Below are 115343 nucleotides of genomic sequence, written 5' to 3'. Positions count from 1 at the left end.
CAACTCGCCCCGGCGCATCGCAGTCTCGCGAGCCAGCACAAGCAGTGGTCGCATCAGCGGGTTCAAGCACTCGCCCGCTGCGTTCAACAACCGTTTCCACTCGCGGTCTGTAAGCCTGCGTTCGCGACGATCATCAACACGCGGACGCTTCACGTGCCGCAACGGGTTCGAGTTCGTGTCTGCGTCAGCGTTGTCACCAAGCACATGGTCCACTGCTGACTGCATCAACGACAGTTCGCGGACCACTGTCGAAGACTTGGCCTCATGCAGGCGCTGGTCACGCCACCGCTCGCCTGTCATCTGGTCTGCTAACTGGTACAACGCCTTTCCCAAAGTCATCGTAGTAAGCGTTTGCGCGCTTGGTGAAAGTTTTGCTCGCAGACCTGCCACCGCTGCGAACCGTTGCCTGCCACTTGCCGCTTGGCCGCTTGTTGATCGTCGCCATCTCGCATCTCTCCTTGTGCGATGAGGGACGTGCTCGATGCAGCGATGATTTGCTGTTGGCGTGATCAGTGCAGCGAAAGTGCAGCGAAAGTGCAGCGTTCGGACGTGCAACGTTGTGTCGTTGCCTGCAACTGCTTCGAGATATCTATGTACATCAAGCAGTTGCGTTGGTCGGAGTGAGAGGATTCGAACCTCCGACCCCTGCCTCCCGAAGACCGGTGCAGAGGGCCAAGTTATTGATTTTTAGTCAAAGGAGCCCTGTTTTTCAGGCGTTGTCGCCAATCAAACCAGCCGAGTTCAGGTTCGGCAGGTTCATTGAACCTAAGAGCACTGTCTACATGGTCCGCTAGTTATCTTGGTCTATGTTCAGTGCTAGTTTGTTCTATGCATTATTGCCCAGATCCAGCCCACTTATGCACGGTGAAGAGTTCTGCCATGGGTCAGACCATTCACTTTCTCCAGGATAGCGTCTGCGTCAATGCAGTGGTGGCGATAGAGATCGCCGATTGTTCCGGTCTGACCAAAATGCTCGACACCCATTGGGATAGTCTGATGTCCAAGCACTGCCCCGAGCCAGGATAAAGTTGCAGGATGACCATCGATTACGGTGACCAGCTTGCAGTGCGGCGGGAGGTCGGACATCAGGGTTTCAATGTGGGAGCGTGCCGCTTGGTTACCGCGAGAACGCGCTCGTTGAGCGGCGGTCCATCCAGCATTCAGGCGATCTGCGGATGTCACGGCCAATACACCTATGTCGCGACGGCCTTCACCAATGATACCGGCGGCCTTGATTGCCTCCGGCGCGACTGCTCCTTGATAGGCTATTACAACTTCGCAATTGGGCCCCGGTTTTCGTAGCCAATAGGCCCCATCGATGGCACCTTGGCGGAACTCGTTGTCGACACGCTTTCCAGGCTGTTCAATCGGGTTGGTGGTCAGACGCAGATAGACGGACCCCCCGGTTTCATCGCGAAGCCAGGTGCGCTCGTCCGGCTGCCCTTCACCATCGCGCTGCACGTAGTCAAAGGCCCATTCCATGATCACTGCCAACTCATCAGCAAAGGCGGGTTCAAATGCTGCCAACCCGTCTTGGCTCATCCCGATCAGTGGTGTTCCAACGGATTGGTGTGCTCCACCCTCGGGTGCGAGTGTGACGCCCGATGGTGTGCCAACCAGCATGAAGCGCGCGTCCTGATAGCAGGCGTAATTCAGCGCATCGAGGCCGCGGCTGACAAACGGATCATAGACGGTGCCAATTGGGATCAGCCGCTTACCGAACAGGGAATGCGACAAACCCGCCGCTCCCAGAAGCAACATGAGGTTCATTTCGGCGATACCAAGCTCGATATGCTGCCCTTCCGGCGTGAATTCCCATTTCGCCGTCGAAGGGATCCGGTGTTCTATGAAGGCGTCGGCTTGCTCGGATCGGGCGAACAGTTTACGCCGGTTCACCCAAGGACCGAGGCTTGTTGTGCCAGTCACATCTGGGGAGGTCGTCACTATGCGTTCGGCCAATGGGCTGTCGCCTTTTGATAGATCGTCTAGGATCTTGCCAAACGCCATCTGTGTCGAGATTTCGCGACTGGTGTCGATCTCGATGGTCGGCACATCCAGCTTGTCATCAAAATAGCGGCGCGGACCTTTGGCAAAGAACGGCGTGCTGGCCAGAAAACCCTTGAGCGCGTCACGGTCTTGCACCGTCGCAAGCGGCTCCCATTCTTCGCCTTCTGGCACGCCCATATGCGACTGCCACGCGGCAAACTGACTATTGTTCATCAGCCCGCCGTGATTGTCCTTGTGGCCTGCAATGGGGGTGCCCCATCCTTTTACCGTGTAGGCCAGGAAACATGTCGGGCGATCATGATCGATGTCGGCAAATGTTTGGGCCATGGTCTCGACGCAGTTGCCGCCGAGGTTCTCCATAAGTGCTGCGAGCTCTGCATCCGTGCGCCGTTCGATCAGAGCGGTCACATCCCCCTGATCCCCTAGATCGTCCATAAGACGCTGTCGCCAATTCGCACCACCCATGAAAGTCAAAGCGGAGTAGTCTTGGTTGGGGCAAGCGTCGATCCAATCACGCAGGCGGTCGCCGCCGGGCTCTTCAAAGGCCGCGCGTTGCAAAACACCATATTTCACACGAACGACAACCCAGCTGAACGCATCGAAAATTTTCTCGATCCGTTCGAACAAGCCTTCCCGGACGATACCGTCCAGTGACTGTCGGTTGTAATCTATGATCCACCACGTGTTTCGCAGGTCGTTCTTCCATCCTTCCTGTAGTGCCTCATAGACGTTGCCTTCATCCAGTTCGGCGTCGCCTACCAGGGCTACCATACGTCCCATTGGCGCGTCTGAGCCCCAGCTTTTGGCCTTGATGTAGTCTTGAATGATCGAGGCAAACGAGGTGATCGCGACACCTAAACCCACAGACCCGGTCGAGAAATCAACATCATCAATATCCTTTGTCCGGCTGGGATAACTTTGCACACCCCCAAATCCGCGGAAATTCTCCATCTTCTCGCGGGTCTGATTACCCATGAGATACTGCATCGCATGAAACACCGGCGACGAATGGGGTTTGACTGCAACCCGGTCCTCAGGGCGTAAGGCTGAGAAGTAGAGCGCGGTCATGATCGACACCATCGAAGCAGACGAAGCCTGATGGCCACCAATCTTGATCCCATCCACCTTTGGTCGGACATGGTTGGCATGGTGGATCATCCAATGAGACAACCACAGCAGGCGCTGTTCGACATTCTTTAGTTTGGTGGGATCAATGTGCATGGTTGTCTCCGGGTTTAGGCGGCGCTGCGAGCAGGGTAGGGCAAAGCCTGCTCTAGGTCTGCAAGGATATCTTCGACATCCTCTAGCCCGACAGACAGACGGATCAGGCCATCGCTTATCCCATGCTCGGCACGCTCTTCTGGGGTATACGTCGAATGAGTCATGGACGCTGGGTGTTGGATCAGTGTTTCCGCGTCGCCCAACGACACCGCACGCTGGATCATGTTCAAGCGGTTCATGAATTCAATCCCTCCGGACAGACCGGATTTGATCTCGAACGCTATCATAGCGCCCGGTTGGGACATCTGTCGCTGCGCTACATCGTGCTGTGCGAAGCTCTCAAGACCGGGGAAATAAACCTCGTCGACGGCAGGATGCGCTTCGAGGAAGTCCGCGACGACCCTGGCAGAGTCACAATGACGATCCAGACGAAGGTTCAGTGTTTTCAGACCACGCAGGATCAGCATCGCGTTGAAAGGGGCCATTACCGCGCCGGTCATGTCCTTCATCCCAACAAGGCGGATCTCAGCGATCTGTTCGGCGGTTCCTACAACCAGACCGGCAACCACATCGCCATGCCCGCCGAGGTATTTGGTGGCGGAGTGCAGAACAATATCTGCCCCATGCTCAATCGGGCGGGTCAGATATGGGCTGGCATAAGTGTTATCGACGACGACCGTTGCACCGACCGAATGCGCAATTGTGGCGCTTGCGGCGATGTCCACCAAGCGCATGTTCGGATTGGCCGGAGTTTCGAAATAGACAACGCGGGTTTTGCCGGAAACGGCCGCTTTAAGGTTTTCAGGGTCTGTCATGTCTACATGTGTGATCGTAACCCCCCATTTCGCCAAACCATGACGCATGAAGGCGAAGGTGCAGCCATAGAGCGTTTTGTCCACGATGACTTCGTCACCTGGCGACAGCAGGGTCCAAAGCACTGCCGTGATCGCCCCCATGCCGCTTGAGAGAGCTAGACCGGCCTCGGCCCCCTCAAGCACGGCAATGCGTTGCTCAAGAAGGTCGCATGTGGGGTTTGAAATACGGCTGTAGATATGACCTTCACGCTCACCGGCGAACAACTCTCCACCAGCCTCTGCGGTTTCGAAGGTAAATGTGGACGTCAAATGCAGGGGTGGCGTCAACGCACCGTCATTTTCCAGAGGGTTATAAGCGTGGTGAATGGCGCGGGTGGCAAATCCGGTTGGACGAGTCATTGCAAGCTCCTGATTCATGTTGGAGCCAGTTTGCGCCTTTACTTTGGGCTAATGGTTGCGAAATATACCAACGTGAGCGGCTCAATTGGCATTTTCTGCTAAGCAAGAGGGTGAAATGGACGCTAAGGACAGGCAAATCATTCGAGCGCTGCAGCGTGACGGGCGCATGACGAACCAGGATCTTGCCGACGAGGTGAACCTGTCCCCGTCACCGTGTCTGCGCCGGGTCAAAAATCTTGAAGCCAACGGAGTGATAACGGGATACAGCGCCGACGTTGACGCTGCCGCGTATGGGATGGCCATTACAGTCTTCGTGCGTATCCGGTTAGAGCGACACAATGAAACGGACGTTCAGAATTTCGAAAAGCGCGTTCGGATGATCGATGAAGTTCTTGAATGCCACGTGCTGACCGGGGCAATGGACTACCAATTGCGGGTTTTGGTATCGGATCTCGATGCCTACGAGGAATTTATTCGTCACCGAATTCATCCGATCGGTGGGATAGCCTCGATCGATACCAGCTTTGTCTATGGAACAGTAAAAAAGACCGCCGTTTTTCCGCCCGGATAGAAAGATCGAGTCAGAATGAGTTGTTCCGAACTGGCTGAACATTTTAGCTGACTGATTTCTTCCCGCCTCAATTTCTCATTGTCAGCATCGGCTATTTCACGGAAGACGAAAGGTAAAAGAGGGCAACGTTGGTATGGCGTCTGTCGGCCACCTGAGAACTGACTTCGCGTCACTCTCGGCCGAACTGGAACTCCATTTAAAAGCTGGTAACGGATACTGTTTGGCACTGTCACGCCAATTTTCAGACTACCTGCGCGCTCATGTTCACGTTCCACTTGCTCCATAGATATCCAACAACAGGTCAGGATTCGAACCTTCTCCCGCCAGTTCTGACTTAAGGTCTTGGAGGATAGGCAAGAACTTCAACCTCCGCCTTTGGAAATTAGTATTGGACCCACGGCGGGCCTTCAGGTCTTGCTCTGTTTTCTCAATGATAGCCAAGAGGTCATCCGCCAACGGGTCGGCCCCGATCACCAATGCTGTAGGATCAACGAGACGCCATCTTACCAGGCCTGCAAGTAAGAAAGGCGCGTAGTTAAACATTGTATATTGACCGCCAATATTACGTTGAAAGTCCGCAATAGTCCTTTTGGTTAGCTTCTCTACGTCTTCTCGTTTCAGATAAGATGGAGCGGTGTCAGAACGAGACAGCATGAACGCCATGGCCGCGCTTTGTCGGTTCCAGATCCAGTCCTTAATTGACGAAGTCAGAAGCAACCGCATTGCTCTCGCTTCGTCCTCTTCGCTTCCGACGATGCGGCCAAGGCCCTGATATACGAGGACCCAACTTGCTTGATGCTTGACGAAAGGGTGATTGCGCCCGGACGCTTCAATACAGTCCATCAGCCACGTCGCGACATTGCGCGGGCATCGGCGGAACTGCCAACTCAAGAATTTGAGAGCCTCGTTGTCTTCCGTTCCGTAACCGCTTTCGCCCCTCAGGCGCTTTTCAGTAACCTCAAGCGCTTTGCTGGTCAGAATTTCAAACCGCTCAAGGGTTTCTGCCGTGATCTCCGGAGGCACGTCGCCATCACTTGAGATGCAGTATTTGCCAAATGGACGCTGTGAAAGCTTTTGCCGAAGGGTCGCCCAATCCGTGCGGCTGCGATTAGGTTCGGATTCGAGTAAAGTTAGCATACCCGCGGAACGGTCGCTGTCATGCCATGCCTCCATGCCGCAGGGAAGAACCAGACGCTTGGGAATTGATACTTGCGTATCCAAACTCTCTATGATCTCAGACCAGGGTCTTTCCTCTTCCAGTGCTTCATCCCAATCCACCACGAAATTCCGCCCCAAGTCCGGCGCTTCCATGAGGATTCGCGCTCGCCCGGCGGCCGGCTTCTGTTCTACCCAAAGCGAAACGGCGGCTTGATGCTTCAGGGGAGCTCCGAGCGATACGCTTGCCTTTCGAGGCCAGGGAGCTTCTTCTTTCCGCAGGAATACTGAGACGCTCTCCTGCCCTGCCGGAATTGCGAGAGATGCTGCTTCAGGGCTTCTGTAAATCCGACCTGCTTCGAGCGTTTCTTCTTTCCGTATAAGATCGAAGTTCTTTGCGCCGTCCGATCCGAACACGATGGTGGACAATCGTGGTAGAAAGTCGAAGAAGATCGGTTCCCCGTCCCCGGCTCGGCGTGCTGCTTCCAACGCACCTTCCGCAACAGCCGTTGCGGGAAGTGTATGCACCTCAACTGGCGACGCTTCCTGGATAGCTTCATTCAAGCGTTCCTTAAGCCTACCTTCCGCCAGTGTCTCAAAGATAACGATGTCGCAATCGGCCAGACTTAGCTCTGAACTCGGGATACTGACCGCTGCAGACGCATCATAATTGGTAAGGTCCAAGACCTCCCAATCACCGTTGGGCATGCGGAGCATCTCAGGATAGCAATCCATCCCTAAGCCAGCTTTTCCGACCGAATTTGCGATGGCACGATGAGCCGTTCGCGCCGAAAAACCGTCGGTTCCAACAGCGGCGTTGCGGGCACATTGGAAAAGAGACTCGTATCCAGCGTCGCACGGTATTTGGGCAGCGGCTTCGCGTCTCTCCGGAGCGAGAACATTCCTGGCGCTTCGAATACGCAGCTTTTGAACAGACAAGCCTCGGCGCTGATGGGAGACGACGCCTACAAGATGCCCTTCAGTAACCTGATCGCGATGAATGGCGAACAACGCGGTAAGAACAGGCCGCCAGACCAATGCACCATTGCGGAACTTCCCTCGAGCAACTGCTTCGAGAAGGTGCTCCTGGATGGCCTCATCGCCATCTGGGCCCTCATCGATCGAAACGACCGTGTTTGCTGAACCGCTAGCGGATCCCAAAAATGCCTGAGCGAGCTTTTCGACACTGTCATCCTGCTTTTCCAGCAGTAACCGAACGGGAATGCGTCTTTCTTCTGACCCGACATCCCCCCAACCACCACCGCGGCCATGCGGAGCAATGTCAGCCTGCGGTCCTCCGATCCAACCTGCGAGGCGGCTTTCTCCGATCCGCACAATCGACGAAAGTGGGCCACTTGGGACGATGTCGGTAGGCCCAACGATTTCGTCTTCTCCCGGAACAGAGTGCCAATTCTTCGCGACGAAATCCCGCCATCCGTTGAGGTCGAAACCGCACAGTTTTCGGTCGGTCATGTTGCGACCTCGTATAGCTCACTGCGAATAAAGTCGCGCACCGCTTGGAATCCCCTCGAGAGGTCTTCACCGGCAGGACCTATGGCGATTGCCGTAGCGTTCGCTCTCCCATGAGCTGCGCTCTCTCCCGCCGCGACTCCACGTGCTGGGGTCATGATCAGCCCATTCCGTAAAACTTCCGTCTGAGCGAGGGGCTGGATTTGGTGAAGCAGTTGAGCTGCCCCATGCACAGCATCCTCGAGGTCAATTCTACGCATCGCATGTGGCGTCCATACCGCGACCCTGCGCGGAAGGTCAGCCCGTTTTGGATCGGAAATTCTGAGGGCGACGTGCGCTTGTGCCGCGCTCAACATGATTCCTGGCCGCTCAGGGCGTGCTTGGACTTCAACAATGCGGTTGGTGTCGCGAAGCCAAAAGACGGCGATTGGCCGATCCTGATTGAACCAGCGTCCACCTGTTGCCTCACCGCTCCACGAAATCGGCGACTGAGCGACTAGTTCGGCCTCTTCCAATTCGTCGATGGCAAGGATGATCGACAGAACAGAGAAATCCGTCCAAGTTTCGGCCTGCCAAGCCCAAAGATCATCTTCAATTTTTCGGCGTAAAAGAAGCCTGAGCCATCCCTCATGAACCTCTCGATAGTTGCGATCTTGAATGAGAACATAGTTTGGTTGGACGCCGGCCGACGCGATCATGACACCAAGGTCGCTGAGTGTTCGCGACAATACTCGACAGGCCTTTCTAAAAGCCTCAACCTGTTTGTAGCGAGCACTGTCCTTTGCACGCGGGTGCTCACGGGTCCATTCGCGTGCAACATCTGCGGCAAGACGCGTGTAGGCATGCAGCACACGGTTCTCGAGCGTATCGAAATTCTCACGGCGAACCGTCGCAAGAATTCGTTGCGAAGAACCTGCACGTTCCGCAATGTTTCGCCCTGGCTGTCGGCTAAGCCACACCATCGAAGCCCGATCCATCTCCTGCACCCGATCAAGGGGAGTCAGCTCCCTGTGCCGACGTAGAACCCGGCGGATGCGTTTTTCCAGATCGCGAAGCACCGGAAGCATGCCCCGCGCCTGCCGAACGATCTCTGCCATTTTGGGCTCGGCTTCATCCTCGGCACGCTTCCAAGCATCCCTCAGGCGCCCCCATGTATCGCTCGGGTCTTCAATCGCTTCTTCCAGCTCTTGGATGCGCGCAAGAACTTCGTTCATGTGCCGAAGGGCCTCTGCGCCTTCTTCTTCGTCCGGAGTGGCAGGATCGTGCCCCGACCTTGGACGCACCGGGAAGCCCTTACGCGCAGGCCCGACAGCTTCCTCACGCTTTGGATATGGAAACAGAACTGTTCCGATATCGTTACCTCGGACGTTTCCTCTCAAAAGCGTCACGTATTCATAGCCACCTGGGTTCGCCCCTTGGTAGCTACCGATCAGACTGTCTTCGGGCCCAAAGGCTTCGTCCTCTCCAAAGGCTTTTGTCGCCCATGGACGGGCCAGAAACCGCATCAACGCGTGACCCCACTCCATACGAACTGTCCGGTTGCCTCGGCGAGGGACATTGACTCACCGATCGCTTGCGCCAGGGCGTCGTCCCTCAGATCGCGTTCCACAAAGTTTATCAATTTTGAGAATTGGGGACCGGCCATATCTGTTTCCACACCCCTGAGTTTCGGGAGAAGACGCATCTCGACCTGATCCGCGAGAGCGTCGTCGACACCACGGCCGCCTTCCACCTCGGGATAATTCGCTGCGTAAGCCATGATGGCACGTCCAAGCCGATGCCCGAAAGGCCGTTTGAAGTCCCGCATCAGATCAACCATTTGTTCGATCCGGCTGGTGACACTCCGGTCACCATCGACAGACACACTCGACCGCCCCCAGCTTTCCCATGTCTGTTGAGAAAGAGCCAACGTAGGCTCGACCGTTCCTTCTGCCCGTCCGTCCTTGATTTTCCTCGGGGCGGAAAAACGAAGGATATTTGCACGGTCTACAACTTTGTCGGACAGCGACTGCGTGCTTTCATCCTCATTCATCGTTCCCGCGAACAAGAGGTTGTAACCCGGAAAAATCCGGGGAGGCCGTTCCATGTTCGGAATTTCCAGCTCGATCTCAGCGTCCTTGCGTTCGTTTGCATCGCCGACATCTTCGGGGCGGGGGCGGCTTTCCAGCCTGCTGAGGAAATCCGAGAAGTAGTATTCGACCCTAGCGAGGTTCATCTCGTCCAGCAGGATCATCATCATGCGATCCTGTTCCGCGTCGTCGTTGTTCAGCTCGTCGAGCGCCCAAAGAGCGCGCGCCATGTCTGTGGGTCGGAACTTGCCTTCAATGTAGTTGTAGAAGCCCATCAGGTCCTGCGGACTGTCCCAACGCGGCTGCACCGGAACTTGCAAAAACCCGATGCCCATACCGGCCGCGTATTGACGCGGGAGTTGGCTTTTGCCGGTCCCAGAAATGCCGGCAAGGACTGCCATCTGGGTCGTCTCGTTGACTTTCATGGCTGTATGGAAGGCACGAAGCGTGCGAGCAGGATAGTCGAGACCTTTTGCGCGAAGGCGCCGTTCGACGCGTTTGATGGCATCCGCCTCGTTCTCTCGCGGCGCTTTGTCCCACGTCCTCATTGCCGTGATGACTGGTGGAGTTTCTTTGAGTTCGCGGAGAGGATCCGTTTCTCCGGTTTCCCCGTCGACAGTTCGACCTTCTCGGCGAGCTATCTCGGCCTTGAGGTGCGCCAATCGAGCGTCAAGCGCGCTCCTCGTTTCTTGGAGAGTTTCGATTTCCCCCTTGTAGCGACGCGTCTCTTGGTTCATCGCGGCTACTTCGGCACCCAACCGGGAGTGTTCGGTATGGGTCGCGGCCAATACTTCGTGTTCCGATGCTATGCGGCTTTCCAATTCCGCCAACTGGCTTTCTTGAGACGCTTTCCGACCTTCCAGCCGCGCATTTGACGCCTCGAGTTCGAACAAGTGCTCTTCGAGACGGGAGACTCTTTCCTCAGCTTCTTCGAGCTTCTGCTGTTGGTTGCGAAGCTCTTCGACACGCTTGGAAATTCGGTCATGATCTTTTTTCAAATCATCAGTGCGCTCGATGAGCTCTTCTGCTTTTTCCAGACGTTCCTTAACCTCCAGATACTCTGCCCGCAGCGGAGCGATCTCCGTTTCGAGTTGCTGGCGTTCGACAACAGCGTCCTCTGTTTCCTTGCGAACAGCCGCAACTTCGTCCCGGCGTTCTCGGAGACTCTCCCATTCTGTGAGGAGCTCCTCCTTCTGACGCCGCAGACCGTCGACCTCAGCCTGGATGTCGGTGACGATGGCCATCGCTTCTCGGCGTTTCTCGACTTCTGCTTCGAGGTCGTCCATGAGCCGCTGCTTTTCTTCAAGCCGCTTCTCGTAAACGGCAAGCTCCTCGATCGGGCCTGCTGCCGTTACCGCCCGGTCGTGGCGGGCGGCCAAAAAAAGTTGAACCACTGCGAGCAGTATCAGGATACCCGCAATCGCCAGCACAAGTATTGTATTGTCCGTAAGCATTCTCGGTTACCTCATTGATCGCTGCTCGATGGCTCAGAGTTGTCAGATTGAGCGTTTTCACCGGTGCCAGCGCTTTCACTCATGGTTGATACTGGTTCATGGTCCACTGGCTGTCGGTTCGACAGTTCCGCTCGCGTCTCGGAAAGCTCATCTTCCGCAGCAACGAGAGCCTCTCTCAAACGCCTGAGGTCAGCAGTCCGCGCGTTCAAAAGTGCCTCGATTTCTTCAAGTTGAGTGCGCTCGGCTTGAAGGGACGTTCGGGCGGCCTGCGCCGCAGTCGTGGCGGTCTGCGTCTCCATCTGGAGTTCGTCGTGTCGCTGTTTGAGGCGGTCGACTTCGGCCTTCAGACTGGAAGCTTGTCCTTTGAGATCAGCAACACGCCCGAGCTCTGTTTCCGCTTCTGTCGTGATCGAGCCCAAGTTGGCCCGATTTTCCTGAACCCGACTCTCGAGTTCGGGCAGCACTTCTTCAAGTGTCGCTCGACGTGTTTGCAGCTGATCTACCTCAGCCTTCAATTTGCTGAATTCCGCCCGTTTCTCGGAAAGTTCGGCCAGCTCTTCATCTGCCGATGCTATCTGCGACTGAAGTGTAGAAAGCTGAGCGCTTCGCGTCGATAACAGTTCCTGAGCGATTTTAAGTGTTTCCTTGGTTTCAGCGCGCTGAGCTTCAGCTCGCGTCACCGCGTTCTGTGCGACCTCCATTTCGTTTTGCAATAATGAAAGTCGCGTCTCTGCACCCGAGACACTTGCCTGCATGTCGGCCTTTCTAGCCTCAAGGTCATCGAGTTCTGAATTCAGCTTTTCAAGTTGAGCGTCTGCGGATGCTACCTTTTCCTGACGCGCGCGTAGCCTCTCCTCGGCAGCAACGGCCTCGTCTACCTTGGTCGCCAATTCAGTTCGTGCACTTGCTATATTCGCATTCAAATCGGCGCGGCTGTGTTCGAGTCGATCCTCGTCATTTCGCAGTTGTTCGACACGACGCTCCTGCGCACGAAGGTCTTCAACCGCGGGCGCAAGTCTATCCACTTCACGCTGGAGATCAATCCTTCTCTCTTCAAGGCGATCGACAACCGATTGCGTTTGATCGACACCCGCAGACAATTCTTGCTGGCTCTCTTTGAGGGTCTGCACCTCGCCTTCAAGGTCGACCACCTCTGTTGCGAGGCTATTTCTTCGCTGCAAAGCCTGATTAGTTTCGCGCTCAATTCGTTGCGCATCCGCAATCGTTTTTTGTGCTTCGGCCAAACGGTCTTGCACTGCAGTCAATTGGGCCTGGCTTTCTTCGAGACGAGCCTGCGCATCCGCCTCTCTCTGAGCCGCGCTTTGCCGGCTGCTTTCGGCGCTCGCGACTTCCTGAGACAAACTTTGCTTCTGGTCAGAAAGCTCGCGAAACTGCTCACGAGCAAGAGCCAGTTGCTGTTGCGCGGATTGTAGTTCCCCGGTGTAGTAGCCGAGATTTTCCTCGATACGGCCATATCGACGGTCGAGGGAGTTTACTTGCAGGACGAGAAAGCCCAAGGCAAGGATGGCCGCCCCACCCAGCCCCATCGCAACTGCGGTGTTCCTGCTCGACTTATGATAGGTCTTGTTCGACTCGGTCAAGACACCCCTCCATATCCCTTGAAAGTTCATCCACCCAGAACCGGCGCACCCGCCAACCCATGGACTTCAGTTGATGATCGCGCCAGAGATCGGACGTCTTTCGACGTCCGTCCGGGCTTTCGTGCCATCTGCGTCCGTCGACCTCGAGGTCGAGCTTTACACCATTCGCTCCAAACAACGCGAAGTCGAGCCTTCGCCCAGCTATTTCGTGCTGGGGCTGCGGATCCAGACCGCGGTTCTTCAGAGCATGGTAGACTTTGCGTTCCCAATCGCTGTCGAAGACCCCTTCGCCACGTTTAGTCCGTGCTTCCGTCGCCCTCGCAGCGAGCTTGGCCAGCGCCTTCGATTGCCCTGAACGTGCAAAATCGAGATCGCCGAAGATCATCGCAACCGCCCGGGCCCGCGAAATCGCAACGTTCAAGCGACGTGTATCTCGCTGAAAGAAGGTCAAACCAGACTGCGGGCTGCGTGGACCAACGCACGGCGAGAACATGATGAGATCCCGCTCCTGTCCCTGGAAACCGTCCACTGTGCCAACCTTGAGCTCGCAGGCAATGCGCTTGGGTTCATCCAGAACGGCATCGACCGCGCTCTCTATAGCGGCCACTTGGGCGCGAAACGGCGTTATGACCCCGATGCTTCCCGTGTATTTGTCTTCAACGATCAGCTTTTTAAGGTGGCGAACAATCGCGCTCACTTCCGACGAATTGACGTTGCCCATTTGCGGGACCGCGGGCGCAGGAACATGTTCCCATGCGAGGCCAGGGCGCACCCCTTCTGGCACTCTAAGACGCCTCGGGTCATACGAGGTCTGCAACTGGTTGCCGTAGAAGTTCTCGCTGATGTAATCGACGATCGGGCCCGCCGAGCGATACTGGTGCTTCAACGTAATCCTGTTTTTGGCAACAGACACGCGCGATGCGAAATCGAATAGTGAACGGCGGCTTTGTGCGAAGCGCCCCATTTTGGCAACCGGCAGACCTTGAGCCTGCATCAGATTGCGGTCCTGAGCCTGACCGAGTTGAGGGATGAATGACAATTGTCGATCGTCCCCAACAACGACCGCCCGCTTGGCGCGCGCCAGCAACGGAACGGCCGTCGCGATGTCGCATTGGCTCGCCTCGTCAAAAATCACGAGGTCGAACAGCCCGTCATCAAGAGGTATGCGTCGAGGCGTTCCCAAGATCGACGCAAGCCACAAGGGCCGATGTGAAATGAGGACGCGCGAAAGGTCTGTGGGGGGATGTCCTCGCCCACCGTCGAATGTCCAGTCATCGTAGAGTTCTGCGATTTCGCGTCGCCCGTCCTCCGGGAGATGTGTCCGGGCAGACAGAATGCCAGGCAGGAGTTTCTCGGTCGCTTCCCGAATCTTCTCGCCTAGGGCGATCGGGTCGTCAGGTGTCCCAAGCGCATCGCGTTCAGATCTTTTGTCGGCCAGTGCTCTTTGAAGTTCTCTGAGGCTCATACCGGGACGAAACGAAGCACGGTCTGTCGCCGGCGCTTCTTTGGCGAGGCGCTTGGCGAAAAACGAACCAATCCAAGAGACAAAGCGGAGCAGGGGACTTTGTTTTGGTCCAACGTCTTCAGGGTCTTGGTTGTCGGGTCGCCCGCGATCCTCTCGGACTTGAATGCGGTCCAGAATATCGGAAATTTCGCATTCCAAATCCGTGATCTTGTCGATCATGGTGACCATTTCGCTTCTTGCGATCGCGTCGCTTTTAAGCTGGCCCAATGCAAAATCGTCAACAGGGGCGTTGCGCGTCACATTTTCGCTGTCGATGAGCTGTTTGAGGGCGTCCTTGAAGCCCGTATCCGTCTCATCATTCGGGTTCAGTGTCCGGATGGCGAATGGGACGTCCGGAGCAAGAGAGCCAAGACGGTCCTCCACAGCATCAAGCGCCTGATGGTTCTTGGAGGCGACGAGAACACTGCCACCATCTGCGAGCACTGACGCGGCCATAGATACGATCGCTTGGCTTTTGCCAGTCCCAGGCGGACCGGTCACGACAGTCAAAGGTGCTTGGCATGCTGATCGAACCGCGCGCAACTGTTCCTGGTTTAGCGGAACAGCGTCGATTGCAGCAGCCTTGTCCGTGCCGTCTTGAACGTCTAGCCCGAATACTGCGCCAAGCGCAGTTCTCTCAAGGCGGTCCTTCGGCCATGTCGCAATTGCATCCAGGTCACGAGCAGCCCCCGCGGTGAAGGAAGAGTCAGTCGGAAGGAAGATCGCAGCGCTGTCAAAAATCCCTTGAGCCGAGGCATCGAGCTGAGTGGCGAGGTCCGCGCCGACAACGCGACCACGTATCTGACTGGCAACGGCAATCCTTACCTTCTCCACAAAATCCTGAGCCCGCAGTCCCAGCCCATCGTCCGCGAAAAAAAGGTCAGCGAGGTCGTCGCGCTTCCAACCGCTGGCACGAGCGGCACTTTTGACCCAATCAGGGTTCACCAGGACATCATCGGCATCAATCGTCAGGATTAGCCGGTCATCCTTGCGTTCCCAAGCTGCTGCGAACATACCAACAGGTTGGAAGACAGGAACTCCGCCACGTCGGCCAACCGCCATCGGCCAACCCACTGCGAGTGCGTTCTCGTGACCTTCCCTTCGCACCAGAGCCTCTCGAAAGACAGGATCAATCGCGTCGAGTTCGATTGAAACAGTCAGAGTTCGCCCTTCTTCGGGACTGATAGGGCCACGCCCAGAGATCAACGCCCACTCGATTCCATGTTTGTCGAGAACCTGGGTCGTGGCTCCTCGTGGATCGGCACGCAAGGCCGAGCGCCAATATCTCAGCAGCGCCTGCGGATCCGGAGCATCTGAACTTTCGTCCTCTTGATCAGGAAGGTCGACCGCCGTCGGTTCCAAGGAGAAGGAAGCGTTGGCAGCGAGAATGACATCAACGAAGCCCTCCGGTCCTCTACCTCTCGAAGCCGACACGCTCTCATGTCTGGGTTTTAAACCGTCGACCTTTGCACGCCAGCGACCGTCCTTGCCTTTAGCTATCAAACCATCGCGAAATAGAGTCTCCAGTTCGCTTAGAGTCGCAAGCCGCTTGTCATGTGAGAAAGCCGCACCAACGAGAACAATCAATTCTTCTGTCGTCCGACCTCGCGGAAAAGCCCGAACCGTCTTCAAAACCAGTGACATGCTTCAGGCCTTCTACCAAGCTGGAGTCCTTCGGACAACCGAGACAGGATGTTTGAATAGCGTCTGCTGCACTTAATACTCCAACTGACAACGAAAAATTAGTTTCAAAGCCCACCTTTCAAACCAGATAGACATCAATTCTCAATACTTTTCAACCGACTAACGCGCACATTCACCTGAATCCGAATTAACAATCGATCTCCTCAGTTAGATTTGTTGCAGAATGCATCCCTGTGTAGAAGTAACGTCTCCACCGCGACCAAGTCTCTTGCGGCATACTTTGGTAGCCTCCTTGGTTTCTTGCATTTAAGCGACAGCGCTTTAACGGTTTCGACAACTTACTCATGTAACTCGTGAATACACACGGATTGGCAAGCATTTCTCGCGATGTCGCAGAGATGCGCGTGATGAGTCAGGTAGATCACCTGACCGCTTTTGCTCATCTCAGCTAGCAGGCCGAAGGCCTCGGCGGCGCGGTCGTCGTCGAAGCTTTCCATGATGTCATCGGCAATGAACGGCACTGGGCCATTGTTGCGAGCAAACTCGTGGTAGCGATCCCAGGCCTACTTTGCGTCGCGTGCAGCTCCTGCGGCGCCTCTGTGCGCTTAATGAAAACGTATAGCATGACGGCAGTTGGGAATGGTTGAACTGATAAAATTCGACGGATCCCTCTGGAAATATAAAAAGTTTTCGGTGATGTCCTATTTGACGGTTACAAACACGAACTCCGGCAGAACCACCTCCTATGCATCGCGGCGGAGTGTTTGGTGGAAGGCTTAACCTGCGTCTTCTTTTCGTCATGTAAGTATAGCGGCGATTTCTCCGCGTTAAAAATTGGTGTTTGGATGAGGCGCGACAGATTTGGAAACGTAGCCAGCACGTGTCATTCACCGCTACGGTCGAGGTCGGTCCTTTAGCAGACAAGGAAAGCGCCACATAAGACTATTTGCCTTCTCAAAGCCGTGGTGGCACTCACGACCAAGCGTCTCTTCGCAACGATTTCTTGTTGTTGGGGGTAGCGGCATTGCGAGGCTCAACCCGCTCGGATAACTTCAAGCACAGTCACGGCGAGGAACTGACTTGGAGATGAAATCACAGCAAGCGCATAAGTGCTATCAAACAAAAACCTGGTATGACCAGGATACCTATCCCGAAAGACTCAATGCTGCTTTTGTCGGGTTGAAAGGAACTTTGCCCAATTATGTGTTTTGGATAGATAAATACTGCGATGTCGCAGGTGATGCTCCTGTTGTAAAAGGGAGCATACACATTGGAGAATTAGCTTTACGCAACAATCGCACTCCGGGCGAACCCGCGTCAAACTTCACAATTGAAGACCTGTTTGACGCTATTGACGAAATGCTTCGCAGCCGCATAAGACCTTTTGATCTGCTGACAACAGTGAAACTTTGCTCCATCATTTATGGGGACTACCCAATAACATCGGGTGATGTCCGAATTGATGTGGAAATAGACGGTTCATTGGATAGTTACTTAAGTAAAACAAAAGAAGAAAAGCAAAAACAAGCTGCAATATCGGGTTTGGATTTGGATAAGGAATACACAGACCTACTTTTTCGAGACATCAATCTAGCCAGTATTAGGTATATAACCCACGGAGACTACCATCATGGATATGGCCCCACAGACAGCATGAGACTCCACTTGGTTGTGAAAGACGCAAAATTATCAAGCGCCTACGAATTGCAGATTTCATGGAGCATTTTAGGTCAATATAACCAAAATTTGTTGAACTACAGTGAAGGAGATTGGGTCGAGATTAGCCAAACAGAGATGATCTTAATTGAACGTATATTTCCGTATTTCCTTTGCCTTGAAGAAATTAAGAATAATTTCCAAGGTCGAATTTTGTATCCCCGTTACGATGAGTTTGATGAGAAACTATTAGCGAATATGATGCTAGAAGCCTTTCTCCGTTCCCACGAGTTTGCAAAGTCAAAAGAACAAGGCTTTAGTTTGTTTAACAATTATGCCTCAATTTGGTTCCGCCGATCTGACAATAGTCTTGGGTTTGAAATAGATGTGTAATGAAAACTTAGTTGCTTGAATGTGAAAGACCGATTTTGAAAAAATCTTGTTTAGCTCTCAAGTGACTGTTGAAAACGCTAAAATTCAAAATGATCGGTTGAAGGAAGTCGAGCGCAGGTTTGTCGTATCTTTCGCGACGCTGAACCCAAATGGAATATGCTTAGCGGACTTTTGGCGCTCCCTAAAAAACAGTCTACTCCCACCAAGGAATCTCTGGTTCCCCTAGAGCCCTAAGCTTAACATTGACGCGATGCAGAGGGTTGGCATTTTTAAAGTAGAGATTGTTCCGAGCGGTGGGATGGTAATTTCTAACTGGTCGATCGCCCTCTGCTTTTGAGAGACGCAGTTCATCGACAGTTCGTTGAGCATCACCACCCAAGAGCAGAAACACAAGATTGCGATCCTGTCGGTCATTTAGATGCTGCAGAAGATGAGACGCAACAGGTCTCCACAAAGCCATGTGGTATTCTTTGTCCTGCTTGCGCGTGAAGGTCCACGCGGAGTTTATGAACAACACTCCGATAGCCGTAAGCCTATCGAACTTCCGTCTGATGAACGCAGCTCGGCCTTCTGGGTCGTGACAGACGGCGGGCCTATTAGCCCCAGGGCGTAGTTCGGACGCAGATTGTCCAAGCGCGCACAATGCTGGCCGCAGCGCGCGACGATGTATATCTTCGGTCCCGTCTTCGAAGGCGCGTCCTGTCGCGGCGGCGACGTCGGGATAAGGATCCTGGCCCAAGACAATAACTCGAACTCGATCAGGGTCGATTCCGTCGAAAGCTCGACAAATATGAGAATCTGTCGGAGCATTGTTTATCCCTAAATTGCGACGCCTTGGAAAAATCTGGATGTTATCATGGATTTCAACACTTTCTGGTATCGCAGCGAGGTTGATTTCAATGTCTCTGAACACACCTTGCCATGCGACCGGAAGATCAGCCTTCCACCCATCTAGGTGCTCTTCCACCTTGGTTCTCAGCAGCATTTCTACCATCCTCCCTAATTCAACAGTGGCGCTGAAGAGTCGCTGGCACAAGTTGAAACCCTCCCGGCACAGGTGCATCCTACCCGTTCACCGCGCCCAAAGAGATAGGTCCGGGCAAAGACAGACTTACAATATGCGTGGTCGAACAGTTCAACGGGATCGAGGACCATATCAAGCCCGTAAAGGAGATTCCACGAGCCTCACAGAACGCCAGAGAAAAGCCCTGAGCCTGCTTCCGGATAAGACAGGCTGGTTCTGGGTCTCCAACAAGAAGACGGGCATAGAGTGGCCCGTCTTTTTTGATAAAGCCGCGGCCACCAAACCAGACTGCTACGACATACTCTCCGGCCTCCACAAGGAAACCGCATGTGCCTGCAGCCGGATCGCAGATGACATCCTTCGGCGTGGGAGCCATAAGGTTGACCATGAGCTGAATTATGTGGCGGGGTGTTCGGAATTGGCCATTCTGCCCGGCGCTCGCTATCTTGCCGAGCATGTATTCATAGACATCGCCTTTGGTGTCGCGGTCATCCATCGGGATGTCATCGAGCTGCTGAACCACTTTGGCCAGCAAACTCGGGTTCGAGAAGCCAAGCCGCGCATCTTTCATGTGTGTGCCGTAAGATGAGCCTTCCTCGCCCAGCTCACGAAGGAACGGGAACACATGCTCGTCGACGATGCGCATCATCTCTCGCGAATCGAAATTCTTGAAGCGCGACCAGCGGAGGTTCTCGTATGGCTCACCCTTGGGGTCATTCCCGGCTGGAAAGATGCGACGCTCCATCTCGACGTCGAGCATTTCGGCTTTGCTTTCCTCGACAGTGTGCAGATCGTCCAGCCGCTTGATGAACAGTAGGTAAGTGATCTGTTCGATCACCGAGAGCGGATTGGAAACACCTCCCGACCAGAAGGCATTCCAGATTTGATCGACTTGGGAACGGATGGGGCCTGTGAGCATGTTGCAATCGTCTTCTTGTTTTCAGTTGGGCGCAGGTTAGCGAGATCAAAAGTGAATGGTAGGTCGAAATGAGAGTTGCTGCTTCGACCGGGTCCTGAACCTCTATCTTGAGGCAGTCTTCGAAGAAACAAGTGGTTCGCCTGTCATTGGCAGAAAATCGCAAGGGATTGTCCGAAGTTCAGCCAGAAGTGATCATTCCGCATATTTGTTGCGCCTGAATCGGGATTGGAGTTTTGGCTCGAATATAGAAGAATCTTTTGTTTATTTTCAATGATTTGAAAAATATTTGGAAATCCAAAATGCATCCCACGTCGCGAACGCTATAGAGTAAATGATTTTGCCAAAATGAAGGAGCGCACTTTGTCCCCGCCGTATACCCCAAAGACACTCGCAGAGCGCTGGAGCTGCAGTTCTGAAACTGTGCGTCAGCTCTGCAAATCTGGCCAGCTCGAATACTTCAGAGTTCGCCGTCAGTTTCGCATCCCCGCGCACAAAGTAGAGGAATATGAGCAGTGCAGGAATATAGCATCGGTCGACTCAACAACCGCTTCGTCGTTGTCTGGTATGAGGAAGATGGACGCAGACGTAGGTATCGTCTTGACGCGGACACCCTCGAAAGCGCGGAAGCCGAAGCCCGTGATGTCCTGCTCGCCCAAACAGCCGGAAAGGATGAACTGACCGTGGCAGCGATCTGGAATGCTTATAGTGTGACAGTCGAGGGTCGGCCGGCGCACGATAGCATGCGATACACTGGCCGTTCTGTGCTACCTTGGTTTGGCGCCTTTCGCCCGGATCAGATAGGCGTGCAAGACTGTAAAGCCTACACCACCGATCGGCGGCAGGCAGGTATTCAGGACGGCACGATCTGGACACAACTTGGGAAGCTAAGGACCTGTTTGAATTGGGCTGAGAAGACCGGGCTGATTGATAGGGCACCCTACATCGAGCGCCCCAGCAAACCGGCCCCCAAGGAGAGGTATCTGACGCGCCAGGAGATTTCACGGCTCTTGGCAGTCGACTGCGCACCGCACATCAAGCTGGCTACATGGCTGATGCTGTCGACGGCGGCTAGGGTAACGGCTGTGTTAGAACTCACATGGGATCGGGTCGATTTTGAACGTCGTCAGATCAATCTCCGCACTGGCGGCGGACAGAGGAAGGGCAGGGCCATCGTCCCCATGACCGAGAGCCTGTATTCTGCGCTTTTGAATGCCCAGAAGGCCGCATTATCTGAGTATGTCGTGGAATGGGCTGGCGGACCTGTGAAGTCGATCAAGAAAGGCTTCAAGGCGGCCGCAGTCGCGGCGGGCCTGCCTGATGTTTCACCACACGTGCTGCGACACACAGCTGCAGTTCATATGGCGGAGGCAGACATTCCGATGGATGAGATTGCTCAGTTTCTCGGCCATTCAGACTCTCGGATCACCGCGTCCGTCTATGCACGCTATAGCCCCGAGCACCTGCGTAAAGCTGCCAACGCGTTAGAGTTCGACTAATGCTCAGGTTCAACGAACCTCGGATCACTGTCTTGAAAACAACAAAGGCGCCCTCAGGCGCCTTGTTTTATTGGTCGGAGTGAGAGGATTCGAACCTCCGACCCCTGCCTCCCGAAGACAGTACACGGGCGGCTGTTTGTCTGACGCTGACATACGCTGAACGCCTTCTTTACACACACTTCACTGCACAAGAACGTCCATGTTGTCAGGGACTTGAGTGTCGCATGCCGTGCTATGAAGTGCAACACGAGACGTGTTCAGCGGTGCACCTGACATGCACGGCAATCACACGATGTGTTGTGTCAAACACTGTAGGAAGTGCAGCGTGGTGCAGCGGTAGTGCAGCGGCACGTCACACACAGATACGAAAGACCTGGGCAATCAGCGCAAACACTCCCCCGCCAAGTTCCCAAAGACGGGGAGTTGAAGTGCGGTGCTTGTGGGGGTGATGTCGCTCATACCCCTTTTTCACGTTTCAATCTCCTTCGCGATGTCGTTGAGCAATCTTTTGGCAGACTGTCACAAGAAACTGTCTCGAAAACGAAAGCCCGAGAGTACATCGGTGGCCATGTTTCAAACAGTAGGTAAGTGCATCTGCGGAACAAGTCCGAACGCAATACACACACAACCTGATGGAGACGAAACCAGATGATGACAATCGGTGAAGCGTGGTATTTCATCATCGGTGCGTTTGCACTGTGTTACGCGCTCAGCGTGATCGGGGGACTGTTTGCAGTCTGGAGGCAAGATCAGTGGGACAAGCGCACCAAAAAGAGATGGTCTGAAGAGAGCAAACTGCAAAGGAAAGCGGAAGAAGACACGCAACGACAAACATACGTCAACTTGCTGCGACAGCGCAGCCAGTGGCCGGAAGAGCAAAACGAGCGTTGAACAGATCAAGCAAAGGTCCACGTCCACTTGCAACTTTGCTCGACTGTTTCTCAGGTTCCAGCGCGTGTGCATGCCCATCTTTTGTTGTTTCAACCCGCACACGCGACAGGATTGAAAGCTGCGGCACTCTCTCGGAAACCTTTTGAAATACCAATCCGTAGTCAGGAGATGGGGATCACAACGGTTACAGTGGCGTTGTATCACTTGAACTGCACGCATGCGGTCTTTGACCCACTTTGGCTGTGGTTGCGCAGTAGGGACATCGAGATTGTGTAAGATGACAGGGCGCAAGCGCGAGGGGTTTGGTTTCTGGCACGCGTTTCGCGCGCACACTTCAGTTCTTACAACATGTATGACAGTTTGCTTGGGTTCTTGAACGAGAGATCGGCAACACGCACGCACAGTGTCGGAACTGTGTACCTGCACTCGTCTGGCATCAGGTCGTCTCCGTCAGGCTCGAAAGTGCCGCCAGGGTTCCAACTCCCAAGCGGTTTGCAGTCTGCAAAGTCAAACGGGTTCACCATCGCCTGCACCGCAGCAAGGAAGCGAACATGTTTGTGCGATGGCAACGCGTGCACAAGTCGGAGCGCGATGTCATCCGTCCATGATGAACTGCGTTCGCGTCGGCGATCAAAGACAGGGTCAAACATCACTTCGCCGTTGATGCGCTTCACGCTTCCGTCTTCGTTGAGTTTTGCCTTTGGTCGATACCCAAGGACCGTCATGCGTGTCGCTGTGCATGCAGCATCAAGCAGCGTGTTGACCTGTACGTTTGCCTGATCTGGCTTCTCCGAACTTGAACAGTTCCCCAGAGAGCCTCCCCCTGTATCTGAGGAAGTGTTCAAGTTTGGAAGGCTGTTCTTGTCTTTCTCGCACTGAGTGTCGTCACTCTTGTCTTGTTGGCCGATCATACTGACAGAGTGGCCCTCTGAGTTTGTTTGGCCATCAGTCATCTCATGTCACCTCCCTCTTTTGGTTTCTGTCGAGCCTCTCAGTTCGTAAACGCATCTTCGCCCCGCTGTCGCGTCCGTTGGCTCTCCGTCTCGGCTTCGCCGTGACCTGCTCTGTCTTTGCCGCTGAGTTGATGTATCGAAGCGCACCTTGCACCGTTTGTTCGGCGTAGCGAACACGCGCCTCACCCACTCTTGATCTGATCTTCTCAGAGTAAGCCAGCAGTGCCGCAGTGACCTCTTCTGGAGCCGCGCCGCTTGAAAGCAGAAAGGTAGCCATGTGAGCGTCAGCCTTACTCGTGTCATCGGGAAAAAGTGCAAGTGCCTCGCCAAACATCGCTTGCATGAGCGCATCGTCAGTGATCGCTGCAAAGTCGATGTCCGATGCACCGCTGCATGCTCTCTCCGATGCTTGTGTCTTTGTCAGAGCGGCCCTCTCACGCGCTTCTGCCAACAGGCGCGAGTTGAAACGAAGGCGCGGTGTGTGATGACGATCTTGGTGCAACAGAACGAGCGGTGGCGTTCCATCTTCCAGCGCTCGGCTGGGTTTCGGGTTGCGTGTTGTCGGAACTCTGCCGTGTTGTGTTGGTTTGGCGCTACCACGATCACCTGCGTACTGTTCGGCCAAGATACGGCAAGCCGCAGCGTGCACATCAAGCGTATGGTTGCGACCGGAAAGAGTGACCCATGCTTGGAAGTTGTCAGGGCTGGTTTCCACAACTGCGCTCGGTCTGACACCATCACACGCCATCAGGTGCAGTGCATCGGCGCTGATGTCGTCAACGAGTACATGGGTCAGTGGGCCATCAGGACGGAAAAACACGTGGTGCCTTTGTGCCGACATCGCCGCGAACCAATCGGCTGATTTGATGAAACTCTTGGGTGTGTACTGACGCCAAGCCACGACTTTGCCGCCAAGGGAGATGATGCGTATGTCGAACGTGTCACAGGGCAGCGCATCAACCAGTTTGTGAAGCCAGATGCGACGTCGATCAGTCATCACGGCCTCCTTGGTTCGCGGTGGGCACAAGGCTGTCTTCCTGAGCGACCTTTGATCCAGACCCCTCGGCAAAGCGAAGCGCCGCCCCTGTCATCTGATGACTTTCAAGCCGCTTTGCTTGATCTCGGGTAGCCGATCGGGTCTCACTACGATCGTTCTGACGCCGCAGTGCTCTCAGCCAGGTATCGACCTCACACTGGTCGAACTGCACTCGACCTCGAAGCCGATACCAAGGAGGACAAGCCGCAGTTTCGCCGTTCCGACGATCCATCATCATGCGGCTCAGAGTTCGGAGTGAGACCCCGATGCGATCTGCGGTTTCTTGCTTGCTGATCGGTGGCAAGTTGGCGGCTCCGATGTCTGGTGATTTGGTGCCGCCTGCGCAACGCCACTCCGACAGAGTGATGGCACGTTGCGGTCTTTGGTCAGGACTTCTGGGACAGTCTCCCAGTATGTCCGAAGGTGGCACGAACTGGCCCAGAGATCAAGCCCAAAGATACCACATCTTGTGTTCATGCGGCGATCATGCGCTGTATGACACAACATGCAGTGCATGTACTCGCGCTACATGTCACTCAACAGCATGTAACTTGGCGACGATGTCCGACGCTCGCAGCCTTGCGTATCTTTCAAGAAGCACGCCCGCGTCGCGATGCCCGGTAAGTACTTGCACTTCGGCCACTGACCACCCTTCCAGCAGCTTGTCTGTTGCGGCTTGCGCGCGTAAGTCATGCAGCCTGATGTCTTCGACACCGGCACGCGCACGCAGCCTCTGCCATGCCAGTCGCACGGCGTTCTCAGTGATGGGCAACACTCTGTCATCAGCGCGCGGCAACGTGGTCAACACCTGAACAGCCATCGGGCTGAGCGGCACAAACCGCGCATGTCCGTTCTTGGTCATCGACAGCAACGCGACCCGTTGTTGCAGGTCAACGTCACACCAGCGCATCGACAGCAGTTCGCCGCGTCGGCAAGCCGTCTCACGTGCCAACACGATCAGAGGCAGCATCAACGCGTTCTTGCAGTGCCCCGCCGCATCAAGAAGCCGTTGCCACTCATCGTCTGTCAGCCGTCTTTCGCGGCGGGCACTGATGCGTGGCCGCTTCACGTGGCGCACTGGGTTGGCATCGTCGTCGTCAAGCTGATGGTCGATGGATGTCTGCATCAACGACAACTCACGCACCACAGTGGATGGCTTGGCTTCTTGTACACGTCGGTCGCGCCACGCTGCGACATCGGCAGCAGTGAGCGCGTCGATGCGCAAAGTTGCCAACTTCGTACGAGCAAGCGCGTGCAGCCGCCATCGTTCGCTCGGTGTCTTGTCTGCCAACTGGTGCAGTGCGTCTGACAGTGAAACAGTCGTCGGCTTGGGCTTGCACAACTCGCCACGTTCTGCGCGTATCTCCGCATCGCGTGCCCACATCACTGCATCGGCTCGCTTCGTGAACGTCTTGCTTGCTGACCGGCCTGCACGTCGCACCGTCGCCTGCCACTTGCCACTTGGTCGCTTGTTGATCGTCGCCATCTCGCATCTCTCCTTGTGCGAAGATGGACGTCTTGCGCCGTGTTTACGTGCTTGGTGCAGCGGTAGTGCAGCGATCAGACAACTGACATGGTGCCAGTGCGTGCAACTGCATCCAGATGTGTCAACAACATCAAGCAGTTGATTTGGTCGGAGTGAGAGGATTCGAACCTCCGACCCCTGCCTCCCGAAGACAGTGCTCTACCAGGCTGAGCTACACTCCGACCGTGGCGGGTGATCTATACCCGGCGGTTCCGATGCGCAAGAGGATTTTGGGGCTTGGACGTGGGAAATCGTTGGCGGAACAGGGCACGGCAATTTGATAATCGGAGTCAGCCGAGTGGATCCGTTTTGTACAGGCGAATTTTTGTGCCGCCATGGTCGACCACCGGGCCTGGCGCCAATAGTGGAAGACGGGTTGACCTAGCCAAGGAAGCAGAACTGGTCACTATTCCAACTCTCCATCCCTGAAACCGGCTCATCAGGGCTTTGCCCAGTGCACCATAGACTGAACGCAGGCGCTTTTCATCCCCGATACGTGCTCCATAGGGCGGGTTAACAATAACCAGGCCTTCGGGGCCTTCGGGGGGGTTAATGTCGCTGACGGATCGCAGTTGAAAGCGCGTCACATGGCTGACCTGCGCCCGATTGGCGTTTGCGGTTGCCGCTTCGACAGCACCCGCGTTCCTGTCCGAACCGCAAAAGGTCATTGCACTTTCTCTTTTGGAATTGCTTTCGCGCATCGACTGCCACTGATCGCAATCAAAGCCTGCCAGGTCCTCGAACGCGAAGCGGCGCGATCGGCCGGGCAGTAGTCCGAGTGCAATTTCGGCAGCCTCAATGACAAAGGTGCCCGACCCGCACATTGGGTCAAGTACAGGCTCTTCCCCTGTAAACCCACATTCTCGTAAGAACATAGCGGCCATCGTTTCTCGCATTGGGGCTTTGGCGATTGCTTCCTTATGTCCGCGCTTATGTAAAAGCTCGCCCGAACTATCGACCGACAAAGTGCAAATGTCTTTCTCGATGCGCAGCAAGACCCTAAGACCAGCCTCGGATGAAATCGGAGCGCCTAACGTCTCAGAGATCGCGCGCTCAACCCTTTGCCGGGCGGCCCCTGCGTGGTAAATCCGGGATTTACGGCTGGTTGCCTCTACCTTTACCGGAATGTCGGAACGCAAGAACGCGCCCCAGGGAAATTTGCGGGCGCGTTTGTCCAGCTGAGCCAGATGCACCGCTGGGAAGCTACCCAGACGCACAAGAACCTTGTTTGCGCCCCTTAAGGTCAAATTGGCGCGCCAGACTTCTGACCAGGACCCGCGACACGTCACACCACCGCGAACCGCTTTTGCACCGGCGAATCCGTGCGCCTGCACCTCAGTGCATAGTGGTGCTTCCAGGCCGGGTGTTGCGATCAAAAAAATGTCGAGGTCTGCGTTTTTTTCCATTCGAGTTGCTTACACCGGAAGTACAGCGGGTGCGACACGCTTTTTTTGCGGCTGAAATGTTTCAGTTTGCCGGGGAAATAGCGGGAATGTGTAGTCCCAAGATAACTTTTGGCGGTAACAGGTTTGCGTTTAGAGGCATCCCCGCGTAAAGGGTCCATGATCGGAATAACGCCAGCGGATTCTGGACACATTTTGACGCTTTTGCGACGAATGGTAAGAATTTCCGCGGTATTGCATGACCCCGAAAGGGCGTCGACAATGCAGGCGCAGCAAAAAAGGCTTGGAAGAACGTAGCAACATGCAAACTTTCAAACTGAAAAAAGGGTTGGATCTGCCGGTTGAAGGCGCTCCTGACCAGACCATCCATCCGGGGCCGGAGTACAAGACTGTCGGTGTGTTGGGGGATGACTATATCGGCCTTAAGCCAAAGATGTTGGTACAGGAAGGCGACTCGGTGCAGCGGGGGGCTCCGTTGTTCTGTCATAAAGATGCGCCAGATGCGATGATGGTTGCGCCTGTCAGCGGTAAGGTTGTCGCCATCAACCGCGGTGCCCGTCGTGTTCTGCAAAGCGTCGTGATCGAAGTGTCGGACGCAAATGACACAGGAGTGGATTTCTCTGGCGTCGGCGATGCGGATACGGCTGAGGGCGTGTCTGCCAAACTGTGCGCTGCTGGTTTGTGGACCGCGTTTCGCACACGGCCTTATTCGAAAATGCCTGAACCGGGCAGCGCACCGGCTGCGATTTTTGTCACCGCTATGGACAGTGATCCGTTGGCGGCAGATGCGGCGGCTGTTATTCAAGAAGCATCCGACGCGTTCACTGCCGGTCTGAGTGCCATCAGCAAGCTGACAGAGGGTGCGACGTACCTATGCCAAAAAGAGGGTGACGCGATCCCCGGCGCAGACTTGAACGGCGTGGAAACCGCAGCATTCTCTGGGCCCCACCCTTCGGGTCTGGCGGGAACCCATATTCATTTTCTTGAACCCCTTACGGGCGACAAGCAGGTCTGGACCATTGGCTATCAGGACGTCATTGCCATTGGCCGACTTTTGCTGACTGGTCATCTTGATCCGAACATCGTGGTCGCTCTGTCTGGTCCTGGAGCACGTCAGCCACGTCTGGTCCGTACCGTTATGGGCGCATCCACGGATGATCTTACCCGTGACGAGGTGAATGTCGACGGAACACCTCGGATCATTTCCGGCTCGATCCTGTCAGGTCAGCACGCAGATGGCCCGACGGCCTATTTGGGTCGTTTCGCACGTCAGATCAGCATTATCCGAGAGGATCACGACCAAATTCCGATGGGTTGGATTCGCCCAATGCCGTCGAAATATTCGGTCCAGCCGGTTTTGGGATCGGCATTCGCCAAAAAACTGTATGCCTTCACGTCCAACCTGAATGGTGGGCGTCGTGCGATGGTGCCGACCGGAGTGTTCGAAGAGTTGATGCCGCAGGATTACCTGCCCACACAGCTACTGCGCGCCTTGTTGGTGATGGATACCGACACCGCCCAAGCCTTGGGCGCATTGGAGCTGGACGAAGAGGATCTGGGTCTTGTGGGCTTTGCCTGTCCGGCAAAATATGAATACGGGCTGGCGCTGCGCGACTGCCTGACCAAGATTGAAAAGGAGGGCTGATCCAAATGGGTTTGCGCAGCTTCTTCGATCGGATCGAGCCGAACTTTACCAAGGGCGGCAAGTACGAAAAGTATTTCCCCATCTACGAGATGGTCGAAAGCTTTATCTACACTCCGAAAACTGTGACCACCGTTGCCCCTCATGCACGGTCTTACGTGGATATGAAGCGGATCATGACTTATGTCGTGATCGCAACGATCCCCTGTATTCTGTGGGGGATGTACAATACCGGCTACCAAGCCAATTCGGCTATTGCCACGCTTGGGCCTGACTCGGCCACTGGTTGGCGTATTGCCATTCTGCAGACATTTGGCATCTCGCTGAACCCGGAAAGCATTTTTGCCAACGTCATGCACGGGCTGATGTATTTCCTGCCGATCTACATCGTCACGCTGGTGGCTGGCGGCATTTTCGAGGTTATCTTCGCAACTGTGCGCGGGCATGAGGTGAACGAGGGTTTCCTCGTTACATCAATGCTCTACACGCTGATAATGCCTGCAACCACGCCGCTATGGCAGGTCGCATTGGGTATCATCTTCGGGGTCGTGATCGGTAAAGAAGTGTTTGGTGGAACAGGCAAGAACTTCCTCAACCCGGCACTAGTTGGACGCGCCTTCCTTTACTTCGCCTATCCCGCACAGATGTCAGGAGATGCGGTTTGGACCCCGGTTGACGGATTCTCGGGCGCAACTGCACTGGCGGTCTCGGCTGCGGACGGCGTTCAGGCTCTGGCCGCTGAAGGCATCACCTGGTCAAGCGCGTTCTTCGGACAGATTCAGGGCAGCTTTGGTGAGACATCGACGCTGGCGTGTATGATCGGTCTGGCCTTCCTGCTGACGACAAAGATCGCCAATTACCGCCTGATTGTAGGCTGTCTGGCCGGAACAATCGGCTTTACCCTGCTGCTGAACCTCATCGGATCGGACACGAACCCGATGTTCGCGATGCCTTGGTACTGGCACATCGTACTGGGCGGTTATGCCTTTGGTCTGGCCTTTATGGTGACCGAACCGGTTTCGGCCAGCCATACCAACGTAGGTCGCTATATCTATGGCGCGCTGATCGGTGTCATGGTTGTGATGATCCGCGTGATCAATCCGGCTTTCCCCGAAGGTATGATGCTGGCAATTCTGTTCGGAAACGTCTTTGCACCGCTGATCGACTATTTCGTTGTTCAGGCCAACATTAAACGGAGGGCGCGTCGCCATGTCTGATACGCAATCCCCTGACAACAACGACGCTCCAAAGGGCGCACTGGCCAAGTTTCTGGCAGCTTCGCCAGATTCGGTTGGCAAGACGATCTTCATCGCCGTTGCCGTTTGTCTTGTCGCCTCGATGGTTGTCTCTGCAGCCGCTGTTAGCCTGCGCCCGGTGCAGGAAACCAACCGCCTGAAGGACAAACAGGTCAACGTTCTGCAAGTTGCGGGCGTTTTTGAACCCGGCATCGATGTGACCGAAGCCTTTGCCGCCTTTGAGCCGCATGTGCTGGAACTGTCCACCGGCGACTTCGTCGATGATCAGTTCGACCCGGCCACCTTCGACGACATCGCCGCCGCCAGCGACCCTGAGCTGAGCGTTGCGCTGGACGATGACCCCGCTGGTATTGGTCGCAAGTCGAAATACCGCGTGATCTATCTGCTGCGTGACGACGCAGGCGATCTGGACAAGGTGATCCTGCCGCTGCACGGCTATGGTTTGTGGTCTACGCTCTACGGCTTTATCGCTTTGGAAAACAACGGCAACGATATCTACGGTCTGCAATTCTATCAGCACGGTGAAACCCCTGGCCTTGGGGCCGAAGTGGACAACCCACGTTGGAAAGCGCTGTGGAACGGCAAGAAGCTGCGTGATGATGCGGGTGATCTGCAAATCACCGTTGCCAAGTCCCAGCCTGCTGCCGGACCGGAATTTTATATCGATGCTCTGGCAGGGGCGACACTGACCTCAGTTGGTGTCGATAACCTGGTGAAATTCTGGATGGGCGACGCGGGCTATGCTCCGTTCCTGGCCAAGCTGCAAGCAGGAGAGTTCTAATGTCTCAGACCAAGAAAGAGATGCTGGTCGACCCGCTTGTCGACAACAACCCGATCACCTTGCAGGTGCTGGGCATCTGTTCGGCACTGGCGGTGACCTCGTCGCTGCAGGTGTCGATGGTGATGGCGCTGGCGGTTATTTTCGTGACCTCGTTCTCGTCCTTCTTCATCTCGTGCCTGCGCAACCAGATTCCCGGCTCGATCCGGATCATCGTGCAGATGGTAATCATCGCCTCGCTGGTGATCCTGGTTGACCAGATCCTCAAGGCCTACGCGTTCGAGATCTCGAAAACCCTGTCGGTCTTCGTCGGTCTGATCATCACCAACTGTATTGTGATGGGCCGCGCCGAGGCGTTTGCGATGAAGAACCCTCCGGTCGCGTCCTTCATCGACGGGATGGGCAATGGGATGGGCTATGGCCTGATCCTGCTGTTGGTTGGCTTCATTCGTGAGTTGTTCGGTGCCGGGTCGCTGTTCGGCGTTACCATACTGGAGACCGTCAACAACGGTGGCTGGTACGTGCCCAACGGCATGTTGCTACTGCCACCGTCGGCGTTCTTCATCATCGGTCTGATCATCTGGGCGTTCCGCACATGGAAGCCGAACCAGGTGGAAGAGCGTGAATACAAAATTCAGCAGGTAGAGGCCCACTGATGGAAGGTCTGATCTCACTGGCCGTAAAGGCCATCTTTGTCGAAAACCTTGCGCTCAGCTTCTTCTTGGGGATGTGTACCTTCATCGCCGTTTCGAAGAAAATCTCGACTGCGCTGGGTCTGGGTATTTCTGTCATGGTCGTGCAGGCCATCACCGTTCCCGCCAACAACCTGCTGCTGAACTATCTGCTGAAGCCGGGTGCGCTGGCGTGGGCTGGTTTCCCGGATGTGGACCTGACCTTCCTTGGCCTGATCTCGTATATCGGCGTGATTGCGGCGATGGTTCAAATCCTTGAGATGGTTTTGGATAAGTACTTCCCGCCGCTTTACAACGCGCTGGGGATCTTCCTGCCGCTGATCACCGTGAACTGCGCCATCCTGGGCGGCTCGCTGTTCATGGTGGAACGTGACTACAACTTTGCCGAGGCCGCAACCTATGGCCTGTCTTCGGGCTTTGGTTGGGCGTTGGCGATCACTGCGATGGCGGGTGTTCGCGAAAAGCTGAAATATTCGGACATTCCCGACGGCCTACAGGGTCTGGGCATCACCTTCATCACCGCAGGATTGATGGCCATGGCCTTCATGTCCTTCTCGGGCGTGAAACTGTAAGGAGGCGTCAATGGAAACCTTTACCCTAGGCGTAGCTCTTTTCACCGTCATCGTTCTGGCACTGGTGGCCGTCATCATGGCCGCCCGGTCCAAGCTGGTGTCGACCGGCAACGTGAACATCACCATCAACGGCGAGAAAACCATTTCCGTACCCGCAGGCGGCAAATTGCTGCAAACGCTGGCGGCCGAGAAGCTTTTTGTTCCTTCGGCTTGCGGCGGCGGTGGCACCTGCGCGCAATGTCGGGTGCGCGTGCATTCGGGTGGTGGGTCGATCCTGCCCACTGAGGAAAGCCATATCACCAAACGCGAAGCCTCGTGCGGTGACCGACTGTCCTGTCAGGTGGCCGTGAAACAGGATATGGACATCGAAGTCCCGGAAGAGGTCTTCGGCGTCAAGAAATGGGAATGTACCGTTCGTTCGAACGAAAACGTTGCAACCTTTATCAAAGCACTGACCCTAGACTTGCCGGAAGGCGAGGATGTGAACTTCCGCGCCGGTGGCTACATCCAGATCGAGGCCCCCGCACACCAGTTGAAATACACCGATTTCGATGTGGAAGAGGAATACCGCGAGGATTGGGATCGCTTCAATCTGTGGCAGTATGAGTCGGTTGTCGCGGAACCGATCGAACGGGCCTATTCGATGGCCAACTACCCGGATGAAAAAGGCATGATCATGCTGAACGTCCGTGTGGCTTCGCCGCCTCCGGGCTCGGAAGGCATCCCGCCGGGTCAGATGTCATCCTACATCTTCAACCTGAAACCGGGTGACAAGGTTACAATCTCGGGTCCGTTTGGCGAGTTCTTCGCGCGTGAGACCCAAAAAGAGATGGTGTTCATCGGTGGTGGTGCCGGCATGGCCCCCATGCGAAGCCACATCTTCGACCAACTCAAGCGCCTTGAAAACCGCGATCGCAAGATCAGCTTCTGGTATGGCGCGCGGTCGAAGAAAGAGATGTTCTTTGTCGAGGATTTCGACCAACTGGCCGAAGAGTTCGACAATTTCGAATGGCATGTCGCGCTTTCGGATGCGCAGCCCGAGGATGACTGGAAAGGCTATACCGGATTCATCCATAACGTCCTGTTCGAAGAATACCTCAAGAACCATCCCGCGCCAGAAGACTGCGAGTTCTACATGTGTGGTCCGCCCATCATGAACCAGTCGGTCATCAACATGCTGCTGGATCTGGGCGTGGATCGTGAAGACATCATGCTGGACGATTTCGGCGGTTAATAATAGAAAAACCGGCGCAGCCAGCGCCGGTTTTTTCATTCAACTTTTAGCCAACGCTATTTTCCGTAGTAATCCCGATACCAGGAAACGAACTGGGCTATGCCATCTTTCAGGTCCGTCTGTGGACGGTAATTGGTCAACCGCTGCAACAGGCGGTTGTCAGCCCATGTCGCATGAACGTCGCCCATCTGCATCGGCATAAAGTTCTTGATGGCCGTCTGTCCAACCGCCTCTTCGATGGCTTCGATGAAGTCCATCAGACGCACTTTGTCGCCATTTCCGATATTGACGATGCGATAGGGCGCAACCGTTGAAAGGCTATCGCCATCCTCGATGTCTTCACGGCTGGCAGGCCGGACCGGGGGTACATCGATCAGCAATCTGATCCCGCGCACCAAATCTTCAACATGGGTGAAGTCCCGATACATGTCTCCGTGATTGTAAATGTCAATCGGACGGCCTTCGAGAATGGCGGCCACAAACTTGAAATAGGCCAGGTCGGGCCGACCCCAGGTGCCATAGACCGTAAAAAACCGAAACATCGTGGTCGGCAGATTCCACAGATGCGCATAGGAATGCCCCATCGCCTCATTCGCCTTTTTGGTGGCAGAGTAGATGGTCAATTGCGTGTCCGCTTTTTCCGTTTCGGTAAACGGCATCTCTTCGTTGGCACCATAGATGGACGAGGTCGAAGCCATCAACAGATGTCCGACCTCATGCTGGCGCGCGATTTCCATCACGTTGAACGTGCCAACGACATTAGATTCGATATAGCTGCGGGGGTATTCGAGGCTGTGCCGAACACCGGCTTGGGCCGCCAAGTGGACGATGACATCGGGATGGAATTCCTCCGCCACCTGCACCAGCCGGTCATAGTTTTCCAATCGATCCTCGGTCGCGGTAAAGCCTGGGGTTTGTAGCAGGATCTGATGCCTACGCTGTTTAAGCGTCACATCGTAATAGTCGGTCATCCCGTCATAGCCATGCACCTGAAACCCTTCTGAAAGAAGCAGCTTGGCCAGATGGAACCCGATGAACCCCGCAGAGCCCGTAATCAAAACCCGTTTCATAAAACCCTCAGAACGCACCACGAAATCACCGTTGACCGAAAGACTTTGTTTCGCGCCTGAGATCAACGTTTTTCGACCACTTTGAAGGTCATATCGGACAACACGAGGGTGTTGGTCAACACTTTGCCGGTTCAATCAGATGTTCATTGCCGCCATTTGCTCGGAAGGGTAGGGATCAGGGCGCATGGTTACGAAATGGATCAAATCACGGTTCAACCGTTCGGCGCGTCCAGCGACCGAAACAGTGTCTTGCGACATCTCCCCCGGCACGCGCGTGACAGCGGTGGGTGATATTCATGGCCGCCTGGATCTGCTGCACGCGCTTTTGCCTCGTCTAGACGATCAAGATCCATTGGTTTTTGTTGGCGACTATATCGATCGTGGTCCGAACAGTGCTCATGTTTTGCGCCATTTGCTTTATCTGAGCCAAGCGTCAGGTGGACGAGTTCATTGCCTTCTTGGCAACCACGAAGAGATGCTGTTGCGTTTTGTAGATGCCCCAGAGGAATACGCCCCGATTTGGTTTCGAAATGGAGGCGTACAAACGCTTGCCTCATTCGGCCTCAAGCTGACCCCAGACAAAGAAGACACTCAGCAAGCGAAAGAATTGGCAGATGGCCTGCGTCAAGCGATGGGTCAAACTCTGCTTAACTGGCTGTCCGACCGACCGCTGACCTGGACCAGTGGAAACGCTACATTTGTTCACGCAGCGTTGGACCCACGCCAATCGCTCGAAGCCCAGGATCGCCAGATTTGTCTTTGGGGACATCCAATGTTCCCAAGACTGCCGCGCAGCGACGGGCAATGGGTGGTGCACGGCCACACAATCGTAGATCACCCCCGTGTCAGAAATAGGGTATTGTCAATTGACACGGGCGCTTTTGCCTCGGGCCGACTCACGGCAGCTGAAATTCAGGACGGCAGTATCAGGTTCCTTTCGACTGGCTGACCTTAGCCGACGATCATCTGCTTCATGCGCAAGGCTTCATATTCCAGTTCTTTCAGGCGGAAATGAACGACGTCTCCGATAGTGATAACGCCACACAATTTGCCGTCACGCAGCACGGGCATATGACGAAAACGACCTTCGGTCATGGTCTTCAGAACATCGTTCAGCAGATCGTCGGTTGTACAGGTCTTAACCTCTTTGGTCATCAGATCTTCGACGGATTGAGGTAAGGTCTGTCCGGGTGTGTCCGCCATACGCCGCACGATGTCGCGCTCTGACAGAATGCCTTGCAACGCACCGTTCTGATCCGTCACCAAGACGGCACCGATCCGCTTTTCCTTGAGAATGTTGACGACAGAATGAATCGTCTCGTTGGGGCGGACGGAAAACACATCGCCCCCTTTGCCCTCAAGCAGTTTGGACACTGCTGTCTTTGACTGCGCAAGATTGGACCCGGTCGTTTGGCTGTACGTTGTCTTTTCCTCTTTGTCACCGCGCATCGGTGCCTGGTACGAGGTTGGGGCCATGGGCAATCTCCTTCTTCGATCTTGCAATATCTTTCCCTTTCACCTTAGCGCAGCTAAATGACCTGTATAGGGTGCAATTGCTCGAATAAGTGGATTCCGTGGTCAGCAAAGGACGATCAGGCTTGTGAGTGAACTCTACCTTACCCCTCCGGTGGCCGCTTTGATATTCTTTGCGGTTGTCGTATGCGGTCACAACTTTCGCATGGCCTGGAAACAACAGGCCCCGGGGTGGCAGAAGCGAGCGTGGCTGTTCGGAGTTCCGGCTGGGGTTGGGCTTTTGGCATTAGGTTTTCTGCCGTTAAAGCTGTGATGCCGATTTGACTCTGACAAGGGTCACTGGCATATGCCGGGCACAGAAAATCCCGGAGCTCGCCCCATGCGTCTTTTGCCTTTTGTGGCCCTTGTTGCCCTTCTTTCCGGCTGCTTTTTGGACAAGGAGCCCGAAGTGGTCCGGTTGTCCGGTGAAACGATGGGGACAACCTTCAATATCACTGCCATAGGCGAAGATCTGGACGAGACCAAACTTGCGGCCTCGGTCGATGAGACATTGGCTGAGGTAAACGCGAAGATGTCGAACTGGGACCCGAATTCCGAGGTCTCTGTCTTTTCGGCGTCGGCCAGTACAGAGCCAATGACTATCTCAAACGAATTCGCTTTGGTCATCGCTGCTGCCAACGACGTGCACGAAAAAACCGGTGGAACTTTCGATGTGACCCTTGGCCCACTGATCGAATTATGGGGGTTTGGCCCTCGTAAGCCCGAAGATCCGGTGCCGTCTGATACTGACATCCAGGCCGCGTTAAACAGCGTTGGCCAAAGCCGTCTGCTGACGCTGGATACCGAAGCCGGAACTCTGGCGAAATCTGACGCCAGGGTCGGTATCAACCTGTCTGCAATTGCCAAGGGATATGGCATCGATGCGGTTGCCGAAACCTTAAGGGACGCCGGAATCGAGAATTACCTGGTTGAAATTGGTGGTGATCTGGTCGCCATGGGTCAGAACGAAAAGGGCGAAGCCTGGCGCATCGGCATCGAAAAACCGGAAACGGGCAGTCAGAGCATTCAGCTGATCGTGTCAGTGAATGACCTGGGCATGGCCAGCTCGGGCGATTACAAGAATTTCTTCGAACAGGACGGCGTGCGCTATTCGCATATCATCGATCCGACGACGGGACGCCCGATTACGCACCGGACAACCTCTGTCACTGTTTTGGCCGAAAACGCGATGATGGCCGATGCCTGGGCCACCGCGATGCTGGCCTTGGGTCAGGAAAAGGGCCTGAAACTGGCGGAAGAGCATAAACTTGCCGTGTATTTCATCTCGCGGGATGTGACAGGCGGTGAAGAAGCTTATATTACTGCCCATAGCACCGCGTTCAAAAACGCGCTGGAATCGAACTGACTGGTGGAGCTGAGATGAGCACTTTTATTCTGGCTTTTATTCTTCTCGCCCTCGTCATGGTGGGTATGTCACTCGGCGTCATGTTGATGGGAAAGACCATCAAAGGCAGCTGTGGTGGTCTGAATGCAATCTCGGGTGCTGATAAATGCGTTGTCTGCCAAAAGGACGTGGATCCCAACAGCCCGTTGCGCGATCAGTTGCAATGCAAGCGCGCCAAGAAGATGCTGGAGCAGATGGAGCGTCAGGCCTGAAGCAAAGTTTTGCTTCGCACTGCGGACGGAAATGGCTAACTAGGTCTCCATAAGGTTTGGGGGCGTGGTATTGGCCAAGGCAAAAAACATCCTGTTCATCATGTTCGACCAGCTGCGCTGGGACTACCTGAGCTGTTACGGGCATCCACACCTGCACACCCCCAACATCGATCGCCTGGCAGCCAAAGGCGTTCGGTTTAACCGCGCTTACATACAATCCCCAATCTGCGGTAGTTCGCGCATGTCGACCTATACCGGGCGCTATGTGCATTCGCATGGGGCGTCTTGGAACGGTATTCCGCTCAAAGTCGGCGAGATCACGATGGGCGACCATCTGCGCAAGGCGGGAATGGACTGCTGGCTGGTCGGCAAAACTCATATGCGGGCGGACGCAGAAGGCATGGCGCGGTTGGGGCTGGAACCTGACAGCCTGATCGGTGCCCGGGTTGCCGAATGCGGCTTTGACGTATTCGAACGCGATGATGGTATGTTGCCCGAGGGTCCCGACGGGTTTTACGATCCGGACGGAGCGAAGGAGTACAACAAGTTCCTCAAGGCCAAGGGGTATGAGAGCGACAATCCCTGGCATGATTTTGCCAACTCAGGTCTGGATGAAGATGGCAATGTTCTGTCCGGCTGGTTTTTGAAAAATGCGCCGGAACCCGCAAATATCGCCGAAGAAGACAGTGAAACGCCTTATCTGACAGGGCGCGGTATCGAGTTTATGGAAACGCATGATGGCCCGTGGTGCTGCCACCTGAGCTTTATCAAACCGCATTGGCCTTACATCGTGCCAGAACCTTATGCCTCAATGTATGGTCCAGAGCATGTTTTGCCCGTGGTACGATCCGAGGCTGAGCAGCAAAATGCGCACCCGGTGCTCAAGGCTTTCATGGACACAAAGATTGGCCAGACCTTTTCCCGACAGGATGTGCGTGAGGCGGTGATCCCAGCCTATATGGGCTTGATCAATCAAGCCGACAATCAGATGGGGCGTCTGTTTAACTGGATGGAAAAAACCGGGCGGATGGACGACACGATGATCGTTCTAACTTCGGATCACGGTGATTTTCTTGGTGATCATTGGATGGGTGAGAAGACGTTTTTTCACGATGCTTCGACCAAAATGCCCCTGATCATTTATGATCCATCGCCCGAGGCTGATGCGACACGCGGGACGGTCAGTGATGCGTTGGTCGAGTCCATCGATCTGGCTCCAACCTTTGTTGATGTGGCAGGCGGTGACGTTGCCACTCATATCCTTGAAGGTCATTCGTTGCTGCCCATCCTGCATGGGTCAGCAGAAGAGGTGCCCCGGGACTTTGTCATCTGCGAATACGATTACTCAGGCTCACCGATCGCTGATATCGTGGGAGTGTCGGTTCGCGAAGCGGTGATGTTCATGGTGGCCAACAAAAAGTGGAAGCTGATCCATTGCGAAGGTGGGCACAGACCGATCCTGTTTGATCTGGAAAACGATCCTCAGGAACTGAATGATCTGGGCAACAGCGCAGAGCATGCAAACGTGATCGCTGAAATGTATGATCACCTGTTCGCATGGGCGCGGCGACCGTCACAACGCACCACGAGGTCGGAACAGCAATTGATAGATATGCGTACCAAAAGCAGAGGCCGAGGCATTGTCTTGGGTGTGTACGACGAAAACGACGCGCCTTTGGACCTGACTGTGAAGTACCGCAATCGAAAGGCACGTCCATACAAGAGCTACCTTAAGGAATAGCGCCTCTGCGTCTATTAAATCTTTTTCACCTGCCCAAAGGTGGTTCACCCGCCGAGGGCAAGGCGATAGAAGAAGCGCACGAGCAGTAATCGGAGAAATTCTATGGCCGCGCCCAAACCTGTTGTATTGTGCATTCTCGATGGGTGGGGGCTGTCCGAAGACACCAAAGCCAACGCGCCGTATCTTGCGTGCACCCCGACCTTTGACGCGATCATGGCCAAAGGCCCTCATGCAACGCTGATCACCCACGGACCCGATGTTGGACTGCCCAGCGGGCAGATGGGCAATTCAGAGGTTGGCCACACCAATATCGGCGCAGGCCGCGTTGTCGCCATGGATTTGGGTCAGATCGATCTGGCTATCGAAGATGGGTCATTTTTGGAAAATGAAGCCCTGCAACAATTTATCGCCAAAGTGAAAGCGGCAGACGGGACAGCACATCTGATGGGGCTGGTCTCGGACGGGGGCGTGCATGGGCACCTGAACCATATTGTCGCCGCGGCGACCGCGATCACCGATGCTGGCGTCCCTGTTGCGCTGCACGCAGTCACCGATGGGCGGGACGTAGCGCCAAAATCGGCGCTGACCTATATCGCGGAACTGGAAGAGCGCTTGCCTGAAAACGCGCGCATAGTGACCGTCTGCGGACGCTATTTTGCCATGGACCGAGACAATCGCTGGGAGCGTGTCAGCGAAGCCTTTGACGCGATGATCAAAGGGCAGGGAAGGGCGGCGCAAAGCGCCCATGGTGCCGTCGATCATGCCTATAACCAGTCTGAGTCAGACGAGTTCATCACCCCGACCGTTCTTGATGGTTACACGGGCGTTCAAGACGGCGACGGGTTTTTCTGCCTCAATTTTCGAGCTGATCGGGCGCGGGAAATCCTGCGCGCCATTGGAGAGCCGGGATTTTCTGACTTTGATACAGGGCTGCAGCCCAATCTCTCGGCGCTGCTGGGCATGGTCGAATATTCGGACGGCCACAACGCCTATATGACCACGGTTTTTCCAAAGCGGGCCATCGTGAATACTCTGGGTGAATGGGTGGCCAAACAGGGGTTGCGCCAGTTCCGGTTGGCCGAAACCGAGAAATACCCGCATGTAACCTTCTTCCTGAACGGCGGCAAAGAGACGCCTGAGCAGGGTGAAGATCGTTTTATGCCTAAATCGCCAAAGGTTGCGACTTATGATCTGCAACCCGAAATGTCGGCGGCCGAGGTCACGGCTAAATTTGTTGAGGCTATCGAAGACGGATATGACCTGATTGTCACAAACTATGCCAATCCTGACATGGTGGGCCATACCGGTGATCTGAAGGCGGCGATCAAAGCGTGTGAGGCTGTGGATCAGGGTCTGGCGCAAGTTGTTGCTGCACTGGAAAAGGCCGGCGGTGCGATGATTGTCACCGCAGATCATGGCAATTGCGAAATGATGCTTGATCCCGAGACGGGTGGTCCGCATACCGCCCACACACTGAACCCGGTGCCGGTGGCGCTGGTCGGTGGGCCTGAAGGGGCGCAATTACGGCAGGGGCGTTTGTCGGATCTGGCCCCAACCTTGCTTGAATTGATGGGCCTGCCAAAACCACCAGAGATGACCGGAGAAAGCCTTTTGTCATGAAACTGGCGACCCTTGCGGCTTTCCTGATTTCAGCCGTTCCGGTGCTGGCCCAGTCGGACTCATCGCTGGCGGCATTGAAAGCCGCAGAGATGTTGGAGGACGCCTCAATCTCGCTAAGCGAGGCTGACGGTGCCCGAGACCGCGTACGTGCGCTTACCCAAACGATCCAAGCCTATGAGGCGGGGTTGAGCGCGATGCGGGAAGGGCTGCGCCAGGCCGCAACCCGCGAGGCGCAGCTGAGCGCCGAGTTGCAGGCGCGCGAAAAGGACGTCCGGCAGTTGATCGGCGTTTTGCAAACCATTGAAACAACGGCGCCTCCGGTTTTGATGTTGCATCCATCGGGCCCATTGGGCGCGGCGCGGGCCGGTATGATGCTGTCCGAGGTCACTCCGGGCTTGAACGCCAAAGCGCAGGCTCTGGCAGATGATCTGAACGAGGTACAGACACTGCGCCTGCTGCAACAAAGCGCGTCGGAAACCCTGACTAAGGGCCTTAGAGGCGTTCAGGATGCACGCGCGCGCCTGAGCGAAGCCATCGCCGATCGCACAGATCTGCCCAGACGATTTGTCGAGGACCCAGTGCGCACGGCCATTCTGATTTCCTCGACCGAAACGCTGGACGGGTTTGCAAGTGGACTATCTGAAATCTCGGAAGGCGAGATCATTGAAACTGATGCGGATGTTTCGGGTCAGAAAGGGCAGATTTCTTTGCCGGTCCAGGGCGTCTTGTTGCACAAAGCTGGCGAAACGGACGCTGCGGGGGTGACACGCGCCGGTTTGGTGCTTGGAACACGTCCGCGTACGCTGGTTACTTCGCCCACGGCGGCCACGATCCGTTATCGGGGTCCCTTATTGGATCTGGGGAATCTGGTTATTCTTGAACCGCAGCCGGGGCTGCTTTTTGTGTTTTCCGGGTTGCAAGAGGTCTATGGCCACCCCGGTCAGGTGATCCCCGAGGGCACTCCGGTGGGCTTGATGCCCGGTGAAACGCCCGAAATTGGCGCAATATTGTCAACAAGCGGTGATGGCACTGGAACTGATCGCTCAGAAACGCTCTATATAGAGGTAAGAGAAGATAATAGCCCCGTGGACCCGGAAACATGGTTCCGGACCGACAAGGATGGATAAACGAGTATGAAGAGATTTGTGATGGCCGGTCTGGCCGGAACTGTGGCAGGAATTCTTGCAACGACCCAGATAGCGGGACCACTGCTGGCGCAGGAGGCCGAAAACAAGGCCAGCGTCTATGAGCAACTGGATCTGTTTGGCGACATTTTTGAGCGCATCCGCGCGCAATATGTTGAAGAGGTCGAACCCGAAGAGCTGATCGAGGCAGCCATTGATGGCATGTTGACCTCGCTTGATCCGCATTCCAGCTATCTTTCGCCCGACGATGCCGAACAGATGCGCGTGCAGACCCGGGGTGAGTTCGGCGGGCTTGGTATCGAAGTCACGCAGGAAGACGGTTTTGTCAAAGTCGTATCGCCGATTGACGATACCCCTGCAGACGCAGCCGGAATTGAGGCCGGGGACTTCATCACTCATGTCGATGGCGAAAGCATTCTGGGCCTTACGCTGGATAAGGCTGTTGACCTGATGCGTGGCCCGGTGGGTTCCGAGATTGTAATCACTGTCGTTCGCGAAGGTGAGCCGGATCCTTTCGACGTCACGATCATCCGGGACACGATCAAACTGACGGCTGTTCGTGCGCGCACCGAAGGCACCAGCGTTGTTCTGCGAGTGACCACGTTCAACGACCAGACCTTCCCGAACCTTAAAGAAGGTTTGCAGGAACAGATCGAGGAAGCCGGTGGCATCGATAAGGTCAATGGATTTGTCCTCGACCTGCGCAACAATCCGGGCGGCTTGCTGACGCAGGCAATCAAAGTCTCGGATGCGTTCCTGAACGAAGGCGAAATCGTTTCGACCCGCGGCCGTGATCCGGAAGAGGGAGAGCGCTTTAATGCTTCGCCCGGCGATCTGGCTGAAGGCAAACCAATCGTTGTTCTGATCAATGGTGGTTCGGCATCGGCGTCCGAAATTGTGGCAGGTGCATTGCAGGATCACCGCCGTGCGATTGTGGTCGGCACGAAAAGCTTCGGGAAGGGCTCCGTGCAAACGGTTATGCCTCTGCGCGGTGACGGGGCCATGCGTCTGACCACGTCACGCTATTACACACCGTCGGGTCGTTCTATTCAGGCCCTTGGTGTCAGCCCTGATATTATCGTGGAACAGCCAAGGCCGCAGCCCGAGACTGAAGAGGAAGAGGATAGCCGCTTTACCCGATCAGAGGCCGAGCTGCGCGGCAGCCTGGACAATGACAGCCTCAGCGAAGATGAAATTCGCCAGATTGAAGAAGACCGCGCCAAAGCCGAAGCCACGGCTGAACTGCGGGAAGAGGATTATCAGTTGGCATATGCCATCGACATCCTCAAAGGCCTTTCGGCGTTTAACCCCGACGGGCCGTCTCAATAACAAAACGGGGCCGCGGCCAACGCGGCCCTTTTTCTTTGTGCAAACCTCACTGATAGAATTCGGATTCAGAGGCCGCTGGCGGGGCGCGTTTCAACTGTATGTGAAATCGGGCTAACCTTCGATCTTGTGTAGCTTTTTTTCATCCAGCAGAAGCGCCAGCACGATACCCACCGATACGGACACGGTCGAAAAGACGAACGCCATGCTCATACCGCTGTTGAAAGCAGCGGACAGGGCGAAATGAACCTTTTCCAGGTCAGTTTCGCTCAGATGGCCGATCACCGCCTGGGCCGAAGGTGCATCCAGTGTACCGCCATTGATCGCCTTCAGGTCCGACCCGTTCAACTTGATCCCTGCCGCGGTCAAACCTTCACGCAATTTGGATAGGCTTACGACATACATGATGGCGGTGGCGCAAGCGACGGAAATGGCACCATACACCAGATGCGTCATGAAACTCAGCCCACCGACAAGGCCAGCGCGTTCGGGTTTGACTGCACAGACGGCTGCCGTTCCAGATGGGCCAACGGTCAGGGTCGCGCCCAGCCCGATCATTGCCATGCCGGGCAAAATGCGAAAATACCCCAAATCGCTTGGCATAACGACAATTGTCGCGGCCCCGATTGTGGCGATTATATAACCCCAGAACAAAAGTCGCTTGGGTCCGAAATCATTATACAACGTGCCCGAGACAATCGATCCCACAGCCAGAAGCACCGTGAGTGGCGCCAGTCCCAGAGCGGACTCAAAGGCCGACCAGCCTAGAACCTTTTGCATGTATTGAGGGAAGTAGAGCAGCCCGACGAACGCGGCAGAGACGTTAAACATATTCAGGCCAAGCGTGATCCTGAATTGGCGATTCTGCATCATTTGGGGCAAAAGCAGCGGTTCTGTGACACGTTTTTCTATCCTTGGGAACAAAATGAACAGCACCGCGCTGATGAAAAACAGCATTAACAGCGGAACTGATGTCCATCCCAAATCCGCACCAACATCCAGCGCGTAAAGCAAAAACAGAACCGCAAACGCCAAGAGACCCATGCCAGCGAGGTCGAGATGTTCGTCCTTTTTGTGCTGCGTCTCGCGTTCCATCAGGATTAGGGCGGTGGCCATCGAAATACATGAGAAAACGACATTGGCTAGGAAGAAATACCTCCATTCTCCCAGATTTACGGCCAATCCGCTGATCATAGGTCCAAACACATTGCCGGTGGTCACACCCGCCAGGATCAGGCCCATAACAAGGGCCCGGTGTTCTGGTCTGGACACTTTGGTCGCGCCAAAGGCCAGTGTACAGGGCCAAACACATCCTGCGCCAATTCCCTGCAGGGCACGGGCAAGAACCAGAAAATCAAGGCTAGGCGAGACAAAGCACATGATTGAAGCGAAGAGAAAAATGCACAGTCCGATGATCATCATCTTACGATGGCCATACATGTCACCCAGTCGCCCGCCCGCAACCATAGTCATGGCAAAAAACAGGGCGTAAATGTTCAGAACCCATTGAGTGCTGGTGATGTCTGCATCAAAACTGTTTTCGATTGCAGGCACCAGCATCAGAGCACCGGTAAAATCGATGCCGATCCCAAATCCTGTCACCATTAATGCGATGACTTTAACAATGCTGCTGCGGTCCATGTCGGGCGCGATCCACTTTGAATGCGACCATGATGCACGGAAAATAGCTGAAAAGATAGTTTGGGAGCCTTAACGCCTCAGTCGTCGTCGCGATACATCCGACGGAACGCTCTTTTCAGCATGTCCAGTTCCGCGCGAAGCAACGCAACCTCGGCGCGAAGGTCATCCGCAGCAGGGGTACCGGCGATAATAGTAAAGTCACCTAGTTTTTCAGTCGTTGCAGCATTCGAGATGACAAAGCTATGAACCCCTTCGGACAGGGCTGACCGGGGTACCTCGATACTGAGATCCCAGCCATTTTCCGCCGGCGAAAGACTGGCAGAGTTCAGCGGTTCACCAAGGTATTGAACCTCAATTGCCGGTTCCTGGTCGATCCCTATATGGGCTTGCCAAACCCCGTTTTCGAACCGGATGAAAGTCAGTTTTGATTGCGTCATGTCCGGTCGTCTCACAAATCGGCACGATGGAAGCGGCAGAACGTCAGGTCCCGCACAACCATCCGGTTCATTTTTGGGGTCTCAAAGATCAAATCAACCCAGATCTTTTCGATCCGACGCTCGTTCAGGGGCAGATGAGCCAGGTCGAAATCTACGGCTTTTTGGGACTCTGAAGGGCATAATTCCCGTAGCACCTGCTCAGAATTGGGGCCGTGCTGAATATTGAGGCGGGCGAACATGCCAGAGGGTTTTTCGCAATTGATCACACTCTCCATTCGTATCAGATGCTCGCGAGAAAGGTCCTGTATTGCGTCCTCTGGCAGATCGACGGACACCGAAAGGAACGAGCCTTCAAAACTGAAGACTTCAACAGCCAGACTAAACGGGGCTAAATCGCGTGCATCGCGATTTCGAATTTGCCGTACGGCAATCTCGGATAGAGGGCAGTCATGAAACAGGCTGACCTGCGCATCAAGGGATGATTTGCGTGGGGCTGAGGCTATGCCGGTTTGCGCCAAAGGGCCACGCCACAAATCCGGCCTGCAGCTCCAGTCGGTGCCGACAGGCTTTGGAAACTGCCTGGATCCGATCTTGGGACGGATCAGACGGGAATCGGCCACTTGAATCAACTGATCGAGTTGGCCGCGCAGTACACGCGCCTGATCACGTTGTATTTTCAAGTCTGCTTGACCGACATCCTGCGCGTTTTGCACCGCCCGCCGCCAACGGTCCAGTGCCTTGCGATGAAAATAACGATCCAGAATTCTGCCCATGGCCTCGTCGTCCGATACACAGCCTCTTTAGTCAAGATGGTGCAAGCAACAAACCGCAATAACGAAATCGCGATCTTCATGCCGTGTTTTTCAGTTGGGTCAGGCGCAAATTTGGGTTAGGCGCCAACGAATGGCGCGCGCCCGTCTTGCCTTGCAATGGGCATAGTCACGGCGTACCGTCAGGCCCTGCAACATGGGTCACCCAGTTTTAGCCACACATCCGTTTAGCTATCTATAAGGCCGTGAAATGGAGCCCACATTATTTTCTTTCATTTGGAAGTACTCGAAGAAGCAGCAGTTGGTCTTGCTGTTGCTGACAGTGCTGTCATTTCCCTTCCTTTACGCCTCGTTGGAACTGCCCAAGCAGATTATCAACGATGCCATCGGCGCTCCGGCTGATACGGTCACCATCTGGGGCATCACCGTAACGCAAGTTCATTACCTGTTGATATTGTGTGTTGCGTTTCTTGGGACTGTTATTGCCAGCGGCCTGATGAAAATGCGCATCAACACGATGAAGGGTGTCCTGGCAGAACGCATGCTGCGTCGGTTGCGGTTCACGCTGATTGAACGTTCGATGCGCTTTCCAAAGTCTTATTTTGCCACCACCAGTCAGGGCGAGCTGGTTTCGATGATTACATCCGAAGCAGAACCGATGGGTGGCCTTATGGGTGACGCGATCGCTCAGCCCGTGTTCCAGTTCGGTCAGATGATGACGATCGTCACATTCCTGTTCATGCAAAGCGTGTGGTTCGGACTGGCCAGCATTGCTTTGATCCCCTTGCAGGCATGGCTGATCCCCAAATTGCAGCGACAGATCAACCTGCTGAACAAAGACCGTATTCAGGAAGTCCGGCGCCTAAGCTCGGAAATCGGTGAAAGCGCTGCGGGGATCAGTGACCTGCGCACCAATGGCGGCTGGCGCTATCGTCTGGCCCAGTTCAGCGACAGATTAGGAAAATTGTTCGAGATCCGCTTTAAGATCTACAACAAGAAATTCTTCATGAAGTTCCTCAACAATCTGATCACTCAGATGACGCCCTTTCTGTTTTATTCCGTGGGTGGTTATCTGGCGATTACGGGTGAGGTGACGGTGGGCGCTCTGGTCGCTGCTTTGGGGGCTTACAAGGATCTGAGCGGCCCCTGGAAGGACTTGCTGACCTATTACAACCAGGTTCAGGACATGTCTTTGCGGTGGGAAATTGTGACCGAACGGTTCGCCCCTGACCACATGATCCCCAAAGAGCTGTTTTCCGGAGAACCCGAGTCAATCCCGCGCCTGGACGGCGCGATAGAGCTGCGCAATGTGACAGTCCGCGACAGCGACGGCAAAACCATTTTGGAAGATCTGGATCTAACCATACCCCACGGCGCCCGCGTTGCCATCCAGTCAACTCACGCCTCAGAACGCAGTGCGCTAGGTCAGCTTTTAACCCGAGAAATCTTGCCTGTTCAGGGGGAAGTGATCGTTTCCGGCCACAACCTGAACGACCTACACCAGGCTGTGATTGCGGCCCGGATCGGCTATGCGTATTCGCGCCCCTATCTGTTTGATGGAACTCTGGGTGATAACCTGATGATGCCGTTACGCACGCATCCCCAGCACGATGCCGAAGCGCAGAAAGCTCCGACTCGCAAGCAGATTGAAGCTGCCCGGTCCGGTAATCCGGTCGACTCTTTGAACGATGAATGGATCGACCCTGGTTTGGCGGGTTTGGACGATATCGAAGATATCCGCGATTGGTGGTTCCAATTGGTCGAAGCCATGGGGATTGACGAGTTCATGTTCCGTCGCACGCTGCGCACGCAGTTTGACCCCGGAATTCATCCCGTTTTGGCCCGCGAAGTGGTCAATCTGCGGGAAACAATTGCCGAGCGTCTGAAAGACAAAGGTCTGGACCGCTATGTCTATCGCTTTGATCCGGATCGGTTTAATCCGGCGGTTCCTTTGGGCGGCAACCTGCTGTTCGCGGCACCGTCGCGGGAAATCTCACCCGACTATCTGGTCGAGGATGCCCGTTTCCTGAAAATGCTCACTGTGCATGATCTGGCAGAAGAAGCCCTGAGCATTTCCAATGCGGTTCTGGACACACTCAGTAAAACCTTCGGGCGGGACGGCGCGGACCACCCCTTGTTCCTTCGGCTCGGAATGTCGAAAGACATGTTCCACAGGTTGCTCGACATCGAGGATCAGCGCAAAGCCAAAGGTGATATGGCACTCAGCCCGGAAGACCGTGCTTTGCTGTTGACGGTGCCTTTCCTTTTGACCGCCGAGCAGATCGGACCGGACTTCCCCGAGGAATATAAGGACAAAATCCTGACGATCCGAAAAAGCCACGCCGAGCGGTTACGGGGTGCAATGGACGGATTGTTCATGCCAGTCACGCCCGATCTCTACGTGCCCCGACTGACCGTGATGGAGAACGCGATCTATGGTCGGGTTTCTCTGATGGCGGGTGCACATGCGGACGAAATCGAGGATGTGGTCGCCGAAGCCCTTAACGAAGCGGGGCTTCGTCGCAGAGCCGCTGCGATCATCTATGATCTGCCATCCGGTCTGGGCGGTAACAATCTGCCAACCGTTTTTCAGGAACGCGCCGCGTTTTCGCGCGCTGGGATCAAACGCCCAGATGTCCTGATTCTGGACAAGGCATTGGCCAGTCACGATTCAGAAAGCCGGTTGCGCACACGTTTGAAACTGCGCGAGCTTTTGCCCGACTCGATTATGATATTCATGGAAGATCACTTTGCTCATCCCGAAGCCTATGATTTGTTTATTGAAATCAAGGAGGGCCGAATTGACGGCGTTTCCCGAAGCAAATCTGAACATACGGGCAGCACCTCGGATGATCTGAGCCGGAAGCTTGAAATCCTTTCGGCCACGGAGTTGTTTTCAAGTCTGGATGGGCGCAACCAGCGGCTCCTTGCATTTTCAGCCCAATGGTACGAGGTCAAAGCTGGACAAGTCATATTTTCGCGCGGGCAGGCCCCGGATGCCGCATATCTGTGCATTTCGGGCCAGGCTCGGTTGGATTGGTTCAACGATGATGGAACTAAGCGTCCGATTTCGATCATCGAGCCAGGGCGCCTCATCGGAGATTTGTCGATCATTACAGGTGAAGACCGCCAATTGGATCTGGTCGCCACAGAAGACTGTCTGTTCCTGCGCATCGGGGCCGAGGAGCTGCGTGCCGTGGTTGAAAGCGATGCAACCGTTGCTACGCAGTTGCTCAGAACCGTTGCCGGTTATCTGACAACGCTTTCCACGAGGATCTCGGCTGCCCAAAACGCCGAGGACGTGTTGCCCTCGGTGTCCCAAGACACAGAGCCAGAGAGTTCAAACAACCATGCCTGAGGCATACACCCCACACGCCTATCTGACGGAAACCGCGCGCAAGCGGCCCGAGGTTTGGCGTCTGCTTCTGGGCCTATTGTTGATCGGTATATTGGTCAGCCTCCTGAACATGGTGTTCTTTGCCGTGCTCGTAGAGATGGGCCCAGACGAATGGGCACAGGAACTTTTGGTGGGGAGCTCGCCGCTTGCATTAATTCTGCTGCTGATGAGTTTCGGGTTCATAACCTTAGCTGTGGCCATCGCCGCCCGTAAGATTCAACAAAGAACACTTTGGTCCATAATTGGAGACCGCAGCATTGCCATAGCGCAGTTTTTCAAAGTTCTAAAAGCCTTGATTATCCTCGGCGTGATCGGGTTTCTGCTGCCGCCTTACGGGATGGGTGGAGAGCTGACGCAAAAGCTGCCGCTGACAACATGGGCACTGTTGCTTCCGATTGCGGCCTGCGCCGTCCTGATTCAAATCAGTGCCGAAGAAATCCTGTTTCGCGGGTATATCCAGCAAACTCTTGCAGCGCGGTTCAGTTCACCGATCATTTGGATGGGCCTGCCATCCATTTTGTTTGCAGCAGGCCATTATTCACCAGACGCGGCGGGTGGCAATGCGCTCTTGATCGCGCTTTGGGCCTTTGTTTTTGGGCTGCTGGCGTCCGATCTGACGGCCAGAGCAGGCACTTTGGGACCTGCCATCGCCCTTCATTTTTTCAACAATTTCATCGCTTTGCTGTTCATTTCATTGCCCGACAGTCTCAGCGGGTTGGCACTTTTTGTGCTGCCCTTTGACACGTCTGACCCGGAACAGCTGCGCCCTTGGCTGTTGGTGGACTTGGCGGTTATGTTCGTTTGCTGGTTGGCCGCGCGGCTTGCGCTCAGGCGTTGATTGCATTTCCTTCCGTTGCGCCTTATTTGACGACAACACCGCAAAAGCCAAGGTTCCCACATGAACTGGATCACAAACTACGTCCGCCCCCGGATCAACTCGATCTTTTCGCGCCGCGAGGTTCCCGAAAACCTCTGGCATAAGTGCGACGAGTGCGGAACGATGCTGTTCCACCGCGAACTGGCCGAGAACCAGAATGTCTGCACCCAGTGCGGCCACCACATGGCAATTACCCCGCGTGACCGGTTCAAGCACCTGTTCGACGGCGGCGTTTTCACAGAAGTTGAGGTCCCGGCCCCCAAGGACGACCCACTACAATTCCGTGATCAGAAAAAATACCCGGACCGCATGAAAGCGGCGCAGAAAAAGACCGGTGAAAAAGAGGCTATGCTGGTGGCCGTGGGCGAAATTGGACGCACTCCGATTGTTGCTGCCGCGCAGGATTTCTCTTTCATGGGCGGCTCGATGGGCATGTATGTGGGCAACGCGATCATCGCTGCCGCCCAAGAGGCGGTAAAGCTCAAACGCCCGCTGATCCTGTTTTCGGCCGCCGGTGGAGCCCGGATGCAGGAAGGTATCCTAAGCCTGATGCAAATGCCGCGTACCACTGTTGCGGTTGAGATGCTGAAAGAAGCGAACCTGCCCTATATCGTCGTTCTGACCCATCCCACTACTGGGGGTGTAACTGCTTCTTACGCGATGCTGGGCGATGTGCATATCTCGGAACCCAACGCGTTGATCTGCTTTGCCGGCCCCCGTGTGATTGAACAAACGATTCGGGAAAAGCTGCCTGAAGGGTTCCAGCGCGCCGAATATCTGCTGGATCACGGTATGCTGGACCGAGTCACCAAGCGTACCGAAATGCGTGATGAGCTGATTACCATTACCCGGATGCTTACGAACCAGCCTCCGGCAATTGTTGGCGAACTGCCCGCACCAGAACCGGAAGAAGCAGCTGAGGCACCGGCCGAAGAGACCAGCCAGAAATGACCGCACAAACATCTGACGCAATTCTTGATCGGATGATGGCGCTACATCCCAAGATCATTGATCTGACCTTGGACCGCGTTTGGCGTTTGCTGGCTGCGCTGGATCATCCACAGCTCAAGCTGCCCCCGGTTGTCCATATTGCCGGAACCAATGGCAAAGGCTCGACCCAAGCCATGATCCGCGCGGGGCTTGAGGGGGCAGGGCACTCGGCACATGCCTATACCTCGCCCCATTTGGCGCGGTTTCACGAACGCATCCGGCTGGCTGGAGAATTGATCTCGGAATCCGATCTGACGGCGGTTTTGGACGAGTGCTATGCCGCCAACAAAGGTGAAGACATCACCTATTTCGAAATCACCACCTGCGCGGCTCTGTTGGCCTTTGCCCGTACAAAAGCAGACTATACTCTTCTTGAGGTTGGTCTGGGCGGACGACTGGACGCCACTAACGTAATCGATAATCCTGTAGTAACAGTGATTACGCCGGTATCGATCGATCATGAGCAGTTTTTGGGCAACACATTGGGCGAGATCGCAGCTGAAAAGGCCGGGATCATCAAACCCGGCGTGCCCTGCATCGTTGGGCCCCAACAGGACGAAGCCCTTGAGGTCATAGAATATACAGCCGCTCGACTGGGTGCTCCGTTGTTGGTTCATGGGCAACACTGGAATGTGCATGAAGAAAACGGACGCTTGATCTATCAGGACGAAACCGGTTTGCGGGATCTTCCACTGCCCAACCTGCTGGGTGCGCACCAAATTCAGAACGCGGGTGCGGCCGTGGCCGTTTTGCGCCATCTGGACATGGGCGATGACGCCTATGAGGCTGCCGTGACCAAAGCCGAATGGCCCGCCCGTATGCAGCGCCTGAAAACCGGCCCGTTGGTCGAACAGGCACCACAGGCCGAGCTTTGGCTGGATGGCGGTCACAACGCGGCAGCAGGAATTGCTCTGGCTGATGTACTGGCCAAACTACCGCAGAAACCGACGCACATGATCTGCGGTATGCTCAACACAAAAGATGTAACCGGGTATCTCTCACCTTTGGCCGGGCAGGCCACAAGCCTAACCGCCGTTACAATTCCGGGTGAAGCCGCGACACTCAGTGCAGAAGAAACTGCAGCTGCAGCGACCAAAGTCGACTTGCCTGCGTCTACGGCAAACAATGTATCGGAAGCGTTGGCGGCGATCACAGCCGACGACCCCCAAGCCCGTGTGTTGATCTGCGGCTCGCTTTACCTTGCGGGCAATATCCTGCGCGAAAACGGCTAGGCACGCCCCGCGCCCTTCACCTGGCTCGAAATACTTTGGGGAGGCGCGCGCAGCGCCCCCTAGGCACCCCAGTCTTTGTCCTGCATCTCCCTTAGGCGTGAGGCTGTGCGTTCAAACTCAAAGGTCCCTTCGCCTTCCACATAAAGCATTTCGGGCTCAGCTGCGGCGGAACAGATCAAGCGGACCCTGGCCTCATATAGGGAATCGATAAGGGTTACGAACCGCTTGGCTTCGTTAAAGTTGTTGCGCGACAAGCGTGGGATGTCTTCCAGCACCAGCACCTTCACAGCATCGGCAATTGCCAGGTAATCAGCAGGCCCCAACATCCGTCCACACAGGTCGTAGAATGATGCCCGCGCGACCCCGTTGCGAAAGGCAGGCAGCTCAACCGCGCGGCTATTGACTTGCAAAACAAGCGGTTCGGCGGGGCCGCCTGCAAGATCCTTCCAAACCTCTCGTATGTTCTGCCGGGCTTCTGGGCCGATTGGCGAAAAATAGACCGGCGCACCTTCCAGCCGGTTTTGGCGGTAGTCGGTGGGCGAAACCAGTTCCCAAACCCGTAGCTGTTCCTTGATATGCGCAATGAACGTCAGAAACAGCTGCCTGTTCAGCCCATCCTTGTACAGATCATCTGGATGCCGGTTCGAGGTCGTCACAACCACCACGCCACCCTCATTCAACAGATCGAACAGACGTCCAACAATCATCGCATCGGTGATGTCCGTGATCTGCATCTCATCAAATGCCAGCAGCCGGACGGATTTGACCACATCCTTCGCCACAGGAGCCAGTGCATCTTCGACGTTCTCTTTCCGAGCTTTATGCATCCCAGCGTGGATTTCCTGCATGAAAGCGTGAAAATGGACACGTCGCGCCGGTATGTCGCCGAGCGTTTCGACAAACATATCCATCAGCATCGATTTTCCTCGCCCGACTCCTCCCCAAAGATACAATCCTTTTGGGGGTGGAGGCACTTTGCGGAAAAAACCGCGTTTAACTGGCTCTGACAGCGCGGCACGGATACGTTCGAATTGCGGAAGAACGGCCTCTTGTGCGTCGTCGCGGGTCAGGGTTCCATCCGCGACGCGGGCCTCGTATAGCGATATTAGATCCGTCATAATTCCGAGCCTTACCCGCCCGACCGCCCGTTGAAAAGAAACCATTTTTTTTGGCACATCAAATTTGCTTATCCGTGACTGCAAATCTGCTGAATTGACGTCGCCCGCAAAAGCGATACGGTCCTTTGGACGAAACGCCCGAGATATCAATGCCACAATCCGCCCGCTTGCTGAATCCGATCCTGATCGTCGGATGTATTATCATCACGGTCAGTTTTGCCGTGCGTGCATCGTTCGGCGTGTTCCAGATTCCAATCGCGGATGAGTTCGGTTGGCTGCGCACTGACTTTTCAATGGCGATTGCAATTCAAAACCTGGCGTGGGGCATCGGACAGCCCATCTTTGGTGCAATTGCCGAGAAGATTGGCGACCGCAAGGCGATCATTCTGGGTGCTTTGACCTATGCTGCCGGTATGGTGCTTTCTGCATGGTCCGTCACTCCATTTGAGCATCAGATGTATGCGTGGTTGGTAGGCTTCGGCATCGCAGGTACTGGGTTTGGTGTGGTTCTTGCTGTGGTCGGTCGCGCGTCTTCAGACGAAAACCGCTCGATGTCGCTTGCTATCGTCACAGCCGCAGGAAGTTTCGGGCAGGTGCTGGGTGCCCCCACCGCCGAGTGGCTGCTGACCTTCCTGCCTTGGCAGCAGGTTTTTATCGTGTTTGCGGTCGCGATCCTGGCGCTTGTGCTTGCTCTGCCATTCATGCGCGCGCCGCAAAGTGCCAGCAAGACGGAACTGCAAGAAAGCATGAGCGAGATTTTGGGCAAGGCGTTCCGCGATCCTTCTTATGCTTTGATTTTTATGGGGTTCTTTAGCTGCGGGTATCAGTTGGGATTCATCACCGCCCATTTCCCGGCATTTGTGACCGAAATGTGTGGCCCGATTCAGCCCGGTGGTGTTTTGCATTCCGTCGGTATCACCTCGACGTCAGCGCTTGGGGCCGTGTCGATTTCGCTGATCGGTCTGGCCAATATCGGTGGTACGTTGCTGGCGGGATGGGCAGGGAACCACTTCCCCAAGAAATACCTTTTGGCTGGGGTCTACACGGGGCGCACATTGGCAGCGGCTTTGTTTATCCTGTTCCCGATCACTCCTCTATCAGTCATCGTATTCTCGCTGGTGATGGGATCGCTTTGGTTGGCCACTGTGCCACTCACGTCGGGTCTTGTGGCGCATCTTTACGGCTTGCGGTACATGGGAACGCTTTATGGCATCATCTTCTTCAGCCACCAGCTTGGCAGCTTTCTGGGTGTGTGGTTGGGTGGTCGCTTGTATGATCAATTCGGCGATTACAGCATGGTTTGGTGGATCGGCGTCGCGATCGGAGCATTCAGCGCAATCGTGCATCTGCCCATCCGCGAAAATCGTTCTGCCCTTCCGGCCTAAAATCTTCCTAATCAACAAACCAAAAACGGCAAGCACCTGGTGCGACCCAATTTTTCAACGCGATGCCAGACCTATGTGCTAACCAGCCCTGTCTGGGAATAAGCCAGCCAATCCAGCGGCTGAGGCTTCGCAAACACCACGTTCGGTAATCAGCCCGGTGACAAGCCGGTTTGGGGTGACGTCAAAGGCCGGATTGCCCCCCTCCGTTCCAACTGGGGTCACGCGCACATCCGAAATCGCGGAGTGCTCATCAACACCGAGGACATGAGTTACTTCGCGTGTATCGCGTTCTTCGATTGGAATTTCAGCTACGCCATCGCGCACGGTCCAATCTATTGTCGGAGAAGGCAGGGCAACATAAAATGGAATATTGTTGTCATGCGCTGCCAACGCCTTGAGGTAGGTGCCTATCTTATTGCAGACGTCACCCTGTGCCGTGGTGCGGTCGGTGCCAGTGATAACCATGTCAACCAACCCATGCTGCATCAGGTGCCCCCCGGCATTGTCCACGATGTAGCGATGGGGGATGCCGTGCTCGCCCAGTTCCCATGAGGTCAGCGCACCTTGATTGCGGGGCCGGGTTTCATCCACCCAAACATGCAGGGGGATGCCCTCGTTATGCGCATGATACATGGGGCTTGTGGCTGTGCCCCAATCGACTGTCGCCAACCATCCTGCGTTGCAATGGGTCAACAGCCGCACTGGTTCCCCCGCGGGTTTGCGCGCGGCAATCTCTTTGATCAACTCCAGCCCGTGGCGACCAATTGCGGCGTTGATTTCGACGTCTTCGTCAGCGATTTCCTGCGCCAAGACCCATGCGCGTTCGGCACGATCGGACACAGCCAGCGGCATCAGGGCCTCTCGGCATCTGTCCAAAGCCCAACGCAGGTTGATTGCGGTGGGCCGCGTTGCGTGCAAAACATCATACGCCGCATCAAACGACGCTTCGGAGCTATCACGGGACATCTGTTCAGCTATGCCAAAAGCGGCTGTCGCGCCAATCAAAGGTGCGCCCCTGACCCACATATCCCGAATTGCAGCTGCAAACTCATCCAACGTTTTCAAGGTTACGACCCGGAAATCATGCGGCAACCAGCGTTGATCGATAATCCGAACCTCGCCCTGTGACTTGTCCCACCAAATCGATCTGTAGTGAGTGCCCTGTACTTGCATAATGCAGTCTCCGTGTTCGAATGGTCTGATCAGAATTCAAACACAGCGTGCGTTCTTACGCGGGCCTTGTAAACGGTCGTTTCTGATTTCGTATCAGTATTTTGGATCGGCTTCCGTTATAGTCAGCCACGCGTAGCGGCGCGTATTTCCCGTTCCAATGCATCCAGAAACCGCGACCGATCTGCTTTGCTGAAGGGTCGTCCACCACCACTCGCTCCAAGTGGGTTGGCGGCGCGCAGGTCAGCCATCAAGTCGCGCATCGCGAGTTGTTGACCAATATTGGCTGCGGTGAAAGTCTCGCCGTTGGGGCGCAAGACCCGTGCGCCTGCTTCAACGCATTTGGCAGCCAGAGGGATGTCGGACGTAACAACCACATCCCCTTTACCGCACCGCTCGGCGATCCACTTGTCGGCCTCATCAGCGCCTTCTGAGACGATGACAACCTGCACCAGCGGATTGGCCGATGGGCGAAGCCCCCCATTGGACACCAGCGCCACGGGCACTTTGTGCCGTGTTGCCACCCGTTCAGCTTCGGCCTTCACAGGGCAGGCGTCGCCGTCAACATAAAGCGTGGTCACGCCTTCTTAGCCTCTTTCTTGGCGGGTTCAGCTGGTTTTTTACGCACTTTGAATTCTTCAGGAATAGGCATCCGATTGAACGCATCCAGACCTGCAATCTTGTATGCTTCGGCCAGGGTTGGATAGTTGAACGTGTTCTGAACGAAATAATCCACGGTACCCTTAAGGTTCAACACGGCCTGAGCAATGTGAATCAGTTCGGTCGCGCCTTCGCCAACAATCTGCACACCCAAGACCCGGCGGGTTTTGAGCGAGAACAGCATTTTCAGCATCCCGTGCTCCAACCCCATGATATGCCCGCGCGATGTTTCGCGGAACCGGGCGACGCCGACCTCATAGGGTATACCGCGTTCCTGCAGTTCTTCTTCGGACATACCGCAGGTTGAAATCTCGGGAACCGAGTAGATGCCGTAGGGATACCACGGGCTTTCCGGCAGTGTGGGTGTTTCAAGTGCGTGACAGGCGGCCACGCGCCCTTGTTGCAGAGACGTCGAGGCCAGAGATGGGTGCCCGATCACGTCGCCGGTCGCATAGATATGCGGCACTGCTGTCTGGTATGTCTTACGATCCACCTTGATCCGGTTGCGGTGATCTGTTTCCAGCCCAACGGCATCGAGATTGAGTTTTGATGTCGCGCCCATGCGTCCGGCAGCAAACAAAAGCATTTCTGCCCGAACATGGCGGCCGTTATCCAATGTCACTTCCACATGTTCACCGGCATCTTCGATCTTTTCAACAGCCGAACCCAATCGCAGGTCAACACCATTTTCTCGGATCTGATGCGTGAAATCATGGATCAAACGGCTGTCGATGAAATCCAGAAACGTGTCGCGCGGTTCGATCAATGTCACCCTTACGTCCAGGGCCGAAAACATCGTGGCGTATTCGACCCCAATGACGCCCGCACCAATGACGACCAAGGATCGTGGAATTTCCGCCATTTCCAGAAATTCGTCACCATCGACCACGGTCTTGCCGTTGAAAGGCACATATTCCGGGCGATAGGTTTTGGTGCCAGTTGCGACCAGGAACTTGGCAGCCGTCACCCGCGTAGTCTCGCCAGCGTCGGTCGCAACTTCGACCTCATGAGGTCCAACGAACTTGGCCAGGCCATCCAGCGTATCGACATGGTTGCGGTTGAACTGGTGTTCCAACACATCGACCTCATGATCGAGCGTCATATGCAGGCGGGCCTTAAGATCTTCGGCGCGAATCTGGTCTTTGACCCGATAGGAACGGCCGTAAAAGCTGCGTTCACGCCAGCCCGAGAGGTTCAGAACCGTTTCACGCAGGGTCTTGGACGGGATGGTGCCGGTATGAACCGAAACACCGCCGAAGCGATCCTTGCGGTCGATCACAAGAACGCGACGCTTCAGTTTACCGGCTTGAATGGCTGCTGACCGCCCCGAAGGGCCGGACCCGATGATAATCAGGTCATAGTCATATTCGCTCATGCCTCAGTCTCCGTACAGCGCTTCCGCATGGAATGTGATGTGGTCTTCCATAAATGTGGAAACGAAGAAGTACGAATGGTCATAACCGGGCTGGAAGCGATAGGTTGCCTGCTGACGGCGCTCGGCGATGGCTTGGGCCAGCGCTTCGGGGCGCAGCAGATCCATGAACTGGTCATTGGCACCGGTATCGATCAGGATCGGGCCGTCGAACCCTTTTTCCTTCATCAGTAAAGATGCATCATGCTTGGCCCACAGGGTTTCATCACTGCCCAGATAGGCGCTTAACTGTTTGCGGCCCCAATCTGCACCCGTAGGGTTCGAAATCGGTGCAAAGGCGGAAACCGAGCGGAACCGTCCGGGCAGATTCATCGCCAAAGTCAGGGCTCCGTGACCGCCCATGGAATGCCCGGTGATGGCCTGGCGTTCGCTGTCGATTGCAAAGTTCTCAACCAGCAAGGCGGGCAGTTCTTCGGCGATGTAATCCCACATCTGGAAATGTGGGGCCCAGGGATCTTGCGTCGCGTTTACATAAAACCCTGCGCCCTGTCCCAGATCATAGTCTTCATGATCAGCGACCCCCTCGCCACGCGGCGAGGTATCGGGGAATACAACGGCGATCCCTTGTTCTGCCGCCCAAGCCTGCGCACCGGCTTTGGTCATCGCGTTTTCATGCGTGCAGGTCAGCCCGGAAAGGTACCACAAGATCGGAACCGGTCCGTCCTTTGCCTCGGCGGGAAGAAAAAGGCCAAAGGTCATGTCGCATTGGCAAGCCGAAGAGGCATGGCGGTATACGCCCTGCACTCCGCCAAAACAGGCGTTTTCCGAGAGGGTTTCCATCAGGCATAGTCCTTACATTCGAGTCGCGACATGGCTAACGATCCAAAGACGCCGCGTAAAGTCCGACCACCTTCGGCAAGAGTATTTTTCGAAATGCTGAAGGTCAAAGACCGCTCAGCCAGGTGATGACCAGCGGCACGGTCAGGATGCTGGCAACCGTCGAAAGAAGAATGGCGGCCGAAGCCCTGTGTGGGGCTACCCCGTAATGTGCCGCCAACATGTAAACATTACCTGCTACCGGCAAAGCGGCGGCCGCGATTGCAACCGTGGCCGAAAAGGTATCAATCGGCACCAGCCAGATCAGTGCAACCGCAACACAGGCTGGGTGAATCACCAGTTTACAAAAGCTCAACCAAACGGCGATTTCGACACGTTCAGCAGATTTGTCGGCTAGTGACGCTCCGATGGCAAACAACGCACCCGGGGTAGCAGCACCGCCAAGAATGGTTAGAAAATCATACAAAGGTACAGGGACCGGGATTTCCATCGATGACCAGAGCAATCCCGCCGAGATGGACACAATCATCGGGTTTTTGAGTAACCCAAGCCCAATCAGTTTTAAGGTTGCGGGGGTCAACTTGCCATCGCGGCCTCCGTTAATCAGGATCACGATGAGGGACGAAAAAACAACCAGGTCCACTGTCAGGACCACCATTACCGGTCCGATCGCAGCCTCGCTGAACAAAAGCGCCAGCATGGGCAGCCCCAAAAAGCCAACATTGCCGATAGCTGCGCATTGTGCCTCGACGGCTGCCGTTGGAACATCCAGCCCGCGCATCCATGCGACACAGGTCGCCAGAGCATAAACTGCTATTGTGACGATCAAATACCCAACGACGAGGCGCGCATTGAAGATTTCGGCAAAAGGCAAAGTGGCCGCAAAGCGAAACAGCATAGCTGACAGAGCAAAGAAGAAGACGAATTTGGTCAGATAGGCGGTGGCCTCGGCGGTGAAAAACCGCGTGCGCCCCGCCCAGTATCCCAGGCCGATTATCGCAAAAAAGGGTAGGGTGCGCAGAAAGACATCGACCATGGATCGACTCCTAACATGGTTTGTCTTCGCTGCAAGTCGGTGGCCTCGTAGAGCGCGCGGAAGGTTCGACTAAGACGGAGTCCGAAAATCGTTGTATCTGAACCGAGCGGTTTATAAACTGGTACAACGTTCAATCCCGGAGATGACATGACCCAGACCGCCACCATCCTGCGCACAGGCCGTAAGTTTGATCAGGTTTTGCGCGGGGCCCGAGAGGTTTTCATGGCGGACGGGTTTGAAGGCGCAAGTGTAGACGACATTGCCCGCGCTGCCGGTGTGTCGAAAGCAACTCTGTACAGCTATTTTCCGGACAAGCGCCTTTTGTTCATGGAAGTGGCGCAAAACGAATGTCGCCTGATGTCTGAGCGCATTCTTTCAATGATTGATGAGACCAAACCTGCGCGTGAAGTCCTACAGATCGCCGCCACGCAGCTTACGGCCTTTCTTGTATCCGAATTCGCACAGCAAGTGTTTCGGATTTGTGTTGCCGAGCGGGATCGGTTCCCCGAACTGGGCCGTGCCTTTTACGAGGCCGGACCGCAGAACGGTCAAAGACAAATGGCAGCGTACCTCGAAAAAGCGGTGTCCAAGGGAGAGCTGTGTATCGAGGATGTGCAGATTGCAGCGGAACAATTCTCGGAATTGTGCAAGGTGCGCATCTGGTCGCGCGCTGCATTTGGTATTCAAAACTGCTTTCGCCAAGACGAAATCGATGAAATTGCGACGCAGGCTGTGGACATGTTTATGGCTAACTACGGGTGCGGACCGTCGAAAAAGTGATGGCCAACGCCCTGAACAGGACGTCGACCATCGTTCACTCACCAAAACACTCGATACAGATAAGCTTAATTCCAAAAGCCTTTTGAAATCCTTTACTCGATAAATGTTCGCGCCAAGCGATCACTTATGGGCTGCGCCAAAAAGGCAATTACTGCGCGCTCACCAGTGGTTACAAAAAGGTCTGCAGGCATTCCGGGCACCAGGTCCAGTGCCGCAACCTCGTCAGATTGCTGATCGTCCAGTTTGACCCGCGCTTTGTAGTAGGCTTCGCCGGTCCGTTCATCTTCCAACGCGTCGGCCGAGATATCAAAAATGGCGCCCTGCGCTTCGGGAACGTCGGCCTGGGCGAAGGCAGACATACGAATACGCGTGGCTTGTCCGACCTTCAGCTTGTCGATATCGCCTGGTTTCACACGTGCTTCGACAATCAACTCTTGATCGGCGGGCACGATTTCCATGATGTGTTCACCGGGCCTTATCACCCCGCCCGTGGTTGACGCAGCAAGGTTTACAACCCGACCGCTGGTTGGTGCTAGGATCTCGATCCGCTTGCGGCGCTCCACAACACCGGCAAATTGCGGACGCAAGAGGTCAAGCTGTGCATCGACAACGGCCAACTCACCTACAAGGACTTCATCCCTCAGCTTTTGCCGACTGATCATTGTCAATTTCAACTCGCTGACCTGGTTTTCCGCCTGGGCAATCTGTGTCCGAAGCGAAGCATCGGCGCCCAAAAGCCGTTCAACCTCGATCTGCCGCGCACTGACCCGTGTGACCGCAACCAAGCCCTTGTCCAAAAGGGTCCGCAAGCCTTCCAGCTCTGTCTGCGTGATGGCCATCTGGTTCTGCGTGCTGATCCGTTGCTCGTTGAGGCCATCGATTTGATCGCGAAGCGCCGAAATACGTTGTGCGTTGATTTCCACCCCGGTCGCGCGGGCGCGGTATTCGGCATCAAACAGTTGTTTTTGCGTCAGAAAAGCAGAGGCCCATTGCACGCGGCTCATACCTTGTTCAAAGCGCTGAAACGCTTGGGATTCGTCAAACCGTGTCTGCCCTTTCATCTGCGCGATCAGCCTGGCGCGGCGTACAGAAAGTTCGCCGATTTGGCTGCCCAGGACGTTCAGATCAACGTCGATTTCGGTGCTGTCCAAGCGGATCAGCGGTTGTCCCTGTTCAACAAACGCGCCATCGGTGACCAGAATGGACCGTATGATCCCACCATCCAGATGCTCGACGGTTTTGCGGTCTCCTTCAACGACGAAGGATGCAGGGGCCACAACAGCACCGTCAAGTTTGGATGCGAACGCCCAGTAGATGCTTCCGCCGACAAAGGCCATCAGAGTGAAGAGACCAACCAGAACATATAGTCGAATACCGGTTGTAGCTTCAGACATGTCAACAACTTGCGCATCATGAAGATCGGGCGCGGTGTTGTTCGAAGTATAGGGAACGATCCGGGTCATTGGGCGGCTCCTTTAATGCGGGTGTTTTCTGAAAGGCGAAGGGCGGGCTTGCCAGATGCAGCGCGTTGCGCGGACGATTTAAGTACATTTTGAGTTTTGACCTTCAATACGTCGCCCTTGTCGCCGAATTGGGTTTGGGATCCGTTGCGAAGAACCATGACCTTGTTGGCCGCCTGCAAGGTGGCCGGGCGGTGGGTCATCACGATACTGATTGAGCCCCTGGCCTGAGCTGCAAGAATGGCGTCGCGCAACGCTTTTTCGCCATCGGCATCCAGATCCGAGTTCGGCTCATCCAGCACCAACACAAACGGGTCACCATAAAGCGCCCGGGCCAGAGCAAGACGCTGTCGCTGTCCGCCAGACAAGAAAAACCCTTTGCCAATGCGCGTTTCATACCCATCAGGCAAGCCGCTGATCAGCTCATGCAATCCGGCCTCGCGAGCAGCGCGCAGCACCTCGGCGTCGTCGATGAACATTGCAAAGCGACCGATGTTTTCGCGGATGGTGCCGTCAAACAGTTCTACGTCCTGCGGCAGATATCCGATCTGCTTGCCCAGATCTTCTTGGTTCCATTTCGACATTGGGCTGCTGTCAAGCAAAACCTCACCGCGCTGCGGGTGCCAAATCCCGGCCAACATCTTACCCAGCGTTGTTTTGCCGGATCCACTGGGGCCGATAATCGCCAACACATCACCCGCTGACAGGTTGAAATCAATGCCGCGAAGTGTGGCATTAACTGCACGTGGCGGGGCCGCCTGTGCGATTTTCACATCCAAAGATTTGAACGCACGGGGCAGGTGCAGATTGGCGGGTTTTTCTGCGAATTCTTCGGTCAGTTTGGTAATCTTTGTATATGAGCCGCGTGCCGCCAGAAAAGTGCGCCATTGCCCAATCAACTGATCGATTGGGGCCAGTGCACGGGCCAGTACGATCGTGGCCGCAATCATGACACCAGCCGTGGTTTCACCCGTGATGGCCAGTGCCGCGCCAAGGCCAAGCGCCAAAGATTGCAGCCCCATGCGCAGTGTCTTGGACATGACCGAAAAACTAGCAATCCGGTCAGCAACACGGGCCTTCTGGCGATGCGCATCAACCTGAAGGGCCGTCCAGCGCCGAACCAGATCGGACTTCATGCCCAGAGCATGGACCAGTTCGGCATTGTTGTCCCCGGTTCGAAACAACGCGTCCGAGCGCCCACGGGCCTCTGCGGCCTGCTGCATCGGTTGATGTGCACGGGCATTGTTAATCAGGGCCATCGCGGTCAGCGTCAGGGCTCCGGCCAATCCGAGCAGCCCGAGAAGGGGATGCAGAACATACAAAACCAACAGGTAAATCGGTATCCAAGGGGCATCGAAAAAGGCGGTCAGGCTTGTACCCGAGATGAACTCGCGAAACCCGTTCACGTCTTCAACGAGATTGTCGCCCGCAGCGGCTTCACCCTGTACCCGGCGTTTCATGGCGGCCCCAAGAACGGGGGCGCCAACATTCATTTCGAACCGGGCCGCAAGCCTGCCCAGAATACGCATCCGGATCAGATCAAGGCAGGCGATCACCGCGAAGACGCCCGCCAACAGCAACGACAGGGCGATCAACGTGTCAGCATTCTGGCTGGTCAGCACGCGGTCATAGACTTGGAGCATATAGATTGGTCCGGCCAGCATCAGCAGGTTCAGAAACAGGCTAAAGAAGGCGACCGCAACAAATCCTTTGCGCAGCGACCCCCAAGCGGCTTTGACGGGATTGGTTTTCTGCAACATCGTGTTGATCCTTTCCGGTTTGGAAAAACGGGGCGACCTCAAGCCGCCCCGCCTATTGCTTGCTTAAGCGACGAAATCGTCTTCGCTCAGGTCAGCTGAGTTGATGCCGGCCAGACGGACCGAACCTTCGTTTCCGAAGCTGATCACCGCATCGTCACCGTCTTGGGCCACGTTGACTTGGTTGCCAAAATCGGATCCGAAATCACCGAATTGCAGCTGATCCCGAGCAATTTCAAAATCCTCGATGGTGTCATTTCCGAAGTTCGTGCCAAACTGGAACGTATCCGCGCCTTCACCACCGATCAGGACGTCGTCACCGCCTTCACCATTCAGCAGGTCATCACCGTCCGCACCGTTCAGCACATTGGTCTGATCGCTGCCGATGATCACGTCGCCATCATCGGACCCAATAACGTTTTCAATGGAGCGCAGGATGTCGGTTTCAATCTGGTTTTCGATGACGTCCTGCCCAATGACACCGGTGCCACCTTCAGCATTCACGTCCAGCGTGGCCCCTGCATCCACCAGCGTATCCTGCACGACCGGTCCGTTCTGACCAGCAGGTGCATTGTGCAGATGGATGGCCGACACGACGCCAGGGATCGGAGTGTTCAGGTCAGCTTCGTTCAGCCCCACAACGCTCAGTTCACTTGAATACGTGACTTCGCCGGTGGCCAGGTTCTGAGTGATCACAACAGTTGCGTCACCTGTGGCTTCGCTGTCCGAAGTTGGCCCAGGTTCCTGCGCTGCATCCAAACCACCACTGAGGGTCACTGTGCGAATACCGTGTTCCGTCACGTCGCTGTCGACCAGCAATTGGCCACGGATTTCACCACCGGGGAAGTCCGCGGTATGGATGTTACAGTACAGGTTGCCCTGAGCCGCCTGTTCGACAAAAGCCGCACCATCGGTGATGTTTGATCCGAACTGATCCGGCGCAGCAACGACTGCATTCTCAATAGACACGTTGAACCCGGTGTCACGTGTGGCCGTGCCATTGCCGTTGGCGTCCAGACGAACTTCGACCGCAACATCCAGCTCCGAGAAGTCCGCAGTGTCGTTGCCGTCGCCACCGTCGATGAAGTCATTGCCCAGACCACCTGTCAGAACGTTGTCTGCATCGCCGGCGATCAGAACATCATCGCCAGCGCCACCGTCGATGTTGCCATTGGTGGTGCCCAGATCGACAAAGATATCGTCGCCAGCGCTCAGCAGAACATTGCCGTTGATCACACCTGCGTCGTCGTTGACGATTGTAACAGTGCCTGCATCTGAAGCGTCGATGGCATTGACCGTGCCACGGATCTCGCCCTCGTTTAGGATTGCACCCAGCAGGTTCAGACCGCCATCGACGCGGATACCAGCGGCAGCATCCGAGTCTTCGGACCCGGCAATCAGACCTTCGTTGACCACAACACCCGCAAAAGAGGCGTCATCCTGGCTGGTGAACAGGCGCAGACCGTCCCCGACCTGGTTGCCTTCAACCGCGTCGCCACGACCTTGCAGCGTACCTTCGTTCACAACAACCGCCGAGACAACGTCGCCCGACACGTCACCGGTTTGCAGAGATACGGCAGAACCATTGTTGCCTTCGCCCGCATCCACCAAGCCGGTGTTTGTGAACGCATAGTTATCGGCTGTGCCATCCGCATAAACAGTGCCATTGCGCTGGTTTCCGGTGCCAAGGATTTCGCCTTCGTTGAGCACCTCAAGCCCAACGCCATCGATGTTCAGCGCGCGACTGTCTGACGTGACAAGGCCACGGTTAACGAACGATCCGCCGGAATGGTCACCGGTTCCAAAGTAGACGCCGTTCTGACCGCCTGCGAACACACCAGTTTCTTCATTGATCAACTGGCCCTGGAAATTAACATTGTTCACAGCTCGGAATGCGCCAACAGTGCCATTTGCGCCTTCAGATGTGACGCTACCACTGTTGATGATGTTCCCTGTGAACGAGGCAGGCGCAAAGCCACCCTCCTGACGCACACCTTCCAGACGAATGCCGTCGCCCGCCGTACCCAGCGCCGCACCCGCGTTACCACGACCGGCGATGACGCCTGCGTTCTCGATTTCAATGTCACCATTGCCTTCTTCGGCCAGCGATAGCGAGATGCCCGCGCCGTTGTTGTGCTCCCCCGCGTCAATCGTGCCTGTTGCCAGATTGTTGATCGAATAATCACGCGCTGTGTCGTCGGCGTAGATCGTTCCGTTGCGCTGGTCACCGGTACCAAGAACATCACCGCCGTTGATCAGGTCGACGCCAGATCCGTCGATGTTAACCGCGCGACTGCCGGATTGGATGGTGCCAAAGTTCAGCACGTCCAGATCATGTTCACCATTGCCAATGTAAAGGCCGTTGCGAGGGCCTTCGATCACACCGGTTGAGGTGTTCAAGATCTCACCTTCGGCATTTGCGCCATCTGCGATGCGGATTCCGGCAGCTGTGCCCTGATTGCTTTCGGTCGAGATCAGGCCGCTGTTTATGATCTCAGTTTCCAGGATGGTGCCTTCAGCGCCGTCGTCGATCCGGACACCGTCGCCCGCCAGCGGGGTGTTGGCAGCCGCCTGACCGCGGCCCTGAATGGTCGCACCAAAGGCGTTGAACACGTCGGTTTCCACGCGGTCACCGGTTTCATCACCGATCTGCAGGGAAACACCTGCGCCCTGGTTGCCTTCGCCTGCATCAATCGTACCGCCGGTGAAGTTCGAGATCGAGACGTCCTCGGCCGTCGAGTTGGTGTAGATGGTACCATTGCGCTGGTCGCCAGTGCCGACGATGTCGCCAAAGTTGCGCACATCGATGCCCTGACCTTGAATGTCGACAGCACGGCTGTCGGAAGATATGACGCCGCCACGGAAGTTGTCCAGGCTGCCCGAGCTTTCGGCACCAGCAAACTGCACGCCGTTAAACTCACCCGCGATTTCGCCGAAATTGCGAACCGCAGCGCTTCCGGTGACTTGGACACCAGTGGCCAATGCGTCGGGACCATTGTTCGCTTCGATCCGGCCTGAGCGGAAGTTAAAGACATCCACGTCCTGCCCTTGAGCCTGAACGGCGGCAACAGCGTTGTTAGTGACGGTCTCACCAAAGTTCAGCAGGCGTGAAAAATCATTGGCCAGAACAAAGGCAGGTGTGTCGACGACGACTGTGGATTGAAAGAAGTTGTTGATGAGGGTTTGGCCGTCGCGGGATGTCTCTTGTGCCAGGGTCGACGTGGTCAAGAGACGGGCGCGCAGGCTATCTGCAAATTGGGACAACATGGATCACTCCGTCATTAAGTTGCGTTCGTGCTGGCGACCCATCTGCCGGGCCACCGACGCAACAAAGGACTAGGCCGCCCCGCGCGACATCTGAAATTCATGGTTCAAATCGGGTGTATAACCGTCGCGAATACTCACGGGTTTCGTGAGGTAGGCGCAGGCAGTTTCACAGCAAACAAAGGGATTGCGCCAAATCCAGCGCCAGCTGGAAGGCTATTCAATTTCGAATTCTGACAGATTTGTCATCGGATGTGAGCGCCAATCAGAACCGATAGGCCCCTGCAGCCTTCTGGAATCTGTCGCCAAATCGTATCTTGATAGCTGATTAAATCGCGAATTTTGCTTCAGGACGGGATACCCTTTGAACCTCAGAGATTTGGAATATGTCCTTGCCATCGCCAAACACGGCCAGTTCAGTCAGGCGGCGGCCGCGTGCAACGTGTCTCAGCCGGCAATGTCGAACCAGATCAAAAAGCTGGAACAGGAGCTGGGCGCTGACTTGTTCCTACGTCTGAACAACGAGGTGCGCCCAACGCTGTGCGGCGAACGCATTGTCGAGATTGCGCAGCGTATTCTGAAAGACGCCCAGAAAATCCGCGATACAGCGATCGAATTTCGCGACCCCGAGGCGGTTCCGCTGACAATAGGCATGACGCCGACGCTGGCACCATATCTGACGGGTTACTTTTCAGAGCTTTTCAGCACGCTGTTTCCAAGGATGCGCGTTACGCTGATCGAAGATCTGCCCCAGAACATGCTTCATATGGTCGAAGATCACACATTGGATATGGCGCTGGTCGCCAAGGTCAACAACAGCGCCAATTTAGACTTCACTTCAATCTGGTCCGAGCCATTGTTCTTGGCTTTGCGCCAAGGGCATCCGCTGTCAACGCTTACCTCCATTGCCCCCGATGAGGTACCGCCGCATGATTTTATCCGGCTGCCGCACAGTTTTGGCTACGATCTTGAAGATCATTTGCCAAAACAGGACGGGACAACCCGGATCAGCAAGCGTTTTGATCTGACAGCGTTGCGGTTTGAAACGATCTGTCGTCACATTTGCCATTCAGACGACTGCACAATTGTTTCGGCATTGGCGGCAGAACAGTTCAAGCGGGACAACTGGCCGTTGCACTTTATACCCTTTGAAGCACCGGGGCACCTGCGCGATCTTGGCGCCGCCACGCGCCCCAATTGCCCAAGAAAACCAATGCTCGCACGCATCGGAGCCTATATTCGGGAAAATCCACCTGTGGGTGTGATCCCGACTTATCAGTCGGATGGCCTAACTGAAGGTAAAACCAAGCCCTCCGTCACGGTGCCTGAGAAAGCCTGACGTTTTTAAAATGTACCGGGCTGCCCACTCAGCCTATTGACGTAAGCCAAAGTGCGGTTCTATCGGTTGGCGTGTCGAAAGCCACACATGTTTTAGTTGTGGCTCTTGGGGCAAGGGATCGGAGCATGACCAAATCTGAAATCCGCCACGACGGAATGCGCATCGGGGGGCAGGTCGTATTCACGGAAAACACTGTTCCGGTTCACTACCCTTATACGAATGCCGTGATCGGCACGGTTCCGGCTGGAACTGCCCAACACGTGCGGCACGCTTTTGAAATCGCAGCGAACTACACCCCTAGTTTGACGAGGTACGAGCGCAGTCAAATCCTGCGGCGTGCCGGCGAGTTGATCGGAGAAAGGCGCGATTATCTGGCCAAGTGGCTGACGCTTGAGTTGGGGATTTGCCTTCAGCACTCGATCTATGAAACCAAACGCGCACAAGACGTGTTTCAGTTCGCCGCCGCCGAAGCTCTCAAAGATGATGGAGAGGTGTTTTCTTGCGATCTGACTCATAATGGGAAGGCTCGTAAAATCTTTACGAAGCGTGAGCCCGTCAAGGCGATCAGCGCGATTACTCCGTTCAATCATCCGCTGAACATGGTCAGTCACAAAATCGCACCGTCAATTGCGACCAATAATTGTATGGTTTGCAAGCCGACCGAGCTGACGCCTCTGACAGCACTGACACTGGCCGACATTCTATACGAGGCGGGCCTGCCGCCCGAGATGTTCCAGGTCGTCACTGGTTGGCCACAGGATATTGGCGACGAAATGATCACCAATGAAAATATCGACATCATCACCTTTACCGGTGGCGTCCCTGTGGGCAAGCTGATCGCCTCAAAGGCAGGCTACAGGCGACAGGCGCTTGAGTTGGGCGGGAATGACCCGCTGATTGTGCTGAATGATCTGGGCGACGCTGATCTAGAGCGCGCAGCAACGATCGCAGTTGCGGGGGCCACGGGGAATTCAGGTCAGCGATGCACCGCCATTAAACGCATTCTGGTGCAACACAGTGTGGCGGATCGTTTTGTTCCTTTGGTCCTGGAAAAGGCCAAGGCCATCCGGTTTGGTGACCCTCAGAACCCCGAAACCGAGTTGGGTTGTGTCATTCATGCTGACGCGGCAGAGCTGTTTGAGAACCGTGTGATGAAAGCGGCAGAGCAAGGGGCAGAAATCCTTTACCATCCGGGTCGGCAGGGCGCGTTACTGCCGCCGATTGTCATCGACAGAGTCCCTCATGACAGTGAATTGGTCATGGAAGAGACCTTTGGCCCGGTCATTCCGATTGTCCGCGTGCCCGATGATGACGCTGCGGTTTTGCGGATATCAAACAGCACCGCTTTTGGCTTGTCGTCAGGTGTCTGCACCAATGATCTGAACCGGGCCATCGCATACATCAATGGTCTGGATGTGGGCACCTGCAACATTTGGGAGCAACCCGGCTATCGGATCGAAATGTCACCCTTCGGAGGGATCAAGGACAGCGGCAACGGAGTAAAAGAAGGCGTTATCGAAGCGATGAAGTTCTTCACCAACGTCAAAACCTATTCGCTGCCCTGGCCTCAGTAGGTTGTGCGCATCTGGTACCCCTGATGAAACGTCATACGTACGAAAGTCACAGGATCGTTGCGAAACCATGTTGTGCGCTCCAACTGAAACAAGGGTGTACCAGGAGGGACGGCAAGAAATTCCTGCAAGGGTGCCGTGGCGGGAACGGCGGAAAAGGCGATCTCGGCGTTCGAAAATGGCACTTCTGACAACAGCCACTCATTTGGCCCGATGTTCAGAAAGTCCTCGTTCACGACCTGAGGCACAGCACTAACGTTGATCCAGCGTTCTTCGAACTGAAATGGCCGATTGTCGGCGTGGTGCATACATTGCAGATGTACGATCTGCGCGCCTTCTGGAATGTTCAATTTTGCCTGAAGCCACGCGGGACAATCAACCATGGTTCGACTGACCAGGGCATATCGGTACTTGGCGTTCATCTCTTCGATGGTCTGCCGTACCACCGTAATCGGCAACTTGGCTTGTTTTACGGGCGTGGTTACAACGCGCGTGCCGCCCTTGCGCTTGCGGGTTACGATGCCCTGTTCCGCCAATTCACGCAGCGCCCGGTTAACGGTTGCGCGCGCAACGCCAAATTCCGCCGCCAATTCCAACTCAGTCGGCAACAGGCTGCCCTGCGGCCAGACACGGGTTTGAATTCGGTTGATCACCTCATCGCGAATGTCCTGAAAGCCGATGTTTTTTTGCTCGGTCACGCTGCGCATTTTCCATTAAGTATATTCATAATTCAATTATGAAATCATTTAGCCTTCAGGTAAAGAGCCACACCAGAGGCTATAGCTTGGCAAGAAGATCCGTCATCGCCTGACGGTAGTTCGACACGATCTGATCCCGTGCGATATGGCGACCCTCGCTCACCCGGTGGCGACCCGCCGACCAAACGTCAGTGACGACCTGATCTTTTGCCGCAAACACCAACCCATCAAGCAACTGCTCTGATGTCAAAGCGCAAAGCGCTGGGTTTTGGCTGTCGATGGCCACCAGATCGGCCAGCTTGCCAACGGCGACTTCGCCCGAGTCGCGGCCCAAAGCTTTCGCGCCACCCATGGCCGCGCCACAATAGAGTGTCTGCCCGACCGACCCTTCGCCGGCAACCATGACATTGCGCGACAGATCGCGCAGACGCTGGGAATACTCCAACGTGCGCAACTCTTCTGTCAGGGAAATCAACACATTTGAGTCTGATCCCACGCCAAACGTGCCACCCGCGCTCAGAAAAACAGCTCCATTGAACGGTCCGTCCCCCAGATTGGCTTCAGTCACAGGACACAGCCCCGCAACAGCCCCGGTTGCCGCCATATCAAGGGTTTCCTGGTCGGTCATATGGGTGGCATGGATCAGGCACCAACTGTCATCGACCTGCACATTGTCCAGAAGCCACTCGACCGGGCGCGCGCCCAATCCGGCCTGGACTTCGGACACTTCCTTGGGCTGTTCGGCGATGTGAATGTGGCACGGACCGTCACGTCGCGCGGCCAAAACGCGAACCAGATCAGCCGGAGAGGTGGCGCGCAAAGAATGAGGCGCGATGCCGACGCGGCAGTCGTCGGGCAGACCGGCAAGTGCGTCCCGCGTCTGATCCACCAGTTTGCAAAAGCGATCCACATCATTGCCGAACCGGGTTTGACCCGGCTCCAACGGCTTTTCGCCAACCCCGGCGTAAGAATACAGCACAGGCAGATGCGTTAGGCCAATGCCGGTCTCGAATGCGGCCTCCATGATCCGGTCGGATAACTCGGTCAGTCGATCATAAGGTTTGCCGTCTGGTTGATGATGCAGATAGTGGAATTCACCGACTGAGGCATATCCAGCTTCCTGCATCTCCATATAAACCAAGGCGGCGATTGCCTGAACCTGATCCGGTGTCAGATGTTTAGTGAATCGATACATCAGATCGCGCCACGTCCAGAAACTGTCTCGACCCGCAAGGCGGTATTCGGTCATCCCAGCCATGGCGCGCTGAAATGCATGGCTGTGCAAATTGGCAAGTGCAGGCAACAAAGTGTCCACGCACACATCCCCTGGTCGGCCTGCTGTCGCCGGTTGAAGCGATACGATTCTACCGTCTTCAACCTCGACCCGCGTATTGCTTGCCCACCCCCCGCTCAACAGAGCACGTTTTGCAAAGATCGCCACGATTTTCACCTCATTTTATGGATAGACATATTGCATATAGAAATGTACGAGAAAAGAGAGAACTGCAAGGAGGCGCAGAGTCGGATGCACTCGCAAGATCGGGTTTTTTCAGATCTGAACGCGGCAACGATGGTTGCAGGACCTGCAGCTTATGGGCTGATCCACGACGCGGCGATTGCGGTCAAGGATGGCGGGATCGCATGGGTCGGGCCTGAAGCCAGCTTGCCGGAGCAGTTCAAAGGGTTTTCGCAAACTACTTTGGACGGCCGTCTTGTCACGCCTGCGCTGATCGATTGTCACACCCATGTGGTGCATGGCGGCCATCGTGCTGTCGAATTCGAGATGCGGCTGAACGGTGCCAGCTATGAGGAAGTCGCGCGCGCGGGCGGGGGCATCATCTCGACTGTGAAGGCCACGCGCGAGGCTACTGTCGAAGAACTGATCACGCAGGCGCTGCCGCGTTTGGATGCGATGCTGGCCGAAGGTGTTTCAGTGATTGAGGTCAAGTCCGGTTATGGCCTGGATCGTGACACCGAATTGAACATGCTGCGAGCCGCCCGCGCGCTGCCGGACCATCGCCCCATTCGCGTTGTAACCAGTTTTCTGGGCGCACATGCGGTGCCTGCTGAGTATAAAGACCGACCTGACGCTTATATCGCCGAGGTCTGTATCCCAACCCTACGAAAAGCCCATGACGAGGGCTTGGTGGATTCAGTGGATGCTTTCTGCGAAGGAATTGCTTTCCTCCCGGACCAGCTGGCGCCGTTGTTTGATGCGGCGAAAGACCTTGGCCTGCCGATCAAATGCCATGCCGAGCAACTGTCCAATCTCGGGGGCACAAAACTGGCCGCCTCATACGGCGCTCTGTCCGCGGACCACATCGAATATTTGGACGAAGAAGGCGTTCGGGCGATGGCCAATGCGGGAACAGTCGGAGTGATCCTGCCCGGCGCCTTCTATACCCTGCGGGAAACCCAAGCCCCTCCAATTGATTTGCTACGCAAGCACAACGTGCCGATGGCGTTGGCCACTGACTGCAACCCGGGGTCGGCCCCGATGACATCGCTGCTTTTGACCATGAATATGGGCTGCACCCTGTTTCGCATGACACCGGAAGAGGCTCTGACCGGGGTCACCACCAATGCGGCCCGCGCCCTGGGTCTGTCCGATTGCGGCCAGATCGCCCCCGGACAGCGCGCCGATCTTGCGGTGTGGAACGTCACCCACCCGGCAGAACTAGCCTATCGTGTGGGCTTCAACCCTCTTCATACTCGCATACTTGGAGGCGCAATTTGACGACCCTGACACTCACCCCCGGTGCAGTCACTTTAGCGCAACTGGAACAGGTCTATCGCGAGGAATGCGCCGTGCGGCTAGACCCTGTATGCCGCGCCGGTATCGAGGCTGCTCATGCGCGTATCGCCGAGGCTGCTGCGGGTGAGACTGCAGTCTACGGCGTCAATACCGGCTTTGGCAAGCTGGCCAGCGTCAAGATTGCCGCCGAGGATACAGCGACGCTGCAACGCAATCTAATTCTGTCCCATTGCTGTGGTGTTGGCCCGGCCATTCCGCGCACGGTTGCGCGGCTGATGATGGTGCTGAAACTGCTCAGCCTCGGGCGCGGCGCGTCTGGCGTGCGGCTGGAACTGATCGACCTGTTGGAGGCCATGCTGGACAAAGGTGTGACCCCGCTGATCCCTGCGCAAGGCTCGGTTGGTGCGTCAGGCGATTTGGCGCCGCTGTCGCATATGGCCGCAGTTATGATGGGCGCGGGTGAGGCCGAATTCGGCGGGACTGTTATGCCCGGTGGTGAGGCGTTGGCGGCGGCGGGTTTAACACCCGTTGAGTTGGGCCCCAAAGAAGGTCTGGCGCTGATCAACGGCACGCAGTTCTCAACTGCGTTTGCTTTGGCGGGATTGTTCGGCGCGTGGCAAGCGGCGCAGAGCGCGTTGGTCACTTCGGCACTGACCACCGATGCAATCATGGGATCGACCGCGCCGTTGCAGCCCGAGATCCATACGTTGCGCGGCCATCGCGGCCAGATCGAAGCCGGGTCCACGATGCGGGCTATCCTAGCCGGTTCTGTAATCCGCGAAAGCCATCGCGAAGGCGATACACGGGTACAGGACCCCTATTGCATCCGCTGCCAACCGCAGGTTGTCGGTGCCGCGATGGATGTGCTGAGGCAGGCAGCCAAGACGTTGGAGATTGAGGCAAATGCCGCCACCGACAACCCGCTGGTTTTGCCCGAGGCCGGGCTGATCGTCTCGGGTGGCAATTTCCACGCGGAACCTGTGGGCTTTGCTGCCGACATGATCGCTCTGGCGCTTGCCGAGATCGGAGCCATTGCACAGCGTCGAATTGCGCTGATTGTCGATCCAGCGCTCAGCTTTGATCTGCCGCCTTTCCTGACGCCAAATCCCGGCCTGAACTCGGGCTATATGATTGCCGAAGTGACAACCGCCGCGTTGATGAGCGAGAACAAACATCTTGCAAACCCCTGCGTGACGGATTCAACACCTACGTCAGCCAACCAAGAAGATCACGTTTCGATGGCGGCCCATGGCGCGAGGAGATTGGGACAGATGGTCACCAATCTGGAACGTATTCTGGGGGTCGAACTGCTTTGCGCTACGCAAGGGGTCGAGTTCCGCGCGCCATTGCCTACCAGTGAGACCCTTCAAGCTGTAATGGCCAAGCTAAGAGCTGTGGTCCCTGTATTGGGTGATGATCGATACATGGCGCGCGAGATCGAAGCAGCATGGACCTTGATCGCCAGTGGCGAGATCGCACATGGCACAGGCATCGCGATGCCGGAGCTTGGCGCATGACTGGTTCGGTTCAAGTCATACGTGGTGACAGCCCTGTTGTTCTGGGCCTGCCGCACACCGGCACCGATGTGCCCGCAACGATCGAGGCCAAGCTGAACGCGCGGGGCAGGGCGTTGGCGGATACGGACTGGCATATCCACACGCTTTACGAGGGCCTCCTGCCTGGCGCGACAACTGTGCGGGCAACCTTTCATCGTTATGTGATTGACGCCAATCGCGACCCGTCAGGCGTGTCGCTTTATCCCGGTCAAAACACAACGACGCTGGTCCCGCTTACGGATTTTGACGGGCAAGACATCTGGGATATTCTGCCAACAGAGAAGGATATAGTTGAAAGGCGCGAGGCGTTTCACGCCCCCTATCATGCCGCGCTGCGGGCCGAGCTGGAGCGGGTCAAGGCGATCCATGGAATTGCGGTTTTGTATGATTGCCATTCAATCCGCGGCCACATCCCCTTTCTTTTCGACGGCATTCTGCCTGACCTGAACATTGGAACAAACAATGGCGTGACGTGCGCGCCCGCTATCGAAGCCATCTCACATGAGTTCGCGTCATCCTCACCGTACAGCACCATTTTGAACGGCCGATTCAAGGGCGGATGGACGACCCGGCATTATGGCAACCCTGCCGAGGGCATCCACGCCATACAGATGGAACTGGCGCAGTCCACCTACCTGAGCGCTGAAACTGCGCCTTGGACCTACGACACTGAAAAGGCCAACCGCCTGCGCCGCTGGCTAAAAGACATACTGGACGCCATCCAGGACACTGCATTGGAGATTGCCGCATGACCGATCCTCGCAAGAACACCCGTGATGTTTACCCGCCCACCGGGCCAGAGCTAAACGCCAAAAGCTGGATGACCGAGGCACCAATGCGGATGTTGATGAACAACCTGCACCCGGATGTCGCGGAAAACCCGCACGAGTTGGTTGTTTATGGCGGTATAGGGCGCGCGGCGCGGACGTGGAACGACTTCGACACGATCGTCGCCAGCCTCAAGGATCTGGAAGAGGATGAAACGCTGGTCGTCCAGTCCGGAAAGCCGGTGGCCATTGTGCGGACCCATTCGGATGCGCCCCGTGTACTGATCGCGAATTCGAATCTGGTACCCCATTGGGCCAATTGGGATCACTTCAACGAGCTCGATAAAAAGGGTCTGATGATGTACGGCCAGATGACCGCTGGCTCGTGGATTTATATCGGTACGCAGGGCATCGTTCAGGGTACCTATGAGACCTTTGCCGAAGCCGGACGTCAGCACTATGGCGGCGACCTGACCGGCAAGTGGATCCTGACCGGCGGATTGGGTGGAATGGGCGGCGCGCAGCCTCTGGCGGCTGTCTTTGCTGGGGCCTGTTGTTTGGCTGTCGAGTGCAACCCCGACAGTATCGATTTTCGCCTGCGCACCAAATATCTGGATGAAAAGGCCGAAACGCTGGACGAGGCGCTAGAGATGATCGACCGCTGGACCAAGGCGGGCGAAGCAAAATCAGTGGGCCTTTTGGGCAATGCCGCTGAAATCTTTCCCGAGATTTACCGACGGATGCAGGCCGGTGGCATGCGACCCGACATTGTCACTGACCAAACCTCGGCCCATGATCCGGTCAACGGGTATCTGCCGCTGGGCTGGAACATGGCACAGTGGCGGGACAAGCGCGAAAGCGATCCCAAAGCGGTCGAAAAAGCGGCGCGCGCATCGATGAAGCAGCACGTGGCCGCCATGGTCGATTTTTGGAATGCGGGCGTTCCGACGCTGGATTACGGCAACAATATCCGTCAGGTGGCCCAGGATGAGGGACTGGAAAATGCCTTTGCCTTCCCCGGCTTCGTGCCCGCCTATATCCGCCCGCTCTTCTGCCGGGGTATCGGCCCGTTCCGTTGGTGCGCGCTTTCGGGCGACCCCGATGACATCTACAAAACAGACGCCAAGATGAAGGAGCTGTTCCCCGAGAACACCCATCTGCACAACTGGCTCGACATGGCGCAGGAGCGGATCGCGTTTCAGGGCCTGCCCGCACGCATCTGCTGGATAGGGTTGGGCGACCGGCATCGGGCCGGGTTGGCGTTCAACGAAATGGTCCGCAATGGCGAGCTGAAGGCACCCGTTGTCATTGGTCGAGATCATCTGGACAGTGGTTCGGTAGCCTCGCCAAACCGCGAGACCGAGGCGATGAAAGACGGTTCGGATGCAGTCAGCGATTGGCCACTGCTGAACGCGCTTGTGAATACGGCGTCGGGTGCGACATGGGTCTCTCTGCATCACGGCGGGGGTGTTGGCATGGGGTTTAGCCAGCACGCAGGTGTCGTTATTTGCGCAGACGGCACGGACGAAGCGGCCAAACGGCTTGAGCGGGTTCTCTGGAATGATCCAGCCTCGGGCGTTTGGCGTCATGCAGATGCCGGATATGAGGAGGCCAAAGCCTGTGCGCGTGAGCACGGGCTGCGTTTGCCGGGCATTTTGGGCTGACTGACCCTTTCGAAATTGATTATGCTGGTGGCCAGCGCCGATGGCTTTGGTTTTGAGCAGGGACTCTTTTGGTCAGGACCAGGCCGATCAGCAAATCGTAAGGTTAACGCCATTCCACCAAAGCAGCTTGTCCGTTGCGCGATGTAACACATGTGCGTTCAGGTCTTTCGGAAGGCTAGATGTCCGCCCAATGACCACGCTGGCCGAAGAGATGGAAGACACTACTGCCAGCATGGACCTCGCGGCATTTCCGCTTGATTTGGGTTCGTTTGCGCCAACACGGTTGCGCAATTCAGTTTTATCGATAATAAATCTGCGGCAACGCAAGCTGCAGGAAGTTTTATAGATAAAATGATCATCCCTCATTCCGGCTGGACCCGAAAGTCTGCGCAAGCTGTTCATGATCTTCCGTTGATGGATCTTCTGTTTCGGGCGCAAACCGTGCACCGCGAGAACTTTGATCCCAACAAGGTCCAGACGTCAAAACTCCTGTCGATCAAGACCGGTGGGTGCGCCGAGGACTGCGCCTATTGCTCGCAATCGGCCCGCAACGGATCAACCCTTCCGGCGTCCAAGCTGATCGAGGTTCAGCGCGTTCTGGCCGAAGCCAAGAAAGCCAAGGATGGTGGCGCAACTCGGTTCTGTATGGGTGCTGCGTGGCGCGAACCCAAACCGCGTGACATGCCTGCCCTAGTTGCGATGGTCGAAGGCGTGAAAGCGATCGGTATGGAAACCTGTATGACACTGGGCATGCTGGATGACACTCAGGTCGTCCAGCTGCGCGACGCCGGGTTGGATTACTACAACCATAACATCGACACCTCTGAGCGCTATTACTCCGAAGTGATCACCACCCGCACTTTCTCGGACCGGATCGATACGATGAACCGGGTGCAGGAAGCCGGTATCAAGGTCTGCTCGGGCGGTATACTGGGTATGGGCGAACATACCGGCGACCGTATCGACATGTTGCTGACCCTGGCCAACATGACCCCTCCGCCGGATTCGGTTCCAATCAACATGTTGATGCCGCAGGCTGACACGCCGTTGGCCGATGCAGAGCCGATCGATCCTATCGACTTTGTGCGGATCATCGCAACCGCCCGTATTCTGATGCCCAAATCTTATGTTCGCCTGTCTGCCGGACGCAGCGATATGAGCGACGAGATGCAGGCGATGTGCTTCTTCGCCGGTGCCAACTCGATCTTTGTGGGCGAAACGCTCTTGACTGCGGAAAACCCCGAGGAAGACACCGACTCGATCCTGTTTGCGAAACTTGGCATTCAGGCTGAAACGGCGGAAGACCACAAGCGCACGGAAGCTGCCGAATGAAAGCAGTCGATCGACTGGAATCCATGCTTGATGCGCTTGAAGCCCGGCACCGCCGCCGGGCTTTGATCCCTGCGCAGGGTTTGGATTTTGCGTCGAACGATTATCTGGGTTTGGCGGGGTCAAAACTGTTGCAAGATGCCGCAAAGGCTGCCTTGGCGCGCGGTGTGCCGGTTGGCTCTGGTGGCTCGCGCCTGCTACGGGGTAATCACCCCGAACACGAGGCGCTTGAACAGGAAGCTGCCGCATTCTTTGGATCTGAAGCCGCGCTTTTCATGGGCGGAGGGTTTCAGGCCAATCAAGCAATCTTTTCCACCCTGCCAGCAGCCGGAGATCTGGTGCTTTATGACGCACTGGTCCATGCCAGTGCCCATGAAGGGATGCGTGCGAGCCGCGCGGATCTGCGTGCCTTTCGCCACAATGACGTAGAAGATGCACGCAAGGTTCTGGCCGAGTGGCAGTCGACGGGTGGATCGGGCCACATCTGGATCGCAGTGGAAAGCGTGTATTCCATGGAAGGCGATCTTGCACCGCTGGAGGATCTTGCCTCCTTGGCGCGCGAGGCCGATGCCGTACTGATCGTGGATGAAGCACACGCCACTGGCGTTTTTGGCCTGAACGGCAAAGGTCTGGCGCATGGTCTGAGCGCGGAGGTTCTGACACTCCATACCTGCGGCAAGGGTCTGGGCGTTTCGGGCGGTCTGATATGTGGTCCGCGTGTAATGATTGATACGCTGATCAATCGCGCGCGGCCCTTTATCTTTGCAACCGCGCCTTCGCCTTTGAACGCTGCCTTGGTACGGGCAACTTTGCGGGAATTGGCGACCAACGCTCAATTGGTCGCTGCTGCACATGACCGTCTGCGTCATGCCCATCACGTGGCCCGGCAAACAGGACTGCCGGATTCGGCCCTGACCAGCCAGATCATCCCGGTTATTTTGGGTGACGAGGCCAGAACGATGGCGACGGCCTCTGCCTTGCAGCAACAGGGCTTTGACATCCGGGGTATTCGCCCCCCCACCGTTCCCAAGGGAACGTCCAGACTGCGTGTGTCGATCACCGGAAATGTGACCCACGAGGATATCTCGGCGCTGTTTGCCACCATCGCCAGCCATCAATCGGAGGCCGCATGAGCGCGTTGATTGTCGTCGGAACCGACACGGGCGTCGGAAAAACCGTTTTTTCCGCTGGTCTGACCGCAGCGTTGAATGCAGGGTATTGGAAACCCGTTCAGTCGGGTTTGGAAGATGCGACGGACACAGAAACCGTCCGATTGTTGTCCGGTGCGGAAGTTTTGCCTGAGGCGTATCGCCTGAACCTGCCGGCCTCACCCCATCTGTCTGCCGAAGACATGGGTGTTGAGATTGATCTGTCGCGCCTTGCTGTGCCGCAGGTTGACGGGCCGCTGGTCGTTGAGGGGGCAGGGGGCCTGATGGTGCCGCTGAACCGCCAGTCCTATTACCTGGACCTGATTGCCCAGTGGCAGGCCCCGGTTGTGCTGGTCGCACGCACGGCGCTGGGAACGATCAACCACACCACATTGTCTCTGATGGCCTTGCGTGGCGCTGGATGTGAGGTTGTGGGTGTTGCCTTTGTCGGTGAGGCTGAGCCGGATGTTGAACAAACCATCGTAGAGATGAGCAATGTCCGTCACCTTGGGCGCCTTCCGGTTCTAAGCGAACTGACACAGCAAACCCTGAAAGATGCCTTCTCAGAAATTGACGTTGTCACCATTCGGAGGTTCTTGTGACCCCGCTTGAGTTTGACGCCCGCCACCTGTGGCACCCCTATACCAACGTCGCCAATCCCGGCGCGATGCACCTGATCGACCGGGCCGAGGGCGTTTATCTGTACCGGGAAGACGGCGTGAAGATGATCGACGCCATGTCCTCGTGGTGGTGTGCGATCCACGGTCACAAACACCCTGAGATCACATCTGCGATGCAGAACCAATTGGAGAAGATGCCCCATGTGATGTTCGGGGGGCTGACGCATCATCCAGCCATTGATCTGGGGCGCAGGATGATCGACATGCTGCCCGAAGGGCTGGATCGCATTTTCTACTGTGACAGCGGTTCGGTTTCGGTCGAAGTGTCGATGAAGATGGCTGTGCAGTACCAAATGGCACATGGCCGCAGCGGCAAGTTCGAGTTCGCTACTATTCGGGGCGGTTATCACGGCGACACCTGGAAGGCGATGAGCGTCTGCGACCCGGTCACCGGTATGCACGGGTTGTTCCGCGGAGCCTTGTCGATCCAGCACTTCCTGCCGCGCCCGCACGTGCGGTTGGGTGACGAATGGCCCGCAGATTCGGTACAGAACGGGCTGGAGCCGCTGGAGCGCTTGCTTGCCGAAAAAGGCGACCAACTGGCGGCCCTGATCCTTGAGCCTGTGGTTCAGGGCACCGGTGGTATGTATTTCTATCACCCACAATGGCTGCGCGCGGCACGTGCCTTGTGCGATGCCCACAATGTGCTGATCATCTTTGATGAGATTGCAACTGGCTTTGGCCGCACCGGTAAGCTGTTCGCCATCGATCACGCTGACGTCAAACCTGATATTTTGTGCTTGGGCAAAGCGCTGACCGGTGGACATATCTCATTCGCGGCAACGGTTACCAGCGAGCAGGTGGCTTATGGCATCGGCAACAGTGAGGCAGGCGTGTTCATGCACGGCCCGACTTACATGGCCAACCCTCTGGCCTGTGTCGCGGGATCGGCAAGCCTTCGTCTGCTGGCCGAGGGGAACTGGGAACGGCAGGTTTCTGATATTGAGGCCCAGATGCGCACCGAACTGGAGCCAGCTCGCGTTTTGCCTGGCGTAGCGGATGTCAGAGTCCTTGGTGCCATCGGCGTTATCGAAATGAAGGATACGGTTGATCCTTCTGTCGCCCACCGGCTGGCCCCAAAGACCGGAGTGTGGCTACGCCCCTTTGCGCGCAACATCTATTGCATGCCCCCTTACGTAATCTCTCCTGACGAGCTCAGCCAGGTCACGAGTGCAATGGTCGCGCTGGCCGGGGGGCAGGGATGAAACACAGGTGGCTGGAGCAATCAGGCGACGGCATTCTGATCCTTGTGTTCGGGGGTTGGGCGCTTGGTGCTGCACCGTTCCTGGGTCTATCCGGTGGCGCGTCTGTTCTGTTGGTTGATGACTACACCCAGCTTGATGACCCCTTGCCTGATTTGACAGGGTTTGACCGTGTCGACATGCTCGCGTTTTCCTTTGGCGTGGCATCTGCCGCGCATTGGCTGGCTAATACTCAGTTTCGCCCCGACCGGCTTGTTGCCGTCAGTGGCACCCTGCATCCGACCTGTCCGGACCGTGGGATTGCGCCCGAAATGATACGGGCGACGGCGGATCAGCTGACGACCTCCAGTTTTTCCAAGTTTTGCCGCCGCGCGGGGTTGTCTGTTGAGGCACCAGAGCTTGACCTCGCAGCAGCGCAACAAGAGCTTCACGCAGTGATCCGTCGCGGATCGGCCCTGAATCCCGGGTTTGACCTGGTGTGGATACCCGATCGGGACCGTATCATTCCAACGAAGGCGCAAGAGGCTGCCTGGGCGGAGACCTCAGCTTCGGTCAAACGTGTTGCAGGGTCACATGTACCCTTCGGGTCAGGCCAAAATTGGGCGGAGTGGCTGTCATGACGGCGCAACCGGCAGATAAGGTCCAACGCAGCTTTAGCAGAAGCTTTGACACCTATCACGACACAGCCAGCCAACAGGCGTGGGTTGCTGATAAACTGGTTTCTGAACTGCGCCGTGTGGGCGCACCGGGGCAATTTCGCACCGCATTCGAAATGGGGTGTGGCACCGGGCATCTCACCCGGACGTTGCGGCAAAATTTCGATCTGCCTGACCTTGTTCTGAACGACATCGCGCCGCAAGCCCAGGCAACGGCAGACGCCGAAGCGGCCGTATTTATCGCAGGCGACGTGCGTATGGTGCAATGGCCCGGCCAGATCGACCTGATCGCTTCAGCCTCGATGATCCAATGGATGGACGACCCGACCGGGCTGCTACAGCAGGCGGTCGATGCATTGGCCCCCGGTGGCTGGCTGGCCATTTCAGGATTTGGACCTCAGCAATACAAAGAACTGACAAGCATCGGATCAACAGCCCAGGCGCCTGGCCTTTGCGGGGCAGACGCCCTTGTCGCGGCCATTGAGGGGTCAATGCGGGTTTTGACCGCCGGGGAACGCATCCGGCCATCATATTTCGAAACTCCGCGTGACGTTTTGAAATACTTGCGCCGAACCGGGGTGAACGGTCGCGCGCAAGGGGCGTGGACCAAGTCCACTCTGGCCCGGTTTGAGAAAGACTATGTACGAAGCTTTGCGACGGATGACGGGGTGTCTTTGACATATCACCCGGTTTGGATCATTGCCCAAAAGCAGTAAGCGGCTATTCGGCGACCACCAAACCATTTCGTTTGCAAACAACATTTGGCAAATGCCCTTTGACGGGTGAGGGTCCGTAAAAAGCAGATTGATATGTCTGTCTGAATCCAGAGTGACCAGCGCGCACTTACCCGGCTTTTCCCGTCAGTTACCACGATCTGGACCTGCGCATTCCGAGCAGCAATACGCGCCAGATTGGTTTCTTGCAGTTCATGAAGCCTAAAGCTGGATTCGGCATTGACGGCACCGCCCGACAGAACTTCAAATCGCCGGGTGCGGCTGCAGCGCATGCTTACTGCAATTGATGAAACCCGTCTTTGAAATCTCACAGGTGCTTCCATCCTAAAGTATTGAAATGGTTGTCACACATACGCTTAAAGAACACTCCATTCAGATGGCGAATATTGGATCCACGAACGGGATGCGGTTCCTTCGTGGATCTCTGAGTGTTGAACTCAAGCTGGATGAACGCCCTGTGACGCAAGCCGACAAGCCGGTTGAAGCTGAGGTTCGGTCCTACTTGAAACGACATTTCCCCGAGCATGGAATCTTTGGTGAGGAACACGGGCAGGAGGCTGGAGACGGTCGGCATATGTGGTTCATTGATCCAGTTGGCGGCACCCGTTGTTTGGCTTCCTGTGTGCATATCCGGTTGAGGGACAGCCTAGGCTAGGGTTGGTTGGAAGGCCTGCCTTGGATGAGGTATTTGTGGGTGTCATGGGGGAGGGGGCCACAAAGAATGGCCAGCCCATTCAGACCCCGCAGCAAACGCGTTTGGATCAGTCGATCCTGTCTGTGAACAAAGATGACAAGATTCAGCGCGATCATCCGAACCTGTTCGACCGATTGATGCAGGCTTGGCAGAACCGTCGGTTTACCTCTGACTGTTAACCTTATGCGCTGTTGGCTGCGGTGCATGTGGATGCTGTGGTGGATTTTGATCTGCAACCCTAAGCATTTCTGGCAGTCACGCCATTTGTTGCGGCAGCCGGTGGTGTGAAGACCGATTGGCAGCGTAGGGCTTTGAAACTGAAGTCTGATGCACGGTCGCTTCTGCGGCGACGCCGGAATTACGTGCTAAACTACTGGCGTTGATACACGGATAGAGGCCCGGCAGAATGCGCCGGGCCTTGGCTTCATGGTCTTGGTCATTCGGCTGCTATGGCCTGTTCATAACCAGTCGTCTTGGCAATTGGGCTCCATTCCAGATCACCCGTGTAACGCCATGCCAGATCACCCTTTTCGTCCATCGCGATCAGGTGAAGCCAGCGGTTGTCAAAGAGCGCTTTGACATTGGCGTGGCGCTTGAGAATGGCGTTCATGGCCTCACGTGGGGCTTCGATCACCACAGACAGACGCAGAGGGTCGTGTTGGAACGCCTCGCCATCATGAACTGATTGCCAGGGCAGCCCCGGACGCAAAGCGCCGCCGTTCCCTTCAACAACACCAATCCCGCCGACTACGTTGTGGAGCAACTTGTTGCCCCCACCGAATAACCCCGGCGCGACAGTCGAACCATAGTATTGCAAGCTGATCCAGCTGGCCACGACAACCGGGGCGGTCATGATCAACTCTAGCACGCCAAACCCATCATCCGAGCGCCAGTCATAGCTGTGAAGGAAGGACTGCCCGGCCAAACCGGTCCCGTCAGTCCGGCTTCGCGGCGCTGCGATAAAGGCGCGGCACCCTGCCAAACCCCATTCGGGTCGAAGCTCTGCCCAATCCTTGGCGCGATGGGCGATATCGTCGCCCCCATGGGCCCGAGGCAGCCGGGCCGCACGCTCGGTACGTGAGAGGCGTCCGGCTTCTGCCAACCAGGTTTTCAGCTGAGCGATCTGCGGCGCCCACAATCCCGCGGGGTGATCCTGATCAAACAGAGTAACGCCATCTGTCGTGGTATTGTGCAGCGCTGGCAGAAACAGCGTGTCAGTGGGGATGTCGATCCCTTTGTCCCGCAGTCCGTCCCGTACTTGGTTGTCGTTCAGCAGGCTGGCAAGTAGCCGGGCGCTTACATCCCCCGCGTGACCGCCGCAGGCACCGCATTGCAACGCGCTTTCATGGGGGTTATTGGTGACGTCCGCCCCATGTCCCGCCAGCATCACGATGCGCGCGAAATTATCTGTCAGAGACATCGCGCCCAGAATGGCTTTGGCGGTATCGATGCGCGTGACCAGATCCATTAAAGGGTCCAGTTTAGGCGCAGGGTCAAACTTGCTCCCACTACCACTCGCAGCCAGCGAATCCCGCAACAATTTACCAGCGTATATCGGACCAGTCGCCTCGACAAAGGCAAAGGATGAAACAGCGGCCAGCTTGAACCGCCCCCACGCCCTTTTGGCACGGGCCGTATAGCGACGATCCAGGTCGGACAGTGTGTCTTCTGCTGCTTTGGACTTAACATTGGGGTTCAGCAGAACCGGACCCCGCAGTTCGGTCACGTCTGATCCCGCGCATTTATGTGCGCTGGCCAACCCGAAGAACCCGGCAAAGCCGATGGTTTCGATACCCGAGTCCTGTGCTTCCAACGCCCGGCGAAAAACTTCGGACCGGACATCGATACAGAACGCAGCCTGCACCAGTGGGCGGCCCTCGGTCGCCCGTGGCTGACGACTAGCCAAAACCTGACCCAGCTTGCGCTGTTGAGCCCGTTCCGCAGCATCCTGCAGAATGGCATCAATCACCATGTCACGGGACGGAGTGATCGGGGTCTCGTGCATTGCGACGGTTTCCAGCCAACGCGCCGAAATCTGATCACGGTATTGGTGGAACAGGGCCTCTTCAAATACCATCCGAATGGCCAGCAACTCCGCCGTTGTTGTGTCGGTCTGACCCTGAAGCTCGGCCTTCCACAACAAATAGCGCGCGTATTGCGCCCAACCGCCAAGCGTGACTAGCCAACGATGAAATGTTGTTCCAGCCGCGTCAGGCGTCACGCCCAGCGTTTCCGAGGCCCGCCCGATGGCGCGCCATTGCGAACGGTTGGTGGCCGCCACAAATGCGCCAAAGCCTTTCAACCCATTGATCTCAGGTGTCAGGTCGCGCGATGCGAACTCCCGCCATGCACTGAACGCACCGCCGGCACGGCTGGGCTGCCAAAGGGCCTGGCCTTCGTCAAAATGGCTGGCAGCCCAAGCTCCGATACGTTCTTCGATTAAACCGGGCCAGTCGATGCCAGACACATCTGCGGCCAATTCCGCCACCGTCGGAAACGGGGCAAGAGGTGCGGCATCATCCGTCAAAGCGGCTGTGACTTCTTCAAGCCCCGGAGGATCAAAGCGACTTTCTACATGCGAAATCGCCTCAAGCAGATCCCCTTCGGTCATCTCACCCGAGTTCAACTTCTCGGCCATAATGCGCCTGTCAGGGGTGATGCGCACACCGGCAACACGGCCAAGACGTGCGGCCGTTACAGCGAGGGTATCCCCTGTCTGACCCAAAAAGGGGTTCACAGCGACATTCGCAGACAGCGGAAACAGAGGAGGGATCTGACGCACAGCGTCATTAGCAATCGCGACTAGTTCCAAAAGCGGAGCAGGATAGCTTTCGTGTTTCATATACATATCTGATCCCCTTTTCACACAGTCCGGCGCGTGGACCACCCGTCCAGCAGCCGATCAAAGATTGCGTTGGCATAAAGTCCATTGGACAAATGCACCCGCATTCCCGCCGCCGCCGGATGCGAGGCCCAGAGCGGGAAGGTCGATTGGGCCAGCGCCACGGCGCCAAAACTGATGAGCGCAAGAACGATCAAAGCCCATTCCAGCGGTCCTGCAGCAGGCGTAGGCGGCAGGGTGCCCGCCGTTAGATTCTGCGCAGCGATTTGCAGAACGAAGTAGCTAACCGATGTTGCACCCGCATAGATGACAGTGCGCCGGGTCAGCGCACCGGGCGCTGCATCCGCAAAGCCTTGCGCCAGCAGGTAGGCGACGCCAAAGATCAGGATCACACCCAAGGCAATGGCCTGAACAGATTTCCCGTCGATTCCGAACACCGAAGCCACCGCACCATAGATCAGAATGCCGGTTGCAAAGGCCAGCAATACATTGCGGGCACTTGGTACTGCCACCGGCCCCGGACGGCGAATGGCGGCCACGTTGCGCACAGCTTCACCCGCGCTCAGGAAGGCGTGGGCCTTGTAGAGCGAATGCGCCACAATGTGCAGCAGCGCCAGCGGGAACAGGGCAAGACCGCACTGCATGATCATGAACGCCATCTGGGCAATTGTTGACCACGCCAGGGATGTCTTGACCGCGGGCTGCGTCAGCATGACCAAGCCTCCGAACAGCGCGGTGAAACCGCCCAGCATGACCAACAAGGCCATAATTCCAGGAGCCACCAGCATCACATCCGCAAAGCGGATCAATAGAAACCCGCCCGCATTGATCACGCCCGCATGCAACAGGGCCGAGACCGGGGTTGGTGCTTCCATCACCTCGGTCAGCCACCCATGGACCGGGAACTGGGCCGAAGCCAGTACGGCCGCCAGTGCGATGAACAGGGCGGCGACAATTGTGGTTACTGTCGGCTGTGCTTCTGACAGGATCGTAGCGATGTCGGTGGTGCCGTAGCCGATGATCAGCAAGGCAACGGCCAGACCAAGCGCAACTTCGCTGATTCGCGCCACAACAGCCTTTTTGCGCGCTGCGCGTTGTGCCGTGGTACGTTCGGGGTAGAACAGCAGCAGTTGATGCAGTGCCAGGCTTGTTGCAATCCAGGCGACCAGCAGTTGGACGATGTTGCCGGACATCACCAACAAAAGAACGGCGGCCAGCGCGACAGACATCCAACCGCTAAAGGCACCCTGCCTTGGTTCTCCGTCCATGTATGTTGCAGAGTACCGCAATACGATCCAGCCAATGAAACTGACCAGAATCAACATTGTGGCGCTTACAGCATCCAACCGGACCGAAAGGCCCACTCCCCAAAAGCCGATCATCGTCGAGGTCCCGGACCCTTTTGCAATTAGCAGCATGACCGCCAAGGCAGACACGCCAAATGCCGCCAGGGCCGCCCATTCTGCGACTTTCGGCAAATTGCCCGGACGCATCCCCGGATGTCGGCTGCAGTAATATGCAGATCCCAACAAGATCATTGGACTTAGGAGGGGTAGAAGCAGGTAACTCATGCGTGTGTCCCTTGACGTTCGATACTGACTCGACTTGTTCCGTTCGACATATTTCGCAGTGCAACATAAGAAAAATACATTGTTTGATGTGTTTCGTTCATATAAATAGAACGATATGCCGCTCAACTATCATCACCTGCGCTACTTCTGGGCCGTCGCTCATGACGGGAACTTGACCCGCACGGCGCAGCGTTTGAATCTTTCTCAATCGGCCTTGTCGGTGCAGATAAAAGAACTGGAAGACCGGCTTGGTCATCCGCTGTTTGAACGCCGGGGCCGCAAGCTGCATCTCACCGAAGCCGGACATATCGCTCTGGACCACGCCGATGCGATTTTTGCGACAGGTCAGGAACTTGTGGCAACCTTGCAGGACGCGGGGAATACGCGGCAAGCTCTTAGGGTTGGGGCACAGTCCACCCTTTCTCGCAACTTTCAGATTCGTTTTTTGCGGCCCATTTTGGCGCGCGCAGACGTCGAGGTTATTTTAAGGTCCGGTAGCCCAAGCGAGTTGCTGGAGGGGCTCGAAACGCTGAATTTCGACCTGGTCTTGATGAACCACGAACCCGCAAGCGACAGTTTGACCAGCTTTGTCACTCATCATTTGGCCGAACAACCGGTGAGCATCGTCGGAACCCCCGATCGTCTGAAACCGACACGTTCAATAAGGGATCTATTGGAAGAACAACCCTTCATCCTGCCCACAACGAACAACAGTGTCCGCACGGCTTTTGATGCCATGGCCAGCCGCATGTCGGTGCGCCCTCAGGTGGCAGCCGAGGTGGACGACATGGCGATGATGCGGCTGCTTGCACGGGAGGATATCGGGCTGGCTCTGGTGGCTCCGATCGTTGTTCAGGATGAGTTGATTTCGGGTCGTCTGGTCGAGGCGCAAGAGCACCCGAAAATCAAGGAAAACTTCCACGCGATCACGTTCAAACGCCGGTTCCCGAACCCTTTGGTGCAAGAGCTCTTGTCGCATGGATCGGACACGCAGGACGGTCTCTGAGGTCAGTCACCACGCGCGGATTTGAACAGGTACAGGAAAACAAAAAGAGACCCGATAGACGTTGTCACGATACCCACGGGCAGTTCCTGTGGGGCCAAGAGCAGGCGGGACAGAATATCCGACAGCGTCAGCAGAATCGCCCCTACGATGGCCGAGGTAATCAGCAGGTTTCGGTGCAGCGTACCAGCAATGCCGCGCGCAATATGAGGCACCATCAGCCCAACAAATCCGATGACACCAGCCACGGACACAAAACTGGCCGTAGCCAACGCAGCCACAAAGAACATTCGGAATCGAAGACCCTGGACGGGAATTCCCAGTGACGACGCAGTGAAATCTCCGGTCAAAAGGGCATCCAGCCAGCGACTGCGATAAAGCGCGTAGCTTAGGATCAGGGCAAGCCCGGTCAGGACCAGTGGAAAGGTCTGCCATCGGGCAAGACCCAATCCGCCCAGCATCCAGAAGATAACCGAATGCGCCGCACGACTGTCGCCGGAAAAAATCAAATAATTTGTAATCGCGGAAAACAGGAAAGACACAGCCAAACCGGCCAGGATCAGCTTTTCCGGCGCACTTGTGCGCAAACCCTGAACCAGAGCCAGAACAATGCCAGAGGCTATTAGCCCCCCGCAAAACGCCGCCAAAGGCAGGGTCCAGACCCCCAGCACATCGCCAGTGACCGTTATGACAAGAACGGCCCCAGCCGCCGCCCCCGAGGACAGGCCAAAAAGGAACGGATCGGCCAGATCGTTGCGCGTGGTTGTTTGCAAAACCACGCCAACTACGCCCAGCCCTGCGCCGATCACAGCGGCGAACAAGGCTCGGGGGAGGCGAAGGTCGAAAACGATCCGATGCACCGGGGACATTTCACCTTCTGTCAGGCCGGTCCCCAAGCCAATGGCGGTAAAGACCTCGGCCATTGGGATCGAGGTTGTGCCATAGATCGTAGACAGCAGCAAAAGGGCGGTCAGAATGACCGCCCCCAGCAAGATCGATCGGCCCAAATGGACCATGTCAGTTGGTCTCCGGATGCATCGCATTGGCCATCTTTTCAATGGCTTCAATATTTGCCGGTCCGGGTGTCAATTCCTCGTAACGCAGGCCGATCCAGCGCGCGTTCTTGACTGCATCGGTTTGTGACATGACAGGATGATCTTTCAGAAACTGGAAGGTATCTTCTGCACCATTTCCTGTTTGATAGTCCAGTAGCACCAGGAATTCCGGGTTTGCGGCTGCCACGGTTTCCCAAGAGGTGCGACCCCAGCTGGTATCCATGTCATGTGTGACGTTTACACCCCCCGCAGCGGCAATCATGGCGTCCGGGATGGCGAATTTACCTGCGGTAAAAGGCGCATCTGCCGGCCCGTCCAGCAGGAAAACACGAGGTTTATCCAGATCGGCGGTTTTTGCCTCAAGGGCATCCAACTGGACTTTCCAGCCCAAGACAAGGTCTTCCGCCTTAGCCTCGACACCCATCACCTGGCCCAAACGCAGGACGTCGTCAAACAGCAGATCCATGCTGGCTTCGGGGCGGTCTTTGTTCAGGTGCACGCAGCTTTCGGTCAAGACCATGGTCTTGATGCCAAAGGGTTCCAGCGTGTCTGGGGTCACTTCGCCACCTGGCTGCATTCCGTAATACCAACCAGCGAAAAACATATCGGGTTCGACAGAGACAAGGTTTTCAACTGTAGGATATTTCGGAGCCAACTCGGGGATGTCGCCGCGCTGTGCATCAAAATCCGGGCTGGTCTTGTACCAGCCTGTGATGCCGGTCAGGCCGACGATCTTGTCTTGCAGACCCAAAGCAAACGCCATGTCAGTCATGTTCATGTCGTGAACAACGAGCCGTTCTGGCGTTGTTTCAAAAACCAGTGGCTCGCCGCAATTGTCCACTGTAATGGCATCCGCGGCTGCGCCGCTTGCCAGGCCAGTGAACACAGCCACAGGCCAGAGTTTCTGCATCATTGTAAGCTCCTGTTATGATGACAGTTTACGTTTTCGAATATCCAGAGCAGGGATCATGCGGCCCTCATGCTGGAAACACAGATAATCCACTCCAAACGTGTCGCGGACACGATCCGTTGTCAGAACATCGTTGACAGGGCCAAACCCTGTCAGACGTGTTGATTTCATTAACGCCACATGAGTGGCAAATTCCGGGATCATGACCAGATCGTGGACGATCATGACAACCGTCACGCCCAATTCAGCGACCAAAGACAACATGTGCCCCTTGGCATCCGGGTCTAGGTGATTGGTCGGCTCGTCCAGAAACAACAGAGACGGGTTTTGAGCCAGCGCACGTGCGATATGCGCCCGTTGCCTCTCACCCCCCGATAGCTGACCCATAGGTTTGCGGGAAAGGTGCATTAAACCCGTTGTTTCCAAAACCCGGTCAAGATCTTCCCTGTGCTCAGACGCGGACTTGTCAGCCTTGATCGGAATTTGGCCAAGTGCAACATAGTCGTGCAATCGCAACCGACTATCCGGCATTTCCTGTTGGCCAACCACAGCGATCGTCCGCGCGCGTTCATGGGCCGACAAGGTGCGCAGGCTTTGACCTTTTATCTGCACATCACCCAGCGCAATACGTTCGATTCCGCAAAGCAGCTTGAGCAGCGTAGTCTTCCCAGCCCCATTCGGTCCCGCAATCGCCAGAATTGATCCTTCTTCCAAGCCAAAGGACACATCCTGAAGCAGCACATCACCGTTCAAGGCATAATATTCTAGGTTTTCGACAGCCAGGAAACTCATGACGGCCTCTGCGATGGCAAGGCAGGCATGCGCGACAAGGTTTTGGTGAACAGTGTTAGCGGGCGGTCAGTTGCGTTTGTCCAACCATCGGAACTGAGCTGATATTGCCCGGCGAATTCCACCACTGCATCCAGATCCTGTTCCGAAACGATGTCACCAAACAAATACTGCGCCTTGCCCGGTGCCTGAAAACCGACGGTGGTTGGCCGGTCGCAGCCCGCCATGCACGCGACCTCCCGGATTGCAAACCCTTCGGGCAGTTTTCGCGCCAATGCGCCACTCACTTGATCGGTGGACATCGCGCCTGTGCATGTCGTGCATACAAGTAGGAAATGATCTGCAGTTTTCGTCATTGTGCGCACCGGTTACCGCTGATCAAACTACAATACAATGTTATAACATTACTATTTTGAGAATCGCGATCTTTTCGCGAGGCCACAGCACAATAGGTATTGGGGTTGAGGATAAAGCTATCAGTCACCTGTTGCATTGTCCGCTCTGCTTGAAACCAAGCGCGGACAGAAGGTGCCAAAAATGGAAACACGCGAAAACCGTGCCATCAAAGCCTCCTTCCAGGACGCCCCGCCCCGGGTTGGTTAAACATCGGATGGCAGGTCTCCTGACTTGCGGGTCAAAGCTTGGCCCACCTTCCCAACCCTTTCGGGGTCAGTGGCGCAGTGGCGTCGCTCTCCGCTTACAGTTGCGGGGGCAGTCACGGACTTGGCGCAATACAGCGCCGCACCGTATTCCCATTTTCATCCCTTTCGGAACCATCCAACTCAGCTAGGCTGGCGGTGCTGGACTTGTCAAGAAGGAGAAGCAGTCGAGCCGATCCAAAACATCTGGGCGCGGCTCACATTCACGTTGGCCGGTTCTAGCCTGGTTGATATCAATAGTCGGAAACCAACAAGAAGTCCGGCGCAGCGTCTTCTTCGATCTGTGAAAACCGAGGGATGGAATCTTCGAAGACATTATCCGTACGGTCATCATTCACAGTCGAAACCTCTCCAATAAGGCAATCGCCGTGTTCTGCCCAGAATGCGTGCCAGACACCCGGCATAAGGGTCACGCTTTGCCCCGGTTTCAGCCGCAAATGCTCACCTGGTTGCAACGTAACAGGGCAGGCATCGCTGGGTACCGTCACTGGCGTGTTCCGGTCGATGCCCCCGTCAGGGTCAGATGCGTAAATCTCCAGCACCAGATCACCCCCGCCGCGATTGATGATGTCCTCGGCCTTTACGATGTGACGATGCATCGGAGACAGTTGTTTATCTTTCGAGATCAGCAATTTTTCCGCATACAACATCCCGCGACCTGATTTCAGATCATTCACCTCACCATTGCGCAGAGTGAAGAGGAACAGGCCGAGTTCGTCAAACCGACCCTGAGCGTAATCGGTGATGTCCCAGCCCAGCCCCCGACTGCGGATCGTTTCAGCTACAGGACTTCGCATCTGATCGGGCGACCAATCGGCAAAAGGTGGTAACACGGCTCCAAAGGATTGTATGAAAGCCTGCGCTTCGGACTTGATGCGGTTAATTTCGGATCGTTTCATTGGTTTTTCCAAGAATTAAAGCTCATGCGCCCAGGGCGGCTCGGCCCCGGCACGGGATACGGTTACAGCGGCGACTTCGGCTCCCAGTTCCATGGCCGCGCGCAACGCTTCTGGGGTCAGGTTTCGCACGCCTTGTTTGGTCAGTTTCTCAGCACGGCTGAGTGCGGTGAGCACACCAGCATTGAACGTATCGCCGGCACCGATCGTGTCTACGACCTGCACCTGTTTCACCGGCACCGAAACCTTTGATCCATCTGCCAGATACCCATGTGCGCCATCACCGCCCCGGGTCACTATCAGGGCCGTTGGCCCGGCCTGCAACAACAACGCGGCTTTCGCCGACTCGGGCTCGGTACCGGGAATGATCCAGTCCAGATCCTCGTCGGAAACTTTGACGATATCGGATTGCGCGATCATGTGGTTCAGGCGTGTTCGAAACCGGGCCTGATCCTCGATGAAGCCCGGACGGATGTTCGGATCCAGCATCACCGCACGTTCGCCACCATGACGCTTCAACAATGACGCGTAGGCATCCGCGCAGGGCTCACACGCCACACTAATACCCCCTAGATACAAAGCAGAGACTGCTGGAAGCTGATCTGGCATATCTTCCGGCGTCAACATACGCCCAGCCGTGTTTTCATCGACAAAGCTGTAGGTTGCGTGCCCATCTTGAAGTTGAACAAAGGCAAGTGTGCTGGGGCGATCCGAGACGATCACATGCGATGTATCAACGTGACTGGCGTTTAATGCGGTGATCAACTGCTGGCCGAACATGTCCGTTGAAATGCCCGTCAGCATCCCCACAGATACGCCTAGACGCCCCATGGCGACTGCTGTATTCAGGATCGCCCCGCCGGTATGCGGAACAAAGCCGTGCGCACCGAAAACTGTCGGCTCGGCGATCATATCAATCAGGGCTTCCCCGCAACACAAGATCATTCGACAGTCCTTTCCTGGAGTTCTTGTGGGGCACGTCGCTTAACGCTTGAGGGCGTTCTTGCAAAAGTTGTTTGCACCAATGATGCCAAATTCGGCTTGTTCTGAGACGTACAGGTTCAATGACTTTCGCAACTCACTAAAACGTCCACCGCCGTTGAACGCATCCTTAAAGTCCTGATCAAAGAGCCAACGGTTTTTCTCGGCGACGCCGCCCACAAGAAATACCCCACCGGCAGGCATCAGAGTAACTGCCATGTCGCCCATAAGTGCGCCCAGATGCGTGGTGAACATCTGCGCTGTTTTGACTGCGATGGGGTCCGAGGCATCGCGGGCTTCGGCCAAAATCTCTTTGGCAGAGCGCAATGAAGGCTGTGCGTTTCCAGCCGCCAATCCAACGGCTTGATACAGGATGGGCAAGCCCGTTCCGCTGAGGAACATTTCCGCTTCCAGAGCCAGGCTGTTCCCGAAAAAGCATTCAGGTGCAATTCGGCGGGCTGCTTCAAAGATCTCTACCTCGTCGCGGTGACGCGGATACAGTCCCACGTGGCCGCCTTCGCCGGAAACCGTGTGATAATGCCCTTCAGAAAACAACAAAGCTCCGACACCAAGCCCAGTGCCGGGGCCAACCACCAAACGCGTGCCCACAGGCGGTTTCGCCTGACCTTGCAAAACCGAAACTTCGTTCTGTTTGACGTCAGCAACTGACCAAGCTGCCGCTGTGAAGTCATTAATAACAAAAGTATGCTCCGCCCCGGTCGCCTGCGCCAGTTCAACCTCGGACAAGTCCAGATTAGCGTTTGTAAGACGGATGACTCCGTTTCTTACAGGACCAGCCCCAGCAGCAACGACCGCCTGAGGATTTGTGCCAACCTCATCTCGCAGAGAGTGAAATGCGTTCAGCAGATCGTCCAATGTGCCCGTAGGGTGCTTGCGCAGGTCCGTTAGCTCGCCATTTGTCACAACGCCAAGACGGGTGTTTGTTCCGCCAATGTCTGCAACCAAATTCCAGTGTTCATGCACAGAACCAGATGGTTGCGCTAACGGAAGAGAGACGTTCTGCCCCTCTGAAAGGGCGGATTTCAGCGCCGCGAACGACGCTTTGGGCGTTCTTTCCAGAGTTTCAAAATCCACGTCCACCAGTCCAAACCTTTTCTCGTACCCGAAGGCCCATTCGTAATTGTCCAGCAGAGACCAGACAAAATAGCCTTTAACCGGAACACCTTGTGCCAAAGCGTCCAGCACGGCTGCAAGGTGTGTATCAAGATATTCGATACGGTCCTCATCCCGCACGCGCTCTGCGCTCGCCATTCCGTTTTCGGTGATATAGATTGGTAGCCCGCCCGTATAGTCCTTCTGTGCTCGAATAAGAAATCGGGTCAGGGCGGAAGGGTCAATTTCCCACCCCATCTGCGTTTTTGGCAGTGGTCCGGGAACATCGGTCAAACTGGGCCACGCGGTATCGCTCGGGGCAATCAACTTTCGGGTGTAGTAGTTCAACCCGCACCAATCGACCTGAGTCCCAATCGTTTCAAAATCGTCCTGCCAACCAGATGGCAAGTGTGGCTCAAGCCCATCCAACACCAGTTTGGGGTACTGTTTCTTGAAGACGCCACCAAGAAAGAACCGATTGTAAATCGCATCATACCGGTCCGCAGCAAGCCGCGCCTCGACGCTGTCATCGGCCGGGTCTGCCCATTCGAGGTTGAACACCGCGCCCAGATTGCTCATCCCAAGACTACGCATGGCCTGAATGGCGCGACCATGCGCCAGCAAAACGTGATGCATCGCGCGGGCCGTTGCGCGGATGTCGCGCAGGCCCGGGGCGTGATGACCTTCGAAATGGCTTAGCCAGCTGACACACCATGGCTCGTTGATCGGTGCGGCACTGTACATCCTGTCCCCGATGCGGCCCATGATGACCTCGGTGAAGTCTGCAAACCATCCTGCAATGTCGCGATTGCGCCACCCCCCCTGGTCCGCCAGGGCCGAGGGCAGCTCCCAATGATACAAGGTTACGCAGGGCCGTATTCCGCGTTCCAGCAACGCGTCGGCAAGTCGATCATAGTAATCCAAACCGGCCTGATTTACCTGCCCGCGACCTTCCGGCATCACCCGCGCCCAACTGGTTGAGAACCGATAGCAGTCAAACCCCGCCTCGCGCACCAGATCGAAATCCTGTTCGAACCGGTTCAAATGATCACAGGCGAGATCGCCATTTTCTCCACGAACCACGTTTCCAGGTGAGGCCGCAAACGTATCCCAGTGTGTTTGCCCGGCACCACCCTGTGCATGCCCTTCGATCTGATAAGCTGAGGTTGCGACCCCGAAAAGGAAGTCTTTTGGGAAGTCAGAGCGAGTGTATTTCATTCTTTGTTACGTCCTGTTGGGCACAGGGCCAGTTGAGCGTCCGACAACCAGTTCAGCCTCCAGCAATTTGGATTTGGCCGCATCATCGGGGAACTTGATCCGTTCAATTAACATCTCTGCCGCCATTTCCCCGGCGTGACGGACGGATGATCGGGTTGCAGTGAAAATAGGAACGTCTTGACCGTTCTTCAGATAAGACAAGTCGTCGTCATGCGCTATGACCGAAACATCGCGCCCCATCTTCAAGCCCGCTTCATCCAAGGCACGCCTTACTCCTATGGCGGAAATCATCGAGGACGCCAATATGGCGGTTGGCGGATTCTCAAGCTGCAACATACCTCGCGATTCGTGATGGCCATACACTTCCGTCATCTCTGCGCTGCGCATCAGTTCGGGATCGGCGGCAAGGCCAGCTTGCTTGAGCGCTTCCAGATACCCGGCGCGTCGGCGCTGTGCGAAATCCATATCTTCCAGGCCATTGATCAAGGCGATCCGGCGATGACCCAAATCAATCAAAAACCGCGTCGCCCGTAGAAACGAGCTTTTGTTGTTCACGTCGATCCAGTCGTAAGGCGTATCTACGCCAGTCGAACGCCCATGCACGATGAACGGCACGCCCATGCGTTTCAGAACAGCGATCCGAGGCTCATTTACTTTCGGCCCCTGCAGGACAACGCCATCGACCGCACCCCGCTGAAAAAGACTGCGATAGGCTTCTTCGATCGAAGTGTCGTCGGCGTTGGTAAACATCAAGTCGTAGCCATATTCCGCATATTTCCGCGCGGCACCGGCAACAAAGTCGCCAAAGATGGGGTTCACCATTTCATGCTGCGACGAACTGGGGATCACATGACCGATGACCATGGATCGCCCTGTCGCCAGCCCTTTCGCCCGGCTGTTGGGGCGATATCCATGTTTTTGCGCGGCGGCTTGCACACGTACACGCGTTCCTTCACTGACCTCCGGATATCCGTTCAGCGCGCGGCTCACCGTTGTTTGCGAAAGGCCCAGGATTTCCGAGAGCTGCTTCAGGTTCATTTTGCTATTCAAAGCGCCTTCAATTATCTGCAACATTTGTTGTGTGGCCAATTTGAGCGCCCGTCAACTTGTTTTACCGTTATAGCCAAATTTATTAATATTTTCAGCATAAGGCAGCAAATGATTGACAGAATGAAAGTGTTAGCGGATAACACGTCGCATCCAAAGCGCTTTGAAAGTGAGTCTTTAAGCGCGTGAAAATTCGGGAGGAGGATTAGATGAAACACTCGCTTTATGCAGGTGCGGCGATGTTCGCCCTGATGGCTGGGTCGGTTCAGGCGGAGGGTGAGTTGATCCACGCCGCAGGTGAAGGCAGCTTTGACTGGGACGGGTTCCAGGCCTTTGCCGATGCTAACGATCTGTCCGGGGAAAGCCTGACCATCTTTGGCCCCTGGCTAGCGGGTGAGGGCAAATCCTTTGAGAACCTTGTTGCGTATTTCGACGAAGCAACAGGCGCAAACTCCAGCTACGTAGGTTCAGATTCGCTTGAGCAACAAATCCTCATTGATGCAGCGGCGGGCTCGGCGCCGAACCTGACAGTGTTTCCACAGCCTGGTCTGGCGGCAAACCTTGCGAAGCAGGGGTACCTGACGCCACTTGCGGATGGGTCTGCTGACTGGATCAAAGATAACTTTGCTGCAGGTCAGTCCTGGGTCGATCTGGGCACGTTCGAGAATGATCAAGGCGCTGCCGAGTTCTATGGCTTTTTCTTCAACGTAAACGTCAAGTCTCTGGTTTGGTACATCCCCGAGAACTTTGAAGATTTTGGATACGAAGTACCGGAGACCATGGAAGAGTTCAAAGCTCTGATGGACCAGATGGTCGAAGATGGCGAAACCCCATTATGCGTTGGTCTGGCTTCAGGAGGCGCAACCGGTTGGCCTGCGACTGACTGGGTAGAAGACCTGATGCTGCGCACTCAGCCACCGGAAGTTTATGACCAGTGGGTGTCGAATGAGATGAAGTTTGACGATCCTCGGGTGATCGCCGCAATTGAGGAATATGGCAGCTTTACCCGCAACGACGACTATGTTGTCGGGGATGCAGACGACACTGCCGCGATTGACTTCCGCGACAGCCCCAAGGGTTTGTTCGACAGCCCCCCGGCCTGCATGATGCACCGCCAAGCGTCGTTTATTCCGGCGTACTTCCCTGAGGGCACCGAATTGGGCGTTGATGCTGATTTCTTCTATTTCCCGGCATATGCCGAAAAGGATCTGGGTACTCCGGTACTTGGGGCGGGAACGCTGTTTACAGTCACCAACCCAAACCCTGCCGCCGAAGCGTTCATGGAGTTCCTAAAGACACCCTTTGCGCATGAGATCATGATGTCGCAAGACGGCTTCCTGACACCGCATCTTGGTGCGAACCCCGAAAACTATTCCAACGACACCCAGCGCGGGCAGGGTGAAATCCTGACCAATGCCACCACCTTCCGCTTTGACGGGTCTGACCTGATGCCAGGTGCCGTTGGTGCCGGTACCTTCTGGACCGGGATGGTAGATTATTCATCGGGTGCAAAAGACGCAGCCACCGTGGCCGGCGAAATCCAGTCGTCCTGGGACGCAGCCAAGTGATCAACCGCTGGGGCGGTCTTAGGATCGCCCTGCTTGCCAAACGGATGAGCGCACCATGACACCGGCACTTCAAGGCCTGCTGACGATCGCCATCGGCGTGTCGGGTTGCGTGGGCTATTTCTACCTCTCCAACCAGTTTCTAGACAAAGTCCTGTTCCCGCCGCACGGGCCGAATGCGGGGCGCAACATCAACCGGGCCAACATGATCCGGCCATGGCTGTTTCTGTTCCCTGCGCTTGCTGCGCTGGGGCTGTATCTGGCCTATCCGGTTGTTGAAACACTGCGCCTGTCAATCACGGAGCGTGTGCCCGGCGGCGGGTACAAATGGGTGGGTCTGGACAATTACTCACAGATGGCGGCTGAGCCCAAATTTTGGGAGGCCATGCGCAACAACATGTTTTGGCTGATCGTCGTACCAGCCATGTCCACAGCCTTTGGTCTGCTTGTTGCGCAACTGACTGACCGGATCCGCTGGGGCAACTTCGCCAAATCTCTGATCTTCATGCCGATGGCGATTTCTTTTGTGGGCGCGTCGGTGATCTGGAAACTGGTTTATGATGCGCGTCCTGCAGAACAAGACCAGATTGGCATCCTAAACGCGCTCTATATCTTTTTCGGTGGGGCCGAACCGCAAACCTGGCTGACGGTCCCGTTCTGGAACAGCTTTTTCCTGATGATCGTTTTGGTCTGGATTCAGACCGGTTTTGCCATGGTCATCCTGTCGGCTGCTCTGCGCGGTATCCCCGAAGAAACCATCGAAGCAGCCATTCTGGACGGCGCGAATCCGTTCCAGATTTTCTTCAAGATCAAGGTGCCCCAAATCAAAACAACAATCCTTGTTGTTTGGACGACAATCACAATCACCGTGCTCAAGGTCTTTGACATCGTTTTTGCCATGACCAACGGCCAGTGGGAGACACAGGTGCTGGCCAACTACATGTACGACAAGCTGTTTCGGGCAAATGACTGGGGCGTCGGATCAGCCTCGGCCATGGTGATTATGCTGCTGGTTGCTCCGATCCTGGTGTGGAATGTGCGCAACGCCCGCAAGGAGATGGAGTAAGCCATGAGCGATATTGCTGGAACCAAACCCGCGCTCAGATGGGTTGTGCACCTTTCGGTCATCTTTCTTGTGGTGTTGTGGGTCATTCCAACTTTGGGTCTGTTGGTCTCGTCCTTTCGGACAGCCGACCAAATCTCATCAAGCGGGTGGTGGCGATCGCTGTTTCCATCCGAGCAGAATCTGACCCTTCGCAGCGCCGCGCCTGAAACACAGGCGTTGGAAAACGGGTTGTATGTCATTGAGGGCGCGCTGTTCAGCGCGGATGAGCAAGCCACAATTTCGAGATGGGGTATCAGCTCGCGTGATGTGGATGCCTTTGAGCCCGGTCAAACGGTCGAGCTACGCCGAGGCGGCACCATCACCGTCGATGCCGTTGGAAACTATCGGATGGAAAACACCGAAGAGTTCACCGGAAACCGCGGCGCGCGTATCTTTGTGACGGCCGAGTTGCCGCCTGAGTTCACCTTGGACAATTACCAGAAAGTTCTTCTGGATCAGAGTAGTACGGACAGTATGGCCAAGGCGTTCTTCAATACGCTGACCGTGACGATCCCGGCAACAATCATCCCGATTCTGGTTGCCGCCTTTGCGGCCTATGCGCTGGCCTGGATGGATTTTCCCGGTCGGGCGCTGTTGATCGCGGCGGTTGTTGGGCTGTTGGTTGTTCCGCTTCAATTGGCCCTGATACCCTTGCTGAAATTCCACCTGAATATCGGCATCGGCAAGGGTTATCTGGGCGTCTGGCTGGCACATACCGGGTTCGGGATGCCCCTGGCGATTTATCTGCTTCGCAACTACATGGCCGGATTACCGCGTGACCTGATCGAAAACGCACGCGTCGACGGCGCCACCGAGTTCCAGATCTTTACCAAGCTGATCCTGCCGCTCAGCTTCCCGGCGCTGGCGTCTTTCGCGATCTTCCAGTTCCTTTGGACATGGAACGACCTGCTGGTTGCGAAGGTCTTCCTGATCGATGCGACCGGCCAGACAACTGTGATGACCAACCGCATCGTCGAGCTTTTGGGGACGCGTGGCGGCAACTGGGAAATTCTTGCGACCGCCGCCTTTGTCTCAATCTTTGTGCCGCTGGTCGTTTTTTTCGCAATGCAAAAATACCTGGTCCGGGGCCTTCTGGCCGGATCTGTTAAATAGAGGCGTCTGATGAACGTGCAGAACAACCTTGAACACAGCAAAGCAACAAGACTGTCTTCGGATTGGTGGCGAGGAGGGGTGATCTATCAGATCTACCCGCGGAGTTTTCAGGACAGCAACGGCGATGGGGTCGGTGACTTGAAAGGCATCACCGCGCGACTGGACTATATCGCGTCGTTGGGTGTTGATGCGATCTGGATCTCACCGTTTTTCAAGTCACCAATGAAAGACTTTGGATACGATGTCAGCGATTATCGCGATGTCGATCCCATGTTCGGAACGCTGGAGGACTTCAAAGAGCTTCTGGATCAGGCGCATGCCAAAGGACTGAAAATCATGATCGATCTGGTTCTGTCGCACACGTCGGACCAGCACCCTTGGTTCAGCGAAAGCCGCAGCAGCCGTGAGAACCCGAAATCCGACTGGTATGTGTGGGCTGACCCCAAGCCGGATGGCACACCACCAAACAACTGGCTGTCGATCTTTGGCGGCTCGGCGTGGCAATGGGACTCTCGTCGCCTGCAGTACTATCTGCATAACTTCCTGACATCGCAACCGGATTTGAATTTCCATTGCCCGGATGTTCAGGATGCTTTGCTGGACGTCGCACGGTTCTGGCTGGATCTGGGCGTAGATGGCTTTCGGTTGGACACAATCAATTTTTACTTCCATGACAAGGAATTGCGCGACAACCCAGCCCTGCCAATGGATCAGCGCAACGCGACGATCGCACCAGCAGTCAACCCGTACAACCATCAGGACCACCTGTATTCGAAAAGCCAACCCGAGAATATTGCATTCCTTGAACGGCTGAGGGCGCTTACGGACGAATACGAAGGCCGTGCGTGTCTGGGCGAGGTCGGCGATGCGCAGCGTGGGCTCGAGATCATGGGTGAATACACCTCGGGCGATCAGCGGATGCACATGTGCTATGCGTTTGAGTTCCTCGAGAAACGCGCGTTGACTGCCAGTTACACCAAACATGTCTTTGACCAATTGCAGGCCAAGGCAGGTGATGCATGGCCCTGTTGGGCATTTTCAAACCATGACGTGCAACGCCATGCCTCTCGCTGGAACTTAGATGACGCAGCAGCCCGACAGCATGCGGTTCTCATGATGTGCCTACGCGGCTCGGCTTGCCTGTATCAAGGCGAAGAATTGGGCCTGCATGAAGCAGATGTGCCGTTTGAGAAGCTTCGAGACCCCTATGGCATCGAATTCTGGCCCGAATTCAAAGGCCGCGACGGTTGCCGTACGCCAATGGTTTGGCAAGCGCAGCATGAACAATCAGGCTTCAGCACCGCAGAACCCTGGCTACCGGTCAGCGTCCAACAGGCTGAACACGCGGTCGATCGGGCCGAGGTGGACCCGCAATCGATGCTGAACCACTATCGTCGCGCCATCGCGCTGCGTCATGCGCACCCGGCTCTGGCATCTGGACGTCTTTCTGAGATGAACGAAATAGGCTCAGTTTTGACTTTTATTCGTGAAGACAGCTCCGAGCAAATTTTCTGTGCGTTCAATCTCGGATCAGATCAAACCGAGATCAAAGTGCCTGACGGCAATTGGCAGACAATTGGTCAGGAACTGGGTGCCATTGACGGTGCAAATTCAATCACTCTGACGGCTTCGCAGTTCTGCCTGATGGCTCGGGAAAAGGGGTAAGGCATGTCTGAACTCAACCTTACAGGTGTCGCCAAGTCTTATGGCCCTGTTGACGTTCTGAAGAACATCAATCTCGACATTGAGCAGGGCGAACTGGTCGTTTTTGTTGGTCCTTCCGGATGTGGCAAATCCACCTTGCTGCGGATGATAGCCGGTTTGGAAAAGATCACAGGCGGGACGCTGGAGATCGAAGGGCAGGTCATGAACGATGTTCCGCCCGCACAACGCGGCATCGCGATGGTGTTTCAAAGTTACGCCCTGTACCCCCATATGACAGTGCGCGAAAACATGGCGTTTGCCCTGAAAATTGCCAAGATGCCTGCGGGTGAAATAGATGCTGCGGTAGATCGAGCCGCCCAAATTCTGCAACTCGAACCCTTTCTTGACCGTTTACCCAAAGCTCTGTCCGGCGGTCAGCGCCAGCGGGTCGCCATCGGGCGCGCCATTGTGCGCGATCCAAAGGTGTATCTGTTTGATGAACCCTTGTCGAACCTTGACGCAGCCCTTCGGGTGGCAACACGGATCGAAATTGCGCGCCTGAAAGAGGCCATGCCCGACAGTACCATGATCTACGTGACCCATGACCAGGTCGAAGCGATGACATTGGCCAGCCGGATTGTGGTTTTGGCCAACAAGGGTATTGCGCAGGTGGGCACGCCGCTTGAACTGTATGAGACGCCCGATAACGAGTTTGTGGCCCAATTCATTGGCTCGCCGTCAATGAACCTATTACCCGGAACGATCACCGAAACGGGGGCGACAACGACTGTGGAGCTTGCGTCTGGCGGCACCGCCGTTTCCGCGATCCCAACCGAGGACAGCGATCTGGGCAAGCAGGTCAATATCGGTGTACGCCCCGAAGATTTTGTCGTGACTGACGATACCGCGATCATGACCGGAAAGGTGGATTTCACCGAGGCTTTGGGCGAGGTCACACTGTTGTACTTCGAAAAGACCACGGACGCTGAAGCGCCGATTGCCAAACTGCCAGGAGTTCAACGGAACATGCGCGGACAGACCGTTTCCGTGACCGCAGCCCCTGAAAAAGTACACTTGTTCCACAACAGCGTATCGATGCGAAAGTGAGAACGGCGGCTGATCAATGCGAAGCTTGACAACTCAACAGGTCGTATTCCACCATAATTGAAACGTTTCAATGGTGGGGAATGAGAGTTTCAGCCCAGCTTTATACAGTGCGGCAATGCGGTGATCTGACAGATCAGCTGCGTCTGGTTGCAGATTGCGGTTTTGAGGATATCGAAACCACGGGGCTGCATGAACTGAACCCGCAGCAGATGGCGGGTACCATTCATCAATCAGGTCTTAACGTTCGGTCTGCACATTTTGACTGGGAAGAGTTCGACACGCGTTTCGATGACATTGTCGAGGTCATGGACCTTTTGGAATGCCAGGTGGCCGTCATGCCTTGGCTGGCGCCCCAGACGCGGCCCGACACTGCCCGGGGATGGATGGCGGTGTCGGGTCAGTTGTCAGAATGGGCTGATCGACTAAGCGAGCACGGCATCCGTCTGGCCTATCACAATCACGACTTTGATCTGGTGGGGGCAAAGGGTGAAACGCCCCTGGATCAAGTCCTTTCGCAAGGGAATATCTACTGGCAGCCAGATATAGGTTGGTTGCAAGTTGCTGGCCTAGATGCCGCCGCAATGATCAAACGTCATGCGGACCGAATCCTGTCTATTCATGCAAAGGATGCGGATCCAGACTGTGGCACAGGTGACGAGCGTTGGCGCGATCTGGGGGAGGGCGTCGTGGATTGGGACGCTGTATTGAAGGCACTCGCAGACAGCAATTGTTCCGATTTGTTTGTCGAACATGACGAAACCTTAGATCACAGACGTACATTGAACACGGGACGGGGGTTCCTGACCGAACGTCTGATCGGGATTACCTGATGGCGCGGGCGACAATAAAATCAATTGCAAAGAAGACTGGCTATTCTGTCGGAACGGTTTCGAACGCCTTACGGGATGCGCCCTCGGTGAAACAAGAAACGCGGGATGAAATCCACAAGGCAGCGACCGCTCTGGGCTATCGGGTAAACCTTGATGGACTTAAGTTGCGGACCAATAAATCCTATCGGATTGCTGTTCTGGTCAGCGTTTCGGAAGATGCCGCTGAGGAATGGGAAGGCGTTGAATTCACACGGATTCTGGCTGGGATTTCCAAAGCGGTTCAGGGATCGCGCTATCAATTGAGTGTTTTCAGCACAAGCGGCGACGATACTGAACTGAAGACTCTGCGTTCGATCGTGCAAGAAGGGCTGGCCGATGGTGTGATTTTCTCGGGCACGCGAGTGAACGACCCGCGGATAGCGTATCTTCAGGCTGAGGCATTTCCCTTTGTCACTTACGGCATGAGTAGCAGCGACCTGCCGCATGCATATGTTGATCTCGACAGTGAGACTGCGGCGTTTGAAGCGACGGCCAGATTGATTGGCCTTGGCCATCGCCGGATCGCGTTGATTAACCCTCCGGATGACCTGGTCTATGCCTTGCAACGACGCCGGGGCTATGCCGATGCTCTGTCAGAGGGTGCGCTTGGCTTTGACCCTACGCTGATTGCGACCGGTCCAACAACAGCAGAGACCGGCCAAACGGCTTTTGCGGCACTCATGCAGTTACCCAAACCGCCAAGCGCCATCATTTGCGCCAACGAGGCGATGACCCTTGGGGCCTTGTCGGCGGCAGCAAAACAAGGGGTGAGGGTGGGGCAGGATGTTGTGGTCATTTCAAACGATGATCTGAAACTCAGCCAGTATTTCGTACCCCCGCCCAGCACCTATTATCTGCCCATTGGCGAGACCAGCCGCCTCTTGGGCGAGTTTATGCTGCAAGTCTTGGCCGGAGCCAACCCATCAGAGATTCAAAAAAAGATCAGGGCCCAATTGATCGAGCGGCAACCTGACACGCCACCGCCGGAACCGGCGATTTGACTTAGTCCAACAAAGGAGAAACCAAACATGTTCAAACATTTACTTGCAGCGGCGGCGCTTTCTGCGATGACAGCGCCTGCCGCCTTTGCCGCCGATCTGGAAGGCCGTGTGCTCAAGATCGGGACGGACGCGACATATCCACCGATGGAAACCGTGGATGAAACAACTGGCGAGATTGTCGGTTTTGACGTCGACGTCATGAATGCCATTTGCGAGCGCGTGAATTGCGTTCCGAATTTCGTCAACACGGCTTGGGACGGGATCTTCGCGGCACTTCAGCAGGGTGAGTTCGATCTGGTGATCTCGGGCGTTTCGATCACACCGGAACGGGAAGAGACCATGGATTTCTCCGAACCTTACATCGTTGTCAGCCAGGCCATTCTTCTTCAGGTCGACAATGCGGATATGACGCTGGAAGATTTCAAGGCAGGAGGCCAGAAGCTTGCGGCACAGACCGGTACGACCAACGCGCAACTCGCGGAAGAGTTGGTGGGCCGCGAGAATGTGAGTCTGTATGACAATTTTTCGGCCGCAATTCTGGCGCTTCAAAACGCCGACGTACAGGGGGTCATCATCGACGGCACCTCGGCGTCGGCCTATGAGCAGGAGTTTGCAGGCGAGTTGACCGTTGGGATCACTGGCCTGCAATCCGACCCGCTGGGCATCGTCTTTCAGGAAGGCGACCCAACCGTTGATGCCATCAACACGGGACTGGCCGCGATTCAGGACGACGGCACCTTGGACAAGCTGAAAGCCAAATACTGGGGAACAAACTGAACTCTGAATACCTTACGGCCCCGGCGGAATTTTTCGCCGGGGTTTTGACCTAGCGGAGAACCCCATGTCGCGTCTCAGCTCGATCCGCCCGAGCAACCTTGTGTTGCTCGCAGCAGCGCCATTCATCATTTACCTGTTTGCTTCCTCGTCCAAATATTTGCGATCTCTGGTCGCGATCCTAGGGATCGGCAACAACGCGGGGCCGATTTTTGTTGGGTTCTTGCTGATCCTGACCGCGGCGATCCTGGGCTATCTCTGCGCCCGCCATTCCCGGTTCCATTCGCAAGCCCCGGCCTGGTTGCGCGTGGCGGCATTGGCTGCATTTCCTGCGGCGGTTGGCCTGTCGATGCTTGCCTTTGTCGCACCTCAGATCCTGATGCCATTCGCCGAGTCGGTCTTCTTTCATGCGCTGAGTGAAAACACATCGGCACTTATCGACCGAACCAACCAGACCTGGGTGCTTTTCCCTGTGGTTGTGGCGCAAGTGCAGACTGGTTTGCAGGTCTTGCTGGCAATCTATGCGGTGATCATCGCGCTGTGCGTGTTATCCACCCGTCTGAACAACCCGTTGCGCGGCTATTCTCAACTTGGGTTTGAAATCCTGACCGGGGCCACCTTGTTCTATTTGATGTTCATGGCGCATTGGCAGTTTGCAACTGGCGTTGCCATTACATTCCGCGCGGCGATCTTTGCCTATATTTTTGCAGCGATCCTGGGGCTGATCTGGGTGGGGCTGCAATCGTTCAAACCCAAAGCGCGTACTACGATGGTTTACGGCGCAATCAGCTTGGCTCTGCTAGGAGTTTCCTCGTTTTTCTTCATGCAACCACAAGTGAATTACGTCCTTGTCGGGAGCACCGAAGCCCGCATTGCGATTGTGCGCGGCACACCACAGGCACAGGCCGATATCATCCGGTTTGGTGAATTCGAAGGCGGTGGAGAGCAGCAATACCGCATCCGCAGTGCAACAGACGCCGCAGCGGCCCTGGAGCAAATCGAAACCGTTGAAAGTGTCTCTGGCGCGTTTGTCCCCGTTCAGGCACACACGCAGGGCTATCCGGTGCTTTGGCAAACCAGCTTTTTGCCCGACAAGTACCGCAACCCGGCGCTGGCTTTTGCTGTCTTTGGCTTTTTGTTATTGACGCTGACCATTGGTGGCGCACAGCACAAACTCCACCCGCTAGCCGTTGGCGCAGAGTTCTTTGTGGATACGATCCGGGGCATCCCGATGCTGGTGATCATCCTTTACATCGGCCTGCCTCTGGCGGGTGCAGTCAAGGATGCCACAGGCGGCGGCATCGACATGACCAATATGACCCGCGGCATCATCGCCATTTCGGTCGGCTATTCAGCCTATATGGCCGAGATCTTTCGATCCGGGATCGAGGCCATACCCAAAGGGCAGTTGGAGGCAGGCAGCTCCTTGGGCTTGTCTCGATGGCAGACTGCTCGGCTCATCGTCTTACCGCAGGCATTGCGGATCGTGACCCCACCCTTGGGCAACGAATTCATAGCAATGATCAAGGACACCTCGCTGCTGTCGATCCTGTCTGTTCGTGACATGACCCAAAGGATGCGAGAGTTTCAGGCGGCAAGTTTCCTGCCTTTCGCCCCCTTCAATACGGCAGCAATTCTTTACGTCGTGATCACATTGGGTTGCGCCAGCTTCCTGAAATGGATCGAACGTCGTACCGCAAAGGATAGCAGATGAGCAAGCTTGAGCTGGGGGTTTGCTACTACCCTGAACAATGGGATCGGTCGCAATGGCAAGAGGATGCCAAGCGTATGGTCGAGATGGGGTTGGATTGGGTGCGTATTGCCGAATTCACCTGGGGCCTGATCGAACCTGCACGCGGGCAATTTCGCTGGGGTTGGCTGGACGAGGTCATTGGAATTCTGGGTCAGGCCGGGCTGAAGGTCATGATGTCGACCCCAACGGCGGCCCCGCCAAAATGGCTGATCGACGCGCATCCTGAAATCCTACCCGTCGGACCGGACGGACGAGTCAGGGGATACGGATCGCGTCGGCATTATTGCTTTTCCTCCGAGATTTATCTGGCCGAGGCAAAACGGATCGCAACCGAATACGCCAGCAGATATGGAAAGAACCCTCATGTCCACGCCTGGCAGATCGACAACGAATACAACGACCACGACACGGTACTCAGCTATTCAATGGCTGCGCGCAGCGGGTTTCAACGCTGGCTTCAGAAGCGATACGAAACAATCGACGCCCTAAACCAAACATGGGGAACCGTGTTCTGGGGATCGCTCTATTCCGGATTTGACCAGATTGAGCTGCCCAACGGTCTGGTCGCAGCCCCGAATCCAACACATGCATTGGATTTCATGCGTTATTCTTCGGACAGGGTACGTCTGTTCAACAAAGCACAGGTCGACATTCTGCGGGAACATTCTCCGGGCCGAGACATCACCCACAACTTTATGGCAGGCAGTTTCGAGTTTGACCATCACGCCGTTGCGGCCGATTTGGATGTGGTTGGCTTTGACAGTTACCCGCTGGGCAACCTGATGGGTTCGACCCTCTCCGACGATGAAAAGCGTCGCTATCTGCGGACAGGTGCGCCGGATTATCAAGGCTTTCACTGCGATTTATACCGCAGTCAGGGACGTGGGCGTATGTGGGTTTTGGAACAACAGCCGGGTCCGGTGGACTGGGCGGCTAAAAACCCTTCTCCAGCGGAGGGCATGGTACGGCTTTGGACCTGGGCAGCTTATGCGCATGGTGCGCAAGCAGTTATGTTCTTTCGTTGGCGACAAGCAAAATTCGCGCAGGAACAATATCATACGGCGTTGCTGCGCTCGGATAACAGCCCAGATCAAGCGGCGGTTGAATTGGCACAGATCGTAAAGGATCGCGAAACTCTACCATCTGCGACGCGTTCAAAGGCCAATGTGGCGATACTTTTGGATTACAGCTCAATCTGGGCTGCGGATATCCTGCCGCATGATGACGAGTTCCCAAACAGTCACATTATCCGTGAATGGTATGCCAGCCTTCGTCAATTAGGGGCAGACGTCGATTTCCTAGGCCCTGAAGATGATCTGGACGGCTATGCACTGATCCTATTGCCGCAGAGCATGATCGTCAGCGCAGACCTTGCTGCCAAGCTTTCAGATTCGGACGCGAAACTCGTGATTGGAGCCAGGTCAGGCAGCAAAACACCCCAGATGCACACACCTGCGAACCTTGCCCCTGGCACATTAACAGAGTTGACCGGCGTTCATGTCACACGCGTCGAGTCACTTCCCCTCCTGGCACAAGAACATGTGCAACTGATCAACGGCCCTCGGCACGCTTTCGTAGGTTGGCGCGAGATCGTCGAGACCAACGAAAGTGTCTTAGCGCGCTTTGAAAGCGCCTATTGCGACGGAAGCCCTGCGGTCGTGCAGTCAAACCGGGCAATATATATGGCGATGCTTCCACGTGGTGCGCTTTTGCAATCCATTTTACATCAGGCTTTGGAGTGGGCTGGCCTGAGCACACTGAACTGTGATCCCGATATTCGCATTGCCCGGCGCGGTACGTTGCATTTCGCGTTTAACTTTGGTGACACTCCCAAACCCTTGCCAGCCGGTGATCATCGTAGATTGTTGATAGGAACCGACCCGGTGGATGTCCGGGACATGACCGTTTGGCAAGAAGATGTACCCCTTAAAAAATCAATCTGAACGCGTTCCATCAGGAGGCTGGGCTAATGAATTTTCAAAACTGTCACTTTTTCACTGCCGAATTGACACAGAAAATCCTATAAACAAAAAATAAAAACAAACAGTTCATCAATGGGAGAAAACACATGGCTGACAAATTGACTCTTTCCAGACGCAAGGTGCTAAAGGGCGCGGGTGCAGCTGCTTTGGCAGCGCCGCTTTACAGCAAAAGCGCGCTGGCGTCGTCGGGCGAGATTAATATTCTGATGTGGTCGGATTATCTTCCGCCCAGCTTCATCGAAGAGTTTGAGACTCTGACCGGCATCAAGGTGAACTACACCGGCATCGGTTCGAACGAAGAAATCATCAACAAGATGAAGGCCACCAAAGGTCAGGGCTTTGACATTGTCTCGCCCACCAACAACCGGTCGTTGCAATGGGAGCCGCTGGAGCTTCTTCAGCCCTTTGATATGAACAAGGTTCCGATTGACTTGGTGAACCCAGCCATGGCCAAGATCGGCACAGACGCTTGGAACTTTGGTGGATCAGGGGCGCATTGGCTGCCGCATATCTGGGGCACCGAAGGCATTGCCTACCGCACCGACCTGTGGCTGCCGGAAGGTGACGCACCGTCTTATGGCGACGTTTGGTCCGAAGAAAACGCCGGAAAAACTATGGGCCGTGCGCATTCGATGATGTTGGGCGCGGGTCTTTACATGGAGCGTTCGGGCGAGATGGAGCCGGGCTCGGTCTGGGCGGCGTATGGTGACGAAGAAACCATGCGCAAGGTTTGGGGCCAGATCACCGACTGGTGCGTTGCGCGCAAAGATCGCATCAAGCTGATCTGGAATGACGCTGACACACAGAAAAATGGTCTGTTGAACGAAGGCGTGATTGTCGGTCAAACTTGGGATGGCCCGCCGCTGGCGTTGAAGTCTGCAGGTGAACCAGTGCACTACCAAGCGCCGGTCGAAGGCGCGATGGCCTGGGTTGACGGCATGTCAATTCCAACAGGTGCCGCGAATATCGACCAGATCTATGCGTTCATTGATTTCGCCTATCAGGCCAAGCCTGCCGGTGTTGCCATCGACAGCCACGGTTACAACTCGCCGGTTCTTGGAGCTGATCAATATTCGGGCGACACTTACAAAAAGAACTTCGCCGAAGCCTATCCGGGCGACTCGTTGGCCAACCTTAACCCGTGGCCGGCCGAAGCACCTTGGTATGCAGAAACACGGACCGAGTTCGTCAACAAATTCAAGAGCGCTTAAACGCATTGAAAACATGCCCTCCGCCTTGCGCGGGGGGCTACACTCTGTGCGCCGTCCCGGCGTAACGGACAGTAATGTGGTGTGAAGACAATGTGCACCCCAGGGAGATACCAAAAATGAGTGCAGGGGTCGGCGTCGATCTTGAAAAGCTGTGGATCCGTTTCGGTGACTTCGTTGCCGTGCGGGACGCGAATGTGAACATCAACGGGGGCGATTTCTTTTCGTTCCTCGGGCCGTCTGGCTGTGGAAAAACAACGATCCTGCGCGCCGTTTCAGGTTTCCTGGAGCCAAGCGAGGGCAAGGTATTGATTGGCGGCAATGACATGCGCGGCATCGGACCAAACAAGCGGCCCACGGCGCTGATTTTCCAGAACCTGGCGTTGTTTCCGTTGATGAAAGTTTGGGAAAACATCACCTTCTCGATGGAGATTAAAGGGGCCAGCGCCGCTGAACGCCGCAAGCGTGCAGATGAGCTTCTGGACATGATCGCTTTGCCCGGGCAGGGCGACAAACTGCCCAGCGAACTGTCAGGCGGGCAACGTCAGCGTGTGGCCATCGCCCGCGCGCTTTGCGCAGAGCCGGATGTGTTACTGCTGGACGAGCCTCTGTCAGCGCTGGATCTGAAACTGCGCCAACACATGCGCACAGAGCTGCGCGAAATCCAGCAGCGCGTGGGTATCACCTTTATCTACATCACTCACGATCAAGGTGAGGCGCTGACCATGTCCGACAACATCGCCGTTATGCGCGCGGGTGTGATTGATCAGATTGCCGACGGCAAGACCATCTACAACGATCCCAACACGGCGTTTGCGGCTTCATTCGTCGGCGAAAACAATGTGTTCCGGGGTAAAGTTAAACAAGTCATGGGCAATGAGGCTCTGATCGCGACTAACCGCTCAGGCGATCTGGTAGCGAGGATTTCGACGGCCAATCAAGGCAAGATGAAAGAAGGCGACGATGCCATGATGTTCGTGCGCCCCGAGGCATTTGCCATCGCCCCCGATGGCGCGTCGGGCGACCATTTCGTCACCGCGCGTGTCAACCACGAAGAGTTCGAGGGCAACGTCTTTAACATCTTCACCGAAGGCGAGGGCGGAAAAGAGATCAAAGTATCGATCCCCAACCACGGGCAATCCTTCGAAGATCACACCGGACAGAACATCACGTTGGAATATGAGACGCACAACGCCGTCGTCGTTCCTGCGGGTGAACTGGCCGCGGAATAAGGGGAACAGTTCATGCCCCAGTTTCTAAAGGATTTCTTCAATCGCAATGGCACCGGCATGGGGTTGGCGATTTTGGGCCTGGTCCTGTTCTGGACCATTGGGCTGATCATCTTGCCGCAGTTGTCGATGCTGGACTTTTCATTCCGTCCGAACCTGCCGCCGCCAGAGATTGGCGGGCCCAAGGACGTCTATACGCTGGAGAACTACAAGTACTTGATCTACGGCCCCGAGGGCGGCAGTCAGGACTACAACACAGTCGACCTGAGAGTGTTTTTCCGAACCCTTGTGGCGGCTGTCTGTGTGACGATCTTCAATCTGATCATCTGCTATCCAATCGCCTACTACCTGGGACAATCCGAAGGTAGCCATATCCGCATCTTTGCGATCATGCTTATCATTCCCTATTGGATCAACGAGATCCTGCGCGCCTTCGCGCTGCGCATTATCTTCGGTGAAACCGGCGTTCTGAATACGTTGTTCATGGGCATGGGGATCTGGGATACACCGTTTGACTTCATCCGCAACGATATCGCGCTCTATGCGGGTTTGGGCTATGCCTATATCCTGCTGATGATCTTCCCGATGTATAACGTCATTGAAAGTCTGGATAAAAACCAGATCGAAGCCGCTCGGGACCTGGGTGCGCCATGGTGGCGGATTCACTGGCGCGTGGTTATTCCTTACGCCAAGCCGGGCATCAGTTCGGGCTGTACTATGGTGTTCATGTTAAGCGCTGGTGCGCTGGCCGCTCCGCAGATTTTGGGAGGACCGTCGAGCCTGTGGTTCACGCAGCTGATCTACCAGCAGTTTAACGACAACAATGACTGGCCACAGGGGGCGGCTTACGCCATCGTGCTACTGGTGACCTGTATCCTGTTCGTGTTGGCGGTGATGCGCCTGTTCAAGGTGAACATGGGGGATATCGGGAAATGAACAATTCCTTCCTCCGCATAAGCATCTGGGTCTATCTGGCGATCTTCTTCCTGTATCTGCTGGGACCGCTTGTGATCATGTCGATCACCGCGTTCAACTCGTCCGGTTTTCCTCGGATGAGCCCGTGGGAATGCCTGACCTTCCAGTGGTTTGGTGAGCTGTTTCAGGATCAGCGTATCCTGAACGGTATCAAAAACTCGTTGATCATCGGGCTTGGAACGGTTGTTCTGTCCGTGGCGATGGGCCTGGCAGGCGCGCTGATGCTGACTCAGATCTGGCCCAAGTTGCGTGCGACCTATTACACGATCATCATCGCACCGATCCTGATCCCGGGCGTGGTTCTGGGTATCTCGACACTGGTGTTCTGGGATCGGATCAACCGTATGCTCGGACTGGGGGCAGACAGCTTCTTGTCAAATGGCATTTTTCTGACGGTGATCGGCCAATCCACCTTTATCGCCAGCTACTGCATGCTGGTGCTGGTGGCACGTTTGCAGCGCTACGACGTAGCTCTGACCGAAGCGGCCCTGGACCTTGGCGCCAGCCATGCACAGGCTTTCCGCAAGATCTTGCTGCCGTTCATGCG

The 115343-nt window shown here is 55.8% G+C and carries 95 protein-coding genes, 1 tRNA gene, 2 pseudogenes and 1 riboswitch (2 of these 99 running past the window's edge); of the genes and pseudogenes, 55 read left to right on the top strand and 43 right to left on the bottom strand.

The window, feature by feature from the left end:
* From GOV89_RS12755 to GOV89_RS12745, 3 genes are all read right to left on the bottom strand, one after another.
* Positions 1–300, bottom strand: partial view of a hypothetical protein gene (locus tag GOV89_RS12755; protein ID WP_171238335.1) — the 5' portion only. Its footprint begins 180 nt before the window's first position; the window shows 300 of its 480 coding nt (coding positions 1–300); its start codon is at positions 298–300; its stop codon lies beyond the left edge, outside the window.
* A 555-nt stretch (positions 301–855) separates the two neighbouring features.
* Positions 856–3228, bottom strand: coding sequence for a 1-deoxy-D-xylulose-5-phosphate synthase N-terminal domain-containing protein (locus GOV89_RS12750; RefSeq protein ID WP_171238334.1), 2373 nt, complete (start codon positions 3226–3228; stop codon positions 856–858).
* Positions 3229–3242: 14 nt separating this feature from the next.
* Entirely contained in the window at positions 3243–4442 is a 1200-nt protein-coding gene (locus GOV89_RS12745) for a methionine gamma-lyase (RefSeq protein ID WP_171238333.1), read from the bottom strand.
* Positions 4443–4557: 115 nt separating this feature from the next.
* On the opposite strand from GOV89_RS12745, the gene GOV89_RS12740 reads away from it, so the two are divergent.
* Positions 4558–5013, top strand: coding sequence for an Lrp/AsnC family transcriptional regulator (locus GOV89_RS12740; RefSeq protein WP_171238332.1), 456 nt, complete (start codon positions 4558–4560; stop codon positions 5011–5013).
* Between the two features lie 264 nt (positions 5014–5277).
* On the opposite strand, the gene GOV89_RS12735 is transcribed toward GOV89_RS12740, so the two are convergent.
* Positions 5278–6876: a hypothetical protein gene (locus GOV89_RS12735; protein WP_171238331.1), complete on the bottom strand. Its 1599-nt coding sequence runs from the start codon at positions 6874–6876 to the stop codon at positions 5278–5280.
* A 66-nt stretch (positions 6877–6942) separates the two neighbouring features.
* On the opposite strand from GOV89_RS12735, the gene GOV89_RS12730 reads away from it, so the two are divergent.
* On the top strand, positions 6943–7311 hold the full coding sequence (locus tag GOV89_RS12730) for a hypothetical protein (RefSeq protein ID WP_171238330.1): 369 nt from the start codon (positions 6943–6945) through the stop codon (positions 7309–7311).
* Positions 7312–7637: 326 nt separating this feature from the next.
* On the opposite strand, the gene GOV89_RS12725 is transcribed toward GOV89_RS12730, so the two are convergent.
* The 5 genes from GOV89_RS12725 to GOV89_RS12705 form a co-directional block, all read right to left on the bottom strand.
* Complete coding sequence (locus tag GOV89_RS12725) at positions 7638–9164, bottom strand: hypothetical protein (RefSeq protein ID WP_254451523.1); 1527 nt, start codon at positions 9162–9164, stop codon at positions 7638–7640.
* Positions 9143–11161 (bottom strand): chromosome segregation ATPase-like protein, encoded by a 2019-nt coding sequence (locus GOV89_RS12720; RefSeq protein ID WP_171238329.1) that lies wholly within the window; start codon positions 11159–11161, stop codon positions 9143–9145. Before GOV89_RS12720 ends, GOV89_RS12725 begins: the two co-directional genes overlap by 22 nt.
* Before the next feature lie 11 nt (positions 11162–11172).
* The gene (locus tag GOV89_RS12715) at positions 11173–12762 is read right to left on the bottom strand and encodes a hypothetical protein (protein ID WP_171238328.1); all 1590 of its coding nucleotides are present in this window, start codon (positions 12760–12762) and stop codon (positions 11173–11175) included.
* The gene (locus GOV89_RS12710) at positions 12734–15628 is read right to left on the bottom strand and encodes an AAA domain-containing protein (protein ID WP_217352161.1); all 2895 of its coding nucleotides are present in this window, start codon (positions 15626–15628) and stop codon (positions 12734–12736) included. The genes GOV89_RS12715 and GOV89_RS12710 overlap by 29 nt, the downstream gene beginning before the upstream one ends.
* Positions 15629–16248: 620 nt before the next feature.
* Complete coding sequence (locus GOV89_RS12705) at positions 16249–16407, bottom strand: hypothetical protein (protein WP_254451522.1); 159 nt, start codon at positions 16405–16407, stop codon at positions 16249–16251.
* Positions 16408–16996: 589 nt separating this feature from the next.
* Here GOV89_RS12705 and GOV89_RS12700 point away from each other — a divergent pair.
* Positions 16997–17959 (top strand): hypothetical protein, encoded by a 963-nt coding sequence (locus GOV89_RS12700; RefSeq protein WP_217352160.1) that lies wholly within the window; start codon positions 16997–16999, stop codon positions 17957–17959.
* A gap of 193 nt (positions 17960–18152) precedes the next feature.
* Here GOV89_RS12700 and GOV89_RS12695 read toward each other — a convergent pair whose 3' ends face one another.
* The gene (locus GOV89_RS12695; protein ID WP_171238325.1) at positions 18153–18944 is read right to left on the bottom strand and encodes a uracil-DNA glycosylase family protein; all 792 of its coding nucleotides are present in this window, start codon (positions 18942–18944) and stop codon (positions 18153–18155) included.
* A 79-nt stretch (positions 18945–19023) separates the two neighbouring features.
* Positions 19024–19902: a type I restriction-modification system subunit M N-terminal domain-containing protein gene (locus tag GOV89_RS12690; RefSeq protein ID WP_305848978.1), complete on the bottom strand. Its 879-nt coding sequence runs from the start codon at positions 19900–19902 to the stop codon at positions 19024–19026.
* 345 nt (positions 19903–20247) lie between these two features.
* Here GOV89_RS12690 and GOV89_RS23070 point away from each other — a divergent pair.
* The 3 genes and pseudogenes from GOV89_RS23070 to GOV89_RS12680 form a co-directional block, all read left to right on the top strand.
* Positions 20248–20397: pseudogene (locus tag GOV89_RS23070) on the top strand (excisionase family DNA-binding protein); the annotation flags it as partial.
* A gap of 17 nt (positions 20398–20414) precedes the next feature.
* Positions 20415–21398: a site-specific integrase gene (locus GOV89_RS12685; protein WP_171238324.1), complete on the top strand. Its 984-nt coding sequence runs from the start codon at positions 20415–20417 to the stop codon at positions 21396–21398.
* Positions 21399–22046: 648 nt separating this feature from the next.
* Positions 22047–22289 (top strand): hypothetical protein, encoded by a 243-nt coding sequence (locus GOV89_RS12680; protein WP_171238323.1) that lies wholly within the window; start codon positions 22047–22049, stop codon positions 22287–22289.
* 341 nt (positions 22290–22630) lie between these two features.
* Here the strand turns inward: GOV89_RS12680 and GOV89_RS12675 are convergent, their stop codons facing one another.
* The 5 genes from GOV89_RS12675 to GOV89_RS12655 form a co-directional block, all read right to left on the bottom strand.
* Positions 22631–23242, bottom strand: a complete 612-nt coding sequence (locus tag GOV89_RS12675) for a hypothetical protein (RefSeq protein WP_171238322.1) — start codon at positions 23240–23242, stop codon at positions 22631–22633.
* A gap of 1 nt (position 23243) precedes the next feature.
* Entirely contained in the window at positions 23244–24239 is a 996-nt protein-coding gene (locus tag GOV89_RS12670; protein WP_171238321.1) for a DNA-primase RepB domain-containing protein, read from the bottom strand.
* Between the two features lie 571 nt (positions 24240–24810).
* Entirely contained in the window at positions 24811–25764 is a 954-nt protein-coding gene (locus GOV89_RS12665) for a site-specific integrase (protein ID WP_171238320.1), read from the bottom strand.
* A 144-nt stretch (positions 25765–25908) separates the two neighbouring features.
* Positions 25909–25985 (bottom strand) — tRNA-Pro (locus GOV89_RS12660).
* Positions 25986–26093: 108 nt separating this feature from the next.
* Entirely contained in the window at positions 26094–27209 is a 1116-nt protein-coding gene (locus GOV89_RS12655) for a class I SAM-dependent RNA methyltransferase (RefSeq protein ID WP_171176836.1), read from the bottom strand.
* A 298-nt stretch (positions 27210–27507) separates the two neighbouring features.
* Here GOV89_RS12655 and GOV89_RS12650 point away from each other — a divergent pair, with 298 nt between their 5' ends.
* Genes GOV89_RS12650 through nqrF form a run of 6 tightly spaced genes read left to right on the top strand, consistent with a single transcriptional unit; the run spans position 27508 to position 33380 of the window.
* Positions 27508–28851: a Na(+)-translocating NADH-quinone reductase subunit A gene (locus GOV89_RS12650; protein ID WP_171176838.1), complete on the top strand. Its 1344-nt coding sequence runs from the start codon at positions 27508–27510 to the stop codon at positions 28849–28851.
* Between the two features lie 5 nt (positions 28852–28856).
* Positions 28857–30065, top strand: a complete 1209-nt coding sequence (locus GOV89_RS12645) for an NADH:ubiquinone reductase (Na(+)-transporting) subunit B (protein WP_171176840.1) — start codon at positions 28857–28859, stop codon at positions 30063–30065.
* Complete coding sequence (locus GOV89_RS12640; RefSeq protein ID WP_171176842.1) at positions 30058–30885, top strand: Na(+)-translocating NADH-quinone reductase subunit C; 828 nt, start codon at positions 30058–30060, stop codon at positions 30883–30885. Before GOV89_RS12645 ends, GOV89_RS12640 begins: the two co-directional genes overlap by 8 nt.
* Positions 30885–31538: an NADH:ubiquinone reductase (Na(+)-transporting) subunit D gene (locus GOV89_RS12635; protein ID WP_152460184.1), complete on the top strand. Its 654-nt coding sequence runs from the start codon at positions 30885–30887 to the stop codon at positions 31536–31538. Before GOV89_RS12640 ends, GOV89_RS12635 begins: the two co-directional genes overlap by 1 nt.
* Positions 31538–32146, top strand: coding sequence for an NADH:ubiquinone reductase (Na(+)-transporting) subunit E (gene nqrE, locus GOV89_RS12630; protein ID WP_050603817.1), 609 nt, complete (start codon positions 31538–31540; stop codon positions 32144–32146). Before GOV89_RS12635 ends, nqrE begins: the two co-directional genes overlap by 1 nt.
* A 10-nt stretch (positions 32147–32156) precedes the next feature.
* Complete coding sequence (nqrF, locus tag GOV89_RS12625) at positions 32157–33380, top strand: NADH:ubiquinone reductase (Na(+)-transporting) subunit F (RefSeq protein WP_171176844.1); 1224 nt, start codon at positions 32157–32159, stop codon at positions 33378–33380.
* Positions 33381–33436: 56 nt separating this feature from the next.
* Here the strand turns inward: nqrF and GOV89_RS12620 are convergent, their stop codons facing one another.
* A complete protein-coding gene (locus GOV89_RS12620; protein ID WP_171176846.1) occupies positions 33437–34450 on the bottom strand; it encodes an NAD-dependent epimerase/dehydratase family protein in 1014 nt (337 codons plus the stop codon).
* A 184-nt stretch (positions 34451–34634) separates the two neighbouring features.
* On the opposite strand from GOV89_RS12620, the gene GOV89_RS12615 reads away from it, so the two are divergent.
* Positions 34635–35399 (top strand): metallophosphoesterase family protein, encoded by a 765-nt coding sequence (locus GOV89_RS12615; RefSeq protein WP_171176848.1) that lies wholly within the window; start codon positions 34635–34637, stop codon positions 35397–35399.
* Between the two features lie 2 nt (positions 35400–35401).
* On the opposite strand, the gene GOV89_RS12610 is transcribed toward GOV89_RS12615, so the two are convergent.
* A complete protein-coding gene (locus GOV89_RS12610; RefSeq protein WP_171176851.1) occupies positions 35402–35926 on the bottom strand; it encodes a CBS domain-containing protein in 525 nt (174 codons plus the stop codon).
* Between the two features lie 376 nt (positions 35927–36302).
* Between GOV89_RS12610 and GOV89_RS12605 the strand changes: the two genes are divergently transcribed.
* The 6 genes from GOV89_RS12605 to GOV89_RS12580 all read left to right on the top strand — a co-directional run bounded on the left by GOV89_RS12605 (position 36303) and on the right by GOV89_RS12580 (position 43414).
* Positions 36303–37328 (top strand): FAD:protein FMN transferase, encoded by a 1026-nt coding sequence (locus tag GOV89_RS12605; RefSeq protein WP_245223155.1) that lies wholly within the window; start codon positions 36303–36305, stop codon positions 37326–37328.
* A gap of 14 nt (positions 37329–37342) precedes the next feature.
* The gene (nqrM, locus tag GOV89_RS12600; RefSeq protein WP_171094920.1) at positions 37343–37579 is read left to right on the top strand and encodes a (Na+)-NQR maturation NqrM; all 237 of its coding nucleotides are present in this window, start codon (positions 37343–37345) and stop codon (positions 37577–37579) included.
* 70 nt (positions 37580–37649) lie between these two features.
* Complete coding sequence (locus tag GOV89_RS12595) at positions 37650–39320, top strand: sulfatase-like hydrolase/transferase (protein WP_171176855.1); 1671 nt, start codon at positions 37650–37652, stop codon at positions 39318–39320.
* A 102-nt stretch (positions 39321–39422) separates the two neighbouring features.
* Positions 39423–40940: a 2,3-bisphosphoglycerate-independent phosphoglycerate mutase gene (gene gpmI, locus GOV89_RS12590; RefSeq protein ID WP_171176857.1), complete on the top strand. Its 1518-nt coding sequence runs from the start codon at positions 39423–39425 to the stop codon at positions 40938–40940.
* Positions 40937–42067, top strand: coding sequence for a murein hydrolase activator EnvC (locus GOV89_RS12585; protein WP_171176859.1), 1131 nt, complete (start codon positions 40937–40939; stop codon positions 42065–42067). Before gpmI ends, GOV89_RS12585 begins: the two co-directional genes overlap by 4 nt.
* Before the next feature lie 6 nt (positions 42068–42073).
* The gene (locus tag GOV89_RS12580) at positions 42074–43414 is read left to right on the top strand and encodes a S41 family peptidase (RefSeq protein ID WP_171176860.1); all 1341 of its coding nucleotides are present in this window, start codon (positions 42074–42076) and stop codon (positions 43412–43414) included.
* A 111-nt stretch (positions 43415–43525) separates the two neighbouring features.
* Here GOV89_RS12580 and GOV89_RS12575 read toward each other — a convergent pair whose 3' ends face one another.
* The 3 genes from GOV89_RS12575 to GOV89_RS12565 form a co-directional block, all read right to left on the bottom strand.
* The gene (locus GOV89_RS12575) at positions 43526–45052 is read right to left on the bottom strand and encodes an MFS transporter (protein ID WP_171238319.1); all 1527 of its coding nucleotides are present in this window, start codon (positions 45050–45052) and stop codon (positions 43526–43528) included.
* A gap of 77 nt (positions 45053–45129) precedes the next feature.
* Entirely contained in the window at positions 45130–45489 is a 360-nt protein-coding gene (locus GOV89_RS12570) for a hypothetical protein (protein WP_171176864.1), read from the bottom strand.
* A gap of 11 nt (positions 45490–45500) precedes the next feature.
* Positions 45501–46262, bottom strand: a complete 762-nt coding sequence (locus tag GOV89_RS12565) for a DUF6478 family protein (protein ID WP_171238318.1) — start codon at positions 46260–46262, stop codon at positions 45501–45503.
* Positions 46263–46509: 247 nt separating this feature from the next.
* Here GOV89_RS12565 and GOV89_RS12560 point away from each other — a divergent pair, with 247 nt between their 5' ends.
* The 4 genes from GOV89_RS12560 to GOV89_RS12545 are packed head-to-tail and all read left to right on the top strand — an operon-like array spanning position 46510 to position 52755.
* On the top strand, positions 46510–49617 hold the full coding sequence (locus GOV89_RS12560) for an ABC transporter transmembrane domain-containing protein (RefSeq protein WP_171176869.1): 3108 nt from the start codon (positions 46510–46512) through the stop codon (positions 49615–49617).
* A complete protein-coding gene (locus tag GOV89_RS12555; RefSeq protein ID WP_171176871.1) occupies positions 49610–50494 on the top strand; it encodes a CPBP family intramembrane glutamic endopeptidase in 885 nt (294 codons plus the stop codon). Before GOV89_RS12560 ends, GOV89_RS12555 begins: the two co-directional genes overlap by 8 nt.
* 60 nt (positions 50495–50554) lie before the next feature.
* The gene (accD, locus tag GOV89_RS12550) at positions 50555–51484 is read left to right on the top strand and encodes an acetyl-CoA carboxylase, carboxyltransferase subunit beta (RefSeq protein WP_171235192.1); all 930 of its coding nucleotides are present in this window, start codon (positions 50555–50557) and stop codon (positions 51482–51484) included.
* Positions 51481–52755, top strand: a complete 1275-nt coding sequence (locus GOV89_RS12545) for a folylpolyglutamate synthase/dihydrofolate synthase family protein (RefSeq protein WP_171238317.1) — start codon at positions 51481–51483, stop codon at positions 52753–52755. Before accD ends, GOV89_RS12545 begins: the two co-directional genes overlap by 4 nt.
* A gap of 59 nt (positions 52756–52814) precedes the next feature.
* Here GOV89_RS12545 and zapE read toward each other — a convergent pair whose 3' ends face one another.
* Positions 52815–53873 carry a cell division protein ZapE gene (gene zapE, locus GOV89_RS12540; protein ID WP_171238316.1) on the bottom strand — a complete coding sequence of 353 codons (1059 nt, stop codon included), beginning with the start codon at positions 53871–53873 and terminating at the stop codon, positions 52815–52817.
* 149 nt (positions 53874–54022) lie between these two features.
* Here zapE and GOV89_RS12535 point away from each other — a divergent pair, with 149 nt between their 5' ends.
* Positions 54023–55258: an MFS transporter gene (locus GOV89_RS12535; RefSeq protein ID WP_171176880.1), complete on the top strand. Its 1236-nt coding sequence runs from the start codon at positions 54023–54025 to the stop codon at positions 55256–55258.
* A 78-nt stretch (positions 55259–55336) separates the two neighbouring features.
* Here the strand turns inward: GOV89_RS12535 and mtnA are convergent, their stop codons facing one another.
* From mtnA to GOV89_RS12510, 5 genes are all read right to left on the bottom strand, one after another.
* Positions 55337–56431: an S-methyl-5-thioribose-1-phosphate isomerase gene (mtnA, locus tag GOV89_RS12530; RefSeq protein WP_171238315.1), complete on the bottom strand. Its 1095-nt coding sequence runs from the start codon at positions 56429–56431 to the stop codon at positions 55337–55339.
* A gap of 122 nt (positions 56432–56553) precedes the next feature.
* The gene (locus tag GOV89_RS12525) at positions 56554–57009 is read right to left on the bottom strand and encodes a YaiI/YqxD family protein (protein WP_171176884.1); all 456 of its coding nucleotides are present in this window, start codon (positions 57007–57009) and stop codon (positions 56554–56556) included.
* Positions 57006–58463, bottom strand: coding sequence for a Si-specific NAD(P)(+) transhydrogenase (sthA, locus tag GOV89_RS12520; protein ID WP_171176886.1), 1458 nt, complete (start codon positions 58461–58463; stop codon positions 57006–57008). The genes GOV89_RS12525 and sthA overlap by 4 nt, the downstream gene beginning before the upstream one ends.
* Positions 58464–58466: 3 nt before the next feature.
* Positions 58467–59300 (bottom strand): S-formylglutathione hydrolase, encoded by an 834-nt coding sequence (gene fghA, locus GOV89_RS12515; RefSeq protein ID WP_171176888.1) that lies wholly within the window; start codon positions 59298–59300, stop codon positions 58467–58469.
* Positions 59301–59403: 103 nt separating this feature from the next.
* Positions 59404–60333 (bottom strand): AEC family transporter, encoded by a 930-nt coding sequence (locus GOV89_RS12510; protein WP_171176890.1) that lies wholly within the window; start codon positions 60331–60333, stop codon positions 59404–59406.
* Positions 60334–60480: 147 nt separating this feature from the next.
* On the opposite strand from GOV89_RS12510, the gene GOV89_RS12505 reads away from it, so the two are divergent.
* Positions 60481–61113 carry a TetR/AcrR family transcriptional regulator gene (locus tag GOV89_RS12505; protein WP_171176892.1) on the top strand — a complete coding sequence of 211 codons (633 nt, stop codon included), beginning with the start codon at positions 60481–60483 and terminating at the stop codon, positions 61111–61113.
* A gap of 92 nt (positions 61114–61205) precedes the next feature.
* Here the strand turns inward: GOV89_RS12505 and GOV89_RS12500 are convergent, their stop codons facing one another.
* From GOV89_RS12500 to GOV89_RS12490, 3 genes are all read right to left on the bottom strand, one after another.
* The gene (locus GOV89_RS12500; protein ID WP_171238314.1) at positions 61206–62576 is read right to left on the bottom strand and encodes an HlyD family type I secretion periplasmic adaptor subunit; all 1371 of its coding nucleotides are present in this window, start codon (positions 62574–62576) and stop codon (positions 61206–61208) included.
* Complete coding sequence (locus tag GOV89_RS12495) at positions 62573–64333, bottom strand: type I secretion system permease/ATPase (protein WP_171238313.1); 1761 nt, start codon at positions 64331–64333, stop codon at positions 62573–62575. The genes GOV89_RS12500 and GOV89_RS12495 overlap by 4 nt, the downstream gene beginning before the upstream one ends.
* A 63-nt stretch (positions 64334–64396) precedes the next feature.
* A complete protein-coding gene (locus GOV89_RS12490; protein ID WP_171238312.1) occupies positions 64397–67597 on the bottom strand; it encodes an S-layer family protein in 3201 nt (1066 codons plus the stop codon).
* A 361-nt stretch (positions 67598–67958) separates the two neighbouring features.
* On the opposite strand from GOV89_RS12490, the gene GOV89_RS12485 reads away from it, so the two are divergent.
* Positions 67959–68933 (top strand): LysR family transcriptional regulator, encoded by a 975-nt coding sequence (locus tag GOV89_RS12485; protein WP_171176901.1) that lies wholly within the window; start codon positions 67959–67961, stop codon positions 68931–68933.
* Between the two features lie 125 nt (positions 68934–69058).
* The gene (gene phnY / locus GOV89_RS12480) at positions 69059–70507 is read left to right on the top strand and encodes a phosphonoacetaldehyde dehydrogenase (protein ID WP_171176903.1); all 1449 of its coding nucleotides are present in this window, start codon (positions 69059–69061) and stop codon (positions 70505–70507) included.
* Here phnY and GOV89_RS12475 read toward each other — a convergent pair.
* Together GOV89_RS12475 and GOV89_RS12470 are read right to left on the bottom strand one after the other, a co-directional pair.
* Positions 70501–71211: a GntR family transcriptional regulator gene (locus GOV89_RS12475; protein WP_171176906.1), complete on the bottom strand. Its 711-nt coding sequence runs from the start codon at positions 71209–71211 to the stop codon at positions 70501–70503. The genes phnY and GOV89_RS12475 overlap by 7 nt on opposite strands.
* Positions 71212–71281: 70 nt before the next feature.
* Positions 71282–72646, bottom strand: a complete 1365-nt coding sequence (locus tag GOV89_RS12470) for a formimidoylglutamate deiminase (RefSeq protein ID WP_171177295.1) — start codon at positions 72644–72646, stop codon at positions 71282–71284.
* An 81-nt stretch (positions 72647–72727) separates the two neighbouring features.
* On the opposite strand from GOV89_RS12470, the gene hutI reads away from it, so the two are divergent.
* The 13 genes from hutI (at position 72728) to GOV89_RS22855 (ending at position 84566) form a co-directional block, all read left to right on the top strand.
* Positions 72728–73939, top strand: coding sequence for an imidazolonepropionase (gene hutI / locus GOV89_RS12465; protein ID WP_171177297.1), 1212 nt, complete (start codon positions 72728–72730; stop codon positions 73937–73939).
* A complete protein-coding gene (gene hutH / locus GOV89_RS12460; RefSeq protein ID WP_171238311.1) occupies positions 73936–75474 on the top strand; it encodes a histidine ammonia-lyase in 1539 nt (512 codons plus the stop codon). The genes hutI and hutH overlap by 4 nt, the downstream gene beginning before the upstream one ends.
* Positions 75471–76265, top strand: coding sequence for an N-formylglutamate deformylase (gene hutG / locus GOV89_RS12455; RefSeq protein WP_171176910.1), 795 nt, complete (start codon positions 75471–75473; stop codon positions 76263–76265). The genes hutH and hutG overlap by 4 nt, the downstream gene beginning before the upstream one ends.
* A complete protein-coding gene (gene hutU, locus GOV89_RS12450) occupies positions 76262–77944 on the top strand; it encodes a urocanate hydratase (protein WP_171176912.1) in 1683 nt (560 codons plus the stop codon). Before hutG ends, hutU begins: the two co-directional genes overlap by 4 nt.
* 190 nt (positions 77945–78134) lie before the next feature.
* Positions 78135–78290, top strand: a complete 156-nt coding sequence (locus GOV89_RS12445; RefSeq protein WP_171176914.1) for a hypothetical protein — start codon at positions 78135–78137, stop codon at positions 78288–78290.
* 5 nt (positions 78291–78295) lie between these two features.
* Positions 78296–79276: a biotin synthase BioB gene (gene bioB, locus GOV89_RS12440; protein ID WP_171238310.1), complete on the top strand. Its 981-nt coding sequence runs from the start codon at positions 78296–78298 to the stop codon at positions 79274–79276.
* Positions 79273–80406, top strand: a complete 1134-nt coding sequence (locus tag GOV89_RS12435) for an 8-amino-7-oxononanoate synthase (RefSeq protein ID WP_171176919.1) — start codon at positions 79273–79275, stop codon at positions 80404–80406. Before bioB ends, GOV89_RS12435 begins: the two co-directional genes overlap by 4 nt.
* Positions 80403–81023 (top strand): dethiobiotin synthase, encoded by a 621-nt coding sequence (gene bioD / locus GOV89_RS12430; protein ID WP_171176921.1) that lies wholly within the window; start codon positions 80403–80405, stop codon positions 81021–81023. The genes GOV89_RS12435 and bioD overlap by 4 nt, the downstream gene beginning before the upstream one ends.
* On the top strand, positions 81020–82306 hold the full coding sequence (gene bioA, locus GOV89_RS12425) for an adenosylmethionine--8-amino-7-oxononanoate transaminase (RefSeq protein ID WP_171176923.1): 1287 nt from the start codon (positions 81020–81022) through the stop codon (positions 82304–82306). Before bioD ends, bioA begins: the two co-directional genes overlap by 4 nt.
* Positions 82303–82923, top strand: coding sequence for a pimeloyl-ACP methyl esterase BioG family protein (locus GOV89_RS12420; RefSeq protein WP_171176925.1), 621 nt, complete (start codon positions 82303–82305; stop codon positions 82921–82923). Before bioA ends, GOV89_RS12420 begins: the two co-directional genes overlap by 4 nt.
* Positions 82920–83675, top strand: coding sequence for a methyltransferase domain-containing protein (locus GOV89_RS12415; protein ID WP_171176927.1), 756 nt, complete (start codon positions 82920–82922; stop codon positions 83673–83675). Before GOV89_RS12420 ends, GOV89_RS12415 begins: the two co-directional genes overlap by 4 nt.
* 355 nt (positions 83676–84030) lie before the next feature.
* Positions 84031–84348, top strand: a complete 318-nt coding sequence (locus GOV89_RS22860) for an inositol monophosphatase family protein (RefSeq protein ID WP_253284441.1) — start codon at positions 84031–84033, stop codon at positions 84346–84348.
* The gene (locus tag GOV89_RS22855) at positions 84300–84566 is read left to right on the top strand and encodes an inositol monophosphatase (RefSeq protein WP_371732288.1); all 267 of its coding nucleotides are present in this window, start codon (positions 84300–84302) and stop codon (positions 84564–84566) included. The genes GOV89_RS22860 and GOV89_RS22855 overlap by 49 nt, the downstream gene beginning before the upstream one ends.
* Before the next feature lie 257 nt (positions 84567–84823).
* On the opposite strand, the gene GOV89_RS12405 is transcribed toward GOV89_RS22855, so the two are convergent.
* Together GOV89_RS12405 and GOV89_RS12400 are read right to left on the bottom strand one after the other, a co-directional pair.
* On the bottom strand, positions 84824–87235 hold the full coding sequence (locus GOV89_RS12405) for a YbcC family protein (protein WP_171176929.1): 2412 nt from the start codon (positions 87233–87235) through the stop codon (positions 84824–84826).
* Between the two features lie 14 nt (positions 87236–87249).
* Positions 87250–88800 (bottom strand): proton-conducting transporter membrane subunit, encoded by a 1551-nt coding sequence (locus GOV89_RS12400; protein WP_171176931.1) that lies wholly within the window; start codon positions 88798–88800, stop codon positions 87250–87252.
* A 115-nt stretch (positions 88801–88915) separates the two neighbouring features.
* On the opposite strand from GOV89_RS12400, the gene GOV89_RS12395 reads away from it, so the two are divergent.
* Positions 88916–89806 (top strand): LysR family transcriptional regulator, encoded by an 891-nt coding sequence (locus GOV89_RS12395; protein WP_171238309.1) that lies wholly within the window; start codon positions 88916–88918, stop codon positions 89804–89806.
* Between the two features lie 2 nt (positions 89807–89808).
* Here the strand turns inward: GOV89_RS12395 and GOV89_RS12390 are convergent, their stop codons facing one another.
* From GOV89_RS12390 to GOV89_RS12355, 9 genes and pseudogenes are all read right to left on the bottom strand, one after another.
* Positions 89809–90819, bottom strand: a complete 1011-nt coding sequence (locus GOV89_RS12390; protein WP_171176935.1) for an iron ABC transporter permease — start codon at positions 90817–90819, stop codon at positions 89809–89811.
* 1 nt (position 90820) lies between these two features.
* On the bottom strand, positions 90821–91771 hold the full coding sequence (locus GOV89_RS12385) for an ABC transporter substrate-binding protein (protein ID WP_245223154.1): 951 nt from the start codon (positions 91769–91771) through the stop codon (positions 90821–90823).
* Positions 91772–91783: 12 nt separating this feature from the next.
* Positions 91784–92560: an ABC transporter ATP-binding protein gene (locus GOV89_RS12380; RefSeq protein WP_171176937.1), complete on the bottom strand. Its 777-nt coding sequence runs from the start codon at positions 92558–92560 to the stop codon at positions 91784–91786.
* Positions 92557–92913: a DUF1636 domain-containing protein gene (locus GOV89_RS12375; protein ID WP_171176939.1), complete on the bottom strand. Its 357-nt coding sequence runs from the start codon at positions 92911–92913 to the stop codon at positions 92557–92559. The genes GOV89_RS12380 and GOV89_RS12375 overlap by 4 nt, the downstream gene beginning before the upstream one ends.
* A gap of 238 nt (positions 92914–93151) precedes the next feature.
* A riboswitch (cobalamin riboswitch) is annotated at positions 93152–93350 on the bottom strand.
* 99 nt (positions 93351–93449) lie between these two features.
* On the bottom strand, positions 93450–94115 hold the full coding sequence (locus GOV89_RS12370; protein ID WP_171238308.1) for a D-lyxose/D-mannose family sugar isomerase: 666 nt from the start codon (positions 94113–94115) through the stop codon (positions 93450–93452).
* Positions 94116–94130: 15 nt separating this feature from the next.
* Positions 94131–95057 carry a carbohydrate kinase gene (locus GOV89_RS12365; protein WP_171238307.1) on the bottom strand — a complete coding sequence of 309 codons (927 nt, stop codon included), beginning with the start codon at positions 95055–95057 and terminating at the stop codon, positions 94131–94133.
* Positions 95058–95096: 39 nt separating this feature from the next.
* Entirely contained in the window at positions 95097–96077 is a 981-nt protein-coding gene (locus tag GOV89_RS22850) for an ROK family protein (RefSeq protein ID WP_348540082.1), read from the bottom strand.
* Between the two features lie 45 nt (positions 96078–96122).
* Positions 96123–97424, bottom strand: a pseudogene (locus tag GOV89_RS22845) (GH1 family beta-glucosidase); the annotation flags it as partial.
* A gap of 6 nt (positions 97425–97430) precedes the next feature.
* The gene (locus GOV89_RS12355; protein ID WP_171176947.1) at positions 97431–98462 is read right to left on the bottom strand and encodes a LacI family DNA-binding transcriptional regulator; all 1032 of its coding nucleotides are present in this window, start codon (positions 98460–98462) and stop codon (positions 97431–97433) included.
* A 218-nt stretch (positions 98463–98680) separates the two neighbouring features.
* Here GOV89_RS12355 and GOV89_RS12350 point away from each other — a divergent pair, with 218 nt between their 5' ends.
* The 14 genes from GOV89_RS12350 to GOV89_RS12285 form a co-directional block, all read left to right on the top strand.
* Positions 98681–100039: an ABC transporter substrate-binding protein gene (locus GOV89_RS12350; RefSeq protein ID WP_171176949.1), complete on the top strand. Its 1359-nt coding sequence runs from the start codon at positions 98681–98683 to the stop codon at positions 100037–100039.
* A 55-nt stretch (positions 100040–100094) separates the two neighbouring features.
* Positions 100095–101102 (top strand): carbohydrate ABC transporter permease, encoded by a 1008-nt coding sequence (locus GOV89_RS12345; RefSeq protein ID WP_171176951.1) that lies wholly within the window; start codon positions 100095–100097, stop codon positions 101100–101102.
* A 3-nt stretch (positions 101103–101105) separates the two neighbouring features.
* Positions 101106–102254 carry a carbohydrate ABC transporter permease gene (locus GOV89_RS12340; protein ID WP_171176953.1) on the top strand — a complete coding sequence of 383 codons (1149 nt, stop codon included), beginning with the start codon at positions 101106–101108 and terminating at the stop codon, positions 102252–102254.
* Positions 102255–102263: 9 nt separating this feature from the next.
* Positions 102264–103919 carry an alpha-glucosidase gene (locus tag GOV89_RS12335; RefSeq protein WP_171176955.1) on the top strand — a complete coding sequence of 552 codons (1656 nt, stop codon included), beginning with the start codon at positions 102264–102266 and terminating at the stop codon, positions 103917–103919.
* A 3-nt stretch (positions 103920–103922) separates the two neighbouring features.
* On the top strand, positions 103923–105005 hold the full coding sequence (locus GOV89_RS12330) for an ABC transporter ATP-binding protein (RefSeq protein WP_171176957.1): 1083 nt from the start codon (positions 103923–103925) through the stop codon (positions 105003–105005).
* An 80-nt stretch (positions 105006–105085) separates the two neighbouring features.
* On the top strand, positions 105086–105835 hold the full coding sequence (locus tag GOV89_RS12325; protein WP_171176959.1) for a sugar phosphate isomerase/epimerase: 750 nt from the start codon (positions 105086–105088) through the stop codon (positions 105833–105835).
* Positions 105835–106875, top strand: coding sequence for a LacI family DNA-binding transcriptional regulator (locus GOV89_RS12320; protein ID WP_171176961.1), 1041 nt, complete (start codon positions 105835–105837; stop codon positions 106873–106875). The genes GOV89_RS12325 and GOV89_RS12320 overlap by 1 nt, the downstream gene beginning before the upstream one ends.
* A 27-nt stretch (positions 106876–106902) precedes the next feature.
* The gene (locus GOV89_RS12315) at positions 106903–107652 is read left to right on the top strand and encodes a basic amino acid ABC transporter substrate-binding protein (RefSeq protein WP_171176963.1); all 750 of its coding nucleotides are present in this window, start codon (positions 106903–106905) and stop codon (positions 107650–107652) included.
* Between the two features lie 64 nt (positions 107653–107716).
* Positions 107717–109363, top strand: a complete 1647-nt coding sequence (locus GOV89_RS12310) for an amino acid ABC transporter permease (protein WP_171176965.1) — start codon at positions 107717–107719, stop codon at positions 109361–109363.
* The gene (locus tag GOV89_RS12305) at positions 109360–111345 is read left to right on the top strand and encodes a beta-galactosidase (protein WP_171176967.1); all 1986 of its coding nucleotides are present in this window, start codon (positions 109360–109362) and stop codon (positions 111343–111345) included. Before GOV89_RS12310 ends, GOV89_RS12305 begins: the two co-directional genes overlap by 4 nt.
* A gap of 125 nt (positions 111346–111470) precedes the next feature.
* Positions 111471–112595, top strand: coding sequence for an extracellular solute-binding protein (locus GOV89_RS12300; RefSeq protein WP_171176969.1), 1125 nt, complete (start codon positions 111471–111473; stop codon positions 112593–112595).
* 116 nt (positions 112596–112711) lie between these two features.
* On the top strand, positions 112712–113824 hold the full coding sequence (locus GOV89_RS12295; RefSeq protein ID WP_171176972.1) for an ABC transporter ATP-binding protein: 1113 nt from the start codon (positions 112712–112714) through the stop codon (positions 113822–113824).
* A gap of 12 nt (positions 113825–113836) precedes the next feature.
* A complete protein-coding gene (locus GOV89_RS12290) occupies positions 113837–114757 on the top strand; it encodes an ABC transporter permease (RefSeq protein ID WP_171176974.1) in 921 nt (306 codons plus the stop codon).
* On the top strand, positions 114754–115343 hold the start of the coding sequence (locus GOV89_RS12285; protein ID WP_171176976.1) for an ABC transporter permease. Its footprint extends 679 nt past the window's final position; 590 of the gene's 1269 nt are visible here — the first part of the coding sequence; its start codon is at positions 114754–114756; the stop codon falls past the right edge of the window. Before GOV89_RS12290 ends, GOV89_RS12285 begins: the two co-directional genes overlap by 4 nt.

The organism is Ruegeria sp. HKCCA5763 (assembly GCF_013034545.1).
In the GTDB taxonomy this organism is placed as follows: Bacteria; Pseudomonadota; Alphaproteobacteria; order Rhodobacterales; family Rhodobacteraceae; genus Ruegeria.
The sequence above is the reverse complement of the archived record's forward strand: the minus strand, read 5'-3'. Positions and strand labels throughout refer to the sequence as shown.

What these genes read in the sequence shown, in the direction of transcription:
- mtnA (WP_171238315.1), bottom strand. Translation starts at nt 56,431, where the DNA reads ATGCAAGTACAGGGCACTCACTACAGATCGATTTGGTGGGACAAGTCA.
- GOV89_RS22860 (WP_253284441.1), top strand. Translation starts at nt 84,031, where the DNA reads ATGGTTGTCACACATACGCTTAAAGAACACTCCATTCAGATGGCGAAT.
- GOV89_RS12570 (WP_171176864.1), bottom strand. Translation starts at nt 45,489, where the DNA reads ATGACGCAATCAAAACTGACTTTCATCCGGTTCGAAAACGGGGTTTGG.
- GOV89_RS12565 (WP_171238318.1), bottom strand. Translation starts at nt 46,262, where the DNA reads ATGGGCAGAATTCTGGATCGTTATTTTCATCGCAAGGCACTGGACCGT.
- GOV89_RS12650 (WP_171176838.1), top strand. Translation starts at nt 27,508, where the DNA reads ATGCAAACTTTCAAACTGAAAAAAGGGTTGGATCTGCCGGTTGAAGGC.
- GOV89_RS12495 (WP_171238313.1), bottom strand. Translation starts at nt 64,333, where the DNA reads ATGTTGCAGAAAACCAATCCCGTCAAAGCCGCTTGGGGGTCGCTGCGC.
- GOV89_RS12305 (WP_171176967.1), top strand. Translation starts at nt 109,360, where the DNA reads ATGAGCAAGCTTGAGCTGGGGGTTTGCTACTACCCTGAACAATGGGAT.
- bioB (WP_171238310.1), top strand. Translation starts at nt 78,296, where the DNA reads ATGATCATCCCTCATTCCGGCTGGACCCGAAAGTCTGCGCAAGCTGTT.
- GOV89_RS12585 (WP_171176859.1), top strand. Translation starts at nt 40,937, where the DNA reads ATGAAACTGGCGACCCTTGCGGCTTTCCTGATTTCAGCCGTTCCGGTG.
- GOV89_RS12405 (WP_171176929.1), bottom strand. Translation starts at nt 87,235, where the DNA reads ATGTATATGAAACACGAAAGCTATCCTGCTCCGCTTTTGGAACTAGTC.
- GOV89_RS12605 (WP_245223155.1), top strand. Translation starts at nt 36,303, where the DNA reads ATGCGTCTTTTGCCTTTTGTGGCCCTTGTTGCCCTTCTTTCCGGCTGC.
- bioD (WP_171176921.1), top strand. Translation starts at nt 80,403, where the DNA reads ATGAGCGCGTTGATTGTCGTCGGAACCGACACGGGCGTCGGAAAAACC.
- GOV89_RS12290 (WP_171176974.1), top strand. Translation starts at nt 113,837, where the DNA reads ATGCCCCAGTTTCTAAAGGATTTCTTCAATCGCAATGGCACCGGCATG.
- GOV89_RS12555 (WP_171176871.1), top strand. Translation starts at nt 49,610, where the DNA reads ATGCCTGAGGCATACACCCCACACGCCTATCTGACGGAAACCGCGCGC.
- GOV89_RS12655 (WP_171176836.1), bottom strand. Translation starts at nt 27,209, where the DNA reads ATGGAAAAAAACGCAGACCTCGACATTTTTTTGATCGCAACACCCGGC.
- GOV89_RS12295 (WP_171176972.1), top strand. Translation starts at nt 112,712, where the DNA reads ATGAGTGCAGGGGTCGGCGTCGATCTTGAAAAGCTGTGGATCCGTTTC.
- GOV89_RS12330 (WP_171176957.1), top strand. Translation starts at nt 103,923, where the DNA reads ATGTCTGAACTCAACCTTACAGGTGTCGCCAAGTCTTATGGCCCTGTT.
- GOV89_RS12735 (WP_171238331.1), bottom strand. Translation starts at nt 6,876, where the DNA reads ATGCCCAACGGTGATTGGGAGGTCTTGGACCTTACCAATTATGATGCG.
- GOV89_RS12610 (WP_171176851.1), bottom strand. Translation starts at nt 35,926, where the DNA reads ATGGCCCCAACCTCGTACCAGGCACCGATGCGCGGTGACAAAGAGGAA.
- GOV89_RS12475 (WP_171176906.1), bottom strand. Translation starts at nt 71,211, where the DNA reads ATGCGCAGCGTGACCGAGCAAAAAAACATCGGCTTTCAGGACATTCGC.
- GOV89_RS12615 (WP_171176848.1), top strand. Translation starts at nt 34,635, where the DNA reads ATGGTTACGAAATGGATCAAATCACGGTTCAACCGTTCGGCGCGTCCA.
- GOV89_RS12355 (WP_171176947.1), bottom strand. Translation starts at nt 98,462, where the DNA reads ATGAACCTGAAGCAGCTCTCGGAAATCCTGGGCCTTTCGCAAACAACG.
- fghA (WP_171176888.1), bottom strand. Translation starts at nt 59,300, where the DNA reads ATGGAAACCCTCTCGGAAAACGCCTGTTTTGGCGGAGTGCAGGGCGTA.
- GOV89_RS12705 (WP_254451522.1), bottom strand. Translation starts at nt 16,407, where the DNA reads ATGGAAAGCTTCGACGACGACCGCGCCGCCGAGGCCTTCGGCCTGCTA.
- GOV89_RS12390 (WP_171176935.1), bottom strand. Translation starts at nt 90,819, where the DNA reads ATGGTCCATTTGGGCCGATCGATCTTGCTGGGGGCGGTCATTCTGACC.
- GOV89_RS12340 (WP_171176953.1), top strand. Translation starts at nt 101,106, where the DNA reads ATGAGCGATATTGCTGGAACCAAACCCGCGCTCAGATGGGTTGTGCAC.
- GOV89_RS12750 (WP_171238334.1), bottom strand. Translation starts at nt 3,228, where the DNA reads ATGCACATTGATCCCACCAAACTAAAGAATGTCGAACAGCGCCTGCTG.
- phnY (WP_171176903.1), top strand. Translation starts at nt 69,059, where the DNA reads ATGACCAAATCTGAAATCCGCCACGACGGAATGCGCATCGGGGGGCAG.
- GOV89_RS12620 (WP_171176846.1), bottom strand. Translation starts at nt 34,450, where the DNA reads ATGAAACGGGTTTTGATTACGGGCTCTGCGGGGTTCATCGGGTTCCAT.
- GOV89_RS12375 (WP_171176939.1), bottom strand. Translation starts at nt 92,913, where the DNA reads ATGACGAAAACTGCAGATCATTTCCTACTTGTATGCACGACATGCACA.
- hutI (WP_171177297.1), top strand. Translation starts at nt 72,728, where the DNA reads ATGCACTCGCAAGATCGGGTTTTTTCAGATCTGAACGCGGCAACGATG.
- GOV89_RS12380 (WP_171176937.1), bottom strand. Translation starts at nt 92,560, where the DNA reads ATGAGTTTCCTGGCTGTCGAAAACCTAGAATATTATGCCTTGAACGGT.
- GOV89_RS12580 (WP_171176860.1), top strand. Translation starts at nt 42,074, where the DNA reads ATGAAGAGATTTGTGATGGCCGGTCTGGCCGGAACTGTGGCAGGAATT.
- GOV89_RS12680 (WP_171238323.1), top strand. Translation starts at nt 22,047, where the DNA reads ATGATGACAATCGGTGAAGCGTGGTATTTCATCATCGGTGCGTTTGCA.
- sthA (WP_171176886.1), bottom strand. Translation starts at nt 58,463, where the DNA reads ATGAGCGAATATGACTATGACCTGATTATCATCGGGTCCGGCCCTTCG.
- GOV89_RS12420 (WP_171176925.1), top strand. Translation starts at nt 82,303, where the DNA reads ATGAAACACAGGTGGCTGGAGCAATCAGGCGACGGCATTCTGATCCTT.
- GOV89_RS12695 (WP_171238325.1), bottom strand. Translation starts at nt 18,944, where the DNA reads ATGCTGCTGAGAACCAAGGTGGAAGAGCACCTAGATGGGTGGAAGGCT.
- GOV89_RS12315 (WP_171176963.1), top strand. Translation starts at nt 106,903, where the DNA reads ATGTTCAAACATTTACTTGCAGCGGCGGCGCTTTCTGCGATGACAGCG.
- nqrF (WP_171176844.1), top strand. Translation starts at nt 32,157, where the DNA reads ATGGAAACCTTTACCCTAGGCGTAGCTCTTTTCACCGTCATCGTTCTG.
- GOV89_RS12690 (WP_305848978.1), bottom strand. Translation starts at nt 19,902, where the DNA reads ATGCTCACAGGCCCCATCCGTTCCCAAGTCGATCAAATCTGGAATGCC.
- GOV89_RS12345 (WP_171176951.1), top strand. Translation starts at nt 100,095, where the DNA reads ATGACACCGGCACTTCAAGGCCTGCTGACGATCGCCATCGGCGTGTCG.
- GOV89_RS12640 (WP_171176842.1), top strand. Translation starts at nt 30,058, where the DNA reads ATGTCTGATACGCAATCCCCTGACAACAACGACGCTCCAAAGGGCGCA.
- GOV89_RS12385 (WP_245223154.1), bottom strand. Translation starts at nt 91,771, where the DNA reads ATGATGCAGAAACTCTGGCCTGTGGCTGTGTTCACTGGCCTGGCAAGC.
- GOV89_RS12310 (WP_171176965.1), top strand. Translation starts at nt 107,717, where the DNA reads ATGTCGCGTCTCAGCTCGATCCGCCCGAGCAACCTTGTGTTGCTCGCA.
- GOV89_RS12325 (WP_171176959.1), top strand. Translation starts at nt 105,086, where the DNA reads ATGAGAGTTTCAGCCCAGCTTTATACAGTGCGGCAATGCGGTGATCTG.
- GOV89_RS12415 (WP_171176927.1), top strand. Translation starts at nt 82,920, where the DNA reads ATGACGGCGCAACCGGCAGATAAGGTCCAACGCAGCTTTAGCAGAAGC.
- GOV89_RS12635 (WP_152460184.1), top strand. Translation starts at nt 30,885, where the DNA reads ATGTCTCAGACCAAGAAAGAGATGCTGGTCGACCCGCTTGTCGACAAC.
- GOV89_RS12720 (WP_171238329.1), bottom strand. Translation starts at nt 11,161, where the DNA reads ATGCTTACGGACAATACAATACTTGTGCTGGCGATTGCGGGTATCCTG.
- GOV89_RS12370 (WP_171238308.1), bottom strand. Translation starts at nt 94,115, where the DNA reads ATGAAACGATCCGAAATTAACCGCATCAAGTCCGAAGCGCAGGCTTTC.
- hutG (WP_171176910.1), top strand. Translation starts at nt 75,471, where the DNA reads ATGACTGGTTCGGTTCAAGTCATACGTGGTGACAGCCCTGTTGTTCTG.
- GOV89_RS12560 (WP_171176869.1), top strand. Translation starts at nt 46,510, where the DNA reads ATGGAGCCCACATTATTTTCTTTCATTTGGAAGTACTCGAAGAAGCAG.
- GOV89_RS12740 (WP_171238332.1), top strand. Translation starts at nt 4,558, where the DNA reads ATGGACGCTAAGGACAGGCAAATCATTCGAGCGCTGCAGCGTGACGGG.
- GOV89_RS12725 (WP_254451523.1), bottom strand. Translation starts at nt 9,164, where the DNA reads ATGGAGTGGGGTCACGCGTTGATGCGGTTTCTGGCCCGTCCATGGGCG.
- GOV89_RS12745 (WP_171238333.1), bottom strand. Translation starts at nt 4,442, where the DNA reads ATGACTCGTCCAACCGGATTTGCCACCCGCGCCATTCACCACGCTTAT.
- GOV89_RS12645 (WP_171176840.1), top strand. Translation starts at nt 28,857, where the DNA reads ATGGGTTTGCGCAGCTTCTTCGATCGGATCGAGCCGAACTTTACCAAG.
- GOV89_RS12505 (WP_171176892.1), top strand. Translation starts at nt 60,481, where the DNA reads ATGACCCAGACCGCCACCATCCTGCGCACAGGCCGTAAGTTTGATCAG.
- GOV89_RS12700 (WP_217352160.1), top strand. Translation starts at nt 16,997, where the DNA reads ATGAAATCACAGCAAGCGCATAAGTGCTATCAAACAAAAACCTGGTAT.
- accD (WP_171235192.1), top strand. Translation starts at nt 50,555, where the DNA reads ATGAACTGGATCACAAACTACGTCCGCCCCCGGATCAACTCGATCTTT.
- GOV89_RS12365 (WP_171238307.1), bottom strand. Translation starts at nt 95,057, where the DNA reads ATGATCTTGTGTTGCGGGGAAGCCCTGATTGATATGATCGCCGAGCCG.
- GOV89_RS12335 (WP_171176955.1), top strand. Translation starts at nt 102,264, where the DNA reads ATGAACGTGCAGAACAACCTTGAACACAGCAAAGCAACAAGACTGTCT.
- GOV89_RS12575 (WP_171238319.1), bottom strand. Translation starts at nt 45,052, where the DNA reads ATGGACCGCAGCAGCATTGTTAAAGTCATCGCATTAATGGTGACAGGA.
- nqrE (WP_050603817.1), top strand. Translation starts at nt 31,538, where the DNA reads ATGGAAGGTCTGATCTCACTGGCCGTAAAGGCCATCTTTGTCGAAAAC.
- GOV89_RS12535 (WP_171176880.1), top strand. Translation starts at nt 54,023, where the DNA reads ATGCCACAATCCGCCCGCTTGCTGAATCCGATCCTGATCGTCGGATGT.
- GOV89_RS12300 (WP_171176969.1), top strand. Translation starts at nt 111,471, where the DNA reads ATGGCTGACAAATTGACTCTTTCCAGACGCAAGGTGCTAAAGGGCGCG.
- GOV89_RS12435 (WP_171176919.1), top strand. Translation starts at nt 79,273, where the DNA reads ATGAAAGCAGTCGATCGACTGGAATCCATGCTTGATGCGCTTGAAGCC.
- GOV89_RS12545 (WP_171238317.1), top strand. Translation starts at nt 51,481, where the DNA reads ATGACCGCACAAACATCTGACGCAATTCTTGATCGGATGATGGCGCTA.
- hutU (WP_171176912.1), top strand. Translation starts at nt 76,262, where the DNA reads ATGACCGATCCTCGCAAGAACACCCGTGATGTTTACCCGCCCACCGGG.
- GOV89_RS12400 (WP_171176931.1), bottom strand. Translation starts at nt 88,800, where the DNA reads ATGAGTTACCTGCTTCTACCCCTCCTAAGTCCAATGATCTTGTTGGGA.
- GOV89_RS12320 (WP_171176961.1), top strand. Translation starts at nt 105,835, where the DNA reads ATGGCGCGGGCGACAATAAAATCAATTGCAAAGAAGACTGGCTATTCT.
- zapE (WP_171238316.1), bottom strand. Translation starts at nt 53,873, where the DNA reads ATGACGGATCTAATATCGCTATACGAGGCCCGCGTCGCGGATGGAACC.
- GOV89_RS12395 (WP_171238309.1), top strand. Translation starts at nt 88,916, where the DNA reads ATGCCGCTCAACTATCATCACCTGCGCTACTTCTGGGCCGTCGCTCAT.
- GOV89_RS12510 (WP_171176890.1), bottom strand. Translation starts at nt 60,333, where the DNA reads ATGGTCGATGTCTTTCTGCGCACCCTACCCTTTTTTGCGATAATCGGC.
- GOV89_RS12665 (WP_171238320.1), bottom strand. Translation starts at nt 25,764, where the DNA reads ATGGCGACGATCAACAAGCGACCAAGTGGCAAGTGGCAGGCGACGGTG.
- GOV89_RS12350 (WP_171176949.1), top strand. Translation starts at nt 98,681, where the DNA reads ATGAAACACTCGCTTTATGCAGGTGCGGCGATGTTCGCCCTGATGGCT.
- GOV89_RS12670 (WP_171238321.1), bottom strand. Translation starts at nt 24,239, where the DNA reads ATGACTGATCGACGTCGCATCTGGCTTCACAAACTGGTTGATGCGCTG.
- GOV89_RS12490 (WP_171238312.1), bottom strand. Translation starts at nt 67,597, where the DNA reads ATGTTGTCCCAATTTGCAGATAGCCTGCGCGCCCGTCTCTTGACCACG.
- GOV89_RS12675 (WP_171238322.1), bottom strand. Translation starts at nt 23,242, where the DNA reads ATGACTGATGGCCAAACAAACTCAGAGGGCCACTCTGTCAGTATGATC.
- GOV89_RS12500 (WP_171238314.1), bottom strand. Translation starts at nt 62,576, where the DNA reads ATGACCCGGATCGTTCCCTATACTTCGAACAACACCGCGCCCGATCTT.
- GOV89_RS12730 (WP_171238330.1), top strand. Translation starts at nt 6,943, where the DNA reads ATGAGCCGTTCGCGCCGAAAAACCGTCGGTTCCAACAGCGGCGTTGCG.
- GOV89_RS12445 (WP_171176914.1), top strand. Translation starts at nt 78,135, where the DNA reads ATGACCACGCTGGCCGAAGAGATGGAAGACACTACTGCCAGCATGGAC.
- nqrM (WP_171094920.1), top strand. Translation starts at nt 37,343, where the DNA reads ATGAGCACTTTTATTCTGGCTTTTATTCTTCTCGCCCTCGTCATGGTG.
- gpmI (WP_171176857.1), top strand. Translation starts at nt 39,423, where the DNA reads ATGGCCGCGCCCAAACCTGTTGTATTGTGCATTCTCGATGGGTGGGGG.